The sequence below is a fragment of the Nonomuraea sp. 3N208 genome, assembly GCF_052245935.1.
Lineage (GTDB): Bacteria > Actinomycetota > Actinomycetes > Streptosporangiales > Streptosporangiaceae > Nonomuraea.
In genome coordinates this window covers 114,276-228,276 of the sequence record NZ_JBQQBR010000007.1, presented here as the reverse complement: position 1 = coordinate 228,276, position 114,001 = coordinate 114,276, and the positions used below count along the sequence as shown (strand labels likewise).

Genomic DNA, 114,001 nt, shown 5'->3' with positions numbered 1-114,001 from the left:
CTCTGACACCTGCGTGATCCCGCACAGTGGGCATCCGGACCGTAATAGGCACCCGACCCGGACCTGCACGAGCTGCAGCAGTTGGAGAAGGCGGTCAAGGAGGTAGAGGAACTGCACGAAGGGGCGAACAACCCAGACCGAGGGCACCTCGCCAGGTAGCATCTGCCCGCAATCACTCGGCGCTGCAGGACCTGTGCTCCGGACGCACCATCGGGTACCGCGAAGGTGACCGGGTCCGCGACGTCCGGTTCCTGCACACCGGGGCGCACGTGAACACGGCCGACCCGATCGAGTTCGTCGTGGCCGCGCTGCTCGGACCGAAGGCCGCCGCCGACACCGCCGCCGACGCAGGCGCCTTCGCCGAGCAGCTCGGCCCCGAGGAACGCGAGGCGGTGCGGAGGCTCCTCGACCGGCGCGGCACCACCACCACCGCATCCGACCGGCACACCAAGCTCTACCCCAACTACCTCGGACGCATCGCACCGGAGGACCGGGACCTGATCCTGCCCTCGCTGATGAACATGCTTGCCCTGGTCGGCACCCGCGACGACCTCCGCGCCCGCATCACCACCCTGGAGCAGGCCGGCATCGACGAGCTGCTCATCCAGCCGGTGATCGACCCACCCACCGAGATGGCCCAGCTCGCGAAGCTCCTCACCTGAGCGGACCTGCCGGCCGCGGGCTACGGAGCAGGAGGACGCCTTCCGGTTCCTCGGCTCGCTCAACGACCGGGGAGTGGGCAGGCCGGAGCATGGGGCGAGCGAAAACCCCGCCCTCCCGATGTTGGGAGGCGGGGTTCGCTGTCTTCGGCTCGGGTCCTAGATGATCATTGTCAGTCGATGTAGTCGGTGATGGTGTAGATGTGGCAGGTCTCCACGCCGCCGCGGTACATGCACAGGCGGTACTTGATCCAGTGGCGCTCGCTGTCGTACGGGTAGTCAGTGAAGGTGATCTCGGCCGCCTTGCCGCCGCTGGTGGTCACCGTGTGGGGTCTCCATTTCCCCTCGGCGTACGCGGTCGTGTAGGAGACCCTGGCCCACGCCGTGCCCGCCGCGGCCCGCAGCGTGAAGGAGTTGCGGCCCTTGGACAGGTTGTGGGTGCCCGAGTTGTACCAGACGATGGCGGCCATGTTGCCGCTCTGCTTGAGCTCGAGAAACGAGGTGTACGCGCTGGCGGGCGTGGCGGTGGCGACGACGAGCCCGACGGCGGCCGCGACCGCCAGGGTCCGGCTGAGGACGTTGCTGCGCATGGTGGTTCCCCAAGAGATTCGGAGTGGTGCTCACGATGATCGCGGGACGCCATATACACCATTGACACCATCGCTATGCGTTCGCTACACATGAGCCGCCTCAGCACGTAACAGGGGACGGACGACACATTCATGCAGTTTTCGATCCTCGGCCCCGTCGTGGCTGAGCAACATGGGCTTCGCATCTCCGTCCCTCGCTCACAGCGGCGCGGACTCCTGGCGTTGCTGCTGCTCAACCAAGGCCGCCTGCTCTCCGTCGACGCCATCTGCGAGGCCCTATGGGGCGGCGCCGCCCCGGCGACGGCCCGCCAGCAGATCCAGTCCGGAATTCACGCCGTCCGCATGGCGCTGCGCAACCTCGACGGCGAGGACGCCGTGATGGCCGGCGCCGCCGGCTACGGCATCGCCGCCGGGCCCGGTGCGCTCGACCTGGCCAGGTTCGAGGAGATGACCGAGCGCGCCCGCGCCCTGCCGCCGGCCGCGGCGGCCGGCACGCTCCGGCAGGCCCTGGCGCAGTGGCGCGGGCCCGCCCTGGCCGACGCGTCGGGCGCGTTCGTGGGGCCCGCCCGCAGCCGGCTGGAGGACCAGCGGCTGGCCGCCATCGAGGATCTCGCCCAGATGGAGTTGGCGCGCGGCAACATCGAGGCCGCGCTCCAGGTGATACGCCCGCTCATCGCGACCCACCCGTTACGCGAGCGGCTCAGGGAGGGCCACATGCTGGCGCTCTACCAGGCCGGGCGGCCGACCGAGGCGCTGGAGAGTTTCCGCGACCTGCGGGCCCGCCTGGCCGAGGAGCACGGCCTCGACCCCGGGCCCGCGCTCGTGGTGCTCCAGCAGCGCATCATCGAGGCCGATCCGGCGCTGCTGCCGGGGCCGGCCGTCCGTACGCGCGGAAACCTGCCGGCAGACACGACCACCTTCGTCGGACGGCGGGCCGAGGCCGCCGAGATCGCGCGGCTGCTGGCGGGATCGCGGCTTGTCACGCTCACGGGCGTCGGCGGGGTCGGCAAGACCCGGCTGGCCGTTCGCGTCGGCCGCGACCTGGCGCCGCAGGCCCCCGACGGCGTCTGGCTGGTCGACCTCTCCGGGGTGGGCGACCCCGGCCTGGTGGCCGAGACCGTCGGCGAGGCACTCGGCGTGGCCGGGCAGACCGCCCGGCCGCCCGCCGACGAACTGCGCGACCACCTCGCCGACCGCCAGACCCTGCTGATCCTGGACACCTGCGAGCACCTGGTGCACGCCTGCGCGCACCTTGCCGAGTCGCTGCTGCGCGGCGCGCCCGGCCTGCGCATCTTGGCCACCAGCCGCGAGGCTCTCGCCCTGCCCGGCGAGCGCGTGTACGCCGTACGGCCGATGGCGGGCGACGGCGACGGCGCCGCGCTGTTCGCCGAGCGGGCCAGGGACGTCGACCGCGAGTTCGCCCTCACCCGCCACTACGACCAGGTGGCCCGGCTCTGTGACCGGCTCGATGGCATCCCCTTGGCGATCGAGCTGGCCGCCGTGCGGCTGCGCGTGATGACGGTCGCCGAGATGATGGAGCGCGTCGACGCGCGGTTCGCGCTGCTCGGCGGCACCCGTACGGCCCAGGCGCGGCACCAGACGCTGCGCACCGCCGTCGAGTGGAGCCACCAGCTGTGCTCGGCCGGGGAGCGGGCGCTGTGGGCGCGGCTGTCGATCTTCCCCGGCACCTTCGACCTGCGCGCGGCCGAGCGCGTCGGCGTTGGCGAGTACAGCGCCGACGTATGGCGGGTGCTGGCCGGCCTGGTGGACAAGTCGATCGTGGTGCGCGAGCGCGACGGCCGGTACCGCCTGCTCGACGCGATCCGCGAGTTCGGCAGGGAGCGTCTGCGGGAGATCGGCGAGGAGGAGCGGGCCGCCCGGCTGCACCACGACCACTACCACGCCCTCGCGCTGCGGTTCGAGGCCGAGTGGTTCGGCCCCGGCCAGGTCGAGTGGTGCGACCGCCTCCTGGGCGAGGACGCCAACCTGCGTGCCGCCCTCGACTTCGGCGTGAGCGGGCCCGGCGAACGCCTGCGCGCCCTTGAGCTTGCCGCCGCCCTGTGGCCCCTGTGGGCCGCGTGCGGCCGGCTGCGCGAGGGCCGCCACCACCTCGACCGTGCCCTGACCGCCGCCCCCGAGCCCTCCCCGCAGCGCACCAAAGCGCTGTGGGCCTGCGGCCACCTGACCGTGGGCCAGGGTGACCTCATGGCCACCCGCCGCCTGGCCGCCGACTGCCTGGCGGCCGCGACCTCGGTCATCGATGAAGGCGCCGGGACCGTGGAGGCGGAGGACGCACTGGTCTACGCGCTCCACCTCGAAGCAGTGGCGGCCACGTTGGCCGGGGAGCACACCGTGGCCGAGGTCGCTACCCGGCGGGCCCTGGCCCGCCACCGCGAGGGCGACGGGCCGCCCGCCCGACTGCTGACGCTGCTCATCTCACGCGCGTTCGCGCTGCTGCACGCGGGCGACCCGCACGGCGCGCAGGCGGCCCTCGCCGAGCACCGCGCCACGGCCGAGAGCCTCGGCGAGATCTGGACCCGGTCGTGGGGAAACTACATCGGCAGCCAGGCCGCGCTGGCCATGGGGCGGCTCGACGAGGCGGCGGCGCTGGCGGCCGGCTCGCTGCGGGCCCGCCACCTGCTGCGCGACAGCCTTGGCATGGCCAACTGCGCCGACACCCTGGCCCAGGTCGCGGTCGCGGCCGGTGACGGCCGGCGCGCCGCCCGTCTGCTGGGGCTGGGCTACCAGCTGTGGCGCGACTACGGTCACTCCCATATGGGCTCTCCGGAATTGCGCGACGCCCGCGCCCGCTGCGAGGCGGCAGCCCGCGCACTGGCGGGCGAGGCCCGCTACGAGGCGGCTTTCGCCGAAGGCGCCGCGCTCGGCCTGGCCGAGGCCGTCGAGTACTGCGAGGACCCCGCCGGCTACCTCTCGCTCGGCTGAGGTTCGAGCTGCCGACGAGGGGTATACGCAGGCTGCTCGACACCGTGCTGCCTGCGTTCGCCCGGCCACCCCGCGGGCGCTGAGCTCGGCCGGCGATTCGGGGCTCATGGTTGATGGCCGGCGCACAGCGCCGCGAGCATCCCGCCGGCATCGACCCCGCCGGGTTCTGCCAGGAAGCTCTCGCGGTCGCAGGAGAAGCGTGAAAGTTCCGGGGGTGCGCCTGATCGACGGTACGGATCAGGCGCACACTCCCGGAGGCTGGCCCCGCACTCCCGCCGCCACCGCGAAGATCCCGCCGGCGTGCGGCTGCTCGCGCAGCTCCGCCTCGGACAGGCCCACGCGGGCGGTGGTCACGTACAGCGTGCCCAGGTCGGGGCCGCCGAAGGCGCAGCTCGTCACCTTGCGTGCGGGGATCTCGATGGTCATGACGAGCCGTCCCGCCGGCGAGAACCGCTGGACGGCCCATCCCTCCCACAGCGCCACCCACAGGAATCCCTCCGCGTCAACGCTCAGTCCGTCGGGGCGGCCCCGGTCGATGTCGACCAGGCGGCGCCGGTTGCCGAGCGCCCCCGTCTCCGCGTCGTGGTCGAAGGCGTCCACACCGCCCGTGGGGGAGTCCGCGTAGTAGAACGTGCGCCCGTCGGGGCTCCAGCCGAGGCCGTTGGAGACCGAGACCCCGGTCACCATCGTGCGGAGCGTGCCGTCGGGGTCCAGGCGGTAGAGCGCGCCGGCACCCCGAGCGCCGGAGACCAGCGTCCCGGCCCAGAATCGTCCCCACGGGTCGGTCTTGCCGTCGTTGAACCGTCCGCCTGGCGGATCGGTGTCCACCTCGTGCAGGACTCTACGTCCCGAGCCGTCCGCGGCGCAGCCGACGATCCCCGTCGCCGTCGCCAGCAGCAGGCCGCCGTCGCGGCGAGTGGCCACGGCGCCGACCGCCTCGCCTGCCACGAAGCTGACGTCCTCGCCGGTGGAGGGGGAGAAGCAGTGCACCCGTCCGGCCGGGATGTCCACCCACCACAGCCCCTGCCGTCCGGGGTCCCAGATCGGGCACTCAGCCACCGTCGCCTGAGCGTCGAGTGCCAGGTCGGCCGCCGTCATGGGCGGGGCGCCGCGATGCTCTGATGGGTGAGGAACGGCAGCAGGCCGGGCACCCCGCCCTCGTAGCCGATGCCGCTGTCGCCTCGCCCGCCGAAGGGAATCTCCGGCGTCGCTGGGGTGGCCACGTTCACGCCCGCGATCCCCACGTCGAGCCGGGTCAGCAGCTCCGTGCCCGCGGCCACGTCGCCGGTGCAGACGTATCCGGCCAGGCCGTGACGGGTGGCCGCGGCGTCGGCGATCGGCTCCTTCAGGTCGGTGTACGAGCGGACCAGCGCGACGGGGCCGAAGATCTCCTCCCGCCACTCGGGGCTGTCCGTCGCCGGATCGACGACCAGGGTCGGAGCGACGTACCAGCCGCCCGCCTCCGGCCGCGGGCCGCGGTGCACTGACGCGCCTGCCGAGCTCAGCGCGGTGATGAGGGTTTCCAGGCGTCCGGCCATCTCGCGGGTCCGTACGGGGCCGAGGGTCGTGCGCTCGTCCAGCGGGTCACCGGGAACCAGGGCCGAGACCCGTGCGGCGAGCCGGTCCAGGAACTCCACGCGTACGTCCTCGTGCACCCAGACGTTGTTCGCGGCGATGCACGAGGCTCCGTTGTTGCGGAACTTCGTCACCATGAGCGTGTCCGCCGCTTCGTCGAGGTCGGCGTCGGGCAGCACGATGAACGGCGCGCGCCCACCGAGCTCCATCACCACGGATGTGAGCGCCTGGCCGGCCGCCTGCGCGATGTTCCGGCCGACGGCGGTGGAGCCGGTGAAGTGCAGCAGTCGCACGCGGCGATCCTCCAGCCAGGCACCGGTGATCTCCGGCCCGTCCCCGGCCACCGTGTTCAGCAGGCCCTGGGGGAGCCGGGACTCGCAGATCTCGGCGAAGGCCAGGCTGGACAGCAGCGACAGCTCGGAGGGCTTGAAGACCACGGCGCAGCCGGCGGCCAGGGCGGGCGCGATCTTGCGGGCGGGAATGGAGACGGGGAAGTTCCACGGCGTCAGGACGGCGGCCACGCCCACCGGTCCGGTGCGTACGAGGTGCCGCAGGCCTGGGCGCACCGAGAGCACCTGGTCGGTGAGGGTGTGCGCGAGGGCGGCGTACCAGTCGAAGTAGTCGGCGGCCAGGGCGAGCTCGGCGCTCGCCTCACGGCGGCACTTGCCGGTCTCTCGGGCCACGGTCTCGGCCAGGCCGTCGGCGGCGCGCAGCCGTCCGGCGATGGTGCGTAGCACCTCTCCCCGTCGCGGCGCCGGCGTGGCGCGCCATCCGTCCAGTGCGGCGGCGGCGACGTCCACGGCGCGCGCGGCGTCTGGGCCGGTGCCCGTGGCGACGTGTCCGATCGGCCGCCCGGTGGCGGGCTCGACCACCTCGAAGCGGGGGCCGGCACCGGCATGGGGCCGGCCGCTCAGCCGTACCCCGGGGATGTCGTCGTGCATGATCGATCCTTTCTGTGTCATTCGTCCTCGCCGCGCAGCACGGCCAGGTAGCGTCGCGCGCCGTCCGCCAGCCGGTCCCAGTCCCTGTCCCTGACGGCGCCCGCGTCGATCAGCCCGGCGCCGACCCCCACCGTCGCGCAGCCGGCCAGCAGGCACTGCCTGCCGAGCTCGGCGGTCACGCCGCCGGTGGCCAGCAGCGGTACGTCAGGCAGCGGCTGTCGCAGCTGCTGGACGTACGCGGCACCGACGGGAGCGATGGGGAAGATCTTGACGAGGTCCGCGCCGGCGGCGTGTGCCCGGACGACCTCCGTCGGCGTGAACGCCCCCGGGATCGAGACCAGCCCGGCCGTCCTCGTCGCCGCGACCACCGCCTCGTCCAGGTGGGGCGAGAGCAGGAAGGAAGCTCCCGCGTCCGCGGCCGCCTTGACGTGGTCGAGCGTGCGCACGCTGCCCGCCCCGACCAGCGCGGCGCCGCCGAAGCGCCGCGACAGACCGGCGATCGAGGTGAGGGCGCCGGGGCTGTCCATGGTCGTCTCGAAGGCCGTCACCCCGGCGGCGTGGAGCGAGGCTGTGGCCGCGAGGACGTCGTCGGGGGCCAGGCCACGGTAGATGATCAACAGTTCAGGAAATTTCATGCCTCTCACCAGTTCGTGAAGGAGCCGTCGGTGCGGGACAGGCGTGGCGGCTCGTTCCACCTCGACGTATGGGCGGCCGCCAGCGCGTCGAGGTCGACCGGCAGCCCCAGACCCGGTTCCTCCAGCGGGAGCAGGCTCCCGTCGCGCCACTCCGGCGCCGCCAGGAACACCTCGGGCAGCAGGTCGCCGGGACGGTAGGGCTGTTCCTGGACGCCGAAAGCGGTGCACGCCAGGTTGAAGTGGAGCGCCGCGGCGGTGGCGACAGGGCCGAGGGGATTGTGCACGGCCACGCGGATGTAGTGCGTCTCGCACCAGCCGGCGATCTTCACGGCCTCGGTGAGCCCGCCCGCGATGCACAGGTCGATCCGGGCGTAGTCGATCAGCTCGTCCTCGATCAGCGGGCGGAACTCCCACTTCGACGCCAGCTGTTCGCCGGCCGCCAGCGGCACGGCAGTGCGCTCGCGCAACCGGCGGTAGGCGCCGAGGTTCTCGCACCGCAGCGGGTCCTCGACGAACAGCGGGCGCAGGGGTTCCAGCTCGCGGCACAGCAGCACGGCCTCGGGCGGGTCGAGGCGGGTGTGCACGTCGAGGATCAGGTCGACGTCGTCACCTACCGCCTCCCTGGCCGCCGCGAAGCACTCGACGCCCTCGCGTACCGCCGCCCGGGGTTCGAACGCCTCTCCTGACGCGGGCAGTGCCAGCCGCAGCGCTCGCCACCCCGCTTCGCGCAACTCCACGCAGGCCCGCCCGACCTCGGTGGGACCGCTTCCCTCGGGTCGTACGTGCGTGTAGCACGGGACGCGGTCGCGGACCCGCCCGCCCAGCAGGACGTGCACGGGTACGCCGAGCGCCCTGCCCTTGATGTCCCACAGCGCGATGTCGACGGCGGCGATCGCCGAGGCCAGCACCCGGCCGGCGGGGAAGAAGCCGCCACGGGACATCACCTGCCAGAGCTGCTCGGTGCGCAGCGGGTCCTGGCCGATCAGCAGCGGCCTGAGGTGCTCGAGTGCTCCGCACACCGCCGCCCCGCGGCTCGCGAGCCCCGACTCGCCGATGCCGAGCACGCCCTCGTCGGTGTCGACGAGCACGAACAGATAGGTACGCCGCCCGCCCCGCACGGGAACCGGGCGAACGTCGGTGATCTTCACTCCGTCTCCTCGCTGAAGTGGCACGCCGACCAGCGGCCCGGTGCGACCTCGCGCGCGACCGGCCGCTCCGTGCTGCAGATTTCTCGTCCCGCCCGCACGGCGCATCGCGTGTGGAAGGGACAACCGGAGGGGGGCGACAGCGGGCTGGGGACCTCCCCGGACAGCGGCACACGGCTCCGCCGGCGCTCGACCGCGGGATCGGGCTCCGGCACCGCCGACAGCAACGCGGCCGTATACGGGTGCAGCGGCCGGGAGCACACCTCGTCGGCCGGCCCCTCCTCCATGATCTGCCCGAGGTACATCACGGCGATGCGGTCGCTCATCTGCCTGACCACGGCGATGTCGTGAGCGACCAGCAGATACGCGATGCCGAGCCGGTCCTTCAGATCGAGCAGCAGATTGACGATCTGCGCCTGGAGCGAGACGTCCAGCGCGGAGACGGGCTCGTCCAGCACCAGCACCGACGGTCCCACGGCCAGGGCCCTGGCCAGGGCGATGCGCTGGCGCTGACCGCCGGAGAAGTCGCGCGGCAGCCGGGCCGTCATGTCCGAGTCGAGGCCGACCAGCTCCAGCAGCTCCGCCACCCTGCGCTCGGCCTGGCCTGGTCCTGCCAGGCCATGGATGTGCAACGGCTCGGCCACCAGGCGGCCGACGGTGTGCCGCGGATTGAGCGAGGCGTACGGGTCTTGCAGGACGAGCTGGACCTGCCGGCGCAGCTCCGTCAGCCCACGGCTGCCGGTGGCCGTCAGGTCGTGGTCCCACACGTGCACGGACCCCGAATCGGGTTTCTCCAGTCCGAGCAGGATGCGCGTTAGCGTGGACTTGCCGCAGCCCGACTCGCCGACCAGTCCGAGCGTCTCGCCCGCGGCCAGCCTCAGGCTCACACCGCGTACGGCCCGGATCTCACCCTTGGTACGCCGGCCGAGCCCCGAGCTCCGGCGCACAGGGTAGCTCTTGTGCACGTTACTCAGGACAAGAACGTCGGCGCCGGGCCCGCCACGCTGGGACGGCGGCGCAGGGGCGGCCGGCTCGTCACGCTGCGGCGCGGGGGCGACCGGCTCGTCACGCTGCGGGGTGGGAGCGGCCGGCTGGGCATGCGCTTGTGATCGGTCGGCAGCGGTCAGGCGCAACCCGTCGTCGGTGACCCAGCAGGCGGCTCGGTGGCCGGGATCACGCTCCGTCAGCGGCGGGGCCGCGGCATGGCAGCGGTCCTCGGCGAATACGCAGCGCGGCGCGAAAGAACAGCCGCCGGAAGGATGGCGCAGGTCCGGGGGCCGTCCCGGGATGGCCTCCAGCCTGTCCGCACCTCCGGTGAGCCGGGGCACCGACTTGAGCAGGCTCCACGCGTACGGATGCCGCGGCGCGTCGTGCAGCGCGGCTACGGGGGCCTCCTCGACGATCTGGCCCGCGTACATGACCAGGGCCCGGTCGCACAGCCGGGCTACGAGGCCGAGGTTGTGGGTGATGACGGCGACCGCGGTGCCCAGCTCCTTGTTGAGCCGCGCGAACACCTCCAGGATTTGTGCCTGCACCGTGACGTCCAGGGCGGTGGTGGGCTCGTCGGCGATGATGAGCGACGGGTCGCCCGCCAGCGCGATGGCGATCATGACGCGCTGTCGCATGCCGCCGGAGAACTGGTGTGGATAGTCGGCCAGCCGCCGCGCGGGGTCGGGCACGCCCACGAGGTCCAGCAGCTCGGCGGCCCTGGCCCGGGCGCGGCGGCGATCGTGGCCATGCGCCCGGACGGCCTCGGCGACCTGGTCGCCGATGGTCATGACCGGGTTGAGCGAGGACAACGGGTCCTGGAAGACCATGCCGATCTCGCCGCCGCGCAGCCGAGCGAGCTCGGCCCTGGACATGTCGAGGACCTCACGTCCCTGGTAGCGGATGGAGCCGGAGGTGATCCGGCCCGGGTCGCGGACGAGCCGCAGCACGCTGCGCGCCGTCACGGACTTGCCAGAGCCCGACTCGCCGACGATGGCGAGCGACTCGCCGGAATGGACGTCGAAGCCCACCCCGCGCACGGCCTGCACGCGGCCCTGCCGCCCCGGGAACTCGACTCTCAGGTCGCGCACCTGGAGGAGGGCGTCTTGGTTGTCGTTCACGAATTCTCCAGGGGTTCGCCAGGGGTCAGTAGCCGCGGCGCAGGGCCGCGTTGAGTGCGTCGCCGAGCAGGTTCAGTCCGATGACCAGCCCGGTGAGCACGGCGATGGGCGCGAGAACGCCCCAGTGCTGCTCCGCCAGGTAGGGGAGCCCCTTCTCGATCATCCCGCCGAGTGACGGGGCGGGCGGCTGGATGCCGAAGCCCAGCAGGCTGAGCGCGCCCTCCAGGAACACGGCGCCTGCGGCGGACATCACGAAGTTCACCACGAGCGCGTCGACCGCGTTCGGCAGGATGTGTGTCACCAGGATCGCGGTGCGCGAGGCGCCCACGACGCGGGCTCCGGTGACGTACTCCCGCTCGCGCTCGGTGAGCACCGCCGTCCTGGTCAGCCGAGCGGTGACGGGGATGCCGCTGATCACGATGACGATCAGCACGGTGGAGAACCCTGGGCCGAGGAACGCGGCCAGCGTCGCACCCATGATCACCGTTGGGAAGGCCAGCTTGATGTCGAGCACCCGCTGGATGAGGACGTCGACGACCCGGTGCGTGGTCGCGAGCAACCCCACGACGATGCCGATGGCCTTGCTGAGCGGCACGGCCAGGACGATGATGATCACGTCTTGCCTGATGCCGTACAGCAGCCGGGACAGCACGTCTCTGCCCAGGTCGTCGGTGCCGAACCAGTGCCCGGCCGAAGGCCCTTCCAGCACCGCGCCCGCCTGCTGGAAGTCCGGCGCGTATGGGCTGAGCCACGGCGCGAGGAGGCCGGCCGCGACCAGCGCCAGGACGATCGCTGCGCCCACCGCGCCTCCTGGAGCGCGGAGCGCATGGGGCATTGTCATGACGCTTCACCCTCCAGCCGGACGCGCGGGTCGAGCGCCGCGTGGATCAGGTCGCCGGTCACTTGCACGGCGATGAAGACGAGCACGAAATAGACCACCAGGTCCTGAATGATCAGGTAGTCGTGGTTGACGACGGCGTTCGCCAGCACCTGGCCGAGGCCGGGCCAGGCGAACACCGCCTCGATGACCACGGCACCACCGAGCAGGTGGCCGACGCGCATCCCCAGCACCGTGACAACCGGCGGCAGGGCGTTGGGCAGCGCGTGCCGCCAGAGCACCCGCCGGGCGGAGACGCCTTTGGCGTGTGCGGTATCGAGGTACTCCTGATCCAGCTGCCTGCGTAGCTCCGTCTCCAGGAATCTGCCCACGACCGCTCCGGAGTGCAGCCCCAGCGCGATGGCGGGCATGGCCAGGTACTGGATGCCGATCTCCGGGTCGGCCAGCAGCGGCTCGCGGCCCCCGGCGGGCAGCAGTCGCACGCTGATCGCGAAGAGCAGGATGAGCAGGATGCCCAGCACGTACTCCGGGACTCCGAAGATCAGCGCGCTGGCGCCGCGGATCAGCGCCTGCGCTGCCGGCCGCCGTGCCGTGGCTGCCGCGATGCCGAACGCCGCGCCGGTGATGGCGGTGACGACCAGGCTGGCCAGCGCCAGCTCCACGGTCGCGCCTGCCGCCGCGCCGAGGGTGTCGGCAATAGGGGCGCCGGAGATGTAGGAGGTGCCGAGGTCGCCGGTGACCAGCCCGCGGACCCAGTCCGCGTACTGCTGCAGCATCGGCCGGTCCAGACCCATGCGTTCCTCCAGGGCGGCCACGGCGGCCGGATCGGCCTGGTCGCCGAGGATGATCGCGGCGGGGCTGCCGGGCAGCAGGCCGATCAGCAGGAAGACCACGATCGAGGTGAGGACGACGGTGAGCGCCGCGGTCGGGACGCGGCGGACGACGTAGGACAACACGCGTCAGACCACCGTGGAGTTGCCCAGCAGCACGTCGTCCCAGACCGTGTAGTCCCAGTGAGAAACGCCGGTGGTGACGGCGGTGCTGGTGGCGTGGACGAGGTCGCAGCAGAACGCCTCGTCCAGGATGAACTCGGTGACGGCATCGTAGGCTGCGCGCCGCTCGGCCTCGCCGGTCGCCCGTAAGGCGGCCTGGGCGAGCGTCTCGTAGCGGTCGGAGGCGAAGTTGAACAGGTTCTGCGTGGTCCGGTAAGGCATGGCGCTGTAGAGGAGATTGGTGGGGGAGAGGTTGTTGTACCCATGCTGGCCCATCCACATCCCCTCGAAGGTGCGGCTCTCGATGCGCTCTTGCTGCTGGGTGGCGTTGAGCACGCGCAGCCGGGGCTGGAGCCCGGCCTCGCGTAGGTTGAACTCGACGATCTCCGCGGACTTGCTCACCGGCTGCGCCGATTCCAGGATCAGCTCGGCGCCGGCGGCCCCGGCCTCTTTGAGCATGTTGACGGCCCGAGGCAGGTCGCGGGCGTAGTGGTCGGCGAGCCGCCGGTTATGCGCGGGGCTGGTGGCCGACCACGGGGTGGCGTTGGGGGTGGCCTTGCCGCGGTAGATCTCCTCGGCGATCCGGCGGCGATCCAGCGCGTAGTGGATGGCCTGGCGCACCCGTTTGTCCTTCAGCGGGCCGGCGTTGACGTTGCACCCGAGGTAGACGCCGGAGCTGTAGGTGTCGTACGGGGTGACGGTGAACTTCTGGTCGGACTCGACCTGTTTGAGCTCCATGGGGCCGACCCCGGTGGCCAGGTGCACCTGGCCCGAGCGCAGCGCCGACATGCGGGCCTCCGGTTTGGTGATCACTCTTACCAGGACGCTGTCGAGGGCGGGCCTGCCGGACTCCCAGTACTTGGCGTTGCGGTCGAGCCGCAGGCTGGTGCCCTGCCGGTACTCGGCGAAGGTGAAGGGGCCGGTTCCGATCACCTTGGTGCCGGTCATGAGGTCCTGGGCCGACTCCCGGTCCAGCATGATCATCAGGGACAGCGCGTCGAAGAGGTTGTTCACCGGCTCGTCGAACGCGAGCCGGACGGTCCTGGTGTCCACCGCCTTGACCTCGGACAGCTGCTTCAGCAGCCAGGCGAAGGCGAAGGGCGGCTGCATGTCGCGCTGAAACTCCACGGAGAACCGCACGTCGTCGGGGGTGAACGGGCGGCCGGAGTGCCAGGTGACGCTCTCGCGGAGGGTCAGGGTGGTGACGCGGCCGCCGTCGCTCGTCTCCCAGGCGGTCGCGAGCTCCGGGAGCACCTCGTGCGTCTTCCTGTCGAGGCGGATCAGACTGTTGAAGACCTGTCTGCGCCAGGTGGCGTTCTGCGCGGACTGGTTGACCACGGTCTTGGGGATGATGTCCGTGGCCTGCGCGACGACGAGCCGGCCACCGCCCGTCCCCGCCGTGGCGCCCTTGCTCCTGGCCTCCCGTTCCACAGCGGAGGTGCACCCGGCGGCGCCCGCGCCCAGCAGGGCCAGGCCTGCGGCGCCCCAGCGCAGGATGTCTCTTCGCGGCACCCCACCGTTGAGAGGAGGGCCGTCGAGAGGGGAAAGGTTGCTCATCTGGAATGCCTCCGTTGCGCCTCGGCCCGCGAGGATTAATTCCTGTCTGAAGTTAATCTCTGGGTAACAGTGCAGTCAAGGCGTTCCGTGCAAGAGCTCGGCGCCCGGACGACGCATTGACGCCCAAGGTCGCAGCTATTATCTTCCGTGTGCAACTTATGTCTGCCATGGAGAGGGAAGGGCCCGTATGAGCATGCGCATCACTGATCTCCGCCTGCGCCGGTTCCGCGCCACCCAGAGATCGACGTGGATGTTCCTCGAGGTCGAGACCGAGGACGGCCTGGTGGGGACCGGTGAGTGCTCCGACAGCGGGTGGCCGGAGCGGGTTCCGGAGACGGTCGCGGAGCTGGCGCCACGCGTGCGCGGGACCGACGCGCTGACCAGCGGGCAGGACCTCTGCGAGCGGCTGCGCGGCGAGTGCGCGGCGCACGGCGACCCGCGTGCGCGCTTCCTGCGGCGTACCGTCATCGGCGGCCTCGACATGGCGCTGGCCGACCTCGCCGCGCAGGCGGAGGGAGTGCCGCTGTGGCGGTGGATGGGGGGCGAGCGGCGGGAGAGCGTCCCGGTCTACGCCAACATCAATCGCAGCGGCGGCAGGCGCCGCCCGCAGGACTTCGCCGTCAAGGCCGCCGCCGCGGTCGCCGACGGCCATCGCAAGATCAAGGTGGCACCGTTCGACGGGCCGCCGCTCCCCGGCGAGTCCATCGTGGACACCGGGGTCGCGATCGCGAGGGCCGTGCGTGAGGCGATCGGCGAGCACGCCGAGCTGATGATCGACGTGCATCACAAGCTCTCCAGGGACGAACTGGCCGTGGCGGTGCCCCGGCTGGACGAGCTCTGTGTCGCGTGGCTGGAGGATGCCGTGGACGTCACCGACCCCGAGGCCGTGCGCTGGCTGGCAGCTCGCGCCAAAGCGCCGATCGCCGGCGGCGAGACGCTTCACACCGCGGAACAGCTGGCCGCCGCCCTGTCCACGGGTCACCTGAGGGTGCTGCTGCTCGACCCCAAGTACACCGCCGGTGTTACACCGCTGCTGCGCCTGGCCGAGAAGGTCGCGGGCGTGGACGTGACGTACCACAATCCCTGTGGCCCGATCAGCACCGCGGTGTGCGCGCATCTGTCGACCGTCCACCCCGACTTCACCCTGGTGGAGCTGATGTACGGCGAGGATGTGGACCGGGCCGCCGTGGTCACCCCGCGGGAGACGGTGACCGCCGCCGGCCTGCCCCTGCCCATGGCCCCTGGGCTCGGTGTCGCGCTCACGTCTGGGCTCGCGTTCCTGCCGGAAACGGCGTGAGCGGTGACGGTCTGGTGATCCGTGGCGTCAGCCCCGTGCTGCCGACACCCTTCCGCGCCGACGGGTCGCTCGACCGCCGCTCCTTCGAGCGGGTGAGCAGGCACACGTGGGAGCTGGGCGTGCGCTCGGTCATGTTCCCCGGCTTCGCGTCCGAGTACTTCGCGCTGAGCGAGGGGGAGCGGCTGCGGCTCGTGTCGGACCTGGCCGGGACCGTGCCGCCGGGATGCCTGCTGATCGCCTCCGTGGCCGAGCACGCCACGCACCTCGCCACCCGGCAGGTCAGGCGGTACGCCGACCTCGGCGCGGGCGCGATCAACGTCCTGCCGCCCCACTTCGGCGGCCCTCCCCGCGTCCTGGTCCTCGACCATCTGGCGGCGGTGCTCCAGGCGGCCGGGCCGCTGCCGGTGGTCGTGCAGTTCGCCCCGCGTGAGACCGGCACCCGGCTCGATCCCGGCGACCTCGCGGGGCTGCGGGACGCCCATCCCAACCTGGCCGCCGTGAAGGTCGAATGTCGCGCTCCGGGGGCGTACATCCGTGCGCTCGCCCGGCACGGCGTGCCCTGCCTGGCCGGGAACGCGGGCGTCGACCTTCCCGAGGCGCTGGACGCCGGGGCGGTGGGAGTGCAGCCCGGCGGCGGCTTCGTCGAGCTCTACCTCCGCATCCTGCGTCTATGGGACGCGGGGGAGCGCGACGCCGCCCTGGCCCTGCACGCGGGGCTCGCCACCTGGCTGGAGTCCTGGTGGCCGGTGCCTGGGGCGCCGCTCGCGATGGGCAAGGCGATCGCCTGGCGGCGCGGTCTCATCGACGGGCCACACTGCCGGGCGCCCGGCCCGACGATCCCTTCCGGCCCGGGGGATCCGGCCCTGGCCGAGGTGGACCGGTTCATCCGGGAATTCGCCCTCGACCGCCACGTTTCGGAGTGACCGGAGGCTCTCGTCACACCGGTACGCGTTCCGCCTCGCGCCAGCTGAACTCCGCCCGCCAGCCGAGCATCCGGGCCGCCTTGCCGGCGTCCCACAAGGACGCGTGCCCGGGCAGTGGCTCTCGGATGACGGTGTCCGGGTGGTGCCGGCGCAGGAGTTCCTCGGTGGGCACGTCGCTGAGGGTGTCGGCCGCGGCCACCGCGAACACCTCCCAGCCGATGCGGTCGGCGGCCGCCGCGGCGGCGAAGGCGCGGGCCAGGTCGCGCACCTCGATGTACGCCCACAGACCCCGGCGAAGGAAGCCCGGCTCCACCCGCTCCCGGCGGACCCGATCCAGCAGCAGATCGGGGGTGCCGATGGCGGGGAAGCGCAGAGCCGCGACCGACAGGCCGGTGGCCCGGTGGAACATCGCGCAGGCGGCCTCGTCGGCCTGTTTGGACAGGGCGTAGCCGTCCTGCGGGCGTGCCGGGTGTGCTTCATCGACCGGTGCGTACAGCGGGGACAGCTCGCAGGGCCCGCCGGAGATGCCGAGCACCGACCCGCTCGACGCGGTCACCACCCGCGGCACGCCCTCGCCGACGGCGGCGTCGAGCACGGCGTAGGTGGCCGCGGTGTTGGTGGTGTAGATCGTGTGCCCGGGGCCGGTGCGCGGGTTCGGCATGGCGGCGAGGTGGATGACGGCCCGGGCGCCTCGGAAAACAGGCCGCAGTGCATCGGGGTCCCCGATGGGCATGGTGTGCACGCGCACCCCCGGGGGCGCCGGCGTGGGCTCACGGTCCACGCCGACCACTGGGACGCCCGCCGCCACCAGATGCTCGACGACCGCCCTGCCGAGTCGCCCCGCCGAGCCGGTGACGACGACGGCGTCCTGCCGCTCGATCATGGTCGGTCCTTATGCCATGTGGACGGATTCGGGGCGGTGGATGAGCTCGCGGAAGGTGTCGAGCCGTTCCCCGTCGAGCACCCAGGTGCCGTTCGGGGACTCCACCCCGGAGTTGAAGTACGACAGCGCGACCAGTCCCTGATTCAGCGCGTACTCGTAGGCGTGGGCCAGCCAGGCGGCGGACTTGCCCGGCTCCCGATAGGCGTGGCGGACGCCGTACTCGGCCACGAACAGCGGCCTTTCCCACTGGCGGCAGGTGGCGATGGGCCCGCCCCAGATCTTCTCCGGGGTCTTCCACGGGCGGTACTCGGCGTGCGTGGTGTCATAGGTCCACCAGGGGTTGTAGTCGTCGACGCCGATGAGATCGGCCTCGGGGATGTGCCACGCCTCGACGTCGTCACCTCCCTGCCAGATCCAGCCGTTGAGAATCGGGGTCACGGCGATGTTCGGGAACCGGTGCAGGATCGGGGCGGCATGGGCGTACATCGCCCGGTAGGCCGCGGGCGTCTGCTCGCCGCGTGGCTCGTGGTGCAGGCAGAACCACACCGGACCCGGCACACTGCCGAGCGCCGTGGCCACGTTGCGCAGCCAGGCGTCGTGCTTACCGTCGGCGACCTCCTGCCAAGGGCCGGGCAGTTTGGTGGAGATGACCGGTACACGATGGTGCTTGATGTCGTCCAGGGCGACCCGCCGCATGTCGTGCCACTGCTCGTCATGCACGTACTTGAAGTAGCTCCGGTGGCAGCCGAGCGTAGTGCCGATCCCGGCCTCGAACTCCGGCACGGTTTGCTGCGGGCCCATCGAAGAGCCATACACGATCTTGCCCGCGCCCGGGTCGCCGGGAAACCGGCCCCTGCGCCACCAGGGCGTGGCGGCCGCGGCGGGGAGGGCCGGCAGCAGGCCGAGGCCCGCGGCGCCGAGCGCGGCCGCGCCACCGAGCAGGATCGAACGCCGCGAGGGCGTGTTGACGTCGGTCATACCACTCCTCCTTCGAGGGAGTCTCAAGGATTCCGATATAAACTTCTAACAGAAGTTAATCGTCAGGACCAGCCCCTGGTACGATCTTTCGTGGAACCGGCCGCTCGTTGACGAGTCCGGTCTTCCGGACGTTTAATTCCTCTGCACAGGAAATATGGCGACGTCGGGTAAGGGGAGTGATGGCCATGCGGAGCCCGAGCTCGGCCTCCCGTGCGGCGGCGACGCTGGACGTGCGCAGACACAACGTGGCCGCGCTGCTGCGGGCCCTGCTCAGAGAAGGGCCTGCCCCACGGGTCGATCTCGCCGAGCGCCTCTCGCTGAGCTCGGGTACGACCACCCGCATCACGGCCGAACTGACCCGGGCGGGGCTGCTGGAGGAGCTGCCCGCCCTCCCCTCGGGCGACGCCGGCCGCCCGCGTGTGCCGCTCGACCTGGCTTCCGCGCGCTTCCACGCCGTTGGCATCCACATCGGCCTGCGACGCACCACCATCGGCCTCGTCGACCTGCGCGGCCGTCTCATCGGTGACGCGGTGCGGATCGCCCACGACGGGGAGCTCGACCCCGCGGTCGTGGTCGCCGAGGCCGCCGCGCGCGCGACTGAGCTCGCCGGGGACACCTCCGCGCGGGTCCTCGGCACCGGCTTCACCACCGTCGGCCGGGTCGACGCCGCCTCCGGCCGCATAAGAGACCAGGACGTGCTCGGCTGGACCGACGTCGACATCCCGGCCCTGGCGGGCGGCCGCTTTCCCGGCCTGCTCGTCGTCGAATCGACCCAGCGTGCCCTCTGCCGGGCCGAAATGTGGTTCGGGGCCGACCGTGGTGTACAGGACTTCGTGCATCTGTTCATCGGCAACGTGATCGGTGCGGGCATCGTCATCGGCCGCGAGCTCCACCACGGTCAGGGCGAGGGTGCTGGGCAGATCGCCCATCTGCCCCTTTCCCGGCCCGCCCCGATGTCCTGCGAGTGCGGCCGCAGTGGTTGTCTCATGTCGGTCGCGGGTGATCGCGCCGTCGTCGGCCGGGCCGTGCGCGAGGGATTGCTCGGCGAGGGGCAGTCGGTCCACGACCTGGCCGAGCTCGCCCGCGGCGGTGATGCCCTGGCCGACTACCTGCTGCGTGACCGTGCCCGTGCGATCGGGGAGGCCGTCGCGACCGTGATGGACCTGCTGGCCCCCGACCAGGTCATCGTCTTCGGCACGCCGTTGCTCGTCCCTGACCACATCACCGAGATCCGCGGAGAGGCGCGGCGGTGGATGCGACGTGAGTTCGACGCCGAGCGCGTGATCAAACCGAGCGCCCTCGACAACAACGCGCCCGTGATCGCCGCGGCCACCTGCGTGCTGGAGCGCTTCTACGCCGACCCATTCGCGCTCATCGGCTGAGATCCGGTTTCCTGCCAAGAGCAATTAAACAAGGGGCGTCCGCGCCGGTCGACTCGATTAATTCTTGTCGGAAGTTTACGGTAGCCACTCAGGTCTTCACAAAGATCGCTGCGTAGCGCCCGTTCTCGCTGTTGACCTGCACGGGGTGGAGACCTCGGGCACGCTGCTGGTCGAAGCGCTTCTGGTATCCGGAGCTCGACATCTCGATGTAGTGAGCCCAGGAACGCAGGCCGTCCTTGCGCCACGCGGCCGAGTAGGTGCCGTCCGGGCCCACGGCCACCTGCGTCGGCCGGAAGCCCTGCTTCATGCGCTTGGCGAACTCGGCCTCGTGCTGCTTGGCCGTCTTCCCGTACGTGTAGTACCAGCTTCCACCGCTGTTGGCCGTCCAGACGCCCACGTAACGCGGGCTGGCGGCGCTGCCGTACACGTCGACGGAGGTGAGCGTATAGCCGGTCGAGGCCGCCTTCTGGTTGACCGACGCGAACTGGGTGGCCGTCAGGCCGTGCTTGGCGAAGAACTTGCCGCTCTTCTTCTCGAAGACCGCGGCGAAGACCGCCCCTCCGCCGGAGCCGGTCGCAGAGACAGAGATCGGCTGGTAACCCTTCTTCACGTACTCGTTGAACCGCCTCTGGTAGCCAGTGCCGGACATGCCCTGATAGATCGCCCAAGCAGGGCCCCCGCCCTTGATCCAAACCGCCGCGTAGCGGCCCCCGTCCGCGACATTGACCGTGATGGGACGGTACCCCTGCCTCTTGAGCGTCCTGGCGTAGGCGGCCTGCCTTCCGGCGCTGGCCGCGTGGTAAGCGACGAAGGCGGGAGTCCCAGCGGCCTCCGCTTCCGCAGGCAAGACGGCGGCTGTGGGGAGCACGACGCCGGCCGCCACCACGGTGACGCCGACGATCTTCCGCATCCTAGGCATTTCCCCTCCTGGATAGTGGTTTTTATCCCAAATGTCGGATATCAACTGGCGGCGGGACCCCGCGTGCCCTGGTTTGCCATTGCTCTTCGGGCAGCGACCCTCGAAGAGCCACCGCGCTGCTTGTCGCGATCGCCAGTAATTTCTGTCATGAGAAATTAATGGGGTCCGACTGAGGATGTCAACCGGATCGATCTAGGTCTGACGGGGGTCTGTGGGTCTTTGGCGCCGGGGAGTGGTGGCCTGCCAGGCGTCATTAGCTGTCGTCTAGAGATAATTTCCCACGGTTGCGCTCCGGAGCGCCGGGCCCATGCGCCGTACATCGCGGCCATGCGTGTCACCTGTGGCTCCAGCGGGGTGATCTCGTGGCCGCCGAACTCGGTGGGGTAGGCCGCTCCGGCGGCATCCAGGCAGGTGGCGAAGATGTCGATGAAGTGCGCCGGCTCGTGCACGATGCCGGGCCGGGCGATTCTGGCCGGCCAGCTGACGATGAACGGCGTGGAGATGCCGCCTTCGTGGACCCAGCGCTTGAACCGCCGGAACGGGCTGTTGCCGGCGTTGGCCCAGGAGCGGCCGTAGCTCATGAAGGTGTCGCCCGGTCCGCAGGGCAGGCCGGGGATGTTGCCGATTCCCCGATCCATGCACGTGATCTGCGCGGCGTAGGTGGCCATCCGGCGGTCTTCCCAGTCCCGATGCGGAGCGTCGTCCCACGGTGGGGAGTCCGCGTCCCGTGGCGAGATCCGCCAGCCGGGATCGACCAGGCCGAGCCCCTTCAGCTCCTCATGCCGGCCGGTGCCCGGCATTTCGTATTTCTCCGAGGACAATAGGGACGGCACAGCCTGCATGGTCAGAACCAGCGAACACAAGCTCATACGGTGGGCGGATCGCGATGTGCTGTTCGACCTGACGCGAGACCCGTACGCTGGCCGCGCTGTTGTCACTGGCCACGCTGGTGGTGATTGTCTCGACGCCCGGTGATGGCCGGAACCAGCCCGTGTGGCATGAACAGCACGACCACGATCAGCACGAGCGCGTACACCGCGTACGACAACACGCTCGGCGCGTACGACGGCATCCCGGGCAGGTTGGCCAGCTGGTCAAGCCCCTGCACGAGCAGCATGATCGCCCCTGCCCCGACCACGGCTCCCCAGATGGTGCCCAGCCCGCCGACCACGGCCATGACGATGTACTGGATCGAGATCAGCACGGGGAACGAGCCCGGCGCCACGTAGCCCGTGTAGAAGCAGTAGATGCCGCCGGCGAGCCCGGCGAACGCCGCCGACAGGGCGAAGACCACCAGCTTGTAGGGCCCGACCGGGATGCCGGACGACGCGGCGGCGGTCTCGCTGGTGGCCAGCGCCCGCAGGGCGCGCCCCGGCCGCGAGGTGATGACGTTGTGCGTCACCAGCATCACCAGCGCCAGCCCTCCCCAGGTCAGGTACGCGTACGCGGCCGCGCTGCCCGCCTCGAACCCGCCGAGCGAGAACTGCGGGATGGCCTGCAGGCCGATGTCTCCGCCGGTGAACTCCAGCTGCCCGGCGAGCGAGAGGAGGATGAGTTGCATGGCCAGGGTCGCGAACGCCAGATGGTGTCCGCGCAGCCGCAGCAACGGCATGCCGATCACGAGCGCGAACAGAGCGGCGGCCAAGGGTGCGGCGATCAGCCCGGCCAGCGGTGGCACGTCGTTCAGTGCGAGCAGCGCGGCGGTGTAGGCGCCGACGGCGTAGAAGGCGCCCTGGCCCAGCGACACCTGACCGGCGTACCCCATGAGCAGCGACACCCCGACCGTGACCATGGCGGCCAGGCCGAGGAGGATGTACACGGCCAGCGCGCTGTCGTCCAGCACCGCCGGGAGCGCAAGGGTGACCACGGCGACCAGCGCACCCGCGACGACCCTGATCATGTGGACTCCTGGGAGATGGCCGTGCGGCGGCCGGCCTGCACGATCATGACGATGAGCATGAGGCCGAGCGCCACCTCCAGCTGGTGCGAGCCGTAGCCGTAGCCGGCGGCCATTGTCTCGGCCACGCCCAGCAGCAGCGCGCCGAGCAGCGTGATCACGGGCCGGGTGAGCGCGCCGAAGACGGCCGCGGCGAAGCCGTTCACGATGAGTGTGACGTCGGTGTCGAACGAGATCGGGCGCAACGGCGTCACCAGCACCCCCGCGATGCCGCCCAGCAGCCCGCCGAGCGCGAACGCGATCAGGCCCATGCGGCGGGTGTCGATGCCGACGACGCGGGCGGCGTACGGATTCGACGCGCATGCCGTCAACGCCTTGCCCAGATAGGTACGCCCGAAGAACAGGGCGAGGGCGACGAATGTCAGTGCGGTCACCGCGATCACCAGCAGGTGCTGCGTCTGGATCCGCGCCCCCGCCACGGTCACCGAGCCGGCCAGCCCGGGCGCCGAGCGCGGCTGGTCGCCCCACAACACGATTTCGACCGCGTAGGCGAGCACGCCGACGCCGAGCGTGACGATCAGCGACGACAGCGGGGTCACACCCGGCTTGCCGATGGCGGCCAGGCCGGTCAACAGGCCCGCGACCGCCGCTGCCACCACGGCCGCCACCTCGCTGGCCCCGTGCGGGAAGCCCAGCCCGAGAAGTGACGACGTGCACAGCCCGGCCACCACGGCGAAGGTCCCCTGCGCGAAGTTCACCACGCCCGTCACCCGGTGGATGACGACCAGCCCGCTGGCGATGAGCGCGATCGCGCAGCCGACCGCGAGCCCGTTCAGCAGGTACGTCAGGAACGCGCTCATGTGATCGCCCCGCCCAGGTACGCGCCGGCCACTCGCGGGTCGTCGGCCAGCTCGGCGGACTCGCCCTCGGCCACCAGCCGCCCGGACTCCAGGACGTAAGCCCGCTGGCACAGGTCGAAGGCGAGGCGGGCGTTCTGCTCGATGAGCAGCACGGTCAGGCCCTGCGACCGGTTCAGCTGGACGAGGTGTTCGGCCAGGTCGGCGGTCACGTTCGGGGCCAGGCCAAGGGACAGCTCGTCCACCACGAGCACTGACGGGCGCGACATCATGGCCCGCCCGAAAGCCACCATCTGCTGCTCGCCGCCCGACAGCACCCCCGCCCGCCGCCTCGCCAGCGGAGCCAGCCGGGGCAGCAGCTCGTAGACGGAGGAGGGGTCGCGCTCGCCGGAGCGCCAGCCGCCCAGCGCCAGATTGTCCGCGACCGACAAATCCGGGAAAAGCTGGCGGCCCTCAGGGATCAACGCCAGGCGGCCGCCGATCTCCACAGTCCCGGAGGCCGGTTTCAGCAGCCCCGCGAGCGTGTTGGCCAGCGTCGACTTGCCCGCCCCGTTCGGCCCGAGCAGGGCCACCATCTCGCCCTTGCCGACGGTCAGCGTGACGTGCTCCAGCGCGGTCGCGGTGCCGTACGAGACGACCAGGTCCCTGACGCCGATCATGAGGCCGGTCCAAGGCTGAGGACGGCGGTCATGACGCTTGTCCGAGGTAGGCCGCGAGCACCAGCGGGTCGGCCCGCACCTCGGCGGGCGGGCCGTCGGCGATGACCTGGCCGAGGTCGAGCACCACGAGCCGGTCGGCGAGCCGGGTCACGAAGGCGACGTCGTGCTCGATGAGCAGAATCGTCAGCCCGCCCGCGCGCAGCTCCTCCACCAGCGCCGCGAGCCGCTCGCGCTCCTGGCCGCGCAGCCCGGAGGCGGGCTCGTCGAGCAGCAGCAGCCGTGGCCGCGCGCACAGGGCGCGGGCCAGTTGCAACGCGCGCTGCTGGCCGATGGGGAGCCGGTCGGCGGGCCGGTCCGCCCACTCGGCCAGGCCCACGCGCTCCAGAGCGGCGTCCGACTCGGTCGCGATGAGCCGCTCGTCCCGCCGGTGCCGGGGCAGCCGCAGCGACGCCGACACGAACCCCGCACCGGTACGGCCGTGCATCCCCACCATGACGTTCTCCCTGACGGTCATGCCGCGGAACACGCGGGCCGCCTGGAAGACGATCGACATGCCCAGCCGGGCCCGCCGGTGCGGCGGGAGCCGGTCCACCCGGTGCCCGAGGAAGGAGATCTCGCCCCGGTCGGCCGTCAGATGCCCGGTGATCAGGTTGAACAACGTGGACTTGCCGGCCCCGTTCGGCCCGATGATGCCGCAGACCTCGCCGTCCGCGACGCTCAGGGAGACGTCGCGGACGGCGTAGACGCCCCCGAAGGAGCGGGATACCCCGGTGACCGCCAGCACGCGCTACCCCGCCGCGTTGACGGTCTTGGTGAGCTGCTCCTTGGCCCAGTCGGTGGGGACGAACTGGCCGTTCTGCACCGTGTTGACCGAGATGAACTCGGGGGAGAGCCCGGAATGGTCGGTGGGGGAGTAGCGGAAGCGGCCGTTCGGCGTGATCAGGTCCATGGTCTCCAGCGCCTGCTGGATCTTGGTCTTGTCGGTGCTGTTCGCCTTCCTGATCGCCTCGAACAGGAGCAGGCTCGCGCTGTAGCCGTCCTGCGCGAACTGCGGCGGCAGGTAGCCGTGCTTCTGCTGGTACGGCTTGGCCATCTGGTCGATGATCTGCTTCTGCTTGCCGGCCGGCAGATGGTCCCCGACGACGCCGATGGCGCTCTGCACGGTCATGCCCTCGGCGTCGCGGCCCATCGGCTCCAGCCACAACTTGCTGGCCTGGGACGCGGTCAGGAACAGCGGCGTCTTGAGCCCCGAGGCGACGTACTGCTTGGCGGCCGTCACGCCGGGCGCCCCCGAGCCCCAGAACACCAACGCCTCGGCGGCGGAGTCACGCACGTGCTGGAACATGGCGCTGAAGTCGGAGTTCGTGGTCTCGTACGGCTCGTCCACGGCGATCTGCACGTTGTACTTCGGCGCGAGCGCCACCATGGACTTGTGCCCGGAGACCGAGTACGCGCTCTTGGAGTCCCAGGCCACCGCGACCGTCTTGATGCCCTGGGCCTGGATGTACTGCAGGTAGCGTTCGGCGTACATGCTGGACAGGGCGGGCGTGACGAAGATGTACGACTTGATCGGCTCGACCTGCTCCTGCGCGGGCGCCAGCGACAGGTACGGCATCTTGTCACGCTGCGCCAGTGGCTCCACCGCGAGTGCCGAGTTGGAGAACACCGGCCCGATCAGCGCGTCGATCTCGCCCTTGATCTGGTTGTAGGCCACGATGCCCTGGTCGGGGGCGGTCTTGTCGTCCCGGGTGACCAGCTCGACCTTGCGGCCCAGTAAGCCGCCCTGGGCGTTGACCTGCTCGACCGCCAGCTCCACGGCCTTCTTATCCTCGCTGCCGAGCGGCGTGTAGTTGCCGGTCAGGGAGACGATGAGGCCCACCTTGATCGGGCCCTCACCACCTGACCCGCCGGGACTCCCGCCGCAGGCGGCCACGGCCAACACGAGACAGACCAGGGACGGTAGAAGCCTGCGCATCAGGACCTCCTGGGCCGGATGTCGCCCTGAATGTAGGCAGGTACATTACGCCTGTCAATAGAATGCCCAACATCCGTGTGGGGGTGGCGGCGTGCGGCCTCAATCGGTGATTCTGACCTTTCTCGGAGATCACGTATACGGTCGCGGAGTCTGCGTTTCCTCGGGCAGCTTCATCGAGGCGTTCGCCAAGGTCGGCGTCTCGGAGGAGGCGACGCGCTCGACGCTGACCCGGATGGTCCGCCGGGGGCTGTTGCGGCGGCAGCGTTCGGGGCGGCGCATGTACTTCGGCCTCACCCCGACCAGCACCGAGGTGCTCAGGGACGGCGAACGGCGCATCTGGCACAGCGGCGTCGTCAACGACGCCGACGAGGATCGGTGGACGCTGATCGGCTTCTCGCTGCCGGCATCGTGGCAGCGTCAGCGGCACGAGCTGCGCTCGCGGCTCATCTGGGCCGGGTTCGGGCCGCTGCAGAACGGGTTGTGGATCGCTCCCGGCGAGGTGGAGGCGCCCGAGGTGCCCGGCGTGCCCGGGGTGGAGGTGAAGGTGTTCGCCGCCGAGCCGCGGCGGCCCACCGACATGCAGGCGCTGGTACGGGACGCGTACGACCTGGCCGGGCTGGGCGAGCGCTATCGGGCGTTCCTGCGGCGCTGGGACCAGGCGGATCCCGCGCCCGACGCGCCCGACGACCTGGCCCGCTCGCTGACGTTGCTCACCGGCTGGCTGCAGATCATCAGGACCGACCCCCGGCTCCCGCTGCGCTACCTGCCGCACGACTGGCCGGCGGAGAAGGCCCAGGGGGTCTGCCACGCGCTGCACGAGCGGTTCAGGCCGGAGGCCGCGGCGGTCGTCGGGCGGCTCCTCGACACGGTCCCCGACGAAAGTTGGGCAGAACGGTGACAGCGATCGTCTAGTGGCCTAACTTGAGCCCTGGAGGAGCACTGATGCGGAACCAGGGGCTTGGATCGTGGCCGGCGCGCAGGGCCCGCATGACGCCCGACCAGGTGGCGCTGACCTGCCGTGGGCGCGACTACACCTACGGTGACCTGCGCGAACGGACGTACCGGCTGGCTTCTGCGCTGGGTGTGGAGCGCGGTGACCGGGTGGCCTACCTCGGGCCGAACCATCCGGCATTTGTCGAGACGTTCTTCGCGGCCGGGCTGCTTGGGGCGGTGTTCGTCCCGCTCAACACCCGGCTGACCACGCCCGAGCTGCGCTTCATCCTGGAGGACGCGGACGCGTCGGTGCTGCTGCTCGGCGAAGGGCGGGACGGCGAAGGGCTGCCCGGCCGGCACATCCCGGCCGCGGACTACGAGGACCTGCTGGCGTCGGGTTCGCCCGAGCCGATCGACGAGCAGGTCGGCCAGGACGACGTGTGCCTGATCATGTACACCTCGGGCACCACGGGACGGCCCAAGGGCGCCATGCTCACGCACGCCAACCTCACCTGGAACGCCGTCAACCTGCTGGTGGACGTGCCGCTCGCGCACGACGAGGTGACGCTGATCAGCGCACCCATGTTCCACATCGCGGCGCTGGCGCAGACGCTGATCCCGAGCGTGCTCAAGGGCGGCCGGGCCATCCTGGAGCCGTCCTTCGATGTGGAGCGCACGTTCGACCTGATCGAGACCGAGCGGGTGACGGTGATGTTCGGGGTGCCGTCGATGTTCAACGTCCTGGCCCAGTCGCCGCGCTGGGCGAAGGCCGACCTGTCGAGCGTGCGCCACCTGCTGTGCGGGGGCGCGCCGGTGCCCCTGCCGCTGATCAAGACCTACCAGGAGCGCGGGCTGACGTTCCTGCAGGGCTACGGCATGACGGAGACCGCGCCCGGCGCGCTCTTCCTCGGTGGCGAGCACTCCGTCGACAAGGCGGGGACGGCCGGCGTGCCGTGTTTCTTCTCCGACGTGCGCCTGGTCACGATCGAGGGCGCGGATGCGGCACCCGGCGAGCCGGGTGAGGTCTACGTCCAGGGACCCAACGTCATGCCCGGCTACTGGCGCCGCCCCGAGGAGAGCGCGAAGGTGCTCTCACCCGACGGCTGGTTCCGCTCCGGCGACGTCGGAGTCGCCGACGACGACGGCTACGTGCGTATCTCCGACCGGATCAACGACGTGATCATCTCCGGCGGCGAGAACATCTACCCGGCCGAGGTGGAGAGCGCCCTTTACAGCCATCCCGCGGTCGCCGAGTGCGCGGTGATCGGCGTGCCCGACGACCGCTGGGACGAAGTGGGCAAGGCCCTGGTCGTGCTGCGGCCGGGTGCGACGGCCGAGGCCGAGGAACTGCTGAAGCACCTGGACGGCCGACTGGCCCGCTTCAAGATCCCGAAACATCTGGAATTCGTCCCCGAACTGCCCAAGAACGCGGCAGGCAAGCTGCTCAAGGCCCCGCTCAGAAAGCTCTACGGGAGTTGATCCGCAATGCGTACCTCACCGCCTTTCCGCGCCGACCACGTCGGCAGCCTCCTGCGCCCGCAGTCCCTGCTCCGCGCCCGCGAGAGCCTCGCGGGTGACGAGCTGCGGGAAGCGGAGGACGCGGCCATCCGAGAGGTGGTGCGCAGGCAGGAGGAGACCGGCCTGCAGAGCGCGACCGACGGCGAGTTCCGGCGGGCCTCCTGGCACATGGACTTCATCTACCGGCTCGGCGGCATCGGCCAGGCCACCGACGAGCACATCACGGTGCGCTTCCACAACGAGCAGGGCGACATCGAGTTCACCCCGGCGGCGCTGCGCGTGCACGACCGGATCAAGCTGAACGAGCCGATTTTCGCCGACGACTTCACGTTCCTGCGGGACACCGTGACCACGAATGTCCCCAAGCTGACCATTCCTTCGCCCAGCATGGTGCACTACCGGGGCGGGCCGGCCGCCATCGACCCGAAGGTCTACCCGGACGTCGAGGAGTTCTGGCGGGACCTGAGCGCGGCGTACGCCGAGCAGGTCCGCAGGATCGGCGCGCTGGGGTGCACGTACCTGCAGTTCGACGACACCAGCCTGGCGTACCTGAACGACCCGGCCCAGCGGGCGGAGCTCGAGTCGCGGGGCGACGACGCCGAGCACATGCACCTGCGCTACATCAAGCAGATCAACGCCGCGCTGGCGGCCAAGCCCGCCGGGATGACGATCACGACGCACATGTGCCGCGGCAACTTCCGCTCCTCCTGGGCCGCCTCTGGCAGCTACGACTTCGTCGCCGAGGCGTTGTTCGGGGAGCTGAAGGTCGACGGGTTCTTCCTGGAGTACGACGACGAGCGGTCCGGGGGGTTCGAGCCGCTGCGGTACGTGCCCAAGGGCAAGATGGTCGTGCTGGGGCTGGTCACGACGAAGCACGGGGAGCTGGAGTCGAAGGACACGCTCAAGCGGCGCATCGACGAGGCTGCCAAGTTCATCGACCTGGACCAGCTCTGCCTGTCGCCGCAGTGCGGGTTCTCCTCCACGGTCGAGGGCAACGAGTTGACGGCCGACCAGCAGTTCGCCAAGCTCCGCCTGATCGTCGAGACCGCCCAGGAGGTGTGGGGCTGACCTCAGGGAGGCGGCGAGAGCCCGGTGACCCGCCGGGCTCTCGCCGGCGATCAGCGGACCACGATGGTGGTGAGTGTCCGCGGCTGGAGGCTCACCGTGTGGCCGGTCACGGTCGACGGGGTGAGCGAGTTGTCGTTGTTCGTCACGTACGCGGTCGCCCGGCCGCGCACGCCGTCCCACGTGACGGCCTCGGTGCCGGTGTTGAGGGCCACGATCACCTTCGACCCGTCCGTGTTGCGGAACGCCGAGACCTTCAGCGCCGGGTTCGCCGCCGAGGCGTCCACCCGGACCGCGCCCGGCCGGATGAACCGGCTGTAGGCCGCCATCGCCCACAACCGCTTCGACACCTTGTACGTCTTCGCCGTGTCGTCGACCTGCATGAAAGCCCTGGTCGTGCCGCGCGAGCCGCCCAGCCAGTAAATGTAGGCGCTGACGTCGCCCAGTGTGAGCGCGTCGTGGATGGCCTGTGCGATCGTGAAGCCGTCGTAGCCGCTGCCGTCGTCCCAGGCCTCGTTCCAGGTCGAGCCGTTGGGGTTCCACTCCGACATCCAGGACTTCCTGCCGGTCGGCAGCGGGGCGTCCACGGGGCTGGCGTACGTGTGGCCGGTGTGCGTCTTCACCCAGCGGCGGGCGTCGGGGTCGGCCTCGATGGCCGCCGTGTACGCCTTGGCCTGGTTCCAGCCGAACGAGTCGCAGCACACCAGATTCACGTTGCCCTTGGCGATCGGGCCGAGCACCTTGACGAACTGGGCGGCCTGCTCCGGGGTGAAACGCATGGAGGCGTACGTGGCCGTCCAGTCGGGTTCGTTCGTGAACCCGAGATCGGTGATCTTGATGCCTTCCTGCTCGTAGAACTTCGTGTACGCGAGCAGGTAGTTGGCGTACGCCTTCTGCCACTCCGGCAGCAGCGTTCCGCCGTTCTTGTCGTCGCCGTTGGTCTTCATGTAGCCGGGCGCGCTCCAGGCGTCGGCGAAGAACCGCTTCACGCCGTACGCCTTGGCCTCCTTGGCCACCCAGACCTGGCTGTTGTCATCGCCGTCCCACACGTACTTGGGCGGGGCGTCCGGGCCGCCGGGGTTCTCCGGCTGGATCGACACCATGTGGTCGTACGGGCTGCCCGCGGGCGAGGAGCCGATGCCGAGCCGCAGGATGCTGAGGCCGGCCCCCTTCTCCCGGTGGAACCACAGGTCGAGGATCTCCCGCTGCTGCGCCGGCGACAGCGCCTCGAGCAACTCGTTGCGGCGGAACGCCTGAGAGACGCCGAAGCCGTCCATCTGTTGATGCGTGACACGCTCGTTCACGGTGATGGCCGGTTGTTCCGCCGCGTGCGCCGGGTTCACCGCAAGGAGACCGAGCACGGTGATCGCGACAAGTCCTCGTAACATGGTGCCTCCGAAAGTTTCGGAAAAGTGACGAATATTTCACCAATCGTGCCGGAACCGTAATTGCCAGAAAGGTCTCCCGTCAACACCAAGCGGCGCCGTCCCCAAGGAAGGGGACGGCGCCGCCGGGCTCGGGTTCAGTGCGAGGATTCGGCGTGCGACTTGATCGTCTGCATCTGCCTGCGCACGGTCAGGAAGTCGGCCAGGTCCATCCTGGCGAGATAGAGGGTGCCGCTCAGGCCGGGCACGGCTTTTATCCGGACGCGGAAGACCATCCTGGTCCTGCCGTCGTCGAGCTCGCGGAGCGAGATGGAGCAGGTGGTGATGGCCTCTTCGCCCCGATGAACCAGCACGAGCGTGTGCGGCGGATCGGTCTGCTCCACGACGAACCCGGCGCCGTCAGGCCCGGAGCGCAGCGTGTCGCCGACCTTGAGCCCTTGCTGCTCGGTCGTGGCGCCTTCTTGCGCAGGGGCACCGCCCAGCTGGACCACCCAGGGCCAGACGGCCGCCGGGGACGCGTCGACGGTGATGGCGCGGGTCGCCTGGTACTGCGGTGTGCGGACGATGTCGTCACCCGCCATCTCGCCGTAGACCTCGCCGTCGTCGGCGCCCCAGCGGAGGTGCCACGGGCGCACCGCGAGCACGTACCCCGCCGCCGCCCCCACCGCTAACCTGAGCATCGAACGTGTCATGTACCGCGCCATGAACATCGCGAACTCCTTCGTATCGCCGGTCGGAACGCCCAGTCTCCGACTTGACGCCGTCCTTGGCCAGCGGAACCGCCGTGCTTCAGCGGCCGAAGCAGATGGTGCGGCCCGCGCGGACCCGGTCGCCCTTGTAGCTCACCTGGTCGATCGTGTTCCCCCGGGGATCGACGAGGACGAGGCCGTCGCCCTGGTTGCCGAGCCGCAGCGCCCCGTCGAGCGCCACCCGCAGCGTGGCGCCGCCCGCCACAGCCCCGCCCAGGTCCTTGCGGGCGTTGGCGGCATCTGACAACCACCAGCCCGACAGCTCGACCGGGTCCTGTGTGACGTTGAGCAACGTGACCGACTCCGCGCCGCGGTCGGCGCCCGCGGGGTCGGGCAGGGCGGCCACGATCAGCACGTCGCCCACGGCGATGAGCGGCGGGTTGACGGTCGAGCCTGGCGGCGCGGGATCCGGGTTGATGATGAACCCTTCCGGCCACACCGTCAGCTGGATCTGGTGGCCTGAGGCCCGGACGACGTCGTGCAGATTGCCCCGTTCGAGCTTGTCGAGCAGGAACAGCTCGTCGTCGCGGTGCACCGGGTCGGCTCGCAGCCACGCGTCGAAGCCGTCGAAGTCGGGGAAGCCCGCCGCGAGGTACGGCACGATGCGGCGGAACAGCTTGGGCCACAACACCAGCTGCTCGGCCGCGGCCAGGTCGGGGATGACGGCCGGGCCGTCGGGGTCGGCCGTGGAGCGCGGCCAGATGCCGGTGGCGAGCGCCTTCTGCCGGGCCGCCGCCGACACGTCCGCCAGATGCGTACGTATCTCAGCCGGCAGCGTCGCGTAGAACGCCGGATAGACCAGCCCGGCGGCGAGCAGCGCGGCGTTGATGGAGGCGTCCGCCAGCGGCCCGTCCAGGAACACGCTGGAGCCGTCGGCCCCCGGGTGGTCGCCGGCGTAGACGAAGGCGATCAGCCGCCCGTTGGCGTCGATGCCGTTGGTGAGCACGTGGCCGCGGATCGCGTCCTGGTCGGCGGCGCGGACCTTGTTCGGCAGGTCGTCCCAGAAGACCACGTTGGTGAAGCCGAGCAGCCGAAGCAGCTCGTCCCTGGCCGCCTCGGCCCCCGTCAGCTCCTGGTGGGTCTCGCCGAAGTGGGTTTCCAGCGCGTCGACGGCCTCCAGGCGTGCGGAGATGCCGCGGTGGTTGATGTCCGGCGGCGAGCCGGAGTGCCGGGGCAGCGCCTCGACCAGCGCGGGGTTGTCGGGCAGGAACTTGACCGTGTCACCGTCGGGTTCCGGTCCCTGTCGCGGGAGGTCCGGATATCGGATGACAAAATTGCCGCGTAATAGCGTGTAACTCATGAATTCCCCCCATATATCGGCGAGCGGAGCGTAACTCGCCTTTGGGGCATCGTCCATGTATCACGACAAATCAGCGATATACCGCTATAGCCGCCTCCGCGACCAGTGTGTCCACCACGCCCACAAGCTCGGCGACCTCGTGCGAGCTCTCGCCGACGATCTCGCGCAGCCGGCCGACGAGCCGGCTCGACGGCAGGTCGAGGTAGAGCTCCGCCTCGAGCCGCAGGACGGCCACCAGCCCGCACAGCGCCGCACATCGCACGTCCGGTTCCTTCCAGCCCTCGACCGCGGAACGCACCCCCGAAGAGGCGCGTACGACCGAGGCGATGTCGGCGAGCTGGTAGCGCGTGGTCGGCAGCACGCCCATCACCCGCCTGGTCACCCGCAGCAGCACGCCGGCCGCGACCAGATCCTCCCGGGTACGGTCGTAGGCGCGCTCGGCCACCTTCTTGATCGGTGGCCGCACGTCCCCGGGTTCCCTGGCGATGAGCGCGAGCAGGTCGTCGGTGAGCGGATCACCGGTGCCGGCGACGGGGCCGGAGACCGCGACCTGGCCCCTCGCGACCGCGACGCGGCCGTCCAGGGCCAGGTCGAGCAGCGCAGCGCCGGCCAGCCCGAGCGCCATCGAGGATTGATGGGTCAAGGGCTTGCCGGACTGGTCGTGCGCGATGAGGTACAGGTCCTGATGGAGCGGCAGCCGGTTCATCGGCGGGTGGATTTGGGGCTCGGGTCGTGCAGGCCGGGTGTGGCGCTCGTGCCGTGCAGGCTGGGGCGGCGGCCGAGGGCGTACAGCGTGATCAGCACCAGCAAGCCGACGCCGAGCCAGACGAGGCCGACCACCTGCGCCATCACGTTGGCGTTGAGCACGACGAACACGAGGATCGCCATGCCGATCAGCGGCGAGAACAGGTGCGACCACATGTTCTCCGAGCGCATGCGGAACTCGTAGTGGACGATCACCGACACGTGCAGGACCACGAAGGCGACCATGGCGCCCATGTTGATCAGGCTGGACAGGAGAACGACCCCGTCGTCGCGGGTGGACATCCAGATCCCGAGCCCGACCGACAGCGCGGCGACGAGCGTGATCGCATTGGCCGGCACCGAGTGCCGGACCGACACCTTGGCCAGGAACGACGGCAGCTGCCTGTCGCGTGCCATCGCGTACAACAGGCGCGACACGGCCACCTGGGCGACCAGTGTGTTCGCCAGGCCCCAGGAGAGCGCGGTGGCGGTCGAGGTGAGGTGCCTGAGCCACTCGCCGCCCGCGAGCGCGGCCGTGTCGTAGAACGCGGTGTCGCTGCCCTCGCGGAGCAACCCCGCGGGGTCGGGCACCAGCAGCGCCGCCACCCACACCTGCGTGATGAACAGCACCCCGGCCAGCGCCAGCGCCACCCGCATGGCCCGGCCCACCTGGGCGGAGCCGCCGGTGGACTCCTCGACGAGCATGCTGATCCCGTCGAAGCCGAGGAACGACAGGACCGCGACCGAGACCGCGGCGAACATCACCGGCCAGGAGAACGTCTCAGGATTGAACAGCGGCGCGAGGCTGAAGCCCTGGCCCTTGCCCTGGAGCAGGGCCCAGACGCCGACCAGCAGGAACAACGCCAGCACGACCAGCTCGAGCGCGATCATCACGCGGGTGAGCTTGACCGTCATCCGGATGCCCCGCAGGTTGATCACCATGTTGACGACCACGAAGATGACCAGCCACGCCCACACGGGCACCTGCGGCACGCTGGAGTTCATGGCGACGGACGCGACCAGGTAGAGCAGGCACGGGACGAGGATGTAGTCGAGCAGCACCATCCATCCGGTCATGAACCCGACCGGCGGCGCGATGCCGCGGCCCGCGTAGTTGTAGACCGACCCCGACAACGGGAACGCCTTGACCATCTGGGCGTACGACGCCGCCGTGAACAGCAGCGCGATCACCCCGACCAGGTACGCCAGAACCGGCATGCCGCCCGACTGGGAGTAGACCAGGCCGAAGATCGCGAATGGGGCGATCGGCACCATGAACACCAGGCCGTAGAACACGAGATCGGTTAGCCCGACCCCGCGCCGTAACTCCTGCTGGTAACCGAATTGCTCGATGCTCTCCTGTGTGCGCACGACAGCCTCTCCATGTAGTCATGCGGCCATGGGGCGGGGGGTGCCCGGGGCGCGAGGGGGTGTATCGACCTGGTGATCCTTCCGTAGCTCGGGGTCACGTCGCAAGCTCCGGCCAGGATGTGCCACGCGAATCACATCGTGAGCCAGGCTCGCAACACCCCTGCTCGGCGCGGCCATGCTGCCCGAGCCGGGCCGTCCGGGGACGGCTCGCGGTCCGTTACGGCCTCTGGGCGACGCCGGCCGGTGTGACAGGTCAGCCGTGGTGAGGCGGGTCAGGCGACCTCGGTCACCGCTCCCGCTCCTTGCGCGGGCGGGCCCACACCGACGGAAGCGGTTGCTTGTCTGCTGCCATGAGACCGCACCTTAACGCGCCGCGCACGCCGTACGCAGATGGGCGCGGCGTGCGCGCACTTTAGTGCATGCTCGTGTGGGCGGCGCCGCGCAGCTGCGGCGGACCGTAGCCGAGCGCGCCCATCATTCCCTGCTCCTGGTGGTACAGGTTGTGGCAGTGGAACATCCACTCGCCCGGGTTGTCGGCGAGCACGTCGATCTCGAGACGCTCGTGCGGCTTGATGTTCACGGTGTCCTTGCGCGGCCCCCGCAAGCCGTGCACGTTGAGCTGGAACGTGTGCCCGTGCAGGTGCATCGGATGCCACATGGGCGACTGGTTGTCCAGGACGATGCGGATCGTCTCCCCGCGATCCACCCGCAGCCGCATGGGGTCGTCGGCGAGGCGGTCGTTGAGCGTCCACTCATTGCCGGACGGCCGCATGCCGAGCTTCACGGTGACGGTTCTGGACGGGAGGGGGAGCTGGTCGGCGCGCGGCGCCTTCAAGTCCTCATAATTCAGCATCCGCCCGTTGAGTTGCGGCACGTCGGCGTCCTTCGCGGGCGCGGCCGCCTCATGCGTCGTGCGCACCACCGCGAAGGCCCGCGCGTGTTTTCCCTCTGCCGCCGTGACCAGGGGAAACGCTCCTGAGCCCAGCCGTACGAGGAAGTCGTACCGCTCGCCCATCCCGATCAGGATCGAGTCCACGGTGACCGGTATGCACGGGAATCCGTCGGTGTGGGTGACGGTCAGTGCGTGGCCGCCGAGCGCGACGCGGAACGCGGTGTCGGCGGCCGCGTTGATCACCCGGAACCTGACCCGCCGCCCCGGCGCGCTGGTGAAGGTCGCGGGCGCGTCCGGCGTGCGACCGTTGACCAGGTAGAGCGGATGATGCAGTTCCGCCGCCACGCCGCCGAGCGCATCACTGCGCAGGGTGTCGTCGTGCTCCGTGCTGGAGTTCAGCCGGCGCAGCGCGTCGTCGGGGGTGCCGTCGATGCCGTCCAGCCAGTCGTCGAGCAGCACGGTGAACTCCTGGTCGTAGCCGAGCGGCTCATGCGGGTCGGCGACGATCAAGGGTCCGTACAGGCCGCGGTCTTGCTGGGTGCCGACGTGCGCATGGTAGAAGAATGTCCCGGGGTCCGGCACCCGGAAGACGTAGTCGAACCCCTCCCCGGGCCGCGTGGGCTCCTGGCTGAATCCGGGCGCGCCGTCCATGCGGGGGTCGACCCTGATGCCGTGCCAGTGCACGGTGGTGTCCGCCGGCAGCAGGTTGATCAGCGGCACCCCGACGGTCTCCCCGGCCGTGGCCTCGATCGACGGACCCGGCACGACGCCGTTGTAGGTCCAGGTGGAAACCGTGCGCCGACCCAGGGACACCGTCGCGGGGCGGGCCGCCAGCGCCCTCCCGCGCCGCCGCGCCACCGCTGCCGCCGTCCGCGCCGATCCCGTGACCGCGCCCATGGCCGCGAACGCGCCGGTGACCAGCAACCGCCTGCGGGTCACGTACGCGCCGGATCTCCAGGCATATGTCAGAGCATCCATGAGTAGGCAAGGGTAACGGAGAGTAACAGGGGGAAGCTCTTCGCCACGCAGGCCCGATCAGGCGGCGGGGCGCGGCGGCGGGGCGGTGGAGCCGCGGACGACGAGGGTCGCCGGCAGCAGGAGGGAGCGGGCCGGGCGGCCGGGCTCGTCGATGCAGTCCAAGAGCATGCGGGCAGCCTCGGCGCCCAGCTCGTGGTGGGGCACCGCGACCGTGGTCAGCGGCGGGCGGAGCTTGTCCAGAAACGGCATGTCGTTGAAGCCGATGACGCTGATGTCTCCGGGGCAGGACAGGCCGCGTTCGGCGAAGACGTCGTAGCAGCCGAGCGCGATGAGGTCGTTGCCGGCCACGACCGCGGTGAAGTCGGTGGTGCGGGACAGGAGCTCACGCAGGGCGGCGGCGCCGTCGTCCTCGCTCCAGTGGGCGCACTCCACCACGAGGTCGTCGGCCAGCCCGTGGTCGCGTACGGCGTGCCGGAACGCCTGCGATCTGACCAACCCGGTGGAGGTGGCGAGGGGACCGGACAGGTGGGCGATCCTGGTGTGGCCCATGCCGGCCAGGTGGCGTACGGCGGCGGCGACTCCGGTGGCGTCGTCCCCGGTGACGGCCGGGATCGGCAGATCCCGCACCTGCCGGTTGATCAGGACCATGGTGACGCCCTGCGCGTGGAGCTGCCTGAGCAGGGGGTGGTCGAGGCGGGCGGTCGCGACGATGAGGCCCTCGACCTGGCGGGAGCGGAGCGACTCGATCTTGGTGCGTTCGCGTTCTTCGTCGTTGTCGGTGTTGACGATCCACACGTTGTAGCCGTCGGACTCGAGCACGCTCTCCACGCCGCGCACGATCGGCGGGAAGAGGGGGTTGGTGAGGTCGGGGATGACCAGGCCCACGGTGCTGGATCGGGAGGTCTTGAGGCTGCGGGCGACCGAATTGGGCTGATAACCGAGCGCTTGGGCCGCGCGCATCACCCGGCGGGCAGTCTCGGCGCTGATCTGCTGGCGGGTCTTCGGGTTGAGCGCGCGTGAGGCCGTGGCGGTGTGCACGCCGGCGGCTTCGGCGACGTCCCTGAGAGTGGGTGCCGACGACGGGTTGGGGTTGGTCATCGGCGGCCATCTTCTCCTAGGTCGAGGAGTCCGTGGGCGAGCGGGTCTCCGTCCGGGGCCGAGCCGTAGCGGCGCCGGAGCGCGACGATCGTGGAGAGGGACTCCACGTCCGCGCGGCCGTCGGCGACGAGCCCGTCGTCCGGATCTTTCAAGCGCCGAAGGTAGCGTGCCGGAGCTCGCGCGGCGGCAGGGGGCAGCCGCAGCGCCGCGGCGGCCTCCTCGGTGACGATGTCGTCGGCCTCGCCGCCCAGCACCGCCCGCGCGGCCTCGCGCAGGTCCGTCGCGAGCGCGCGCACGGCGGGATTTGCGCCCAGGGCGCACAACACCGTGCCCAGGTACGGGCGGGGCACGCTGGCCAGCCGCACCGCTCCAGCGTCCCGCGCCAGCAGGTCGGCGCCCGCGTTGAGCATGGTCGCCGCGCAGTCGCCGGCCAGCAGCGCCTCCAGGCGGCGCGGGGTGGAGCCGAGCACGGCCAGGCTGTAGTCGCCGGGGCCCAGGCCGAGCGCGTCGAGCGCCGCGTAGAGCGTGAACGCGAAGCCGGAGTCCGGCACGTCCACCCCGATCGGCCTGCCCTTCAGCTCCGCCGCAGAGGTCAGCCCTGGGCGGGCGTAGAGGGCCAGGCCGAGGCCGCGGTCGACGGCGGAGACGATCCGCACGTCGGCGGTCCTGCCCAGCGGGTTCGCGGCGACGTGGCGGTAGGCGATGACGTTGTCCGGGCTGGTCAGCGCGGCGTTGATGGCCCCGTCGAGCAGGGCGGCGAACTGGGCAGGGGAGGACGCGACGGATACTTCCCGCACGTCGGCATGGAGCAGGCCGAGGCGGCGGGCGGTACGCAACAACACGGACGGGCTGAAGGCGCCCACCACCAGCGTCATGGTCACTCCTGTCCTGCACTCGTTTGCACGAGTGCGGCTGAACCCCTTGACAGTACTTGCAGTGAAACGGATGCTCCAAGCCAGCGCAATCGTTTGCGGGAAACGCACCTGCGCGCGGCGGAGAGGCTCATCGAAGGAGGGCTCATGACCGCACAACCCCCCAGCAGACCCGCACGCCTCACCGTGACGATGGCCGTGGTGGCCGCTCTGGCGCTGTCGGCCTGCGGTCAGCGCCCGTCCGAGACGCGCGCGAACGAGGTGAGCAAGCCCATCGTGATCGGCGTCTCCCTGCCGTTGACCGGCGACTTCGCCCAGCCGGGCAGCGAGGCCAAGCGCGGCTACGAGATCTGGCGCGACATGGTGAACGCCAAGGGGGGCGTCCTGGGGCGGCAGGTCCAGCTCAAGATCGTCGATGATGCGAGCAACCAGGACACTGTGGTCGCCGACTACACCAAGCTGATCACCCAGGACAAGGTGGACCTGGTGCTCGGCACGTTCTCCTCGCTGCTGAACTATCCGGCCTCCGCTGTGGCGGAGAAGAACCGTATGGTCTTCGTGGAGCCGGCGGGCGGCGCGCCCGACATGTTCTCCCGCGGCTTCCAGTACTTGTTCTTCGCTCAGCCGGCCACCGCGCCCCGCCAGGCGGACGTGTTCGTGAACTGGGTGAAATCGCTGCCCGCGGCCGAGCGGCCCAAGACCGCCGCCTACCCGAGCCAGGACGACCCCTTCGCGCTGCCGGTCATCAAGTCGATGCAGCAGCAGCTGGAGGCGATGAGCGTGGAGACGGTCTACAGCCAGGTCTACCCGGCCGACACCACCAACTTCCAGAGCGTCGCCAGCAGCCTGGCGAACCGCAAGCCCGACCTGGTCGCGCAGGGCGCGGTGTTCGAGGACGGCGTCGGGATGGTGCGCTCGCTCAAGCAGCTGGGCTTCTCGCCGAAGATGCTCTTCCAGACCTCCGCGCCCAGCAACTCCAGCCAGTACAGCGACGGCGTCGGACTGGCCAACACCGAGGGCGTCTTCTACACGGTGAGCTGGAACGAGAAGGCGACCACGCCGCTGAACGCCGAGTTCGTGGCCGCGTACCGCAAGGCGCACGACGCCGCGCCCGCCGAGGACGCCGCCGACGCGTTCGCCGCCGCGCAAGTGCTGCAGGCCGCAGTGGAGAAGGTCGGCACGATCGACCAGGACAAGATCAAGGACTGGCTGCACACGAACACCGTGCAGACCCTGCTCGGACCGCTGAGCTGGAAGGAGAACGGCGAGCCGAAGGGCAGCTTCCTCCTCGCCCAGTGGCAGGGCGGCAAGGTCGAGGTGGTCGGGCCGCCCGAGCTGGCCACGTCGAAGACCGTGGTGAACCCCAAGCCGGGCTGGCAGTGAGCGATGGCGCATTTCGTGCAGGCGGTCGCGCTGGGCCTGCTGATCGGCGGCGTGTACGCGCTGATGGCCTCCGGGCTGACGCTGATCTTCGGCGTGATGCGGATCATCAACGTGGCCCAGGGCGCGTTCCTGGTGCTGGTGGCCATGGTGACCTGGTGGCTCTGGAACCGGACCGGGATCGACCCGATCGTGGCGTCCGTGGTGACCACGCCAATGATGTTCGGGTTCGGGTGGTTGTCGTACCGGTTGCTGATCTCCCGGATCCGCGGGTCGTCGCCGTCGATGTCGGTGTTGCTGACGTTCGGGTTCGCGCTGGTCATCGAGGGGGTGCTGAACCTCACCGCGGGCAACAAGTTCAAGTCGGCGGCGCCGTCGTACTTCGAGGAGTCGTTCCGGGTTGGCGCGATCTCGCTGCCGAAGGCGCAGGTGTTCGGGTTCGTGGCGGCGATGGCCGTGCTGGCGGTCCTGTACTACGTGCTCAACAGGACGTGGACGGGGCGGGCGATCAGGGCGGCCACGCAGAACCCGTCGGGGGCGGCGCTGGTGGGGGTGAGCGCGGCGGGCACGGCGGCGCTCGCGTTCGCCATCGGCAGTGCCACGGCCGGGGTCGGCGGGTCGATCCTGTCGGTGCTGTATCCGTTCTTCCCCGCCTCGCACTACGAGTGGATCTCGCGGCTGCTCGGGATCGTCGTGCTGGGCGGGCTGGGCAGCCTGCCGGGCGCGCTGGCCGGCGCGGCGATACTCGGGCTGGCCGAGACGCTGACCGCGACCTACGGGTCGCTGGGCTGGTCCACGCTGGTGTTCTATCTCGTGATCATGGCGGTGCTGCTCGTCAGGCCCCAGGGCCTGTTCGGGGCGCGGGTGCGGGAGGACGCGGCATGAGGCGCGCGCACCTGGTCGCGGGGGTGTGCCTGCTCGTGCTCGCCGTCTATCCCGTGGTCAACCCGTGGCAGCCGTACCCGCAGGCGGTGTTGCTGCTCGGGTTCCTGCTGGCCATCCAGGCGACGAGCTGGAACATCATTTCCGGGTACGCCGGGTACGTCTCGCTCGGGCACAGCATGTTCCTGGGGCTGGGGTCGTACACGGTGGGGATCCTGGCGGCGCGGTGGGGCGTCAACCCGCTGTGGGTGGCGCCGCTGGGCGGGGTGACCGCCACGGTCATCGCGGTGCTCATCGGCGGGGTCGTGCTCAGGACCCGCGGCCACGCGTTCGTGATCATCACGATCGCGATGTTGCTGGCGGCGCAGATCGTCGCGGTCAACTCCAGAGACCTCACCCGCGGCTCCGACGGGATCACACTGGAGTTGCCGTTCTGGCACCGCGACTTCCAGAACATCCCCTTCTACTACGCGTTCCTCGGGCTGCTGGTGCTGACAGTGGTGTTCAGCGCGTGGATCAGGCGCACCAAGCTCGGCACGGGCCTGGTCGCGATCCGGGAGGACGAGGGCAAGGCCGCTTCCATCGGGGTGAACACCACCCGATTCAAGGTGGTCGCGTATGCGGCGAGCGCGTTCTTCATCGGGGTGGCCGGCGGGGTCTACGCCTACTACCTGACCTTCATCAACCCGGTCGGCTCCTTCGCGATCCTCGGCAGCGTGACCATCGTGCTGGCCGCGCTGGCCGGCGGTCGCGGCACGTTGTACGGGCCCGTGGTGGGGGCGTTCATCGTCAACCTGGTCAGCGAGGCGGCCACGGTCTACGCGGGGGGCGTGCAGTCGCGAGTGCTGCTGTTCGGGGGTGCGCTCGTGCTCGTCGTGTTGTTCCTGCCCAAGGGCCTGCTGCCGACCGCGGCGGCGTGGTGGCGACGGCGGCATCCGGCGAAGGTCGAGTACATCGAGCCGGTGCTCGCCGTACACGAGCGGCGTCCGCCTCCCGAGCCCGGCGACGTCCTGCTGTCCGTGCGCGGCGCGTCCAAGCGGTTCGGCGGCCTGACCGCGGTCGACGACGTCTCGCTCGACGTGCGCCAGGGCACGATCACGGCGCTCATCGGCCCGAACGGCTCCGGCAAGACCACACTGTTCAACCTGATCACCGGCGGCCTGCCCGCTGACGCGGGCGAGATCTGGTTCGACGGCGGGCGCATCGACACGCTGCGTCCGTGGCGGCGCTGCCATCTCGGGCTCGGCCGGTCCTACCAGGTGACCCGGCTGTTCAAGGACATGACCGTACGCGAGAACGTGGTCGCCCCGCTGGCCGACGCGCGCTGGCGGACCATGGTGTCCGACGCCGTCCGCGGCCACGAAGCCGAACGGGCCCGCGAGCTGCTCGACCTGGTCGGGCTCGGCCGCTTCGCCGGGCAACCTGCGGGCGCGCTGTCGTACGGACAGCAGAAGCTCGTCGAACTGGCCCAGGTCCTCATGCTGGAGCCCAAGCTGATCCTGCTCGACGAGCCGGCGGGAGGCGTGAACCCGGGCCTGCTCGGCCATCTCACCGGCGTGATTCGCGAGCTGAACGCCAGTGGCGTCACCTTCCTCGTCGTCGAGCACAACATCCCCCTGGTGCTCGACCTGTGCGACCCGGTCGCGGTGCTGGCCGGCGGCCGGCTGATCGCCGAAGGGCCGCCCGAGCAGGTGCGGGAGGACCCGGTGGTGCTGGAGGCGTACCTCGGACACGACGGGGGACACGACTGGCTCCCGGCGGTGAGATAGATGTTGCAGCTCAAGGCGGTGGTCGCCGGCTACGGCGGCGGGAGCGTGCTCCAGGGCGTCGACCTCGAATGCGCGCCGGGCACGGTCACCTGCGTGGTCGGGCCCAACGGCGCGGGAAAGTCGACCGTGCTGCGCGTCATCAGCGGGCTGCTCGCCCCCGCCGAAGGCGAGATCCGCATGGACGGCGAGCCCATCGGCGGGCGGCCGCCCGACGAGATCCTGCGCCGCGGCATCGCCCAGGTGCCGCAGTCGCACGCCCTGTTCCCCGCCATGTCGGTGCGGGAGAACGTGCTCATGGGCGGCTACCTCATCCGCAAGGACACCCGGCTCCTGCGCGAGCGGCTCGAGCAGGTCATGGAGCGCATCCCGCTCGTGGCCGAGCGGGCCCGCGACCACGCCGGCAACCTCAGCGGCGGCCAGCGGCGCATGGTCGAGATCGCCAGGTGCCTCATGCTCGACCCGCGGCTCATCCTGCTCGACGAGCCGTCGCTCGGCCTCGACCCGCGTGGCCTGGCCGGCGTCGCCGAGGTCATCCGCGGGCTCAACGGGGCGGGCGCCACCGTGCTGCTGGTCGAGCAGAACGTGCGGCTCGGGCTCGCCCTGGCCACGCACGGCGTGGTGATGGAGGGCGGCCGGGTCCGCCTGGCCGGCACGGCCGCCGCCGTCCGCGACAACCCCGAGATCGCGTCGCTCTACCTGGGAGGTGAGACAAGGTGGACGAGCGAGTCGCCGCCGCCATCGCGCACTGGGCGCCCCGGTTCACCGCCAACGGTGTGACCGTCTCCGACTTCGAGCGCATCACCCGCGGCCTCGACGCCTGGGACGGCTGGTGCGCCGCCTGGTCGGCGGTGGCCGCCGCGCACGAGACCCTCGGCAGGCAGGCGCTGGCCACCGGCCGGCTGCTGTCGGCCGGCCAGCACCTGGCGCAGGCCGCGCTGTACTTCCACTTCGCCAAGTTCGTGTTCGTGGCCGACCTCGACCAGATGCGCCGGACCCATAGGCGGGCGGTGGCCTGCCTCGACGACGCCCTGCCTCACCTGTCGCCGCCTGGGCGGCGGATCGCGATCGACTTCGAGGGCGGCCTGCTGGTCGGTGTGCTTCGTATTCCGCCAGGGCCCGGGCCGCATCCGGCGGTGCTCATGGTGTCCGGGCTGGACTCGGCCAAGGAGGAGCACCGCGTGGTCGAGCAGCTCTTCCTGGAGCGAGGGCTGGCCACGTTCGCCGTGGACGGTCCCGGGCAGGGTGAGGCCGAGTACGACCTGCCGATCCGGGCCGACTGGTCGCTGCCCGGCAAGGCACTGCTCGACGTGCTGTCCGCCCAGCCGCGCATAGACCCCGCCAGGATCGGGGTGTGGGGCGTCAGCCTCGGCGGTTACTACGCGCCCCGGGTGGCGGCCGCGGCCGGAGAACGGATCAAGGCGTGCGTGGCGCTGGCGGGACCATACGACTTCGGCGACTGCTGGTCCGGCCTGCCCCAGCTCACCAAGGACACCTTCCGCGTCCGTTCGGGCGCCCGCACCGAGGAGGAGGCCAGGCGCATCGCGTACACCCTCACATTGGAGGGCACGGCGCACACGATCAACGCGCCGCTGCTGGTCGTGTTCGGGCGCAAGGACCGGCTCATCCCCTGGCGGCAGGCCGAGCGGCTGGCCGCCGCGACAGGCGGCGACAGCGAACTGCTCATGCTGGAGGAAGGCAACCACGGCTGCGCCGACCTCGCGCCCTGGCACCGTCCCTACACCGCCGACTGGCTGGCCCAGCGGCTCTGCGCGAAAGGCGAGTCGGAATGACACGCAGGCCCTCCGCGAACGGAACGACACGGAAACGAGTGGGCTGGATCGGCACCGGCCGCATGGGAGCGCCCATGGCCGAGCGGCTGGCCAGGGCAGGAGTGGACCTGGCCGTGTGGAACCGCACCCGCGCCAAGGCCGAGCCGCTGCGGTCCTGCGGGGCGGCGATCGTGGACACGGTCGCCGACCTGCGCGACCGCGACGTCGTCTTCACCATGGTCGGCACCGCCGCGGACCTCGACCAGGTGCTGGGCGAGCTGCTCGGCGACGGCGGGTTGACCGCTTCCCGGCCCGGCGTGGTCGTCGACTGCTCCACGATCTCCATCGAGCAGTCGGCCGCCGCCCGGCAGGCGTGCGCCGAGCACGAGGTGGCCTTCTTGGCCGCGCCGGTCAGCGGCAACGGCAAGGTGGTGCGGGCAGGGAAGCTCAGTTTGGTCGTCTCCGGCCCGCGCGACGTCTACGACGACGTGGCCGGGCTGCTCGGGCAGCTCGGCAGGTCGGTCACGTACGCGGGCGAGGACGAGACCGCCCGGCTGGTGAAGATCGCACACAACCTGCTGCTGGGCGTCGTCACCCAGACGCTCGCCGAGATCACCGTGCTGACCGAGAAGGGCGGCGTGCCCCGGCACGCGTTCCTGGAGTTCCTCAACGACAGCGTCATGGGGTCGGCGTTCACCCGCTACAAGTCGCCGGCGTTCGTACACCTCGACTACACGCCCACCTTCACCCCCGTGCTGCTGCGCAAGGACTTCGACCTGGGCCTGGCCACGGCCCGCGCCCTGAACGTGCCCATGCCGGTCACCGCTTTGACCGCGCAGCTCGTCCAGGCCGCCGTCGCCTCAGGCCGGGTGGGGGAGGACTTCGCGATCCTGCTCGACCTGCAGGCCGCCGCGTCCGGGCTGGAGCTCAAGCCCGAGGACGTGGCCGTGGACGACGGGCTCGGCTCATGACCGGCCCGCTGCCCGCCCCTGGGCACATGGGGGTCGACTACGAGCGACGCGTCGACTTCGACCGGCTCAGGGACTACCGGCTGAGCCGCGCCCGCGCCTCACTGGAGGCGAGCGAGTGCGGGGCGTTCCTGCTGTTCGACTTCTACAACATCAGGTACGTCACCCAGACCTGGATCGGCGGCGCCCTCGGCGACAAGATGACCAGGTACGCCCTGCTCACGCGGGGCGGCGGCCCGGTGCGACTGTGGGACTTCGGCTCGGCCGCCCGCCACCACCGGCTCTACAGCCCGTGGCTCGCACCGGACGACTGCCACGCGGGAATGCTCGGGTTGCGCGGCGCCATCGCCCCCACGGCGGGGCTGATGGCCGACGCGGTCCGCGAGATCAAGGGGTTCCTGACCGACGCCGGGCTGGCCGGCGAACCGGTCGGAGTGGACATCGTCGAACCGCCGTTCCTGTTCGAGATGCAGCGGCAGGGTCTGCGGGTGGTGGACGCCCAGCAACTCATGCTGGACGCCCGCGTCATCAAGTCGCCCGACGAGATCATGCTGCTCACCCAGGCGGCGGCCATGGTGGACGGCGTCTACCAGGACATCGTCGAGGCGTTGAAGCCCGGCGTCCGCGAGAACGAGATCGTCGCCCTGGCCAACAAGCGGCTCTACGAGATGGGCTCCGACCAGGTGGAGGCGATCAACGCGGTCAGCGGCGAGCGCTGCAACCCGCATCCGCACAACTTCTCCGACCGCCTCATCCGGCCCGGCGACCAGGCGTTCTTCGACATCATCCACTCCTTCAACGGCTACCGGACGTGCTACTACCGCACGTTCGGGGTCGGGAGCGCCACGGCCGCGCAGCGGGAGGCGTACGTGAAGGCGCGGGAGTGGATGGACGCGTCGATCGCCATGATCAAGCCGGGAGTGGGCACCGATCAGGTGGCGGCGGTGTGGCCGGAGGCTACCTCCTTCGGGTTCGAGGACGAGATGGCGGCGTTCGGGCTGCAGTTCGGGCACGGGCTGGGGCTCGGGCTGCACGAGCGGCCGATCATCTCGCGGCTCAACAGCATGCGAGAGCCGGTGGAGCTGCGGGCCGGGATGGTGTTCGCCCTGGAGACGTACTGTCCGGCGAGCGACGGGTTCTCGGCGGCGAGGATCGAGGAGGAGGTCGTGGTCACCCAGGACGGTTGCCGGGTGCTGACCCTGTTCCCGGCGCACGACCTGGTCATCGCCAACCCCTACTGAGCGGCCGGGGTCAGACTGTCAGCGGAAGGCGGCGCACTCCCGTCATCGTCGGCGTGGGGATGAAGTCCACGGGGTCGTCGGGGTCGGTGCGCAGGGTGGGGAATCGGTCGAGCAGGATGTCCAGCGCGACCCGCCCCTCCAGCCGGGCCAAGGGGGCGCCCAGGCAGAAGTGGATGCCGCGGCCGAAGCCGAGATGCGGGTTGGGGTCGCGGCCCGGGTCGAAGACGTCCGGGTCGGGGAACTGGCGGGCATCCCTGTTGGCGGTCGCCGGCCAGCACATGACCAGGCGGTCGGCCGGGATCGTCACACCGCCGAGCTCGGCTTCGCGCATGGTGGCGCGGGCGAGGGCGGCGAACGGGGTGAGGAAGCGGAGCGACTCCTCGATGACGGCCGGGATCGTCGTGCGGTCGGCGCGTACCCTTTCCTGCTGCTCGGGGAAGGCGTCCAGGCACAGCACCGTGTTGCCGAGCAACATCGTCGTGGTGATGTGCCCGGCCAGCAGCAGGACCATCGCGAAGTTGACGACCTGATCGTCAGGCAGGCGCTCGCCGTCGACCTCGGCCTCGACCAGCTTGGTGAGCAGGTCGGCGCGCGGCTGCCGCCGGCGTTCCGCGGCGTGGTCGGCGAGGTAGGCGAACATGTCCCGCCACGCCGCCATCACGGTCTGCACGTCCACGCCCCGTTCTTCGGGGGTCTCCTTGAGCGAGAGCTTGGCGTCGCGCTGGAACAGCGCGTCGGCCCAGTACTTGAACAGGGCGCGATCGCTGGTGGGCACGCCCAGCAGCTCCGCGATGACGATGACCGGAAGCGGGTAGGCCAGATCGGTCACGAGCTCGAACCGGTCGCGCTCGCGGGCCGCGTCGAGCAGCTCGCGGGTGAGAGCGGCGATCCTCGGCTCGAGATCCGCGATGACCTTGCGGGTGAAGGCGCTGCTGACCAGCTTGCGCAGTTTGCCGTGCTCCGGCGGGTCGATCTGGGTGATGAAGCCCGCCAAGGAGATCTCCTCGTCGTCGGGCAGCTGGCCCTTGGGCATGACGCGCATGGTGTCGGAGGAGAAGGTCGCGGGGTCGCCGAGGACCTCCTGCAGCTCCGGGTAGCCGTAGACGCTCCACAAACCGGTGTCGGTGTCGTACTCGACAGGCTGGCCGGTTCGCGGTCCGTGCAGCCAGAAGTGTTGCTTGGGAACGTTGTACCGCTCGACGATGGTGGCCATCGCCTCTCCCTGCCCTTCCTGTGGGTTTGGTCGTGGGTTAATCCGACTTATCGCGATATTTCTCCCAGCGCTGGAGCATCTCGTCCGCGTCCTGCACGGTGAAGGCGAAGAACTTCCGGGTCTCCTCCAGCCGTCCCCGCTGTTCGGGGCGGTCTCCTTCGATGACCGACAGACCGAAGTCGAGGACGTCCAGTGTCTGCCGCACGGCGGCCAGCTGGACTTGGAGGACTTGTGTCCATCCGCCGCTGACCACCCGGTAGCGGTGCTCCCGTTTGGCCGTGGGCGCGCGCTCGATCATCCCGGTCAGCTCCAGCTGCCGGGCGACCGTGCTGGTCGCCGTCTTGCTCACGCCCAGCTCCGCCGCCAGATCGGTGAGGGACTGATCAGGCGGGTCGCAGATGAGCAGCCACGCATATAGCCGGCCCATCGTCCGCGTCCCGCCGAGACGCTCCATGATCAGCCCCATCCGGTCGACGAACTCGCTCTCCCGCGGATCCACCGGCGCCAACCTCATGAGGTTCGTCAAGTACGTACTTTACGAACGGTACGTCAGTCCTCCGCCTTTGACAATCCATCGGAGCCGCGCAGGTGGACCGTTTCGATGTCCCTGTTGGTCAGGCGCATGATGTCGGTCATCTCGTGGTACGGCTGGTCCTGCTGGTTCAGCAGGCCCATGTTGAACGACTCGGTGGCGCCCGGCTTCGCTGTCACCGCCTGGTCGTAGTGGACGAACCAGGCGTACCCCACGAACACCGGGCTCTTCGCCTGGGCCTCGACGAACGCCCGGAACAGCTCGCCGCGGTTCGCGATGCTGGTCGCGGTGATCCCCGCGTTGTGCGAGGTGAGGCCCCTGCTCGGATAGCAGAAGGAGAACTCGATGTTGACGATCGGCTTGTCGTAGACCTCGTACTGCCGCAGGTAGTCGACGCTTCTGGAGTACCAGTCGAAGGAGATCGCGTCGAGGTGCTCGATCCCGCCGACGTTCCACTCGGGGCTGGTCCGCCACGTCGGCACCAGGGACGAGCCGAGGAACAGATGGTGCGGGTCCTGCCGCCTGATCGCGGCGCGTACCTTCTTGAAGTACGTCTTCGAGGCCAGGGTGATGAACGCCCGCACGTCCTGTGCGGGCACCCTGGCGATGTCGATCGCCACGTCGGCGAGCGTGCGGAACGAGTCGGCGTCGGTCCCCAGGATGTCGTTGACTCGCGCGAAGTCTCCGTACGTCTCCTCCAGGAAGGCGACGAACGCCCGCTTCGCCGGCAGGCCCGCGTCCTGCCGCACCACCTCGGCCACGACGTCACGGTTCCACCCGCGCTCGTTCTCGAAGAAGTACCCGATCAACCATGGATCGTCGCGGAAGCGCCGCAGGCCGAAGTCGTCGAAGGCGCGATCGAGCTTCGTGGAGAAGTCGGGGTCGAACGGGTCGATGCCCCATCTCACCCTGATGACGTCGACGGGGGTGGGGGCCCTTTCGATGTACGGCATGAGCACGGCCGGGTCCCGGTGCCACTTGCCCTGCGCGTTGAACCCCCAATCGATCATCCGGCGCTTGCTGATGTCGCGCCACCTGTCCCGGTAGTCGTCGCCGTACTTCCGCATCAGGTTGGCCTTGAGGAAGCTCACCGTGTGCAACCCCTGCTCGACGACGGCGTACGCGGCGGCGAACCGGTCGGGGTCGGGCAGTTCCTGGAAGACCTCCCTGGGGCTGCCGTCGGCGTTCTTGTACAGGGTGCCGTAGCCCCACTCGTCAGCGGAGAAGGCGTCCACTGCTTTGAGGAAGAACAGGTGACCGTCGGGCGTGACGAACCACCAGCGTCCGTTCACCTTCTCCAGCCGGAAGTATCCGGTGGCGGCACGGCGGCCCAGCCTCTTCAGGCCGCCGTACCGGTCGTAGGTGGTGGTGTCGAAGGTGATCCCGGACAGTCTCGCCAGTTCCTCGGCGTACTCGCGCTTCAACTGCTCGTCCGAGGCGACCTTGCCCGGCCAGTCTTCGTAGAGGTACTGGCCGTACCGGTCGACCAGCACCGTGCCGGCGGCAGCCGGTCGCCGTCCGGCGAGCACGCCGGCCATCGCCAGGGCGGGTACTCCGAATACCAGGTTGCGTCGCGAAATCGGGTACATGTGAACTCCTTTGTCGCGGGTCTTACCGGTCGAAGGGCGTCGGGTCGATCGGGGTGGACACGGTGAGTCCGTCCCAGCCCCAGCGGATGGTGCCGGCCGCGTCGCGCGCGGCGGTCAGGGGAGCGGTGTGGGGTTGCCGTCCCGCCTGGATCAGCTCCAGGGCGAAGGCCGCGTGCAGCCTGGCCTGGTGGAAGTCGACGGGCACGGAGGGACCCGAGTACAGCACGACTTCCGCGCCCGCCGCCCCGCCTCCTTCCCTGGCCCGCCACGTGCTCGCGATGCCGACGAACTCCGCGGGCACGGTGTGTACGACGGCCTGTCGCTCTCCGGCCGTCAGCGCGAACACGCCGTCGCGCAGTTCGCGCACCGTGGCTCCACGGCCTTGCAACGAGACGCGCAGCCGCAGGTCGCTGACGTGGAAGACGCTGCCGGGCGGGCGGTCGAGCTCGGGATGGATGTCGCCGGAGTCGTAGCTGAGCCACCAGGCGGACAGCACGCGCGGGCCGTCCTGATGCTGGCGGCACCAGGCGGCGCTCAGGTCGTGGCCGTTGAGCAGCATCCGGGCACGCAGGGCCACTGCGGGATCCTCGGGCGTCCGCCAGTATCCGAGCAGCGGACGCCGCTGAACCCATGCGCATTCCTCGTCGGCAGAGCCCAAGCAGGCGTCCTCGGTGAGCCATGAGGTGCCGGTGGTGGTGGCGGTGAAGCGGGTGCGCAGCTGGACCGGCACCTCCGTGAGGGTTCTGAACCGCTCGGCGATCTCCTGCGGGCAGGGCAGGGGCGGCACGAGGAGCGGGGCACCCACCCCTTCCTCCCTGGCTTTGATCGGCGACCCGGTCTGTGCGGCGAGGTAGGCGGCGAGGTCCGGCTGGAGCCAGTCGTGGTAGGCGCGGCTCATCGGCCCGGCGAGCTGGCCGGTGCCCGGATGGAAGCGCTCGGCCAGGGCTGCCCACGTGCGCCGCCTCAGTTCCTCGGCGGCGGCGCGGAAGCCGTCGTCGGCCACGATCAGTGCGGCCCTCTCCAGCTCTTCCAGGACGACCCGCCCGTAGGCGGGGGAGTTGTACTCGGTGAAGCCTCCGCTCAGGTCGTGGAGGGCGAGCACGGCGCGCAGGCGTCGCCGGCCGAAGTCGAGCAGGAAGGGCAGGTCGAGGATCTCGGCCGCCGCGGCGGTGGTCACCGCACCCATCACCGCGATGTTGGTGTAGCCGGGGTCGGCGTTCCGCCGGAAGATCGCCAGCGCGGCGTGGCGCAGCGCGGCGCGCACCCGTTCGCGCACGCCGCGGTCGAGCAGACCGTCTTGGACGGCCACGACCTGCGCCAGCCGTACCCCGATGAAGTCCGCCCAGTTCCAGTCGGCCGGTGCCATCTGCCCGGGTGGCTCCTCGAGGAACCATCCCCAGATCCCGTAGTGCTCGGAAAGGGGATCGGTCACCTGCAGGCCGGCCAGCACGTCCAGCACTTCGGCCGCACGGTCGGCCCTGCCGAGTCGCAGCAGCGCGATGGCGTAGTCGGCGGCCTCCTTGGTCTGGTGGACGCGGGTCCCTCTGCGGAGGCGCGTGTGGTATTCGTTCCCCGCGAAAAGAGACCAGGGCATGTGGAGGTCCGCCTCGTAGCGGGCGTCCAGCTCCGCCACGTACTCGTCGAGTCCCATTCGTCCTACCTCAGGTCGTTGACGCAGCGCAGCACGGGAGCCGAGGTGAGCGCGGCGGGGTCGAGATCCCGGGAACCGCGCACGTGGAAGACGGCCCGCTCCCCGGGCAGCAAAGTGATCAGCATGTCGTCCACGGTCGCGTCCGGATCCAGCCGGTCGGGAAAGAGGGCCAGGTCACGCAGGACCGTCCGGGCGGTGACCGTGACGAGGTGGCCGTCCGTCACCCGACGCACCTCCGCCTCGAACTCGGCCGGAGGGAACGCGATCGCCGTGTCCTCGGCAAAGAAGTGCACGGCCCGGGCCTCCCCGAGGACGGCCACCAGCACCTCGGCCTCCGGCTCCGCCGGGACGGGCAGCGGGACCCGCGTCACGGCGCGAGGCCGCACCCGGACCGGGAAGAACTCCTTGGCCAGCGGCTCGCCGGAGAGACTGTGGCGGACCAGCTCCAGCTCGCCCGACCACGGGTGGGGGCTGTCGTTGATCACGACGACGTCGCCGTCCTGGACGGTCAGCAGGCGGTCGGCGTACGCACTGCGCAGGGCGTACCACGCGGGCTTGCGCCGGCCCTCGCCGTCGACGACGGACCAGGAGGTGACCGGCCAGCAGTCGTTGAGCTGCCAGACGATCACGCCCATGCAGTACGGCATGAGCGCGCGGAACCGCTCGATCCCGAACGTCACCGCGCGGGCCTGGTTGAGCTGGGTGAGGTAGTGCCAGTCGTCGAAGGAGCGCGGCGGAGGCAGGTGATCTCCCAGGCCGCGCAGCAGCTTGGCGTCGCCGTCCGCCGCCTTCTGGTGGGAGACCGGCGGATCCTGGGAGCTGCCGCGGCGCAGGGTCGCGTGGGTCGGCGGGCCCTGGAAGCCGAACTCGGCCACGAAGCGGGGCCGCCAGGTGGCGTAGTGGAGGTAGTCCTGCTCGTTCCATACATCCCAGATGTGCACCGTCCCGTGCTCGGGCGCGTTGGGATGGCCGCCCAGGTCCCCGGAGTACGGCGTGCCGGGCCAGTACGGCCGGGTCGGGTCCAGCTCGGAGACGATGCCTGGCAGCACGTCCAGGTAGTAGGCCGCCCCCCAGGTACGGCCCTCGAGCCGCTCCTCCCAGCCCCAGTCGGCGTAGCCCATGAAGTTCTCGTTGTTGCCGATCCACAACGCCAGGCTCGGGTGCGGAGCCAGGCGCACCACCTGCTCACATGCCTCGGCCGCCACCTCCGAGAAGAGCGGCTCCTCCTCCGGGTAGGCGGCGCAGGCGAACAGGAAGTCTTGAAAGACCAGGAGGCCGAGCTCGTCGGCCAGGTCGTAGAAGTCGTCGCTCTCGTAGAGGCCGCCGCCCCACACCCGTAGCAGGTTCACGTTGGCCTCGCACGCCTGGACGAACCGCTCGGACAGATGTTCGCGGGTCGTGCTCGCGGGGAAGCAGTCGTCGGGTATCCAGTTGGCGCCGCGTACGAAGACCGGCTCGTCGTTGACGACGAGGGTGAAGGCCGATCCCTCCGCGTCCGGTGAGGTGTCCAGCCGGACCGAGCGGAAGCCCACCTGGCGCGTCCAGGTCTCCTCTGTCTGCTCCAGCGTCACGGTGAGCGGATACCTGGCCTGTGCGCCGTAGCCGCGCGGCCACCACAGGCAGGGTTCCCGCACCCGAAGTTCCAGCACGGCTTCGCCCTCGCCCGCCGCCAGAGATGCGGTCGCGACCGTTCCGGCCATCGCGGCGGTCACCGTGAGAGGGACGTCGGCGGCCCGCTCCACCATCACGTGGACCCGGACCAACCCGTCGCGCCCGTCAAGGGTGATCTCGGGGCGGACCTGGGCGAGCCTCGCGATCCTCCACGTGTGCAGGCCGACGGGCCGCCAGATGCCGGCGGTGACGAGGGCGGGGCCCCAATCCCAGCCGAAGTTGCAGGCCATCTTGCGGATGAACTGGTAGGGCGCGGGATAGGGCCCAGGGCGGTCGCCGGCTGCGGCGCGCTGCCGCTCGGCGTGCTCAGAGGGGGAGTCGAAGTCGACGGCCAGCGTGTTGCCGCCCGTGCGCAGCAGATCGCGCACAGGGAAGCGGTAGGTCCTGTGCATGTTGGCGGTGGAGCCGAGCTCGACGCCGTTGAGCGACACGGTGGCGACCGTGTCCAGCCCCTCGAACACCAGGTCGGCCTGGACGTCGCCGGGCCCGCCGAAGGCGAACTCGGTCTCATACCGCCAGCTCGTGCGGCCGATCCAGGCAAGCCGGTCCTCGTTGTCGTCCAGGTAGGGATCGTCGATGAGACCGGCGGCAAGCAGGTCAGTGTGCACGCAGCCGGGAACGGTGGCGGGCACGCGCTCGACAGGCGACTCGGCCGCGACGGCAGTCACAGTCCAGCCGTGGTCCAGCGGGCGGTACACGCTCACATGATCTCCTCAGGTCGAAGGACGTAACTTAAGCGCATAAGCAATCGGACCATATGATCGGCATACGATCGCGTCAATACCCAGTTCAGATGGGCATCTGCATTTATGAGGCGCTTCATCTACCTATTGACATCCAGATGCTCGTTAATGCACAGTGACGGCCATGTAAAGAAGGCCCACCCCCTGAACGGAGCTCTCATGCGAGAACGACTGCCGGGCCTGTTCGCCGCCGTGCTCGCCGTCGCCGCGGTCGCCGGCTGCTCATCCGGCTCCTCATCCGGCTCCTCGTCCGAGCCCGCCGCCGGCAAGACGCTGATCACCATCGCGGACCTGCCGCCCACGACCCAGCAGAACGTGCGCCAGCAGTTCCTCGACCAGGTGGCGGCGTTCGAGAAGGAGAACCCGGGCATCGACATCGAGCCGCGCGAGTCCAAGTGGGAGGCCAAGACCTTCGCCGCCCGCCTGGCCGGCGGGCAGCTCGAGACGGTCTTCCAGGTCCCGCTCACGGAGCCGGTGGGCATGGTGAAGCGGCGTCAGGTCGCCGACATCACCGGCGAGGTCGAGAAGCTGCCACACGCGACCGAGTTCGACAAGCGGGCGCTTGCGCCGGCCACCGACCAGGCCGGACGCATCTACGGCCTGCCCACCAGCGAGTTCGCCCTCGGCCTTGTCTACAACAGGGAGCTGTTCGGCAAGGCTGGCCTGGATGCCGACAAGCCGCCGGAGACGTGGGAGGAGGTGCGCGCCGCGGCCAATGCGATCACGAAGAAGACCGGTGTGCCCGGCTTCGCCGTACCGGCCACCAACAACACCGGAGGCTGGATCTTCACCGCGATGACCTACACCTTCGGCGGCCGCCTCCAGCAGGAAGCCGGTGGCAAGGCCGTGGCCACCTTCGACACCGAGCCGGCCCGCGGCGTGCTCGGCCTGCTCAAGGCGATGCGCTGGGAGGACGACTCCATGGGCACCCAGCACCTGCGCAACGCCGCCGACCTCGCCAAGGACTTCGCCGCCGGCAAGGTCGCCATGATGATCGCCACGCCGAGCTCGTACACCGAGTTCGCCACCCAGTTCGGCGGCACGCCGGAGGTGTTCGGCATGGCCGCCCTGCCGTCCGGAGGCACACCCGCCACCCTGCTCGGCGGGAAGGTGGCCGTGGTCAGCCCCAAGGCCACGGCCGCCGAGCGCGCCGCGGCAGTGAAGTGGATCGACTTCTACCACCTCAAGCCGAAGTACGACCCGCAGTTCGCGGCGAGCGTGGCCGCGGCCAAGAGCGCCGACAAGGTGCCCATCGGCTTCCCCTACGTCTCCTTGTACGGCGCGACCGTGGCGGAGCCGGTCATCGAGGCCGAGCGCAAGCACGCCAACGTGCCGGTCGCCAACTTCAAGCCCTACGAGACCGGCGTGGCGGCGCAGGAGTTCGTCACCGAGCCGGCCGTCGCGGGCCAGGACACCTACGCGGCGCTGGACACCGCGGTGCAGGCGATGCTGACGCGGCAGGACGCCGACCCGGCCGACGAGCTGCGCAAGGCGGAGGAGAAGGCCGCCGCCGCGCTTGACAGGGCCCAGCGGTGACGACGCTGCAAACAGCGAGAACGCGGGACCGGACCGCCCCGAGGGCGACCGGTCCCGCGCGCCGTCGTCCCTTCCGCCCGGCGGGCTGGTTGTTCATGCTGCCCATGGTCGCCGTGTTCTTCTTCTTCGCCTGGTGGCCGATCCTGCGCAGCGTGCTGCTCGGCTTCCAGCACACCAACCTGGTCGATCCGCCGGAATGGGCGGGCCTGGACAACTTCGCGGCGCTGCTGGCCGACCCGCTGCTGTGGATCACGGTGCGCAACACGGTCTGGTTCGTGCTGCTGGCACTGCTCCTCGGCTTCCCGGTGCCGATCGTCCTGGCCGTGGTGATGTCCGAACTGCGCAGGCTGGGCGGCCTGTTCCGGGTGCTGGTGTACCTGCCGGTCGCGGTGCCGCCCGTGGTGGCGGTGCTGATGTGGAAGTGGTTCTACGACCCTGATCACGGCCTGTTCAACCAGGCACTCGGCATGCTCGGGCTGGGGCCGTACCCCTGGCTGCAGGACACCGCGACCGCCATGCCGAGCCTGGTGCTCGAAGCCACGTGGGCCGCCGCGGGCTCCACGGTGCTGATCTACCTGGCGGCGCTGTCCTCCGTGCCGGGCGAGCTGTACGAGGCGGCGGAGATCGACGGCGCCTCCATCTGGCGGCGGATCTGGCACGTCACGCTGCCGCACCTGCGCGGCGTGTTGCTGATCATGTTGCTGCTGCAGATCATCGGCACGTTCCGCATCTTCACCGAGCCGTTCGTGCTGACCGACGGCGGCCCGGAGGACTCCACCGTGACGATCCTGCTGCTGATCTACCGGTACGCCTTCATCTACGGCGACTACGGCACCGCGGCGGCGCTCGGCGTGCTCCTGGCGGTCGCCCTCGGCATCATCTCCGCCGTCTACCTGCGCCTGACGAGGAAATGGAGCAGCGCATGAGCGACGCCCGCGCCAGAGGCATCGTCTCGGACGTCGACCGGCGGCGGACGGGCGTGCGCTGGTCGCTGCGGCTGACCCAGGGATTCCTCCTGCTGGCCACGCTGGCGGTCGGCCTGGGTCCGATCCTGTGGACGGCCAAGGGCGCCCTGTCGCCAACCCAGGACCTGCTTCGCGAGCCCTTGCGGCTGTGGCCCTCCTCGCTGCAGCCGGAGAACCTCACGGCGGCGTGGACGGAGCTGCGGGTCGGCCACTACCTGTTCAACACCGTCGTGCTGGTCGGCGGATCCTGGCTGGTGCAGCTGCTGGTGGCCGCCACCGGCGCGTTCGCGCTCTCGGTGCTCAAGCCCCGCTTCGGCCGCCTGGTCTACGGAGCGGTGCTGGCCACGCTGTTCGTTCCTGGGACGGTGTCCCTGGTCGCCCTCTACCTGACCGTTCTGGACCTGTCGCTGGTGGACACTCCGTGGGCCGTGTGGCTGCCCGCGGGGGCGCACGCCTTCAACGTGCTGATCATGAAACAGTTCTTCGACGCGCTGCCCAGCGAGCTGTATCAGGCCGCCCAGGTCGACGGGGCGGGACCGATCCGGCTGTTCTGGCAGATCGTCATGCCGATGTCACGGCCCATCCTGGCCGTGGTGTCGCTGCTCGCCGTGATGGACGCATGGAAGGATTTCTTGTGGCCGATGGTCGCCATCTCCGACGCCGAGAGCCAGCCGCTGGCGGTCGCGCTGCCCCGCCTGGCCGAGACCGCCGAGCAGAACCAGGTGATCGCCGGCATGCTCGTCGCGATCGTACCGCCGCTCCTGCTGTTCCTGACCTTCCAGCGCCACATCGTGCGCGGCATCAGCTTCACCGGGCTCAAGGGATGAGCGGCATGAGTCGGCTCGTACGGCCGGGTAGGGTTTGTCCGTGAAGCGGCCGACGATCGCGGACATCGCCCAGCGGGCGGGGGTTTCCCAGGGCGCCGTGTCCTACGCGCTCAACGGGCGCCCCGGCGTGTCGGAGAGCACGCGAGCGCGGGTGCTGAAGGTCGCCAACGAGTTGGGCTGGCGTCCCAGCGTCGCCGCCCGCGCGCTCACCGGCGCCCGCGCGGGCGTGGTCGGCCTCGTCCTGTCCCGACCGCCGAGCGTTCTCGGTGCCGAGCCGTTCTTCATGGAGCTGTTCAGCGGGATCGAGACGGCGCTGAAGCCGCACGCGTGCGCGCTGATGCTGCAGATGGCCGACGATCAGGACGCCGAGATCGAGGTCTACCGCCGCTGGTGGGCGGAGGGCCGGATCGACGGCGCGATCCTGGTGGAGGTGCACGTCTCCGATCGGCGCCTGCCCGTGGTGGAGCAGATCGGCATGCCGGCCGTGGTGATCGGCGGGCAACCCGGCGTCGGCTCGTTGCCATCGGTGCACTCCGACGAGAGCGCGCCCGTCCACGAGACCGTCGAATACCTCGCCGCGCTGGGCCACCGCAGGATCGGCCGTGTCGCGGGGCTGCCGCATCTGGTGCACACCACCGTGCGAGACGAGGCGTTCATCGCCGCCTGCGCCCGGCTCGGCCTGCCCGAATGCGTCACCCACTACACCGACTACACCGGTGAGGAGGGCGGGCGCGCCACCCGTCGCCTGCTCAGCTCTCCCGACCGGCCGACCGCGATCGTCTTCGACAACGACATCATGGCCGTCGCCGGGTTGTCCGTCGCTCAGGAGATGCGCCTGCGCGTGCCCGACGACCTGTCCCTCGTCGCGTGGGACGACTCGCCGCTGGCGCAGGTCGTCCGCCCGGCGCTCACCGCGGTGCGACGCGACGTCCCCGCGCTGGGGTCGGCCGCCGCTCGCCATCTGCTTTCCCTCATCCACGGTGATCCGGTGCCCGACATCGAGGCCGAACCGGCCAGGCTCACCGCACGGGGCAGCACCGGCCCGCTCGCCTGAGATCCCGGGACCTGCGAAGCGGTGGACTTCACAGGAACCTCGCTCTCAGATCGGGCCGCAGGAAGGCGGCGGGGGAGGCGATGGACAGGCCGCCGTCCACCGGGAGGGTTGCTCCGGTGATGAAGGAGGCCGCAGGTGAGGCCAGGAACGCCACCGCGGCCGCCACCTCCTCCGGCGTTCCGGTGCGGCACAGCGGGTAACCCTCGGCCGCCCGGTCCACGTCCTCACCGCCGATGAGCCCCGGTGAGACGATGTTGGCCCTGATCCCGCTCGGACCGTACTCCACGGCGATCTGCCTGATCAGTGCGTCGAGCCCACCCTTCGCCGCGGAGTAGGCCGGAAGCCCGGGTGCGTGCAGGAACGAGTTCACCGATCCCACGGCGACGATCGCGCCGCCGTTCGTCATGTACGGCACAGCCGCACGGCACAGGTGAAACGCCGCGTCCAGCGTTGAACCGATCGCCTTGCGCCACTGCTCGTCGGACGTCGCCGCCACGGAGGCCACCGGCATCGCCGCCGTCGCCGCCACCAGCACGTCCAGCCTGCCCAGCACCTCCATGGCGGCAGTGACCAGCGTGTTCACCTGGCCGGGTTCAGAGCAGTCGGCCGTCTGGAAGCCGGTGAAGGCTGGGTCGTCACAGGGCTGGAGCCCGACGCCGAAGACCTGATCGCCCTCGTCCGCGAAGGCCCGTGCGATGGCCAGGCCGATGGGCGAGTTGCCCCCGGCGAGCAGCACTCCGCGGCCTCGCCCGGGCCCTGGCCGAGCCCGTGTGCCCGGCTGATCGTCGGCATGGGGCATGCCGCTCACCACCCCAGCACGCGCAGGACGCGGTCGAGCGCGTCGCGGCTGTCCGCATCCAGGGGCTTGGCGGGGAGGCGGACGGTGGCGGAGTCGATGAGGCCGCGGCGGACCAGCACCTCCTTGTGCACCGCCCAGGCGATGCCCGGCTGCATGCCGAAGCGGATCAGCGGGAGCAGCCGGGTGAAGGACACCGCGGCGTCGTGGGAGCGCCAGTCATGGAGGATGGGGGCGAGAAGATCGGTGAACTCGCAGGCCGGCATGGTGCCGATCGCGCCGCGCGCGTATTCCTCGAGGCAGAACAGCGCGTTCTGGCCACCGAACACCGCGAAGGACGAGGCGACCTTGGCCGCCACCGCACCCACTTTGGGGGCTGTCGGCGGGGCTTCCACCTTGACCGAGGTGACCCCGTCCAGCTTGCTCAGCTCCACGATCAGCGACTCGGGCATGCTCACGCCGGTGGCGCCGGGAGCGTCCTGCACCATGATGTCCACCTGGCACCGGGCGGCGATCTCCCCGTAGAAGTCGATCAGCTGGCCGCCGGACGGCTTGACCAGATAGGGCGGCAGCACCATCAAGGCGTCGGCCCCGCCGTCCACCGCGGCCAGGGACTGTTCCAGCGACGTGGCCGTGCTGGTGGAGCCGACGCCGGCCACCACGGGAGCGTCCTGCACCACCTCGCGCACCTCGCGGAGGATGCGCGCCCGTTCCGTGGCGGTCAGGGCGAAGCCCTCGCTGGCCATGCCGAACACGGCGACGCCGTCGGCGCCCGACGCGAGCTGCCATTCGGCCAGCCGCCGCAGGCTCGGCACATCCAGCTCACCTTCTCGGGTGAACGGCGTGGCCAAGATCGGGATAAGTCCAGACAAGGTCACTTATGACTCCTTCGTGAGAGCGGTAACGACGTCACGATCGACCTCCACACCGAGCCCCGGTCCGGCCGGCAACCGGAATCCAGTTGCATCACCTGCAAGTGGGGTTCGCAGAATCTGGGACGCCACCTCACAGGTGGTCGGCTGGTACTCGAAGCACGCAAGATTCGGCAGTGCCGCGCTGACCTGCAGGCCCGCGGCCAGCGCCACCCCCAGTCCGGTGGAGTGGTGCGGCGCGACCGGCACGTGATGGGCGGCGGCCAGCTCGCCGATCGCCATGAGCTCGGTGATGCCGGTCCTGCCGACATCCGGCTGCGCCAGATGCAGCGCCCGGCGCCCCAGCCAGTCGGCGAACTCGTACCGATTGCGCAGCGTCTCGCCCACCGCGATGGGCAACGCAGCACGCGCGCACAGGTCGCGATGCCCTTCGACGTCCTCCGGTGCCAGTGGGGCTTCCAGGAACAGAACGCCCCGCTCGGCCAGGCCCCGCGCCAGCCGCACGGCCTCGGGCGGCGAATAGACCCAGTGCGCGTCGACCGCTACGCCGAGTCCGGTGGACAGCACCGCGTCCACCGTGGCCAGGTCCTTGTCGACGCCGTAGCCGAGGTGCAGCTTCACCTTCGTCGCGCCCTTCGCCGCCCACTCCTGCGCGAGCTGGACGCGCTCGGCGTCGCTCGGCCGCGGCAGGCCGCTCACATAGACGGGCACCACCTCACGGAACGCCCCGCCCAGCAACTGGGCCACGGGCAGGCCGGTCAGCCTGCCGCACAGATCCCACAGCGCGATGTCCACCGCGGCCAGGGCGTCGGCCTGATGCCCCGTGAGGTGCCCGCGCTCGCGCATGAGCCCGGTCAGCCGATGCCACAGCGGCCGCACCCGCGTGGGATCCTCGCCGATCAGAACCGGCGCCAGCAGCCGCTCCACGACGGCGGCGGGGATCTCGGGTCCCACCGGGGCCAGCGCCTCGCCCCACCCCGTGGTGCCGTCGGCGCAGGTCACGGCCACCAGCAGGGTCTCGAAGCGGGCCGAATAGAGCGACTTCCACGGTGGCCGCACGAAGTAGCGGTCCTCGACGGCAGGGGTGCCCAGGTACGCGTCCACATGGCGGATCTTTATCGGAAAGCAACGCACTTCCGTGATGGACGGGGGTTGACTCCCTTGCAACATGTGCGTAACCATCCCACATATCGCAAAACAATTGCAATGGAGCTAGGTTGGCTTCCGAACAGAGCAGTAATCAGAGCGTAGAACGGGCCGCCGCGGTCCTGCGCGCGTTCCTGTCCGGCCGGCCCGAGCTGCGGGTGTCGGACGTCGCCAAGGCGACCGGGCTCGGCACCTCCACCGCCTCACGGCTGCTGGCCACGCTCGAGCAGCTGGAGTTCGTCGAGCGTGACGAGGTGAGCGGGCTCTACCGGCTCGGCACGGCGCCCATCACCCTCGGCGGCGTCGCGCTGAACCAGCACCCGGTGCACCGTGAAGCGCGCCAGGTGACGCAGGATCTGGCCGCGACGCTCGGCCTGGGGGTGAACGTGGCGATACGCCGCGGCGACTCGATGTTCTATCTGCTGAACTTCGAGGGCCGGCTGGCGCCGCGGTCCTTCGTGCTGACAGGGCAGCGCAAGCCCTTGTACGCCACCGGCATCGGCAAGTGCCTCCTGCTGGCGTTGACGCCTGAGGAGCGCAGGACACTGCTGCCGTCGATGTACGGGTTCACCTCCCACACGATCAGCACGCATCAGAAGCTGGACGAGGAACTGGCCGCGTGCGCGGCACGGGGCTACGCCACCGAGGTGGAGGAGCTCGCCTTCGGGCGGGCCTGCGTGGCGGCGCCGATCAGGGACCAGACCGGAGGGATCGCCGCGGCCATCTCCATCTCCGGCCCGCTGTCCGCCATCGACCTGCCGGCGCGGGAGGCGGAACTGGCCCGGACAGTGATCGAGACGGCCGACTCGATCAGCATCGCCCTGGGATACGTGGGGCCGATGTACCTGGCAGGCGCGCGATGAGACGGTTGTCCGACGCCCAGTTCGCCTGGTTGCTCATGCTGCCCGGGCTGGCGCTGTTCGGCGCGATCATCGCGTATCCGCTGGTGTCGGCGCTGGTGACGGGGTTCTTCGAGCAGAGTCTGGTGCGGCCCGGGCGGCTGTTCGTGGGCCTGGCGAACTTCGCCGACGTGCTGGGCGGGGACTTCTGGCCGGTGTTCAGGAACACCATGATCTTCACGGTGGGCGCCACCGTGGCCCCCTTCGTGCTGGGCTACGCGCTGGCCCTGGCGTTGAACGCCGGGATTCGCGGCAGCGGCGTCCTCCGCGGGCTCTTCCTCTTCCCCTGGGTCATCCCCGGTGTCGTGGTGTCGTTTCTCTGGCTCTGGATCTTCAACGCGAACTACGGGGTGCTGAACGGCATCCTCGGGACGCACTTCAGCTGGCTCGGGAATCCGGACACGGCCATGCTGGCCGTGATCGTCACCAAGACCTGGGCGAGCTTCCCCTGGATGATGGTCATGCTGCTGGCCGGGCTGCAGACCATGCCGAAGGAACTGCACGAGGCCGCCTCCGTGGACGGCGCCGGCACGATCCGCCGCTTCTGGTCGGTAACGGTGCCGCACATGAAGGGGATCGCCGGGATCGTGTTCCTGCTGGAGTTCATCTGGAACTTCCAGCACTTCGACACCATCTACGTGCTGACCGGCGGCGGACCGGCGGGCGCCACCAAGACCTTCGCGGTGGCCGTCTACGACACCGCCTTCAAGGGCTTCGACCTCGGCCACGCCACCGCCCTGGGCGGGCTCTGGATGCTCCTGCTCCTCATCCTCGTGGCCGTCTACCTGCGCCATGAGAAGGAGGACGCCCGATGACCGTCACCGCCACTCCCTCCCGCACGGCGGCCCTCGTCCGGCCCGTCCGGGCTCGGCGGCGGCCTGACGTGGTCAGATCCAGGGTGGCGGCCTGGGTTGCCGTGGGAGTCATCGGGCTCTTCGGGCTGGCGCCGGTCTACTGGCTGCTCGTCACGGCCTTCACCCCCGACGAGAAGGCGTTCAGCTTCCCGCCGTCCCTGATCCCGACCGAGATCACGCTCGAGCACTTCGTGAACCTGGCGAAGAACGAGAAGCTGTTCGGCTACCTGGTCAACAGTGTCATCGTCTCGCTGATCACAGCGGTTCTGAGCGTGATCGTCTCCGCCTACATGGCCTACGCGTTCTCCAGGTTCAGATACCGCGGACGCACCTCGCTGATGCACCTGGTGCTGGCCTCGCAGATGTTCCCGCAGGCGTTGCTGCTGATCACCCTCTACGCGGTGTTCAGCGCCACCGGCCTGCTGGGCGCCTACACCGCGTTGATCCTCAGCTTCACCACGTTCACGCTCCCGCTGTGCGTGTGGATGCTCAAGGGCATCTTCGACACCGTCCCCAGGTCCCTCATGGAGGCGGCGGCCATCGACGGCGCCTCGCGCTGGAGGACCCTGCACCAGGTCGCACTTCCCCTGTCCGCCCCCGGTCTCGTCGCCGCCGGCCTGTTCGCCTTCGTCCGGGCCTGGAACGACTTCATCTTCGCCCTCACCCTCGCCGACCCCGAGCGGCAGACCCTGCCACCCGGGCTGGTGCACACCTATCTCGGGGAGTTCCAAACCGCCTGGCCAGACCTGATGGCCGCGTCCTTCGTCGTCTCGCTCCCGGTCATCGCCGCGTTCATGTTCCTGCAGCGATACCTGGTCGGCGGGTTGACGGCCGGCGCCGTCAAGGGCTGACCCTCCTAAGAGGAGAAACCGATGCCCCCCATGAACCGCAGGGATGCCCTGCGCCTCCTCGGCCTGTCCACGCTCGGCGTCACGGCCCTGTCCGCCTGCGCCCCAGACGCCACCGGGGGCGGCACGGCCCCGTCTTCGGGTGACGCCGCCGCCAAGACCTTCGGCTTCACCTCCTGGTCGCTGAACGAGGAGGCGCAGAAGGCCGCCGTGCAGGCGATCGTGGACGCCTATGCCTCGGCCCGCAAAGTCACGATCAACACGGCCTCGTTCCCGTACAACGAGTATCTGAACCAGGTCACCCTGAAGATCAGGGGCGGCCAGCTCAGCGGTGCCGTACAGCTCGACGTCGCCTGGCTGGCGGCGCTGGCCTCGCTGGGCAAGCTGCGCGACCTGTCGGCGCACGCGGCGCAGGGCGGCTACACCGAGGTGGCGCTGTCCAGCGGGCAGTTCGGCGGCAAGCAGCTAGGACTGCCGTGGACGACCGGCTCCATCGGCCTGATCGCCAACACTGAGATCCTGGAGAAGGCCGGCGTGTCTGAGCTGCCTGTCACGATCGAGGAGTTCGAGGCGGCGCTGAACAAGGTGGCCAAGCTGGGCGACGGCGTCGTGCCCTACGCGGCGGCCACCAAGGCGGCCCAGCTGAAGGACATCCTGCCGTGGATGAAGACCTTCGGCAGTTCACTGCTGGACGGCGACCAGATCACCGTCGGGGACGACGCGTCGGTGGCGGCCGTCGAGTGGTACAAGAAGCTGTACGACGCCAAGCTCATCGCACCCGACGTGGACCGCTTCGACGCCCGCGCGCTGTTCGCCCAGGGCAAGGCGGCCTTCTACGACGACGCGATCATCGCCCGGGGCGTGGTGGCCGGCCAGTCGCCGGACAAGTCGCTGACCGAGAAGATGAAGCCGCTCGCCCGCCCCGTGCTCAACGCCGGCGGCACGCCGCAGGCGTTGTTGTGGGGCCACGTGATCGTGGTCGTGGAGGGCGAGGGCGCCGACGCCGCGGCCGACTTCGCGAAGTTCGCCACGTCCGACACCGCCACCGTCGCCGGCTTCTTCGAGAAGGTGAAGCTGCCGCCGACCACCACCGCCGGCCTGGCCGACCCCAAGGTGGCCGGCGACGCCTTCACCACCGAATGGACCGAGAAGATCACCAAGACAGCCGCGCCGAACCCGTTCTGGCGCTACGCCGGATACGCCCAGATCGAAACGACCATCGCCGAGCAGGTGCAGGCCGTGCTCGTGGGCCAGGCGTCGGCCAAGGACGCGCTGGCCAAGGCCGCCGAGACCGTCAAGGGCCTGCAGAAATAAGAGAGCCGCCCGGCAGCGGACACGCGCGGAACCGCCATTCCCGCGTCTCCACCGGGCGGACTCCCGTACACCACGTGAGAGGTGTGTTCTCCATGTTCGCACGCATACTGCTCGTTCTCGGATTAACGCTGCTCGCCGTACAGATCCCGGCGACCGCACAGGCGGCCGCGCCGGCCGACTACACGCTGGTGTGGTCGGACGAGTTCAACGGCACGTCCGTCGACACCAGCAAGTGGAACTACCGCACTGACGTGAAGGGCTGGAGCGCCCAGCGGCCCGGCAACGTCACCGTCGGCGACGGACTCATGACCATCCACCTCAAGGAGGAGCCTGAGCCCTATGACGGGATGGCGTACTCAGGTGGCGGCCTCGTCAGCAAGAAGGCCTTCCGCTACGGCTACTACGAGACCAGGGCCAAGACCAATGTCGGTTCCGGCTGGCACACGTCGTTCTGGGCCATGGCCGGTGACGGGAGCAACACCTACCACTCCGGCCGGCGTACCGAGATCGACGGGTTCGAGATGGACTCCCACGTGCCGGGACGCCTGACCCACAACGTGCACGGCTGGAAGCCGGACGGCACCAAGACGACCGTCAGCAGCGGGCACTACAACACCGGGTTCGACACCTCGGCCGCGTTCCACACCTACGGCTTCGAGTGGGCCGAGACCCAGGTGAAGTTCTACGTCGACGGGGTGCTGAAGTACACCGGGAACTACTCACCGACCTGCTGCACCCAGCATGACTTCATCAACGTCTGGCTGACCACCATCGCGATCAACCTGCAGAACAGCCCAGGTGTCGACAGGTCGGCGCTGCCGGGCCAGGTGCAGTTCGACTACTTCCGCTACTACCAGCGCGACGGCTACACCGACAACGAGGGCCCCACGGCCTACCGCTACGCCGAGACCGGCACCTGGACGACCAGCAGCATCCGCGGGCACACGCTGGAGAACACCTCGCGCTACAGCAACGAGCAGGGCGCGTACGCCACCTGGGGCGCGTGGCTGCCTGCCGCCGGCACCTACGACGTCTACATCTACAAGATCGTGTATCCCGGCAGCGACACCGGCTCCAGGATCGACGTCACCCACAGCGGCGGCACCTCGACACAGTCCCTGGACTACACGGCCGGAAGCACAGGCTGGGTCAAGCTCGGCACCTGGTCGTTCGGGGCAGGCGAGAGCGGCTCGGTCAAGCTCACTCGGAGCAACGGCAACGCCCGAGCGGACGCCGTGAAGTTCGTGCGAGTGTCTTGAGGAAGTGAACGGTGTTTCGAGGTCTCGCTCACGACGCGTGCTTCAGCGCCGTGCGCCTCCTGGTAGGACGACGGCCGCCTGGCCGGGGACCTCGAACAACAACCGGCGTCCCGAGGGGGTGATGGACTCCAGCTTCTGCCGTTCCTTGGTCTGGTCCTGAGAGACCTGGATGAAGGCGAAGCCGCCGTCGACCGGCCCGACCGGGAACTGGTCGGCGGCCAGCGGCAGGCGGGCTACGGCCTTGCCCGTGAGGTCGAACTCCAGGACAGTGATCCGGTCGCCGGAGTACTCCAGCGTGAAGACCCGCTCGCCGTGTACCTGGATCGACAACCCCTGGTCCGTGTCGGCGAGAACACCCGCTCCGGACGTCAGGGCCACAGGGCGGCTGGAATGCTCGAGTGTCACGCGCTCGAGTGGCAGCTTGTCGTGCTTACCCTCATCGAGGAGAAGGACGTCACCCGAGGGCAGCAGGCCGATCGGCTCGTGCCCAGGGGGCGCTTGGAGTTCGCTGGTGTGGCCGCTCGGGAGCTCCATTGTCACGTACCTGCCGACGTTTCCGCTGGCGTGGTAGCCGACCAGCAGCCGTTGCGAGTCCGCGGACCACGCTCACGGGCTGTAGGCGCTGTCCGCGTCGCCACCTGCCGGGGGCTGGAGTGTGTGCACCGTGCCGGCCAGGAGGTCCCTTACTTCGTAACCACCGTTGACGGGCCGGCCGAGCCAGCGCCCGTCAGGGGAGAGCGTGATGTTGCCCGGCGGATTGACGGTCCGCTCGCCCAGCAGATCCTGCCGCCCGTCGGTGAGCAGCAGGAACGTGGGGCACTGCCCCTGGCAGGCCGTGTACACCATGGCGCCCCGCCCGACGGCACCGGTGGCGGGAAGCGCCGGCGCCGCGGCGGGCGGCTCCACGACATGCGTCGGGGGCGCCACTGTCGCCACGGCGTCCGGAGGGGCGGGCTGGCGCTGCTGGAAGGCGACTGCGGCGGCGACCACCACGAGGGCGGCCGATCCGGCGATCACCGCCCTGCGGATTCTGCGGACGCGCAGCGTGGCAAGCGCCCTGCCGGCGTCGGCGTAGTCGCGTACGTCCTGGTCGAGCTGGTGATAGGCGGTACCGAGATCGAGGTGAAACCCAGCTGCTCGCGCAGCCGTGCCCGGTGAGAAGGCCCGCCGACACCGGCCGGGTGGCGGCGCGCACGATCAGGAGCTCGGGAACAACGACATCGGTAACGACGAACAGCTGGTTCTCTACCGGAACGCGGCGTTCGCCCGCCGCGCGCTGGCCGGCCTCAAGGCTGCCCTGGCCGACTTCGACCGCGAGGAGAGGGTCGCCAGAGCGATGGCGAGGAAGGTCTGCGAGTTGCCCAGCGTCTGCTGAGTGACCCGGCTACTCACGCTCGATCGCGGCAAGGCGGCACATTTGTCACAGATGAACCCGCTGCCCTGCCGCTCGCAGTGAGCCTGGCGCACCCACCGGAGAAGCGGTTGGTAGGTCGTGGCGACTCCGCGCTGTGACGATCTCGCCAGGACCCCACCTGCCTCGGCTTCAGCGTGACCTGCGGCGGGTTCGTCGCATGCCGTCGACCTTTGCGGCGAACTCGCGCGGTCGGAGAATCGGAGTACCCCGCCAAGGCGACATCGACGTCAGGTCCGTGTCTTCGGAAACGACCAGCAGAGCGCCGACATGCGCAGCCAGGTCAAGGATCCGATTGTCCTCCCAGTCCGCGCAGTCGGACACGACTTGAGGCGGGTCTACGGCATCCCCTCCGCTATGCCGGCTCACCCTGATCAACACGGACACATACTGCTCGATCTTCTCTTCTTCCCAGAAGAGTCCTTTGGCCAGGACGCGAGCGGTGTTCTCCAGGATGTGCGGCGACACCCACAGTGCGAACTCCGCCGCATCGACAATGATGCCGAGACAGTCCGCATACGGGTTCCCGGACGTGGGCGGCGGGGACGGCCATGATCGGAACGGGCTGTTGCCGCCTGCAGCTGCTCCGACCAGGACGTTCACGTCGAAAACCACGGGCACGGGGTCGGCCACGGCTATCCCTTCAATATCCGCCGAGTGATCTCCGGAATGTCTTCCAGCGTCATGCCCTGCTCTCCGAGCCTGCCCTGACCGTAGGCCTGCAGATCCCGCAGCTCCTCGGCCAGCTTCACGGACTTCATGACCCTGATGGTCGCCCGGAGGTAGGCGGACCGATTGCCCTGACCGAAATACTCGACCAGTTCGTCGAGGTCAGCTCGATCCTCGTCGCCTACTGCGAAACCGATTGTCTTAGTCGCCATGCACGACCACCTCCACTTCTGAAGGATAGCATGAGAATTGCATGGCAGATGCAATCTATTGCATTTGGCTAGGGAGTGAACGGTCTGTGGTGGGATGATCGCCCGGGCCCAGGTCGTCGATGGCCGAAGCGGTCCACCAGATCAAGGCATCTTGGAGGGCGCGGGGCTGGTCGGCCAGCCCGGTGGGCGTGGACATCGTTGAGCCGCCGTTCCTGTTCGAAATGCAGTGGCGGGTTCCACCGGTCACTGACAGGCAGAGAGGGGACCGGGGTGTCTCGGACGGACCCTCGGCGATCGAGGATCGATCAGCCCTTGAGGAGCGCACTTATCCTGAGCGCCGGCTGGACTCTCTCCGCCGTCGTCTTGGGCGCAGTGGCGCTGGTCTCCGGCGGCAGCCGATTCAGGAACTTCCCTGGCTGCTGATCGTCGCAGGGCTTGGCTTGCTCACCCTGAGACGTATCCTTCTCGCCATGATCAACGAGGTCGAGAACGCGTCCAGGCGTGATCCACTCTCTCAGAGTTGACCCTTGTGACATGAGGTTGCAGTGCGCCGTGAGGCGCTGGAAACCGGAGGAGGTACAAGACCTCCTCGCAGGGCTGTCGCAGCAGTTCGGTGGGAGCTGAGAGTACGTCACTGCCGCGGGCGTCGCTGAGCCCGGCCGTCCGCGCATCATCCTCGCTCGATGGCGGCGAGGACGGCGTCCCGGGTGAGGGGCAGGTCGCGGACGCGTACGCCGAGCACGTGCGCGACCGCGTTCGCGATGGCCGCCGCCACCGGGCCCTGGGCCGCCTCGCCCGCGCCCACCGACGGCGTGCCTAGGTGCTCGACGAGTTCGACGGACACCTCTGGAGCCTCGCTGAAGCGCAAGATGGGGTAGCTCTCCCAGTCGCCGCTGGTGATCCGGCGCCGGTCGAAGCGCACCCGCTCCTTCAGCGTCCAGCTCGCCGCCTGAGTGGCGCCCCCTTCGATCTGGTTGCGCACCCCGTCGGGGTTGACGACCTGGCCGACGTCCACGGCGATCGTCAGGCGGCGCACCCGTACGTCCTCCTCGGCCTCCACCTCCGCCACGACCGCGCAGTAGGCGCCGGTGCCCTTGTACTTGGCGAACCCGAGCCCGTGGCCGGGCCCGCGCCACCCGGCCGCGTCCGCCGCCCGCCGCAGCACCTCCCGGCCTCGTTCGTCGCTCAGGTGGGCCAGCCGGTACGCCAGCGGGTCCATGCCCGCGGCCTCGGCCAGCTCGTCCATGAACGACTCGATCGCGAACACGTTCATGAACGCTCCCAGCGAGCGCAGGGCAGACGAACGGATCGGCGTGCGCAGGACCCGGTGGCCGGTGATCCGCTGACTCGGGAAGTCGTAGATCGGCACTGCGTTGCGTGTCATCCCCGACCCGGACGCGGGCGACGGGTCGACGGCCGGCGGATACGTCCAGGCGCGTTCCAGATGGGCTCCGGCCAGCAGGCCCGGAGAGCCCTGGTAGCCGGGACGGGAGGTGTGGCCCTGGCTCCATACGTCGTACTCCCAGGAACGCACCAGGCCTTCGGCGTCCACGGTCGCCGTAACGTCGACCGACATGGCGGAGCCGAACGGCGCCCACGTCAGCTCGTCCTGCCTGCTCCAACGCACCTGGACCGGCCTGCCAGGGGCGGCGCGGGCCAGGAGTGCGGCGTCGAGCGCCACGTCGTCGGCGGCGTTGTGCCCGTAACAGCCGGCCCCTTCGACGTGGCGCACCTCGACCCGGTCCGCGGGCAGGTGCAGGACCTGGGCGAGCGCTGCCCGCAGCGGGTAGACGCCCTGGGTGTGGCTCCAGACCTTCAGCGTGCCGTCGGCGTACCAGCGGGCGGCGGCGCAACTCGGGGCGATGGAGGCGTGCGCGATGAAGGGACGGTTGTAGGTCGCCCGATGCACGGCCCCGGCAGGCGGCTCGCCGACTCCGGTCCGCGTGGTGAGCACGTCGAGGGTCTCGTGCGGGCCCGCGCGCAGGAAACCTGGCAGGTCGCGCTCGTCGGGCAGCGTGTCGTGCTCTTCCCACGTGGCCGCGGCGCGTAGCCGGGCCAGCGCCCGGTCGGCCTCCGGCTCACCCTCGGCCAGCACGCCGAGGAACGAGCCGTCGCGTACGAGGCGTACGTCATCGTCCAGCGCAGCCAGGCCGGCGAGCCGCGCACCTGGGGAGGGCGGGCGCAGGATCCGACCGTAGAGCTGGCCGGGCAGGCGAAGGTCGTGCGCGAACCGTGGGCGCCCGGTCACCTTGTCGGGGAGATCGATCCTCGGCACGCTGACGCCCACGAAGACGGACGGCTCCGGATGAGTGGCGCCTGTGGCCGGTGGCGTGGCCGTCTCCAGGTCGACCGCCTTGGCCAGGTCGGCATAGGTCGTGGTGAGCTCGCCACACCTGAACACGCCCCGCCGTACCGTCACTTCCTCGGGCGGGACACCCCAGCGGCGGGCCGCCTCGGCGGTGCAGGCGGCGCGCACGCGGGCGCACGCCTCGCGCAGAGCCGGGCCAGAGCGGGCGATCGACAGGCTCCCCGCCGTGAACCCCTCGTCGGGCCCGTCACCGGTACGGGCCGCCAACACCTGGACTTGCGCCAGGTCGGCGCCCAGCGCGTCGGCGGCGATCTGGGCCAGTGCGGTCAGCACCCCCTGGCCGAACTCCACCTTCCCGGCCACGATCGAAATGACCCCGTCCGCCTGCACCGTGACACTCATTCGGCCGCCTTCAGCACCGCGCGGACGATGCGGCGTTGCACGCCACAGCGGCACAGGTTGTCCTCCAGGGCCCGCACCACGGCCTCCTCGCTCGGGCGGGGATCCGACGCCAGCAGTGCGGCGGCGCTGACGATCATCCCCGACAGGCAGTAAGCGCACTGCCCGGCCTGCTCCTCCAGGATCGCCCGCTGTACCGGATGCAGCTCGTCGCCCGGCGCCAGCCCTTCGACCGTCACCACCTCACGACCTCCGGCGGCCGACAACGGCGTGTCGCACGAGGCCGTCACCCGCTCGTCCAGCAGCACGAAGCACGCCCCGCACATGCCCGCTCCGCACCCGAATCGCGTCCCGACCAGGCCCAGCTCCCCGCGCAGCACGTCCAGCAGCGGCGTGCCGGGATCGGCGGCGACCTCCACGGCAGCCCCGTTGACGGTCAACCGGGTCATGCGAACACCTCGGGATGCTGGGAGAGCCATGAACGCCTTCTCCCTGGATAAGACACAAGCTCAAACTGCATGCCCCACGGAGCGAGGAAGTACACCCAGCGCCTGTCGGGCGACCACCGCCCGATCGACGGCACGGTGGCCGCCGCCTGGATGCGGATGTTTCCCCGACCTGCTCGCCGACCCTGTGCGGATCCTCAAATGACGGGTTGATCCGTAGTGAGGAGAAGGAGTACGGTCGTGGTACTCCGGCGATGTTAATCGTTTAACAGCACAGCGATGCTGATCGGCCGACCCCGAGCCGCCCCGATCACTCCAGCGAGATGAGGAGAAGAGAATTACCTTGTATTCCTGTCGGAAATGCTATGTTATTCGACTAGCATGAGACCTACCGCACGACAAGTGGCCGAACTCGCGAACGTGTCCGTCGCGACCGTCTCCTACGTGCTCAGCGGCCGGGACCGCCCGGTCGCCGCCGAGACGAGGCAGCGGGTGCTGGACGCCGCCAGGCAGCTCGGCTACACCCCCAACCAGGCCGCGAGGAGCCTGCGCAAGCGCCGCACCCAGCGGGTCTGCCTGGTGCTGAGCTCCATCGGCGGCGTGCCGAGCGACGAGCGCCTCGCCAGGGACCTGCACGAGATGGCCGACGCCCGCGGCTACTCCGTCATCACCCTGGCCGTCTACTCCGAGGCCCGCGCGAACGCGGCGATCGACGTGCTGCGCGGCGGGATCGCCGACGGCGCGCTGATCAACGTGGTCGGCGACCACCTCACGCACGACCTGCTCAGCGGGCTCGCCGCCACCGGCCTGCCGATGGTGGTGCTGAGCAACGAGAGCGGCCTCGAGGGCTGCGACGTCATCCGTACGCCGGAGACCGAGGCCTGCGCAGAGGCCGTCGAGCATCTGCTGGCGCAGGGCAGGCGGCGCATCGCGTTCCTGGCGCACCGCCACGAGCTCTACCGGGACCGGCCGGTCGGCAGGCTGCTCGGCTACACCACGGCGCTCGACCGCCACGGCGTGACGGAACGCATCATCACCTCGGGCGCGGACGACCGAGTGGCGGCGTACCAGACCGCCACCGAGCTCCTGCGCTCTCCCGACCGCCCCGACGCGATCTTCGCGGCCTCCGACCGGGCCGCGATCAGCGCAATCTCGGCGGCGAGAGACGCCGGGCTGAGCGTGCCCGGCGACGTCGCGATCGTCGGCGCCGGCAACATCGACGAGGGTCTCATCACCAACCCGCAGCTCAGCACCGTCGGCCCGCTCAGGCACGACTACACCGACGTCGTGCGACTGCTGTTCGACCGCCTCCAGGCCGAGGAGGCTCCGCCCGCCCGCGAGATCGTCCGCTCCTGGACCTTCCTGCGGCGGGGCTCTTCCTAGAAGGGAAATGCGAGATGTCCCCCACTCTCTCCCGCCGTGACATGCTCCGCCTGGCCGGGGCGGCCGCCGCCGTGCCCGTCCTGTCGTCCTGCGCGGGCGCGCCGACCGCGCAGAACACCGCCGCGCCCGGCACGTTCACGGTCTACTGGAACGCCGGCCACGACTACCAGGCCTACCGCAAGGTGATCGCCGAGTTCGAGCAGGCCAACAAGGTCAAGGTCAACCTGCAGAAGTATCAGTGGCCGGACCTGCGTACCAGGCTGCTGGCCGACTTCGCCTCGGGGACCGTGCCGGACCTGGTGGAGGAGCCGGGCGGGTGGGTGCAGGAGTTCGCCATCTCCGGCAACGCCCGCTCGCTGCAGGACTTCGTGGACCGTGACGGCCAGGCGATGGGCTTCCCCTCCGACTGGCAGCCGGTGACCGTTGAGCGCAACTCGTACCAGGGCAAGGTGTACGGGGTGCAGCTGCACTTCACCTGCAACACGCTTCTGTACAACAAGGCCATGCTGCGGGACGCCGGGGTGGAGGTGCCCACCACCTGGGAGGAGTTCCTGGCCGCCGCCCAGAAGCTCACCAAAGACGGCGTGTACGGCGTCGCGCTCAACCAGGACTACACCTACGTGTGGCCGTGGCTGAACCAGGCCGGCGTCACCCCCTACGACCCGCAGACCGGCAAGGTCATGACGCCGATGGAGGACGCGGTCGCCGCCCTGCAGTTCCAGGCCGACCTCGTCCACAAGCACAAGGTGGCGCCCGTGCCGGTGTCGAGCACGGACTACTCGGGACCGCAGAAGCTGTTCTCGGCCAAGCGCGCCGCGATGATCCTCACCGGCCCGTGGGACCTCGACCCCATCAGGAAGACCAGTCCCGACATCGAGCTGGGCGTCGCTCCGCCGCTGAAGAACAAGGTCCAGGCCACCCAGGCGGCCGGCGTCAGCATGTTCGTGCCGGCCAAGGCCACCCGGCCCGAGCTGTCGTGGGACTTCATCAAGCGCATCACCGCCATCGAGGTCGAGCAGGCCGCCACCAAGGAGACCGGCATGCTCATGCCGCGCGTCTCCTGGACGGAACTGCCCGAAGTGCAGTCGAACGAGGTCATCAAGGTCTTCGCCGACGCACTGCCCACCGCCAAGGACAACGGCCAGAAGGTGCGGCTCACCGGGCAGCTGGGCAAGTGGGAGGAGCAGCTCAAGGTCATGTACCAGCAGGTGCTCATCCAGAACAAGCCGGCCGCCGAGGTCCTGGCCACATTCGCCCAGAGCGCGGAGGGCTTCCTCAAGTGAGACCCCGCACCCTGGCGGGCCGCTACGCCAGGACCGCCTACCTGTTCCTCCTCCCGGCGATCCTGTTCTTCGCGGCCTTCTTCTACCTGCCGATCGGGAACGTGGTGGCCACCAGCTTCCGCACCGGTCCGCAGGCCGACCAGTGGACCGGGCTCGGCAACTACACCCAGGCGCTGGCCGACCCGGCGGTGCGGCACTCGTTCCTGATCACGGTGGCGTTCTCGGTGCTGGTGGTGATCGGGTCGATCGTGCTCGGGCTGGCCCTGGCCCTCGCTCTGGACCAGCCGCTCAAGGGGCGGGTGGTCTTCCGGGTGCTGCTGCTGGTGCCGTACCTGACGTCGGTGGCGATCGTCGGGCTGCTGTGGCGCAACATCCTGGACCCCGAGCTGGGCGTGCTCAACCGGATGCTGGGCGCGGCCGGGCTGCCCGAGCAGCAGTGGCTCAACACCGCGCCGCTGCTCACGATCGCCGCCGTCACGTTGTGGCAGAACGTGGGCTACACGATGGTGTTGTTCCTGGCCGGGCTGCAGGGCATCCCCGAGACCTACCACGAGGCCGCCAAGATCGACGGGGCGGACGCCTGGCACCGCTTCTGGCGGATCACACTGCCGCTGCTGGCGCCGACGACGTTGTTCGTGTCGGTGATGGCGGTGATCTCGGGGCTGCAGGCGTTCGGGCAGGCGTACATCATCACCAACGGCGGTCCTGGCGACGCCACGGACCTGTCCGTCTTCCACATCTTCAACGTCGCCTTCCGCGCCAGGGACTTCGGCTACTCCTCGGCGCAGTCGGTGCTGCTGCTGATCGTGATTGTCGCGTTCACGCTGGTGCAGCTGCGTGCCGGGCGGCGCGGGGAGGTCACCTACTGATGCGCAAAGCCCTGCTCTACACGCTGCTCGTGCTGGCCTCCGTCATCACGATCGTGCCGCTGCTCTACATGCTCTCGCTGTCGCTGCAGACCGAGACCGAGACGTTGTCGGCGGACGCGGTGCTGGTGCCGGACTCGCCCCAGTGGGGCAACTACGCGGAACTGTTCACCCGCGCGCCGGTCGGCAACTTCATCGTCAACAGCCTCGTCGTGGCGGGCGCCATCACGATGGCCCACCTGGTGTTCGACCCGCTCGTCGGGTACGTGTTCGCCAAGTTCCGCTTCCCGCTGCGCAACACGTTGTTCGTGGCGCTGCTGGCCACGCTGATGGTGCCGTTCTTCGTGCGGATGATCCCGCTGTACGTGCTGATGGCCAACATGGGCTGGCTGAACACGTACCAAGGGCTGATCACGCCGTTCCTCATGGACGCGTTCGGCATCTTCCTCATGCGGCAGTTCATCCAGCCCATCCCCGACGACCTGATCAGCGCGGCCCGCATCGACGGCGCCTCGGAGCTGCGCATCTACCGGAGCGTCATCCTGCCGCAGACGCGGCCCGCCCTGGCCGTGCTGGGGTTGTTCACCTTCGTCTTCCAGTGGAACGAGTTCCTCTGGCCGCTGGTCGCCACCACGACGCCCGAGATGCGTACCATCCCGGTCGGGCTCACCCTGTTCAACCAGGAGTACTTCACGCTGTGGCACCTGACGGCGGCCGGCTCGGTGATTCTCTTCGTCCCCACGGCCGTCCTGTTCCTCTTCACCCAGCGATACTTCGTGCGTGGCATCGCGCTGACCGGCCTTCGTTAGTTAGGAGTCGTTTTCTTGCGTCCGAACGTGATCGTCGTCTTCACCGACCAGCAGCGGTGGGACACCGTCGGCCCGCTCACCCCCAACCTCGACAGGATGGCCAGGCACGGCACCCAGGCCACGGTCGCGCTCACCCCCCAGCCGGTGTGCGCGCCCGCCCGCGCCGCACTGCAGACGGGCCGCTACCCGACCACGACCGGCGTCCACCGCAACGGCCGCGTCCTGCCGCCCGAGGAGCGCACGCTGGCGCACCACTTCGGCGCGGCCGGCTACGCCACCGGCTACATCGGCAAGTGGCACTTGGCCGGCAGTGAGCCCGTGCCGCCGGACCAGCGGGGCGGCTACCAGTCGTGGCTGGCGGCGAACGCGCTCGAGCACACCTCCGACGCCTACCGCACGGTCGTGTTCGATGAGGCGAACGACCCCGTCATGCTGCCCGGCTACCGCTCCGACGCGCTTGTGGACGCGGCCATCAGGTTCGTCGCCGACCACCACGACGAGCCGTTCTACCTGTTCGTGTCGTTCCTGGAGCCGCACCACCAGAATGAGGTGGACAACTACCCGGCGCCCGACGGCTACGAGGAGCGTTACCAGGGCACCTGGATGCCGCCGGACCTGGCCGCGCTCGGCGGCACCGCACACCAGCACATGGGCGGTTACCTGGGGCAGGTCAAACGCCTGGACGAGGGGCTCGGGCGGCTGCTGGACGCGCTCCGCAGCATGGACCTGCTGGACGACACGATCGTGGCGTACACCTCCGACCACGGCAATCACTTCAAGACCCGCAACGGCGAGTACAAACGCTCCTGCCACGACGCCTCGCTCCGGGTGCCGCTGGCGCTACGCGGGCCCGGCTTCGACGGAGGGGGCGCGATCTCGCGGCCCGTCAGCACGCTCGACCTGCCGCCGACGCTGCTGGAGGCCGCCGGACTGCCCGTACCTGCTGAGATGCAGGGACGGTCGTTCCTGCCGCTCGTCCGCGACCCTCGGGCTTCCTGGCCTGACGAGGTCTTCTTCCAGGTCAGCGAGTCGGAGGTAGGGCGTGGCATCCGTACGTCCCGCTGGAAGTACTACGCGGTCGCCGAACACGCCCACCCGTGGGACGACCCGTCCGCCGATCGCTACCGCGAGCAGGCCCTGTACGACCTGGAGAACGACCCGCACGAGCTCGTCAACCGGGCGGGGCTCCCGTCACACACCGGGGTGGCGGCCGAGCTTCGGGAGCGGCTCGTCCGCAGGATCGCGGAGGCCGAAGGGACCGAGCCGGTGATCGAGCCGGCCGTCGAGCTCCCGGCCCGGCCCCAGGCGATGACCGACCCGGAGGTCCGGCTCCGCGGGCCGAAGCCGGTCAGGTTCGGCCACCAGCGCGGGTGACACGATGTCGGTGAGAAAGCAGCCATCAACGTTCAGATGGAGTGTCCCCGTATGTCCATAGAGCTCCAGTCCACTGGCACGTTCACCATTGGCGGCAAGACCGTGCACCGGCTCGGCTTCGGTGCCATGAGTCTCACCGGGCCCGGTGTCTGGGGGCCGCCGCGCGACCACGACGAGGCCATCCGGGTGCTGCGCCGGGTTGTCGAGCTGGGTGTGGACTTCATCGACACCGCCGACTCCTACGGGCCTTACGTCAACGAGGAGCTCATTCGGGAGGCGCTGCATCCGTACCCGGAGGAGCTGTTCATCGCGACCAAGGCCGGGTTCGTCCGGACGGGGCCGGGCCAGTGGCATGCCGTGGGGCGGCCCGCGTACTTGCGGCAGGAGGTCGAGATGAGTCTGCGCCGGCTCGGGGTGGACCGGATCGACCTGCTCCAGCTGCACCGCATCGACCCGCAGGTACCGCTGGAGGAGCAGGTCAGTGAGCTCAAGGCGCTCCGGGACGAAGGAAAGATCGCTAATGTCGGTCTGTCGGAGGTGAGCGTTGAGGAGCTGGAACAGGCGCGGCGCATTGTTGAGATCGTCACTGTGCAGAACCGCTACAACCTCACCAACCGGTTCTCCGAAGACGTGCTGCGGCACTGTGAGGAGCAGGGGATCGGGTTCATCGCTTACAGCCCCATCGCCAAGGGCGCGCTGGCGGCGCCGGGCGGTCCCGTGGAGCACGTCGCCAAGGTCGTCGGGGCCACGCCCGCCCAGGTCAGCCTGGCCTGGCTGCTGGCACACTCCCCGGTGATGCTCACGATCCCCGGCACCTCGTCGGTCGCCCACCTGGAGGAGAACCTCGCGGCCTCCACCGTGACGCTGACGGCCGAGCAGGTGCGCGAGCTCACGGCGGCCTGTTGAGGGCGCTGAACGAAGGACGCGGGCGGTCGCCGGACGATTCGGCCACCAGCCAAGGACTGAGCTTTATTGTCCCGGCCCTCCGTCGTCTTCTCACGCTCGGGACAACGCGCCGGATTCATGCTCCGCGCGCGCGTTCAGGCCCACTGGTCTCAGCTTTGAGCAACGGTGACAGGGTGGTTAGCTTGATCACACCGACGCGATAGGCCGGATCGGCCGCCCGGCACCACGCAGCGACCGCGGTCTGATCGTCGACGATCAGCTAGGGTCGCTGGTGCGTGCTTTGTCGGCGATTCCGACAAATCCCATCCGGTTCACGCTGGAATGTGTAGGCGTAGCCATCCGCCCGTTGCAGAAGGCGGACATGACGGTGGCTGATGCCTTGGACAGTGCCCTGGGCGGTGGTGATGTCGAACCGGCCGGTGGCGCGGACGGCGACGCGGCCGGTGTAGGCTCCGGCCTTCTTGCCGGTGGGGACGACGGCTCGGGCGAAGTCTCCGGTCTGGAAGCCGAAGTGCTGTTTCTGGCGGGGAAGCCGCAGGCGGGGGAAGCCCTGCTTGTCGGTGCGGGTGCGGGCATGGGTGCCACGGCCTGCGCATCCGGCGACCAGCACCGCCGACACTGTTTCGGTGATGGTGTCGAGCTTCCCGACGGCCAGGGCGTCGAGGGTGTGGGTCTTGGGCAGGTGGTTACGGGTACGGTTCCACTTTGTGCGGCCCCCAGAGGCCACATGAGTGGGCAAACGAGCGTCGAGTGCTCGCCACAGCGCCCATCGAGTGGACTGCACGGCAGCGACGTCCCGAAGAGGCGCCTTGGCCTGCGCCAGGATTGTGGTGAGCAGCTTCGGCTTGCTCGCAAGGAACTCTCCGATGGGCCGGTTGGACTTCGCCTCGTTGCACGGCACGCAGGCTAGCGTTAGGTTGCTGATGCGGTCGGTGCCTCCTCGGCTGCGGGGTGGATGTGGTCGATGTTCAACGGCACATCCGACACGCCGCAGTAGGCACACCGCCGTCCCCATTCCGCCAGCAGGTACTCCCGCACCTCGTATCCGGCGAGAGTGCCCTGCTGGTACTCCACCCCTTCCAACCGTCGGCCGACGCTGATGGCGTGGGTGTCGAATGCGACCCGCTCCAGGTGCACCGCCCGCACCGGTGCCCAGCGGGTCAGCCGGTCGATCCAGGAGACGGTGGTGGCCACCCGGTGGTGCAGGGATGGTGGGAACCAGCCCTTGGGGCGGGTGCGGTTGTCGAAGCGGGGCTTGCGGTAGCGCAGGTTCCGGCTGCGGCGGCCACACCGGTAGACGGCCCGCTGCTGCATCTTCTTGCGGATGGTCGCGCCGCGGTGGTCGAGCCGGATGCCGTACCGGGCGCGGCGCTCACCGGCCTCGGCGGTGAACACCGCGATGCCGGTGTGCTGGGAGCCGGGGTCAGTGCCCAGTTCTACCCCGTCCACCTCGCTCTCATCGATGGTGCGGTCCTTGAGGCGGATGACAAACGGCGTGTGACGGTGGACAACGGCCCGTCCCTTCTTCAGCAGCTGGCGCGCCCTGGCCGGGGTGCAGGGCTGCAGCGGACGTCCATGCTTGTCGAGCACGAACACATACGGCGGGGACTCACGTCCCTTCTCCCGAACCTCGCGGTCCGGGGTGACGCCCCCGGCGGTAGGTGAACCACCGAAGATCTCACCTCGCACATGTCCCGCGCCCGGTGCCCTACGGCCTTCGAGCCCCGTTTCGTCCCTGATCCCTGGGTTGTCTGCTGACCCGAATTCGAGAGCACGCTGCTGGTAAGGCCCCGCGATCACGCGGGGGATCCGGCTACAGCTCCACCACTGCCCACCGCAAGCACATCCGTGGGGACGTTGTGCTCGCGGACAAGGTCATCCCAGGCCGTCCTCGAACGGGGTCGCAGGCGGCAAGAAGCCAGAAGTTTCACGATCGAACACACTATCGCATCACGGAGTGTTATCGCAAGGTAACTGAATATTCTGGATCTCTCAATGGCCAGTCGCAACGATGTGCATCAAGGAACACTTTGTCGTTGTGATCGCGCCGTTCCCACAGTTACGGCCTGGTCCAGGTCGTCGCTGACCAGATAGGTGAGGCCGGCCCTTCCGGAGAAGGGACCGGCCTCGTCAGATCAGACCAGGCCGTTCCTCATGGCCGTGAGCAGTTCGGCGTTGGTGGTGTCACCGCTGAGCTCCCAGAAGAACGAGCCGCCGAGGCCCTGGTTCTTCGAGTAGTTCATCTTGCTGCCGATCGTGGCTGGCGTGTCGTACGCCCACCACTGCCCGCCGCAGTACGCGTACGCGGTGCCCCCGACCGTGCCGGTGGCCGGGCAGCGGGTCTTGAGCACCTTGTAGTCCTCGATGCCCTGCTCGTACGTGCCCGGCGCCGGTCCCGAAGCGGTGCCGCCCGGCGCCGCCTGCGTGACCCCGGTCCAGCCGCGGCCGTAGAAGCCGATGCCGAGCAGCAGCTTGCTCGCCGGCACGCCCTTGCTCTTGAGCTTCTGGATCGCGTTGTCGGAGTAGAAGCCGGCGATGGGGATGCCGGTGTACGAGGTGAGCGGCGAGTGCGGGGCCGTCGGGCCCTGCGCCGCCCAGGCGCCGAAGTAGTCGTAGGTCATGACGTTGTACCAGTCGACGTACTGCGCCGCGCCGCCGTAGTCGGCCGCGTCGATCTTGCCGCCGTTGGTGCCGTCGGCGGTGATGGCGGCGGTGACCAGGTTGCCGGAGCCGAAGCGGGAGCGCAGCGCCGACATGAGGTTTCTGAACGCGGCCGGGCCGCTGGTGTCGCAGGTCAGGCCGCAGGCGTTCGGGTACTCCCAGTCGATGTCGATGCCGTCGAAGACGTCGGCCCAGCGCGGGTCCTCGACCAGGCGGTAGCAGGACTCGGCGAACGCGGCCGGGTTCTGCGCGGCCTGCGTGAAGCCGCCCGACCAGGTCCAGCCGCCGAAGGAGAAGAGGACCTTCAGGTTGGGGTACTTCTTCTTCAGCTTGCGCAGCTGGTTGAAGCTGCCGCGCAGCGCGCCGGCGTCCCACGTGTCGGCCACGCCGTCCACGCTCTCGCCGGCCTGGTAGAAGCGGTCGTAGTCGGCATACGAGTCGCCGATCGTGCACTGGCCGTTCTGTACGTTGCCGAAGGCGTAGTTGATGTGCGTCAGTTTGGCGGCCGAGCCGCTGGTGTCGATGTTCTTGACGTGGTAACCGCGCTGGTAGACGCCCCACTGGACGAAGTAACCGAGCACCTTGTTGCCGCCGCCTCCGCTGCCGCCCGTGGTCGTGGCGGTGACGGGGCTGCTGGCGGCGGAGCGGTTGCCGGCGGCGTCGCGGGCGCGGACGGTGTAGGTGTAGGCCGTGTTCGCGCTCAGGCCGGTGTCGGTGTGTGAGGTGCCGGTCACGGTGGCGATCAGCGTGCTGCCTCGATAGACCTCGTAGCCGGTGACGGCCACGTTGTCGGTCGAGGCGTTCCAGGCCAGGGCGACGGTGCTGCTCGTGACCCCGGTTGAGCGGAAGTTGCCGGGGACCGTCGGCGGGCTGGTGTCGCCGCCGCCGCCCGTGGTGGTGGCGGTGACGGGGCTGCTGGCGGCGGAGCGGTTGCCGGCCGCGTCGCGGGCGCGGACGGTGTAGGTGTAGGCCGTGGCGGCGGTCAGGCCGGTGTCGGTGTACGTGGTGCCGGTGACCGTGGTGATCAGCGTGCTGCCCCGGTAGACCTCGTAGCCGGTGACGGCGACGTTGTCGGTGGAGGCGTTCCAGGCCAGGGCGACGCTGGTGCTGGTGACGCCCGTTGAGCGGAGGTTGCCGGGCACGGACGGGGCCGTGGTGTCGCCTCCGCCGCCGGTCGTCTGCTTCCATAGGGCCGGTACGTTCGGCGGCTCCCAGCCGGGCTGGGACGTGTGCGCCTGGAGGCATTCGTACTCGACGCCGTTGTACGTGACGCGCGTGCCCGTCGCGTACGCCGTCCATGGCGCCCAGTCGGCGAAGACCACTGTGGCGGAGCCATAGGCGGTGGGCGGGGCGACGACCGCGGCGGTGAGGGGCAGCGCTAAGGCCGCCAGGCAGGCCAGGATCTTGTGTCTCATGATGCTCCGACATCCGTTGGGGGGTGAATGGGGAGTGGGATGCCAGGAAACTATTAGGAAAGTTTCCTTTTAGTTGTGAGACGACGTTAACCTCTACCTGCACAGGCGTCAATACATTCCGTTCAGATCGTGAAATCGCGCAGTAAACCGGAGTAGCGCTTCGGCCGGGGTGCGGCATACTCGCCGCGCTTGCCCGTCCGCAGGCCGAGCGCGACGAGCGACTCGACGAGCTTGGTCGCCGCCGTCACCCCGTCGATCACCGGGACGCCCGTCTCGTCCGACACCTCGGCGGCGAAGTCCGCCATGCCTGCGCATCCCAGCACGACGGCGTCGCTCCCGTCGCGCTCGACGGCCGCTACGCACAGCTCCGTCACGGTCTTCCGCGCGCTTGGATCCTCGAGGTCGAGGACCGGGATGTCGCACGCGTGCACGCCCCGGCAGGCGGCGCCGAAGCCGTAGCGGTGGGCGAGGTCCCAAGCCCGCCCGACGGTCCTGGACAGCGTCGTCACGACGCTGAAGCCCCGTCCGAGCAGCGTGGCGGCGTGCATGGCGGCCTCCGCGATGCCGACCACGGGGCCGGCGGCCAGCTCGCGGGCCGCGTCCAGGCCGGGATCGCCGAAGCAGGCGATGACGTATCCGTCCACTCCCTCGCGCTCGCCCGCCGCGATCTCGGCCAGCACGCCCGGCACGGCCAGGGCCTCGTCGTAATGGCTCTCGATCGACTCCGGGCCCATGCTCGGGCTGACCGCGGTGACGACCGTCGACGGGCACGCCACCGCCCTGGCGCAGCGACCGATGGAATCGGTCATGGCCAGGGCGGTGTTCGGGTTGATCACTTTGATGTGCGTCATGCGGCGGCGGTGATCCGGGGCGAGAGCCGTTCCAGGACGACCAGGGCCACGAAGCCGAGCCCGCAGCCGATGAACCAGCTGTAGTCGGCGATCCACGTCACGTTCGTCGTCGTGACGCCCAGGTCGAGCAGCATCTTCGGGAGCAGCACCGAGGCGATGGCGGGCACCCCGGCGGCGACGGTGGCCCAGACCGCGTTGGGGTTGTAGCCCTTGCTGAACCAGTACCGTCCGGCCTGGTCCATCGTGAACAGCTCGTCCACCGACACCCGCTGCCGCGCGCACACGTAGTAGCCGGCGATCAGGATGCCGAACAGCGGCCCGATGAGCGCGCCGAGCAGGCCCAGCGTGTAGTGGATGGCGTCGGGGTTGCTGTACCAGTTCCACGGCGTGAGCAGCACCGAGCCGACCGCCGCGATCATTCCGCCGGTACGCCAGCTGATGCGTTGCGGGCTGACGTTCGAGAAGTCGAAGGCCGGTGAGATGAAGTTGGCCACGATGTTGATGCCCACGGTCGCGATCACGAAGGTGAGCCCGCCGAGCAGGATCGCGAACGGCGTGTCGATGCGCTGCACCGTGTGGATGGGGTCGGTGATGAGCTCGCCGAACACGGGCACGGTGGCCGAGGCGGTGATCACGGTGAGGATGGAGAAGAAGAGGAAGTTCACCGGCAGGCCGAGGAGGTTGCCCTGCTTGACGGCCTGGAATGACCGCCCGTACCGCGAAAAATCACCGAAGTTCAGCATCGGTCCGGAGAAGTACGACACGACCAGGGCGGTCGCGCTGAGCATCACCGGGATCGACTCGGCGAAGCCGAGGCTTTCGCCCGACAGGTCCAGGCTGATGTTCTCCCAGCCCGCCTGGCTCACCAGGTAGATGGCCAGCACCACCATGACCACGTAGACGGCCGGCCCAGCCCAGTCCACGAATCGCTTGATCGCGTCCATGCCGCGCCAGAACACTGCCGCCTGGGCGACCCACAGGATCGCGTAGCAGATGTAGCCGAGCACGGACAGGCCGAGGAAGGCCGGCTCGTTCAGCGCTGCCGTGGCCGGCCAGAACTTGAGGAAGATGATGATGAGCGCCTGCGAGGCCAGGTACGTCTGCACGCCGTACCAGGCGATCGCGATCGAGCCGCGCACGATGGCGGGGATGTTCGCGCCGCGCACGCCGAAGACGGCCCGGTTGATCACCGGGTACGGCACGCCGGTGACCTGGCTCGGCTTGGCCACCAGGTTGCAGAAGATCTGCACGATGACGATGCCGGCCAGCAGCGCGAACAGCACCTGCCAGCTGGCGAGGCCCAGCGCGAACAGGCTTCCGGCCGTCACGTAGCCGCCGACGCTGTGCACGTCGGACATCCAGAAGGCGAAGATGTTGTACGACGACCAGGTCTGCTTCCGCAGCGGCGCCAGGTCCTCGTTGGTGAGCCGGGGGTCGTAGGCGGAGGGTGGCGCTGCGGTGATCGACGCGGCGGGTTCGGACATTGCGGCATCCTTGGGGGGTAGGTCCTCGACGTAGTGTTAAGTGATCACTGAACACTTGCCGTTAACCTATGACTGCACGCACGGTTGTCAATTGCGTCTATGTAAATCCCTTGTGACAAAAATGGTGTGGAGGCCATGGAGAGCCGTACCGGGCTGGAAGCGGTCAGCAACGAGCTACTCGGTCAGCGGCTCCGCGACCTGCGCACCGAGTCGGGCAAATCGCTCCGCGCGGTGGCGCGGGAGATGAGCATCTCGCCCAGCGCCGTGTCCCAGATCGAACGCGGCACGATGCGGCCATCGGTGAGCAGGCTCATCGCCTACGTCACCGCCATCGGGGTGCCGCTGGCGGCCGTGTTCGACGTGCCGGAGGATCCGAAACCCGACCCCGCCGTGCCCGGCCTGGCCATCCGGCGGGCGTGGGAGGTCGCGCCGATCGAGCTCAGCGGGGGAGTGACGTTCCGCAGGTTATCGCCGGTGCCGGCGCCGGACGTGGAGTTCTTCGAGTCGACCTACCCGCCGAACGCGATCTCCACCGCCCACGGGCAGTTCCTCAAACACGAGGGGTACGAGGTGGGCACGGTCACCGCCGGAGAGCTGACGATCGAGTTCGAGACCGAGGTCGTCACCCTGGCCAAGGGCGATTCGATCACCTTCCCGTGCAGCCGGCCGCACATCATCGGCAACCGCTCCGACACCGTGACCGCCGTCGCGACCTGGCTGATCGTGCACCGCTGAGCGTTCATAACGGTTGTGGAACGGTCGATGACGCGAAGGTCCGCGGTCCTTCAGCATGGAGCTGTGGGAATTACCGTCAGGCGACGGCTGGCTGAACGGCGGGGACCGTATCTGGTCCGCGCCGTGGCGGAGTTACGGTCCTGGCCGGCGCTGGCGGTCAGCGACACGCGGCGCGGTGTGACGTTCGCCGTGCGCGGCACCGAGATCCTGCGGCTGACCGGCCACGACGAGATGCAAGTCCGCCTGACCGCCCCGGCGATCGACCGCCTGGAGCCCTACCTGCTGGACTGCGACCAGGTGCAGGCCTGCCGCGACCGGGCCTGGGTGGCCGTCCACGTGGACGCGGCGCCCGATTTGGAGTTGCTGCTCGCCCTGGCCAGTGTGGCCATCAAGGAGCACGTGGCCTGACTGGTCCCGTTTCGCGCGTCCGGCGTGCGGTCCGTCTCCGTGACGGTGCGCCAGTCCGGCGCCAGGATGCGCCTGGTGAGCGGGTTGCACAGCTCGATGCGGTTGCCGCCCGGCTCGTAGACGTACAGGAAGAACGTCTGCTGGATGGCGTGCTTGTGCGGCCCGGTCTCGGGGAGAAGCGGTGACCGTACCTGGGCGGCAGGTTTGATCGTTTCCCCCCGTTCTGTCGGTGAGGTCGGGTAGGTTCCCGGATCAATTGATCAGCCGTTCGCGAAGGCGCGGGCACTCCCGCCTGCCCTGCGAACGGCCGGGGCGGAGGTTCTGAGGTCGTGGACGCGGACAGAGCCGCGTGGGAGCAACGCAGCGTGGTACGGGTGGTGACGCCCGTCGAGCCGCGCAAACTGGCGAAGGTGCCGTTCGTCGAGCTGGCCGACGGCCGGCTCCAGGGCGTCGTGTCGAGCGGATCCGACATCGAGCGGGTCTACGTCTCGTCGATCACCGCCGGCACCCATGCGCTGAGCTGCAGCACGAACAACAACCGGCCATGCGGCGCGCTGCACGGTTACGCGTGCAAGCACATACGCATGCTGGCCGACGAGGCGGTCCTGCAGTACGGAATGGACCGGGTGGCCCGCTATCTGCGGGTCGAGGTGGCCGAGCACGGCGACCTGATAGGCAGCCTCAACAGGCTGGTCGAGCGCACGCCGGCGGCCGTGGTGTTCAGCCGGTTCCTGCGCCACCTGGCCTACCTGGAGGTGTCCGACAGCACCGAGCCGCTGGCCGAGCTGCACTGGTTCCCGGCGATGGGGGCGGTGCGCTGATGCTCGACGTACAGCTTGGCGAGCTGCTCAGCGGCGCGCCGGCCGGAGCCGATGAGGCGCTCGAACTGGTGGCGGGCTTCGACGACGCGCTCGTGCACGGGTTCGCGCGGATCGGTGAGGAGCCGGCCGCGGCGCTCGGCGCGTTGGCGGGCGCGTTGGCGGCCAGCCCGCTCGGCGACCGGATCGGCGAGTCCGTGGAGAAGGTGGTCGCGGGGTCGATCGGCGACGAGCATCTGGCGGCGCTGGCCGGTGCGCGGGCCGCGTTGACGGGGGCGGTGCACGACGCCCTGCTCGGCCGCCTCGACGCGGCGCTCGGACGGACGCGAGCTTCTTGGGAGGCGGACCCGAAAACAGGCGAACACTCTGACAATCTGCTCGCCGGATGCCGGGTGTGGCTGCGCGAGCTGGCCATCGTCGGCTGGCGTGGTGTCGACCACGACGTCGTCTCCTCTTCCGACCAGGCGATCGAGGCGCTGCTCGCCGTGCCGGCGCTGCGCGGGCTGGCGGTGCTGCTCGACGGCTTGGCGGCGGAGCTGCGGGCCTCGTGCCCGGTGAGCACGATGGAGCGCGTGCCCGCACGCAGATGGGCCGACCTGTGGACGCGGGCCCTGCTGCTGTCGCAGTCAGGACCCTGGAACGGCGGATCCGAGGAGGTGTCGGGGCGGCTGCTGATCCTTGGTGCCGACGTGCACGAGCATGCCACGGTCGTACGCGTCCAGGTCCACGGCATCCTCGAGCCGGCCGGAGGCGCGCCTGCCAGGCTCGTACGCACGAGCGTGGCGGCGGCGAAGGTGGACACGATCGTCGGCCCGGCCGTGTGGCGGCTGATGGGCGGCCACCCGGTGCTGCTGGCCGCGCTGGCCGAGCACCGCAGCCTGGAGATCACGGACATGCCGTTGCTGGCCGGCGGCGACCTGGTGTGGCACGACGACCGAGCCCGCGCGGGCGAGGAGGCCGACCCGTTCACGACCGCCCGCGTCCAGCTCGGCGCGGCCGTCGCGGCGCCGGTCCCGCCGCTCGACCGCCATCCCGTACGCATCGCCGAGCCCGTGGTGATCGAGGGCTACACGGTCGAGGGAGAGACGCTGGAGCTCGGCGGCGGCAACACGATCGCGCTCGACCTGGACCGGTTGCCGTCGTCCACGCCGCTCAGCCCCGAGCTAGTGGCGGCGTCCTCCGCTTGCATCGGGCTGCTGCGCTGGGACGGCGGGCGGTGGCTGCTGCAGCCGCTCGCGGTCCAGGCCACGGTCAAGAAGAAGCCCGTCGCCGTGCACACCGGCGACTGGGCGATGGGCCCCACCGACCCCAAGGTGGTCAAGGCTGAGGCGAAGTCCGGTGACGCGGTCGCCGTGCTGCGCGAGCGGGCAGGACGGCTGCTGCGCAAATGAGCGATATCACCGACAACGAAGCCGACGCCGGGCAGAGCGCCGACATGACGCGGCGGCAGGTGCTCTACTGGCGGCTGCTGTCGCGGCTGTTCGCTCCCGACGAGCAGCCCACACTGGAGACCGCCAGCGTCGCCATCGTCGACGATCTCGGGCTGCCGCCCGCGTTGCTGGACCCGGGCGTCTCGGTCGACACCCTCGTGCAGCGCTTCCCCGAACTGGGCGTCGAGCTGCAGGACCTGATGGTGGAGAAGGAGCACGAGGCCGGCGACGAGGTACGCCGCGCCGCCCTGGTCTCCAAGCTGCTGCTCAACGTCTTCTCGACGGGCGGCGGCGGCAATGTCACCGCGTCCCAGCTGGAGCGCTGGAAGCAGGACGCGGCCTGGTTCGAGAAGGGCATGGGCTGCGAGCCTGGCGGGCTGCGGCACAGCCCGGGCGATGAGGAGGTGGCCGCGGTCCTCGCGGGCATCGAGGGCGACCTGGTCAAGCGCATGCACCTGCGCGAAGTGCTCGCCGACCCGGCCCTGGCCAGGCAGCTGACGCCCAGCATGTCGCTCATCGAGCAGCTCCTGCACGACAAGCACAACCTGTCGGGCGTCGCGCTGGCCAACGCCAAGGCGCTGATCCGCAAGTTCGTGGACGAGGTCGCCGAGGTGCTGCGTACCCAGGTGGAGAAGACCAGCGTGGGCGTCATCGACCGGTCGGTGCCGCCGAAGCGGGTCTTCCGCAACCTCGACATCGAGCGCACCATCTGGAAAAACCTCACCAACTGGAGTCCAGAAGACCAGCGGCTCTACGTGGACCGGCTCTACTACAAGCAGACCGCCCGCCGCACCACCCCGGCCCGGCTCATCGTGGTCGTCGACCAGTCGGGTTCGATGGTGGACGCGATGGTCAACTGCACCATCCTGGCGTCGATCTTCGCGGGCCTGCCCAAGGTGGACGTGCACCTGATCGCGTACGACACCCGGGCGCTCGACCTGACCCCGTGGGTGCACGACCCGTTCGAGGTGCTGCTGCGCACCACGCTCGGCGGCGGCACCGACGGCACGGCCGCGATGGCGCTGGCCAGGCCGAAGATCTCCGATCCGCGCAACACCGTGATGGTGTGGATCTCCGACTTCTACGACAACCGGTCGCTGATCAACGACTTCGAGGCCGTGCACCGCTCGGGGGTGAAGTTCATCCCCGTCGGCTCGGTCAACAGCTCCGGCTACCAGAGCGTCGACTCGTGGTACCGCCAGAAACTCAAGGACCTGGGCACCCCGGTGATCTCGGGCCACATCCGCAAGCTCGTCTTCGAGCTCAAGAACTTCCTCACCTAGGAGAACCTCGCATGAGTGACGATATGCTGCGCGCCCCCGCAGAGGTGAAGTACGCCGAGGAGCTCGACTGGCTGGAGTCGATCGACGACGGTCCCAAGCCGTTCTCGTGGCGGCTGAGCCCGCGCATGATCCGGCTGTTCATCCTCGGCTCCGAACGCTCCGACGGGCTCGACAGGGAGATCCCGCAGAAGTGGTTCGGCGACCGCAGTTTCGTCGAGCGTGCCGTCGTGACCCTGGCGTCCGACCGTGGCCTGCTGCTGATCGGTGACCCGGGCACCGGCAAGAGCTGGCTGGCCGAGCTGCTGTCCGCCGCCATCTGCCGCAACTCCACGCTCGTGGTGCAGGGCACCGCCGGCACCACCGAGGACCACATCAAGTACTCGTGGAACGTCTCCATGGTCATCGCCAAGGGCCAGTCCCGCGAGTCGATGATCCCCTCGCCGATCATGACGGCGATGGAGAACGGCGTGATCGGCCGTTTCGAGGAGCTGACCCGCTCGACCAGCGACGTGCAGGACGCGCTGATCTCGATCCTGTCCGAGAAGTACGTCTCCATCCCGGAGCTCGACGACGACAACATCGTCTTCGCCCAGCCAGGCTTCTCCATCATCGCCACCGCCAACAGCCGCGACCGAGGAGTCAACGACCTGTCGTCGGCGCTCAAGCGCCGCTTCAACTTCGTCCGCATCCCGGTGGTGACGAACAGGAAGAGCGAGGCGGAGATCGTCCGCTTCCGTACCGAGGAGCTGTTGCGCAGGCACCAGATCGAGCTGGACCTGCCGCCTACGCTGCTGGACATCCTGCTGCAGAGCTTCGCCGACCTGCGGTCCGCCGCCGCCTCGGCCACCAGCGACGACGAGAAGCTGGAGTCTGCGCTCTCCACGGCCGAGCAGATCGGCGTGCTCGAGGACGCGATCCTGCACAGCCACTTCTTCGGCGACCGCGTGCTGCGCGCACAGACGCTGGCCGGCTCGCTGGTCGGGTCGCTGGCCCGGCGCAGCCCCGAGGACCTGGCCATCCTGAACAAGTACTGGCACGGCGTCGTCGAGCCACGCAGCAAGAACGGCGGCGGGCCGTGGCAGGAGTTCCTCGAGGGCGGCCGCGAGGCGATCGCCACCCTGTCATGAGCACGTTCGACCCGCTGCGGGAGCAGCTCGCCCAGGCGGCGCGGGAGTTCGGCGGCGACACCGTGTCCGGCATTCTGTCGGGGATGGTGAACGACGTCGACCGGGCGTTGCGCGAGGAGCTGGAGATCTTCCCGGTCTGCCACCACTCACCGGCCTCGGCCCTGGCGATGGTGCGGCGGCTGCGTGAGAAGCAGCCGAAGGTCATCTACCTGGAGTTGTGCGAGGACCTGCAGCCGCTGCTGACCGAGCTGCGCAACTGCCGGCTGCCGGTGGCGGTGCAGGCGTTCGCGACCGACCTCGACGGCTTCCCCAAGACGTGGGCGCCGCTCAGCGTGGTGGCGCCCATCACGGAGGCGTCGGCCGAATACCAGGCCATCTCGTACGCGCTCGAAACTCCCGGCGTGGAGTTGGTCCTGGTGGACCGTTCGACCGACCACGTCTTCCAGTGGGCGCCCAAGGAGGAGCCGCAGAAAACCCCCAAGGACACCAAGGCCGAGGAAGCGGGCCTGCACGGCGACGCGGTCGGCGTCGACATCGGCGACCTGCGTCCACGCTTCGCCGAGCTGGAGGAGCACCTGCTGCACCACGGCAAGGTGCGGCACTGGTCGGAATGGTGGGACCAGTACGTCGAGCAGCCGCTGTCCGGCGCGGACTACGACACCTACCGCCAGGTGATGGTGCTGATCGGCAGCCTGTTCCGCCGCCTCAACCCCGACGAGCACCGGCTGACCGTGGACGAGGACCGCGAGCGCTACATGTGGACCAGGATGCGCGAGCACCTGGCCGCAACCGGCGCCGACCCGGCCGACTGCCTGTACGTGTGCGGCGCCTTCCACGCCGCCAGCCACGTCGAGCAGTTCGGCCTGCGCTCCACCGCCCCGTTCGAGATCACCCCGCGCACGAACACCAAGTGGCTGTACGGCCTCATCCCGTCCAGCCACTCGGCCATCGAGGCCCAGTTCGGCCTGGCCTCGGGGTCGGTGTCGATCGCGGCGGCGACGTGGGCCAAGGCGGTGACCCGCAGCGGCCTGACGCCGTTCCAGCTGGCCGGGCAGAAGGGAGCGCGCAAGCGCGCCTTAAAGTTGCCCGCGCCCAAGCCGGAGATCGCGCCGGCCGACAAGCTGACCGGGTTCCTGTCGAGGCCGCCCGTGCTCGACGAGCTGGACCAGTCCGAGCTGCTCGGCTGGTGCGTCGACATCGTCCGGCTGGCCCGCCGCAACGGCTACCTGGCCAGCACCGCCGACGCGATCGCCGTGTTCGAGACGTCGATCCTGCTCGCGGGCCTGCGCAACCGGGCCAGGCCCACCCCGTACGACTTCCAGGACGCGGCCGTCACCTGCATCGAGAAGGACGTCGTGCCGGGCCGCAGGGACGTGCGCCGGCTGTGCGAGATCCTGCTCGGCGGCGACCGCATCGGCGAGGTCGGCTACGACGCCCTGCCGCCGCTGGCCAGGAACGTCTACGACCGGCTCGAGCCGCTCGGACTGGACCTGTCGAAACGGACGATCCAGCGGGCACTGCTCGACCTCAACGCCGACGCGGCGCTGGTGCCCTGCTCCGAGCTGCTGTGGATGCTGCGTTACCTGCTGCCGGACGACGCGGTCCGGCCGATCATGGGCGAGCGGAGGCTGGGGGAGCGGTCGATCCAGGAGAGCTGGGACCTGGCCCTCGGCAAGCACCAGCGCTCCATCATCGAGCTCGGCTACGAGGGCGTCACCATCGAGCAGGTGCTGGAGCAGCGGCTGCGGCGCAAGGTCTGGGATCCCAGGGCGACGGCGGCCGTCGCGCTCGCGGCGGTCGAGGACGCGGTGCTCTACCTGGGCAGCAGACGCTTCGCCGACGAGCTCGGGGCGCGGGCCGTGGAGCTGCTGGCGACCGAGCGGAGCGTGGACGACGCGCCCGAGGTGCTGCGCAGGATCAGGCGGCTGATGGCCTACTACCGCGCGTCCGAGCCGGAGCTGCCGGCCTGGTGCGAGGAGTTCGCGACCGCTGGTTACGCGCAATACTGCACCCTGCTGCCCACGGCGTTCGTGGCCGACGACACCGGGGTGCGGCAGGTGGCCGCCATGCTGGGGTTCCTGTTCTCGATGGAGAGCCTGGCGCTGGCGCTGGGCTGCGACCGGGCGCAGCTGGAGCTGGCCGTGCAGCAGTCGCATCCCGAGGCGCCGGCCAAGGTGGCGGTGTTGTGGGCCGCGCGGACCCAGCTCGGGCTGCTGACGCAGGCCGAGCTGCGCAGGCGGTGCGACGAGCTGCTGGCCAATCCGCTCGTGGTGCCGTCGTTCCCGCAGTACATCATGGGGTTCGTGCAGGCCATGGAGCCTGTCCCTGCGCTGTCGGGCTTCGTGGTCGAGGTGATCTCCAAGGCGTTCGGGCGGCTGCCGGACAACGTGTTGCTGCCGTGGCTGCCCAGGCTGATCACGACGCTGCGGGATCAGGCGGGCGAGCTGATGCCGGCGCTGGTCCGGGAGGCCGGTCGGACGTTCCCCGGCAGCCTGGCCGCCGTGGACGCCTGGACGCCGCCGTGGTCAGCGCGGCCCGCACCGCCCAAGGCGGCCTCCGCGCCGATGGCGTCCGGGCCGGTGGCCGAGCTGCTCATGGGGCATCCGGCGGCCTGCGACGCCGTGGCGGCGCTGCTGGGCTGCGAGGGCGCATGGCAGGCACCCGCGGCCGCCGGAGCCGAGCACCGGGAGGCCCGCGCGCTGCTGGCCGAGCACCCGGAGCCCGCGCTGGCGGTGGCGGCCCTGCTGGCCTGACGCCGAACCCGGCCGTCGCGGGCACCTCGCCGGATGCCCGTGACGGCCGGCCTTCGCGCCGGTCGGCGGCAGCCGGGCGATGCGCAACGTGAGTGCCAGGACTACTCCGGCGAGGTGATCAGCGCGACCGCCTCGACCTCGACCAGCTGGTCCGGGTAGCCGAGGACGGTGACGCCGAGCAGTGTGCTGGGCACGTCGTGGGCGCCCATGTGGTCGCGGTAGACCTTCCACGCCTCGACCAGGTCGTCCCGCCGGGACGAGGCCACGTACACGGTGGTCTTGACGACGTCGGTCAAAGCGGCGCCGGCGCTGCCGAGCGCCGTGACGAGGTTGCGCATCACCTGGTGGGTCTGCCCGGCGACGTCCCCTACGGCGACGGTCGTGCCGTCGGCGTCCAGCGGGCAGGCGCCGGCCGCCCAGATGGCTCGCACCGGCACGTCGGCGACGGCCGCGTACGCGTATTCAACGGTCTGCGCGAGGTCGGAGCTGCGGATCAAACGAACACCAGGCGTCACGAAAACCTCTCAGTACACAAAGCTGGATGGATATCTGAATAATCGGCTAACGGGAAATGTCTTTCCGGTGATGCCCGGCTGAAAGCGAGGCCGGTGCCCGATTATGTCCCCTCTTCGGGTAATCCAGCTAACCCTTTTCGATCGTAGTATCCGGTGCTGAGGTCCCTGCTGACACGAAGAAGGTGGCATTGTCGCGTCCACAGCCCGACCTTGGGCAGATCTCCGGCTACCGGCTCACCGGGTCTCTCGGTGACGGCGGCCAGGGCACGGTGTATCGCGGCCTGAGCCCGGACGGCGACGAGGTCGCGATCAAGGTGCTGCACGCCCGGATGTCGGAGGACGCCGAGGAGCGCCGCCGATTCTTCCGGCAGGTGGAGCTCGCGCGCCGGGTGGCGCCGTTCTGCACCGCCAGGGTCCTCGACATGGGAATGCATGACGACCGGCCGTACATCGTGAGTGAATACGTGCGCGGCGAGTCCCTCGACCGCGTGGTCAGGCAGGAGGGCCCGCGCACCGGCGGCGGGCTGGATCGGCTGGCGGTCGCGACCGCGACCGCGCTGGCCGCGATCCACCGCGCCGGGGTCGTGCACCGCGACTTCAAGCCCGCCAACGTCATCCTCGGCCCCGAGGGCCCCGTGGTGATCGACTTCGGCATCTCACGGGCCCTCGAGCACGCCGTCACCCAATCCGGGGCGTTCGGCACACCCGGATACATGGCGCCCGAGCAGGTCAGCTCCGACCAGATCGGGCCGGCCGCCGACGTCTTCAGCTGGGCCGCCACGATGGTGTACGCGGCCACGGGCCGCCGGCCGTTCGCGGGCGCGTCGGTCCCGGCCGTGCTGCACGCACTGCTGTACGAGGAGCCGGACCTGACCGGCGTGCCGGAATCGTTGCTGCCACTGGTGACCGCCTGCCTGAACAAGAACCCCGGACGCCGGCTCACGGCCGACGACCTGGTCCGCGCCCTGACCGGCGGCGACACCCTCCCGACCGCCGAGATCACCGAGTCGGTGACCCCGCCCTCGCCTGCGACGTCGTCGGCGCGGCGGGTGCCCAGGAGCGCGCTCGCGGCCGTCGCCGCGGCGATCGCGGCCGTGGTGGTGGCGATGTGGCCGGAGCCCCGGGTCACCCGCGATCCCGGACCCGTACGCACGACCGCGCAGGGCACCCCGTTCGGTCAGGAGCTCGGCAAGCCGCTGGCCGGCCACACCAACGATGTGCGGGCTGTGGCCGTCGGCACGCTCGGCGGCGTCCCCGTCGCGCTGACGGGCTCCGACGACGAGACCGCCCGCGTCTGGAACCTGCGTACCTCGCAGGAGGCCGGCCGCTCGCCGGGCACACGGAATGGGTCAGAGGAGCCACGCTCGACCAGCTCGACGCCGTGCCGGTCGCCGTCACCGCGAGCGACGACGACACCGCCCGCGTCTGGGACCTCACCACGGGCACGTCCCGCACGCTGGCCGGGCACGAAGGCGACGTCAAGTCGGTGGCGACCGGCCGGATCGGCGGCACGCACGTCGCCGTCACCGCCTCCGCCGACGGCACCGCCCGCGTCTGGGACCTGCGCGCGGGCAAGCAACTCGGCGCGCCGCTCGCCGGTCACAAGGGCGCGGTGTGGGCGGTGGCCGTCGGCCAGGTCGGCGGCGCGCCCATCGCGGTGACCGCAGGCGACGACGCGACCGTGCGGGTGTGGGACCTGGGCACCAGAAAGCCGCTCGGCACGCCGTTCACCGGGCACGCCGACAGCGTCTGGTCGGTGGCGATCGGCCTGCTCGACGGCCGGCCGATCGCCGTCAGCGGCGGCAGGGACCAGACGGCCCGGGCCTGGAGCCTCGGCCCGCCGTACCCCGCGGGAGGCTGAGCCGGGCCATCCGGGGTCCTGCGCGCTTTTACGTGGCTTTGCGGTTGGCGGGCGTAGCGTCGTGGGCGTGAGGTCCAGCCTGGCGCTGCTCGCCGCCTGCACCTGCCTCCTGGCCGGTTGCGGCGGGCCGGCCCCCCTGCCCGCCGCACCATCACCGGCACCCGCCGCATCGTCACAGGCCCCTGCGACGTCACCGGTTCCTGCCACGTCGCCCGGGACCGGCGCGACGGCGGGCGGTGGGTCGGCCACGGCGGACGCCGGGCTGGTCGGGCGGCTGCGGCGGGGTGGATACGTCCTCTACATCCGGCACACGGCGACCGAAGCCACCCAGGACGACTCCAACCCCGACCTCTCCGACCCCTCCACCCAGCGCAACCTCTCCACGGAGGGCAGGGCGCAGGCTCGGGGGATCGGCGCGGCCGTCAGGCGGCTGCGCATCCCCATCGGTGACGTGCTCGCCAGCCCTTACCGGCGCACCCGTGAGACCGCCGAGCTCGCGTTCGGCAAGGCGCGGGAGAGCCGTGACCTCATCAACGAGATCTTCCCGGGCACCGACGACGACGCGCTGGCCGCGGCCCTTCGCCGGCTGCTATCCGGCCGCCCCGCCCAGGGCGTCAACACCGTGCTGGTCTCACACGGCTTCAATCTGTCCCGCGCCACGGGCCTGTCCTCGGCTGAGGGTGAGACGTTCGTCTTCGCCCCCGGCGGCGGGACCGAGCCGGTGGCCAGGATCGGCGTCGACGATTGGCGATCACTGAAGGAGTAGCCGTGACCCGCTTGGCAAGCGTACTGACGCGAAGCGCACCGCTGGCGGTGTTGCTCGTGCTCGCCGCCTGCACCGCCACACCCACCGCCCCTCCTGCTCAGACGGCCGCCCCCGCACGGACCGGTGCGGCCGCCGGGCCTGCCGTGCAGCGGTTCGAGGTGCCGAGCGGAGCCGGGCCGCACGACGTGGCCCCCGCCGCCGACGGCGGTGTGTGGTTCACCGCGCAGAGCGCAGGCTACCTCGGCCACCTCGACCCCAAGACGGGCAAGGTGACGCAGGTGCCGCTGGGCGACGGCTCCAGACCGCACGGCGTGATCACCGGGCCGGGCGGGCACGCCTGGGTGACCGACAGCGGGCTCAACGCGATCGTCCGGGTGGACGCGAACAACCGCCAGGTACGCACCTACCCGCTGCCCGGAGACCGCGCGGGCGCCGACCTCAACACGGCGGCGTTCGACGCCGCGGGCATGCTCTGGTTCACCGGCCAGAGCGGCGTCTACGGCCGGCTGGCACCGGACACGGGAAAGATCGACGTGTACGAGGCCCCGCGCGGCCCCGGACCGTACGGGATCACCGCCACGCCCGATGGCGCCGTCTACTACGCCTCGCTGGCCGGCAGCCACATCGCCAGGATCGCGCCGGACACCGGCCGCGCCACCGTGCTCGAACCTCCGACCGCCGGCCAGGGCGCCCGCCGCGTCTGGGCCGACAGCACCGGCCGCGTGTGGGTCAGCGAGTGGAACGGCGGCCGCCTCGGCCGCTACGACCCCGCCTCAGACGCGTGGAAGGAATGGCGGCTCCCCGGGGACGCCCCGCAGCCGTACGCCGTCTACGTCGACTCCGCCGACATCGTCTGGATCAGCGACTTCGGCAGCGACCGGCTGATCAGCTTCGACCCCGCCACCGAGCGCTTCACTCCCGCGAACGGCGAGGCCGCGGCGGTGCGCCAGATCCACGGCCGCCCCGGTGAGGTGTGGGGCGCGGCGTCCGGACAGGACGCGCTGCTCCTCGTCCGGACGGCCTCCGGATGAGCGGGAGCTCAGAGCAGGCTGGAGGCGCCGCTGTAGGCCACGGGCGGTGGGTTGCCGCCGAATAACTGGCTGACGGTGACGAACGTGTAGCCGCGCGCGGACAGAGTCTTCAGAATCCCCGGCATGGCCCGCACCGTCGTGGGGTGGATGTCGTGGAAGAGCACGATGCTGCCGGGGCGCACCGCCTTGAGGGCGTTCTTGGTGACCTTGGCGCTGTCACGGTGCAGCCAGTCCAGCGTGTCCACGCTCCACATCACCATCGGTCGTGGGCTCTGCATGCGCACGGAGGCGTTGAGCGCCCCGTACGGCGGACGGATGAGGCGCGGCACGAGCCCCGTCGCCGCCTTGATCGCCTGGTCGGTACGGGCGAACTCAGCGCGGACCGCGGCAGCCGGCAGCCGGGTCAGGTTGGCGTGCGACCAGGTGTGGCCGCCGATCTCGTGACCCGCGGCGACGGTGCGGCGCAGGATGGCGGGGTAGGCGGTAACGTTCTGCCCCACGACGAAGAACGTGGCCCGCGCGCGGTGGGCCTTCAGCCGGCGCAGCAGCGCGTCGGTGTACGGACCGGGTCCGTCGTCGAAGGTGAGTGCCACGCACTTGACGCGGCGGCAGTTGACCGGGCGGCCCCGCACGTCCCGCGCCGCGGCGAGCAGCGGCCGCATCAGCGCCTGCGATGCCTTCAACCAGGTCCCGGCCAGATCCGTGCCCGTAGGTAACGCGGTGACGCCGCCGTCCTTGACGCCGGGCAGCACCGCCGCTTGGACCGTTCCAGTGCCGGCCGCCAGCTGGCCGGTGACGCAGGCCGCCGTGGTCAGGACGGCCGTGGCGAGCATCCTCGCCGCCCCCCGTCTCGCCCCAGGCCGTGCCGCCCGGCGCGATCCAGCATCGATGTTCATTTGATCCCCCTCGCGCACCGCCCCCGGTGCGGCTGTGTCTGATGGTCGCGCTCGCACGGGGACTCCGCTGGTCACGTAAGCTGCCGCTCTCCGCCCCCAGGCTCGTCGCCCCGCGCATGCATGCGGTCCCGGCTCTCGCCGGGACCGCCCCATATGAGTTCGACAGCTGTCGTTCGTCCTTAGTTCGCGGGAGACCGCTTTCCGGATGAAACGAGTTGGCGGTCCGCCGGACCGGCGCGTTGCTTGATCCCCCGTTCCCAGGCCGAGGATCATGCGAAGAATGGGACTGGACTACTACCTAATCTCCACCTCCGTGAATGACCGGTCACCGGCAGGAGTCCTGGTGGAGGAATTCGTGCTCGGCGAGGACTTCACCGCGGCCGGCATCGACAGCGCCGAATGGGGATCAGAGACTGGCGCTTGGTTGGCGGCCCCGGAGGTGAGCCGGGCCATCCGGTCCGATAGCGCCCTGCGCAGGAGGGTGATGCCGGTGGACCGGCGGGACGCCCGCGACGCCTACGCGTACCTCGGCGGGGGCGAGCTGCCCCAGGAGGATCGGTTGCGCGACTTCTTCCGGCGCCGCCAGCCTCTTCCCGCCTCCGCACCGCTCCATCTGGGCACCGCGCCGACCAAGGCGCGCCGCTACCGCATCCTGTTCGCCGGCGAGCTGGGCGCGGACGGGCTGGCCAAGGCGCAGGCGGCGCTGCGGCTGGAGCCGACCGGCGACCCGCGCGTGGTCGGCAAGGCGTCGGGCAGTGCTGGTGGCCACGGCTTCACTTGGGAGCTGCGCCGCATCGGGGCCGGCATCGCGTGGTGTGTGGACGTGACCGTACGGTTGGGCGCCGGGCCGCTCGCCATGCTCGGCGCGCTCCTGCACCACCACCGGCAGGCCGTCCGCGGGCAGGGGCTGATCCCGGTGACGGTTGAGCGCTTCGCCTGATCTCATCAGATCACCGCGTGGAGGCCCTGCGTTCAGGCAGGAGAAGAAAACGGCCTACAGCCGGGATGATTCCTCCTGAAACGTGTAGGCGTATCCATCCGCTCGTTGCAGCAGCCGGACGTGACGGTGGCTGATGCCTTGGACGGTTGCGTGGGCGGTGGTGATGTTGAACATGCCGGTCGCGCGGACGGCGACGCGGCCGGTGTGGGTGCCTTGCCTCTTGCCGGTGGGTACGACGGCGGTCACTAGGTCGCCGGTGGCATAGCCGAAGAATCGTTTGTGCCGGGGCAGGCGAAGGCGAGGAAAGCCGTGCTTGTCGGTGCGGGTCCGGGCGTGAGTGCCGCGGCCGGTGCACCCGATGACAAGCACGGCAGACACGGTTGCGGTGATGGAGTCCAGCTTGCCAACGGCCAGGGCGTCTAAGGTGTGGGTCTTGGGCAGTCCCATTCGAGTGCGGTTCCACTTGGTGCGGCCCCCGGAGGCCACATGGGTCGGGAGACGGGCATTGAGCTCCCGCCACAGCGCCCAACCGGTAGTCTGCACGGCGGCGGCGTCTCGGAGTGGGGCCTTAGCTTGTGCGAGAATCTTCGCCAGCAGGTTCGGCTTGCGGGCGAGATAATCCTCGATGGGCTGGTTGCCTTTGGTCTGGTTGCATGACACGCAGGCCAGGGTCAGATTGTCGACCCGGTCGGTGCCGCCGCGGCTGCGGGGGTGGATGTGGTCGATGTTCAACGGGACACCCGCAGCGCCGCAGTAAGCGCACCGCCGCTTCCACTTGGCCAGCAGATACTCGCGGACCTCGTACCCAGCGAGGGTGCCCCGCTGGTGTTCCACCCCTTGCAAAGACCGACCAGCGGAGACGGCATGGGTGTCGAACGCGACCCGCTCCACGTGCACCGCCCGTACCGGTGACCAGCGGGCCAGACGGTCCACCCATGATGCGGTCGTGACCACACGGTGGCGGAGAGATGGCGCCAGCCAGCCTGACGGCCGGGTGCGGTTGGAGAAGCGCGGCGCGCGGTAGCGCAGGTTCCGGCTGCGGCGGCCGCGCCGGTAGGCGGCCCGCTGCTGCATCTTCGTGCGGATCGAGGCGCCGCGATGATCGAGCTGGATCGCGAACCTGGCGCGACGCTCGCCGGCCTGGGCAGTGAACACCGAGATCCCGGTGTGCCGGGAGCCGGGGTCGACACCCAACTCCACCCCATCGATCTCGCTGTCGGCGGCGGTGCGGTCCTTGAGGCGGATGACGAACGGCGTATGCCGGTGGACAACGGCCCTTCCCATCTTGAGGAGCTTGCGGGCTCGTGCTGCGGCGCAGGATTGCAGAGGATGTCCGTGCTTGTCGAGCACGAACACATACGGGTGGCACTCACGTGCCTGCTCCCGAACCGGGTGGTCCGGGGTGACGCCCTCGGCGGCAGGTGAACTGCCGAGGGTCTCCTCTCGCACATGTCCCGCGCCGGGTGCCGCTCGGCGGCGGCCCTCGGTCCCCGTTTCGTCCCTGATCCCGGGGTTGTCTGCTGGACCGAGTTCCAGAGCAGGCTGCTGAGGAGGCACAGCCTGGTGGGTCTTTTGTCCTGCGCGGAACGTAGCCAACGTTGGTCACCTCCTACCTTGGTGTTGGCTGGTGCTGGTAACACATGGGCCTCAGCTATCACAGGCTGAAGGCCCCCGCGTTTACGTGCGGGGGATCCGGTTACGCCGTGAATGGACTACTCGCAATCTCCACTTCGGCATAGGGCCGGTCGCATGCATGAGTCCTCCCCCTGCATGACCTGCACACCACCTCGCAATCTTTACGGTGAGTGACTGTTAGACTACCAAGACGCGCCTGTCCTGGGTAGAACGTTTGAGCGATGGGTCGCCGCCAGGTGCGATCAGTCTTTGAGAGCGAACCAGTTGAGCACCTTCCAAAAGCTGCTCGGCACGATGATGGCTGGCCGGATCCGGGCAAGCCGCCAGGACAACCGGATCAGGGGACGGGGAGGGCGGGCACGGCCGCCAACTGGGCACCGCGCTGACCAGGGCGTGCCGTTACCGCATCCTGTTCGCCGGCGAGCTCGGCGCGGACGGCCTGGCGAAGGCACAGGCGGCGCTGCGGCTGGAGCCGACCGGCGACCCCCGCGTGGTCGGCAAGGCGTCGGGCAGCGCCGGCGGGCACGGGTTCAGCTGGGAGCTGCGCCGCATCGGGGCCGGCATCGCGTGGTGCGTGGACGTGACCGTACGGCTCGGCGCCGGGCCGCTCGCCATGCTCGGCGCGCTGCTCCATCACCACCGGCAGGCCATCCGCGAGCAGGGGCTGATCCCGGTCACGGTCGAACGCTTCGCCTGAATGTCACATTTCGCCGCCCCGCGACGTCATGTCGGTGAACGGACTACCGACATGACGCGGGGTAGCGATGAAGAGCAGCTCACTGGCCAGAGCACTCGACGACCGGATCGGTGGGGCGGCCTTCTTGAAGAAGGCGATGCGCAAGGTCTTCCCCGACCACTGGACGTACTTACTCGGGGAGATCGCGCTGTACTCCTTCGTGGTCGTCCTGCTCACCGGCGTGTTCCTCACGTTCTTCTACAAACCGGCGATGCAGGAGGTGGTCTACAACGGCGCCTACGTGCCGCTGCGCGGGGTGCGGATGAGCGCGGCGTACGCCTCCACCCTGGAGATCAGCTTCGAGGTGCGGGGCGGCCTGCTGATGCGGCAGATGCACCACTGGGCCACGCTCGTCTTCCTCGCCGCCATCGTCGCCCACCTGCTGCGCAACTTCTTCACCGGCGCTTTCCGCAAGCCCCGCGACCTCAACTGGCTGATCGGCGTGCTGTTGTTCGTGCTGGTGATGTTCAACGGGCTGTTCGGCTACTCGCTGCCCGACGACCTGCTGTCCGGCGCGGGGCTGCGCATCCTGCACGGGGTCACGTTGTCGATCCCGCTGGTGGGGACGTATCTGGCGGCGTTCCTGTTCGGCGGGGAGTTCCCCGGCGACGACATCATCTCCCGGCTCTACAGCCTCCACGTGCTGCTGATCCCGGGGCTGTTGCTGCTGCTCATCCCGCTGCACGCGGTCGTGCTCACGTGGCGGCAGACCCACACCCAGTTCCGCGCCAAGGGGCTGAGCGACCGGGTGGTGCGGGGCGCGCCGTTCTTCCCGGCGTTCATGGCGAAGACGACGGTGTTCTTCCTGTGGGTGCTCGGGGTGGTCGCGCTGCTCGCCACCGTGTTCCAGGTCAACCCGATCTGGCTGTACGGCCCGTACGTGCCGAGCACGGTCAGCGCGGGCTCACAGCCCGACTGGTACATGGGCTTCCTGGAAGGCGCGCTGCGGATCATGCCGCCGTGGGAGCTCACCCTCTTCGGCTATACGGTCACCATGAGCGTGCTGATCCCCGCGCTGGTCGCGCCGGGGCTGCTGTTCACCGCGCTGGCCGTGTACCCGTTCGCCGAGCGGTGGATCACCCGCGACAACGCCATCCACCACCTGCTGGACCGGCCGCGTGAGGCGCCGACCCGGGTCGGCATCGGCATCGCAGGGATCGTCTACTACGGCGTGTTGTGGCTGGCCGGCGGCAACGACCTGATCGCCTCGACCTTCCACATCTCGCTCAACGCCACGACGTGGATCTTCCGCGTCGCGTTCGTGGCCGGGCCGGTGCTGGGCTTCCTGGTCGCACGCCGCATCGCCATCGGGTTGCGGTCCCGCGACCGGCACACCGCCGCCCACGGAGTGGAGACCGGGGTGATCGTGCGCGGTCCGGACGGCGGGTTCGCGGAGGTCGAGCGGCCGGTCACCGAGGAGGAGGCCGCGGTGCTCGTGCCGCCGGCGCCGCCGGCCCTGCCGCCCGCGCCGAACGGCGACGTCCCCGCCCCGGTCAGGCACCGGATCCGCGACGCCGCGCAACGCTCATGGACGCGATGAGCACGGGCGCGGGGTCCGGCACCTGGACACGGTGATCAGGGGACCGGGACGGCGGGTATGGCGACGGGGCCGGGCAGCGGGTTGAGCACGTCCGACTGGGACTGCCCGGCCGGCACGATCACGTCCATCGCCTTGGGCACGGTGCCGGGATCCACCGCGCACAGCGGATCCGTCCCGCCCTCGGCGCACACGCCGAACTGGTAGGGCTGCGGCGTCGCGGCGAAGCCCCTGGCCTGGTCGGCGCTGAAACCGTCCTGCCCGGTCAGCACGACCGCGAACCGCCACCCAGGCCCGGGCGGGCCGAACGTGCTCTTGGGCAGCGCGACCGTGATCGTCCGCGTGGTCCCGGACGCCCGGACCGCCGCACCCGCCTGGGCCGTCCCCCCGGCGGTCACCCACACCGGCGCGGCGAATCCCTGCACCTCCACCCGCTGCGTCCACGCGTCCGGCTCGGCGATGCGGTAGTTACGCTGCGGGAACGCCGCCTCGGTCGACCGCGTCGCCACGGCCGGGTCCTGGACGTACACATCGAGCAGTTGCGCGCCCATCTGGTTGCCGAACGTGGGGGACAGGTCGCGGAGCTCCGCCCGGAGGTAGACGGTCGTGGCGTCCGTGATCACCTGGAACCTGCGCAGGTCGAAGGCGCCGTCGTGGAAGTCGGCGGCCGTCGGGTACGCGTAGGTGCCCGGCCCGTCGTCGTCCCCGTCAGGGTCGGTCACGTCGAGCACGGTCGTGGCTCCGACGATGTCGCCGATCACCGTGCGCCGGGTGTGCCCGGTGCGGCCGTCCGAGGTGGTGACGGTCACCGTGAGCACGACCTCGCCGAACGACACCGGCGCCTGGGCCGTGAACGCGCCACTCGGCCCCGCGAGCACCGAGACGATCTGCGTGGGGGCGCCGGTGTCGATGGGCGTCGCGGCGACGTCCACCCGCGCACCGGGCGCCGTGCTGCCCTCGACCGTGACCGACGTGCCGGCCACCGCGGTGCCGTCGGCCGGGGCGGTCACGGTCAGCGGGGGCGCCTGCGGCATGCCGCGCGCTACGTAGCGCCGGCGCACGACGTCGGGCTGCTCGACCGGGCGGGTGGAGCCCAGCGACAGGATCAGCCGGAGCGCCTGGGCCTGCGCCCAGGTGAGCGGCGACGCCGACCCGGCGGGCCCGCCGTCACGCATGCCGATCGAGGCGCTGGCCGGGTCCGTGCTGTGGGGCGAGGCGGCCAGGTCGGGGTTCTCCCACGCCTGCTCGGGTACCAGCCCGGTGCCCGACGACATGCCCCGCATGGCCTTGAGCAGTGAGGCGGCCGTCGCCTGGTCGCGGGTCTGGAGCGCCTGCTCGGCCCGCTCACCGGCCAGGACCGGCCACACGTGGCCCGATCCGGTGTTACCGGTCGGCCAAGGCTTGCCCGACGGCGCGCAGGACGTCGGGTCGGGCTCGTAGCAGTCGCCGTAGCCGTCCTCGGTGCCGTCGGTGTCGGAGCCGTAGCGGTACCAGCCGGGGCCGGTCGCCGTCGTACGTTTGATCACCCGGTCCACGACCGGCAGGCTGGCCAGCACGTCGGGGTCGTCAGGGGGAAGGATGCCGAGCCTGGTCAGCTCCAGGAACCCGGCGTCCACGACCCGCCGCTGGTCCTCGGTCGGCCCGCCGTTGCCCAGGTTGTACGACACCGCCGCGTTCGGATCCCCGTTGCGCGACAGGCGCAGGAAGTAGCGGGACGCATACGGCCCTGTGGTCGTGACCGTCCACTCCTTCACCGAGCGCGCGAAATGATCGGCCGTGGCCCGGTACAGCCTGGCCCGTGCCTGGTCGCCCTGCCTGGCCGCGAGCTCACCGGCCGCGACCAGCCCGGCGATCTCGGCCGCGATCGTCGACGGCGAGTAGCCCGACTGCTCCTCCCACCGCTCCACCCCGAACGCCGGACCGTGCGACACCAGGAAGTCGGCCGCCGCCCGCACGTCGTCCCACACGCCGGTCAGCCCGGACTGGTAGGCCATCAAGATCGGGTACGCGGTCTCGTCCAGCTGGTCGCCGCCCGAGTCGGGCGCCAGCGCGCCGTTCAGCAGCGAGTTACGCGGCAGCCGTCCGTCCGGCAACTGCTGCCGCTCCAGCAGGAAACGGGCCGTGTCCCTGGCCGTCGCCACGTCGCCGGCGGCCAGGAAACCGGTGAACGCCTCGTACAGGTCGCGGGAGAACACCTCCCGGTAGGAGCCGAAGTACACCGCCTTGCCGCCGACCAGGTCGCCTGCCGGCACCGCCTGCCCCCACGGGCTGGCCAATGACGCCACGACCGCGCCGGGGAACGTCTTGTCCTCGCTGGCCTTGAGCACGTTGGCCGACAGCCGGTAGAGGTCGGCCTGCGTGTCCGGCGGCCGGCGCAGCCCGGCGTCGTAGGTCGCCCAGCCGCCCTCGTACCGGGCGCGGGTCGCCGGGAACGGCCGGGCGGCGGCCTCGCCCGCCACCCGCAGTGCGGCGCCCCGGCTGCGCCCGAACCCCAGCGCGAACGTCACCTCGCCGCCCGCGTCGAGCGGCAGCCGCGCGGTGGCGACCACGTTGCCGCTCGGGGCCTCGGCGTAGGGGGTCAGTGTGCGGGCCGCGTCCAACTGGGCGGCGCCGTCACTGGAGGTGCCCGCGTACCCGACGCTCGCCTGCGGCAGCCGCCGCTCGGCCCGCAGCGCCAGGTGGGTGGGCACCGCGTAGTCGCGGGCCGGAGCCGAGGTCTCGGTGTTCTCGTCCGCGATCACCGGCGCGCCGGTCGGCCCGTCCACCACGCCGCCGTCGGCGCCGCCGTTGGCCGGCCCGCCGCCTCCGTTGCCGTTCACGCCGGCGTCCAGCCGTACGTACAGCCGCAGCCCGGCGGGTTGCAGCCGGGTCCGCACGACGACGGCGTCCCTGTCCGGGTCGGTGAGGTAGGTCGTGGTCAGCCGGTAGCGGCCGTTCTTACTGACAGAGGTGATCGTGCACGTCATGCCGGAGCGGTCGGTGGCCACCTGGTACGTGGTGTCGCGCGACTGGAGCTCGGTGAACGTGCTGCCGTCGGTCACCACGAACTGCATCGTCTCGACGTTCGTGTTGTCGATCGTGGGCTCGTACACGTCCGACAGGACACCGCCCGCGACCGTGTACCAGACCTTGGAGGTCTTGTTCGCGGCCGTGCCCACGCAGTCCTTGCGGGCCAAGCCGAAGTGCGACAGCGCCCCGGGCATCCCCGGGGCCGGGGCCGCGGCCAGCACCGGATCGACGGGGACGGCGACCAGCGCGGCGGAGCAGACCAGGGCAAGGACGGACCGACGCATCGCGAGCATGGCAGCTCCCCTCCGATCATCCCCGTACCGTCGAGGGAAGACCGGCCCCGGCCCTGTGTCAACCCCGCCATCGCGGGAAGAAAGTCCACCGGTGACCTTTTTGTCAGGCACGGGAGGCATCCACGATGCGGAACGGCCGGACCATTGCGAGTGCCCTCGTCGCGGCGGTGCTCCTGATCGCCGGATGCACCTCCGGCGGCGGCACCTCGGCGCCGGGCAAGCCTGTGGAGCAGGGGCCGGTGGCCAAGCTGGCGATCACCCCTGCCGACGGCACGAAGAAGGTGTCCCCGGACACGGGGGTCGGCGTCAAGGTCACCGACGGCAAGGTCACCAAGCTGACCGTCGCCGACGCCAAGGGGCGGGAGGTGCGCGGCTCGGTGGCCGCGGACGGGACGTGGCGTCCCCGGTGGGCGTTACGGCCGTCGACCTCGTACACCGTCAGCGCGGAGGCGACGGGCACGGACGGCAAGCCGGTCGCGGCGCAGGCCAGGTTCACCACGCTGAAGCCGAAACGGGTGCTGGAAAGCGGCATGTCGCCCCTGGACGGTGAGAAGGTGGGCGTCGGCATGCCCGTGCAGCTCCTGCTGTCCCAGCCGATCACCGCCAAGCAGGACCGGGCCAGAATCGAGCGGGCGCTCGTGGTGCGCATGTCCAAACCGGTCGAAGGGGCCTGGAGCTGGGTGAGCGACCGGGAGGTGCAGTTCAGGCCGCGCGAGTACTGGCCGGTCGGCGAGAAAGTCACGGTGGTGGCGCACTTGACCGGACTGCGCGCCGGTGCGGGACTGTGGGGCACCAAGGACCGCAGCTTGACCTTCACCGTCGGGCCTTCGCACATCACGAAGGTCAGCAATGAATCCCACAAGGCAGTCGTCAGGGAGAACGGCGAGGTCGTCAAGACCATCCCGGTCAGCCTCGGCAGACCGGGCGACGACAGCTACTCCGGCGTCATGATCGCCCAGGAGAAGGCGGCCGACATCGTCATGGACTCGGCCACGATCGGCGAGCCCGGCGAGTACCGCATCCGCACCAAATGGAACGTCCGGATGACCTACAGCGGCACCTTCTTCCATGCCGCGCCATGGTCGACCGGGGCACAGGGCAGCCGCAACGTCAGCCACGGCTGCGTGAACGCCAGCCCGGAGAACGCCCGCTGGTTCTACGAGTTCACCCAGCGGGGCGACATCATCGAGGTGACGGGAACGTCCAGGAAGCTGCAGTTCGGCAACGGCCCGACACCGTGGGCGAAGTCCTGGGAAGACTGGCTCGCGGGCAGCGCCTTGGGCAAGCCCATCAGCGGCTGACCGGCCGTGCGCGGGGACGGCCCGGAGGACGCAGACTGGGAAGATATCGTCGCCGTGCACGAAAGGCGTTGAGAGATCGCGTTGCATGCTGACGGAACCGGACGGGGGATGGTCCGGCTTCCCGCCGTCCTGCTGTGGATGCTGGTCTGGCTGCTGAACGTCTACGAGTTCCTGCTGGCCTTCTAAGGCTGCCCGCCGGGAATCACCAGCCCGGACTCGTACGCGAACACGACCAGCTGCGCCCGGTCACGCACACCCAGCTTGCTCATCGACCTGCTCACATGCGTCTTGGCGGTGGCCTCGCTGATCACCAGATGCGCGGCGATCTCCTCGTTCGACATGCCCCGCCCCACCAGGGACACGATCTCCCGCTCCCGCCCGGTCAGCCGCTCGGACCCCGGCACGGGCGCCGGCCGTGGCGGCGTGCTGACGTACTCCTCGATCAGCCGGCGCGTCACCGACGGCGACAGCAGCGCGTCGCCCCGGGCGGCCACCCGCACCGACTGCAGCAGGTCACCCGGCTCGATGTCCTTGAGCAGGAACCCGCTGGCCCCGGCCCGGAGCGCGGCGAAGACGTACTCGTCGAGCGCGTAGTTGGTGAGGATCACCACCCGCACCCCGTCCAGCTCCGGGTCCGCGCCGATCCTGCGGGTGGCCTGGATGCCGTCGAGCAGCGGCATCCGCACGTCAAGCAGCGCCACGTCCGGCAGCAGCCGCCTGGACAGCTCCACGGCCTGCGCCCCGTCGCCGGCCTCGCCGACCACCGCGATGTCGTCGGTCAGCTCGAGCAGCGCCTTGAAGCCGGCCCGGATGAGCGGCTGATCGTCGGCCAGCAGAACCCTGATCACGACCGCACCGGAAGCTCCGCGCGTACGCTGAAGCCGCCGTCCTCGCCCGGCCCGGCGGTGAGCGACCCGCCGGCGGCGACCGCGCGCTCGCGCATCCCGATCAACCCCATTCCCGGCCCTGCCGTGCCGGCCTCGCCGTCGTTGTCCACCCGCAGTGTGATCCCCGCCGGATCGTAGCCGATGGACACCGCGACCGCCGCCGCGCCCGCGTGCCGCAGCACGTTGGTCAGCGCCTCCTGCACGATCCGGTACGCGGCCCGGTCCACCTCGGGCGGCACCGCGTACGGGTCGCCGGTGACGGTGTACGACACCCGCAGCCCCGCCCCCTCGGCCCTGGACACCAGCCGCGGCAGCCCGGCGAGCCCGGCGTCAGGGCTCTCGAGTCCCGCCTGCCGAAGCACGCCGAGCGTGGCACGCAGCTCGTCCATGGCCTCGTGCCCCGACTCCTTGATCGCCGCCAGCGCCTCGCGGGTCCGCGCCGGGTCGCGTTCCAGCAGCTCCATGGCCACCGCCGCCTGCACGTTCACCACGGAGATGCTGTGCGTGAGCGAATCGTGCAGCTCCTGGGCGATCCACAGCCGCTCCTCACCCGCCCGGCGCAGCGCCGCCTCCTCACGGGTGCGCTCGGCCTCCTCCGCTCGCTCCTCCACGGCCCGCAGGTACGCCCGGCGACTCCTGACCACCTCACCGACCACCACCATCGCCACCAGCCAGCCGCTCAGCAGATTCATCCCGCTGGCGGCCGCCGGATCCTCCTCGGCCAGCGCCATGAGCCCGTAGACCGGAACGGCCAGCGCCACCGCCAGCCAGATCGCCGCCTTGCGGCGGCCGAGCGAGGCGAGGGTGTAGATCGAGGCAAGCGCGGGCTCGGCGGCGAACACGCCGGGGTAGTGGGCGGAGTAGTAGACGATCGCGGCGGCCACCGCGACCAGCCCGGCGGCCAGCGGGGCCGCGCGCCGCCAGGCCAACGACACGGACGCGACGACGATCAGCGTGATGCCCACCCCGTCGAGCGGCCGCTCGTAGGGGCCGGTCCACGACAGGTTGCCGTACGTGCCTGCCATGATCGCCACGAGCACGCCCGCCGCCATGAGCGCGTCGATCCTCCGGCTGTCCATGCCCTTCAAGGTAGGGGAGGCGTCCCCGCCGGACGTCACCCCCTCGTCGTACGTTTTCGGGCACTGAGTTGCGATGTACGACCACGGGAGTACGTCCAGGTGTCCTCCGCCGGGCGACGCCGTCCCCGGGTGCGAGCTCGCACCATGACGGCCATGACCTCATCAACCTCCTGGATCGTCTGGTCGCTCCGGGTGACGGCGACCTTGCACCTGGCCGGAGTGCTCGCGCAGGCCGCGCTGGCCGGGCTGTTCGTCACCGGCGACGTCGACCTGCTGACCTGGCACAGGAACAACGGCGGGTTCACACACAGCATGCTGTACCTGCAGCTCGTGGCCGCGATCCTGCTCTGGCGGCCGGGCCGGGGACCGCTGTGGCCCGCCCTCGCCGGCCTCGGCCTCGTGGTAGCCGAGACCGTGCAGGTGGTTGCGGGGCTGGACCGGGTCATCGCGCTGCACTTCCCGCTCGGCATGGCGATCTTCGGGGTGTCCGCCGTGTTCACCGCCTGGACTTGGCGTACCGGCCGCCGCGCCCTCAGCCGTGAGAGCACGTCATGAGCGCCCCCTCGCGGCGGCCGTTCCTGGGCAGGCGGGCGTTCCTCGGCGTGCTGGGCGGGGCGGGGCTGGCCGCCGCCGGATGCGGAGCGCTCGCCGAGACCTCGGGGCAACTCCTCGCCAGCAGGCTGCCACTGCCCCGGCCCTTCACCGTGCCGCTGCCCGTCCCCGATGCCGCCCGCCCGGTGCGCCCCGGCCGCTACGAGGTGACTCAGCGCGTGGCCAGAGTCGAGATCGTCCCCGGCACGACCACCGAAGTCTGGGGCTACGGTGGTACCTTCCCCGGGCCCACCTTCGACCTGCGGCGCGGCGAGCCCGTCACCGTCGCCGTCCGCAACGAGCTGCCCGTGCCGACCTCTACCCACCTGCACGGCGGCGTCAACCCGCCGGACTCCGACGGCTACCCGACCGACCTCGTCGTGCCGGCAGGCTACGGCACGGGACACCACGGGAACGCCGCGGAACATGACGGGCACCAGCATGTGGAGAGGCGCCACCACCTCGTGAAGGACTATCACTACCCACTCGACCAGGCCGCCGCCACGCTCTGGTACCACGACCACCGGATGGACCACACGGCGCCGCAGGTGTGGCGCGGGCTGGCCGGGATGGCGCTGGTGCGGGACGCGGAGGAAGACGCGCTGCCGCTGCCGAGAGGCGAGCGGGAACTGCCGCTGATGATCTGCGACCGGGCGTTCGACGAGGACGGCTCCTTCCGCTACCCCGACCGGCACGACGGCGACTACATGGAGGGCGTCGAGGGCGACGTCATCCTCGTCAACGGGGCGCCCTGGCCAGTGGCCGAGGTGACGGCCACCCGCTACCGCCTGCGCCTGCTGAACGCGTCCAACGCCCGCCGCTACCGGCTCCAGCTCACACCCGGCGGCCGTTTCATCCAGATCGGCAGCGACGCCGGCCTCCTGGCCGCCCCGGTGGCCCACGACACGATCCCGATCGCGCCGGGGGAGCGGTACGACGTGGTGGTCGACTTCTCCGCCTACCCCGTCGGCAGCACGGTGACCCTCATCAACACCCTGGCCGACGGTCCCGCCAGGAACGTCATGCGTTTCCTCGTCACCCGCCGGGCGGTCGACGACAGCGCCGTACCGCAGAGGTTGTCCCGCCCCGAAGGCAGGCCGTCGGCGGTGACCACCCGGACGTTCGACTTCCGCAGGACAGAGAACGCCTGGACGATCAACGGCCACCCGTACCGGCCCGGCGTCCCTCTGGCCCGCCCGCGCCTGGACACGGCCGAGATCTGGCGCCTCACGAGCGACTTCCACCACCCCGTACATGTGCACCTGGCCCACTTCCAGGTGCTCGCCCGCAACGGCCGGCCACCGGCCGCCACCGACGCCGGTTGGAAGGACACGGTGGACGTGCGCCCGTACGAGGTCGTGGACGTGCTCGCCCGCTTCCACGGCTACCGCGGCCGCTACATGCTGCACTGCCACAATCTCGAACACGAGGACATGGCGATGATGGCGGACTTCGAGGTGACCTAGCTTGGGGGATGCACAGAAGACGATTGGCGTCGCTCTGAGATCCCGCAGGCCACGGGGCAGCAGCGTAGCCGGAGAAGGCTCAGGCGCTACGTCGCGCCGGGATGCCGATGTCCTGAACCTCCCAGTTCGCGATCAGCTGTTCGTCGCGAGTGCGGTCGCCGTCGAGGACTCCGGCGTTGATGGAGGTGGAAAGGTGCTTGTGACACGGACGATCTCCTGAGGAGGTGGACCAGCGTTGGGGTCCCACTCCCTTCTCAAAATCCGTTCGAGCACACCCGTGTGTCGTCGCCCGTCGCGGGGGATGGGGTGGACGTTGGCGGCGGCCGGTAGGCACCAGTCAGGCATCTCGTTGCCCTCTTCTGCCTTGATCGCTACTCCGCCGATCGTCTCCTCAGTGAGGACCGGCACCGTCTCCGCCAACTCGACGTCGTTCGCGCTCCGGCCCGGAGGCGCAGTGTACGCAGGCAGGCGACGTACGCCTCCCACGCCCTGACGTTGTCCGGTCGGGGAGGAAAGAGGAGCGCATCGTCCTGTGTCACTGGTCACCGCTTTAATGTCGATATCGCACTGCGTACGTCATCAATTACAGCAAGCCACATACCTTGCCGTCAGGCGATCGCGAACGAAAGCGTGGGGCACCCGGCGAGACACCGTTCTGGCCGGGTACGAAAGACTCTCATCGGACTCATCTGATGGAGAGTGAGGAGCAGGCATGCACATCGTACGGTTCGTCAGCCCCCTGACCGGCGCGGCCGCGGTCGGCGTCGACGACGGCGAACAGGTGGTGGAGCTGGCCGGGGTCACGACCGTCGGCGAGTTGCTGCGCATGTCGTCCGGGGAACTGCGGGAGCGGTGCTCCGGGGCGGACGGGACCCGGCACCCGTCGGGCTCGGTACGCAGGCTGGCGCCGGTGGACGGGCTGATGGAGGTGTGGGCGGCGGGCGTGACGTACCGGCGCTCGCGCGAGGCGCGGGTGCTGGAGAGCGAGCGGGCGGCCGACGTGTACGAGCTGGTCTACGACGCCGAGCGGCCCGAGTTGTTCTTCAAGTCGGTGGCGTGGAAGGTGAGCGGGGACGGCGGGCGCATCGCGGTGCGCTCCGACTCCGAGATCGACGTGCCGGAGCCGGAACTGGGGCTGGTGCTCAACGCGGCCGGTGAGATCGTCGGCTACACGGTGGTCGACGACGTGAGTTCGCGGACCATCGAAGGGGTCAACCCGCTCTACCTGCCGCAGGCCAAGATCTATCTTGGCGCGTGCGCGGTGGGGCCGGCGATCCGGCCGGCGTGGGAGGTCGCGGATCCGTACGCACTGGACATCACGCTCACCATCGCCAGGGGCGGGGAGACGGTGTGGGACGGCAAGGCCTCCACGTCGCAGTTGAACCGCCGCCTGGACGACCTGGCCGGCTACCTGTACAGGGCCGACGCGTTCCCGGACGGCGCGGTGCTGGCCACCGGCACGTGCCTGGTCCCCGACCTGCCGTTCACGCTGCAGGACGGGGACACCGTGACCATCGGCATCTCCGAGATCGGCGTCCTGACCACCACCGTGGTCAGGGGCCTGGAAGCGATGCGCTGACTGGCGTCCAACGCGCTTTCAGAGGCGTCGCTGGGACTCGGGGGTGGCGTGGACCTGATCCCAGTCGATGGCCACCTTCTGGGGATCCTCCGGGGCGATCTTGGCGGGAAGCCGGGTGTCGGGGAAGATGAGGGCCAGGTACTGCGGCGGGACCCTGTGGGCGAGGCGTGCCTCGTACGAGCCGTTCGGGCCGCTCACGCGGAGGACGAGGCCCAGGATGGGGTCGCCGTTGTCGGCGGTCATGCCGTTCGTCGAGAACGTGCCGAGAACCGTGACCATGGCGGGCACGCCCCGAGCGAGAATGTCGGCGGCCGACACTCGCTCCCCAGCCGACGGGGAGCTCCACCTCGGGGCGCGCTCCCAGTCGATGAGGACGCGGCCGCGGTCCTGCGGGTCGACGTAGATGGCGAGG

The 114,001-nt window shown here is 70.1% G+C and carries 101 protein-coding genes and 2 pseudogenes (1 of these 103 running past the window's edge); 50 read left to right on the top strand and 53 right to left on the bottom strand.

All coding sequences use genetic code 11. The annotated features are described in order from the left end of the window. Positions 1–269: 269 nt before the first annotated feature. Positions 270–662: a hypothetical protein gene (locus ACTWPT_RS12885; protein ID WP_443177552.1), complete on the top strand. Its 393-nt coding sequence runs from the start codon at positions 270–272 to the stop codon at positions 660–662. Positions 663–832: 170 nt separating this feature from the next. Here the strand turns inward: ACTWPT_RS12885 and ACTWPT_RS12880 are convergent, their stop codons facing one another. After that, on the bottom strand, positions 833–1,249 hold the full coding sequence (locus ACTWPT_RS12880) for a hypothetical protein (RefSeq protein ID WP_443177551.1): 417 nt from the start codon (positions 1,247–1,249) through the stop codon (positions 833–835). Positions 1,250–1,381: 132 nt separating this feature from the next. Here ACTWPT_RS12880 and ACTWPT_RS12875 point away from each other — a divergent pair, with 132 nt between their 5' ends. Beyond that, positions 1,382–4,192, top strand: coding sequence for an ATP-binding protein (locus ACTWPT_RS12875; protein WP_443177550.1), 2,811 nt, complete (start codon positions 1,382–1,384; stop codon positions 4,190–4,192). 237 nt (positions 4,193–4,429) lie between these two features. Here ACTWPT_RS12875 and ACTWPT_RS12870 read toward each other — a convergent pair whose 3' ends face one another. From ACTWPT_RS12870 to ACTWPT_RS12835, 8 genes are read right to left on the bottom strand one after another with little or no spacing between them, the layout of a single operon-like run. Further along, complete coding sequence (locus ACTWPT_RS12870; protein ID WP_443177549.1) at positions 4,430–5,290, bottom strand: SMP-30/gluconolactonase/LRE family protein; 861 nt, start codon at positions 5,288–5,290, stop codon at positions 4,430–4,432. Next, entirely contained in the window at positions 5,287–6,708 is a 1,422-nt protein-coding gene (locus ACTWPT_RS12865; RefSeq protein WP_443177548.1) for an aldehyde dehydrogenase family protein, read from the bottom strand. Before ACTWPT_RS12865 ends, ACTWPT_RS12870 begins: the two co-directional genes overlap by 4 nt. Before the next feature lie 17 nt (positions 6,709–6,725). Next, positions 6,726–7,343: a bifunctional 4-hydroxy-2-oxoglutarate aldolase/2-dehydro-3-deoxy-phosphogluconate aldolase gene (locus ACTWPT_RS12860; RefSeq protein WP_443177547.1), complete on the bottom strand. Its 618-nt coding sequence runs from the start codon at positions 7,341–7,343 to the stop codon at positions 6,726–6,728. A 5-nt stretch (positions 7,344–7,348) separates the two neighbouring features. Further along, the gene (gene dgoD, locus ACTWPT_RS12855; RefSeq protein WP_443177546.1) at positions 7,349–8,491 is read right to left on the bottom strand and encodes a galactonate dehydratase; all 1,143 of its coding nucleotides are present in this window, start codon (positions 8,489–8,491) and stop codon (positions 7,349–7,351) included. After that, complete coding sequence (locus ACTWPT_RS12850; RefSeq protein WP_443177545.1) at positions 8,488–10,596, bottom strand: dipeptide ABC transporter ATP-binding protein; 2,109 nt, start codon at positions 10,594–10,596, stop codon at positions 8,488–8,490. Before ACTWPT_RS12850 ends, dgoD begins: the two co-directional genes overlap by 4 nt. 25 nt (positions 10,597–10,621) lie before the next feature. After that, complete coding sequence (locus ACTWPT_RS12845) at positions 10,622–11,437, bottom strand: ABC transporter permease (RefSeq protein WP_443177544.1); 816 nt, start codon at positions 11,435–11,437, stop codon at positions 10,622–10,624. Further along, the gene (locus tag ACTWPT_RS12840; RefSeq protein WP_443177543.1) at positions 11,434–12,390 is read right to left on the bottom strand and encodes an ABC transporter permease; all 957 of its coding nucleotides are present in this window, start codon (positions 12,388–12,390) and stop codon (positions 11,434–11,436) included. Before ACTWPT_RS12840 ends, ACTWPT_RS12845 begins: the two co-directional genes overlap by 4 nt. 3 nt (positions 12,391–12,393) lie before the next feature. Then, entirely contained in the window at positions 12,394–13,983 is a 1,590-nt protein-coding gene (locus tag ACTWPT_RS12835; RefSeq protein WP_443177542.1) for an ABC transporter substrate-binding protein, read from the bottom strand. 187 nt (positions 13,984–14,170) lie between these two features. Here ACTWPT_RS12835 and ACTWPT_RS12830 point away from each other — a divergent pair, with 187 nt between their 5' ends. Beyond that, positions 14,171–15,280: a mandelate racemase/muconate lactonizing enzyme family protein gene (locus tag ACTWPT_RS12830; protein WP_443177541.1), complete on the top strand. Its 1,110-nt coding sequence runs from the start codon at positions 14,171–14,173 to the stop codon at positions 15,278–15,280. Continuing rightward, positions 15,277–16,203 (top strand): dihydrodipicolinate synthase family protein, encoded by a 927-nt coding sequence (locus ACTWPT_RS12825; protein WP_443177540.1) that lies wholly within the window; start codon positions 15,277–15,279, stop codon positions 16,201–16,203. The genes ACTWPT_RS12830 and ACTWPT_RS12825 overlap by 4 nt, the downstream gene beginning before the upstream one ends. Before the next feature lie 13 nt (positions 16,204–16,216). Here the strand turns inward: ACTWPT_RS12825 and ACTWPT_RS12820 are convergent, their stop codons facing one another. Together ACTWPT_RS12820 and ACTWPT_RS12815 are read right to left on the bottom strand one after the other, a co-directional pair. Next, positions 16,217–17,086: an NAD-dependent epimerase/dehydratase family protein gene (locus tag ACTWPT_RS12820; protein ID WP_443177539.1), complete on the bottom strand. Its 870-nt coding sequence runs from the start codon at positions 17,084–17,086 to the stop codon at positions 16,217–16,219. A gap of 9 nt (positions 17,087–17,095) precedes the next feature. Next, positions 17,096–18,064: a hypothetical protein gene (locus tag ACTWPT_RS12815; protein ID WP_443177538.1), complete on the bottom strand. Its 969-nt coding sequence runs from the start codon at positions 18,062–18,064 to the stop codon at positions 17,096–17,098. Between the two features lie 185 nt (positions 18,065–18,249). On the opposite strand from ACTWPT_RS12815, the gene ACTWPT_RS12810 reads away from it, so the two are divergent. Then, positions 18,250–19,446 carry an ROK family transcriptional regulator gene (locus ACTWPT_RS12810; protein ID WP_443177537.1) on the top strand — a complete coding sequence of 399 codons (1,197 nt, stop codon included), beginning with the start codon at positions 18,250–18,252 and terminating at the stop codon, positions 19,444–19,446. 88 nt (positions 19,447–19,534) lie between these two features. On the opposite strand, the gene ACTWPT_RS12805 is transcribed toward ACTWPT_RS12810, so the two are convergent. The 7 genes from ACTWPT_RS12805 to ACTWPT_RS12775 all read right to left on the bottom strand — a co-directional run bounded on the left by ACTWPT_RS12805 (position 19,535) and on the right by ACTWPT_RS12775 (position 25,753). Continuing rightward, on the bottom strand, positions 19,535–20,365 hold the full coding sequence (locus tag ACTWPT_RS12805; protein WP_443177536.1) for a hypothetical protein: 831 nt from the start codon (positions 20,363–20,365) through the stop codon (positions 19,535–19,537). A 155-nt stretch (positions 20,366–20,520) separates the two neighbouring features. After that, positions 20,521–21,198 (bottom strand): sulfatase/phosphatase domain-containing protein, encoded by a 678-nt coding sequence (locus ACTWPT_RS12800; protein WP_443177535.1) that lies wholly within the window; start codon positions 21,196–21,198, stop codon positions 20,521–20,523. 101 nt (positions 21,199–21,299) lie between these two features. Next, positions 21,300–22,265: a branched-chain amino acid ABC transporter permease gene (locus ACTWPT_RS12795; RefSeq protein WP_443177534.1), complete on the bottom strand. Its 966-nt coding sequence runs from the start codon at positions 22,263–22,265 to the stop codon at positions 21,300–21,302. Next, positions 22,262–23,122: a branched-chain amino acid ABC transporter permease gene (locus ACTWPT_RS12790; protein ID WP_443177533.1), complete on the bottom strand. Its 861-nt coding sequence runs from the start codon at positions 23,120–23,122 to the stop codon at positions 22,262–22,264. The genes ACTWPT_RS12795 and ACTWPT_RS12790 overlap by 4 nt, the downstream gene beginning before the upstream one ends. Then, a complete protein-coding gene (locus ACTWPT_RS12785; RefSeq protein WP_443177532.1) occupies positions 23,119–23,778 on the bottom strand; it encodes an ABC transporter ATP-binding protein in 660 nt (219 codons plus the stop codon). Before ACTWPT_RS12785 ends, ACTWPT_RS12790 begins: the two co-directional genes overlap by 4 nt. Before the next feature lie 28 nt (positions 23,779–23,806). After that, positions 23,807–24,562 (bottom strand): ABC transporter ATP-binding protein, encoded by a 756-nt coding sequence (locus tag ACTWPT_RS12780; protein ID WP_443177531.1) that lies wholly within the window; start codon positions 24,560–24,562, stop codon positions 23,807–23,809. A 3-nt stretch (positions 24,563–24,565) separates the two neighbouring features. Next, entirely contained in the window at positions 24,566–25,753 is a 1,188-nt protein-coding gene (locus ACTWPT_RS12775) for an ABC transporter substrate-binding protein (protein ID WP_443177530.1), read from the bottom strand. Between the two features lie 106 nt (positions 25,754–25,859). Between ACTWPT_RS12775 and ACTWPT_RS12770 the strand changes: the two genes are divergently transcribed. Genes ACTWPT_RS12770 through ACTWPT_RS12760 form a run of 3 tightly spaced genes read left to right on the top strand, consistent with a single transcriptional unit; the run spans position 25,860 to position 29,272 of the window. Continuing rightward, positions 25,860–26,651: a PaaX family transcriptional regulator gene (locus ACTWPT_RS12770; RefSeq protein ID WP_443177529.1), complete on the top strand. Its 792-nt coding sequence runs from the start codon at positions 25,860–25,862 to the stop codon at positions 26,649–26,651. A 44-nt stretch (positions 26,652–26,695) separates the two neighbouring features. Next, the gene (locus ACTWPT_RS12765) at positions 26,696–28,165 is read left to right on the top strand and encodes an acyl-CoA synthetase (protein WP_443177528.1); all 1,470 of its coding nucleotides are present in this window, start codon (positions 26,696–26,698) and stop codon (positions 28,163–28,165) included. Positions 28,166–28,171: 6 nt separating this feature from the next. Beyond that, positions 28,172–29,272 carry a 5-methyltetrahydropteroyltriglutamate--homocysteine S-methyltransferase gene (locus tag ACTWPT_RS12760; protein ID WP_443177527.1) on the top strand — a complete coding sequence of 367 codons (1,101 nt, stop codon included), beginning with the start codon at positions 28,172–28,174 and terminating at the stop codon, positions 29,270–29,272. Positions 29,273–29,322: 50 nt separating this feature from the next. On the opposite strand, the gene ACTWPT_RS12755 is transcribed toward ACTWPT_RS12760, so the two are convergent. From ACTWPT_RS12755 to ACTWPT_RS12720, 8 genes are all read right to left on the bottom strand, one after another. Continuing rightward, positions 29,323–30,657 carry a glycoside hydrolase family 30 protein gene (locus ACTWPT_RS12755; protein ID WP_443177526.1) on the bottom strand — a complete coding sequence of 445 codons (1,335 nt, stop codon included), beginning with the start codon at positions 30,655–30,657 and terminating at the stop codon, positions 29,323–29,325. 134 nt (positions 30,658–30,791) lie between these two features. Beyond that, the gene (locus ACTWPT_RS12750) at positions 30,792–31,334 is read right to left on the bottom strand and encodes a hypothetical protein (protein WP_443177525.1); all 543 of its coding nucleotides are present in this window, start codon (positions 31,332–31,334) and stop codon (positions 30,792–30,794) included. 109 nt (positions 31,335–31,443) lie between these two features. Continuing rightward, positions 31,444–32,703 carry a lamin tail domain-containing protein gene (locus ACTWPT_RS12745; RefSeq protein ID WP_443177524.1) on the bottom strand — a complete coding sequence of 420 codons (1,260 nt, stop codon included), beginning with the start codon at positions 32,701–32,703 and terminating at the stop codon, positions 31,444–31,446. A 70-nt stretch (positions 32,704–32,773) separates the two neighbouring features. Then, complete coding sequence (locus ACTWPT_RS12740) at positions 32,774–33,409, bottom strand: GOLPH3/VPS74 family protein (protein ID WP_443177523.1); 636 nt, start codon at positions 33,407–33,409, stop codon at positions 32,774–32,776. Then, positions 33,406–34,818, bottom strand: a complete 1,413-nt coding sequence (locus ACTWPT_RS12735) for an APC family permease (RefSeq protein WP_443177522.1) — start codon at positions 34,816–34,818, stop codon at positions 33,406–33,408. The genes ACTWPT_RS12740 and ACTWPT_RS12735 overlap by 4 nt, the downstream gene beginning before the upstream one ends. A gap of 412 nt (positions 34,819–35,230) precedes the next feature. After that, positions 35,231–36,688 (bottom strand): multicopper oxidase family protein, encoded by a 1,458-nt coding sequence (locus ACTWPT_RS12730; protein ID WP_443177521.1) that lies wholly within the window; start codon positions 36,686–36,688, stop codon positions 35,231–35,233. Positions 36,689–36,745: 57 nt separating this feature from the next. Then, positions 36,746–37,786 carry a LacI family DNA-binding transcriptional regulator gene (locus ACTWPT_RS12725; RefSeq protein WP_443177520.1) on the bottom strand — a complete coding sequence of 347 codons (1,041 nt, stop codon included), beginning with the start codon at positions 37,784–37,786 and terminating at the stop codon, positions 36,746–36,748. Then, entirely contained in the window at positions 37,783–38,661 is an 879-nt protein-coding gene (locus ACTWPT_RS12720) for an ABC transporter substrate-binding protein (RefSeq protein ID WP_443177519.1), read from the bottom strand. Before ACTWPT_RS12720 ends, ACTWPT_RS12725 begins: the two co-directional genes overlap by 4 nt. A 144-nt stretch (positions 38,662–38,805) precedes the next feature. On the opposite strand from ACTWPT_RS12720, the gene ACTWPT_RS12715 reads away from it, so the two are divergent. The 7 genes from ACTWPT_RS12715 to ACTWPT_RS12685 are packed head-to-tail and all read left to right on the top strand — an operon-like array spanning position 38,806 to position 46,667. Then, positions 38,806–40,041 (top strand): amino acid ABC transporter substrate-binding protein, encoded by a 1,236-nt coding sequence (locus ACTWPT_RS12715; RefSeq protein WP_443177518.1) that lies wholly within the window; start codon positions 38,806–38,808, stop codon positions 40,039–40,041. A gap of 3 nt (positions 40,042–40,044) precedes the next feature. After that, a complete protein-coding gene (locus tag ACTWPT_RS12710; protein WP_443177517.1) occupies positions 40,045–40,923 on the top strand; it encodes a branched-chain amino acid ABC transporter permease in 879 nt (292 codons plus the stop codon). Then, positions 40,920–42,689: a branched-chain amino acid ABC transporter ATP-binding protein/permease gene (locus ACTWPT_RS12705; RefSeq protein ID WP_443177516.1), complete on the top strand. Its 1,770-nt coding sequence runs from the start codon at positions 40,920–40,922 to the stop codon at positions 42,687–42,689. The genes ACTWPT_RS12710 and ACTWPT_RS12705 overlap by 4 nt, the downstream gene beginning before the upstream one ends. Then, a complete protein-coding gene (locus ACTWPT_RS12700; RefSeq protein WP_443177515.1) occupies positions 42,690–43,466 on the top strand; it encodes an ABC transporter ATP-binding protein in 777 nt (258 codons plus the stop codon). Next, the gene (locus ACTWPT_RS12695; protein WP_443177514.1) at positions 43,403–44,479 is read left to right on the top strand and encodes an alpha/beta hydrolase family protein; all 1,077 of its coding nucleotides are present in this window, start codon (positions 43,403–43,405) and stop codon (positions 44,477–44,479) included. Before ACTWPT_RS12700 ends, ACTWPT_RS12695 begins: the two co-directional genes overlap by 64 nt. Next, the gene (locus ACTWPT_RS12690; RefSeq protein WP_443177513.1) at positions 44,476–45,429 is read left to right on the top strand and encodes an NAD(P)-dependent oxidoreductase; all 954 of its coding nucleotides are present in this window, start codon (positions 44,476–44,478) and stop codon (positions 45,427–45,429) included. Before ACTWPT_RS12695 ends, ACTWPT_RS12690 begins: the two co-directional genes overlap by 4 nt. Further along, positions 45,426–46,667, top strand: a complete 1,242-nt coding sequence (locus ACTWPT_RS12685; RefSeq protein WP_443177512.1) for a M24 family metallopeptidase — start codon at positions 45,426–45,428, stop codon at positions 46,665–46,667. The genes ACTWPT_RS12690 and ACTWPT_RS12685 overlap by 4 nt, the downstream gene beginning before the upstream one ends. Positions 46,668–46,677: 10 nt before the next feature. Here ACTWPT_RS12685 and ACTWPT_RS12680 read toward each other — a convergent pair whose 3' ends face one another. Genes ACTWPT_RS12680 through ACTWPT_RS12660 form a run of 5 tightly spaced genes read right to left on the bottom strand, consistent with a single transcriptional unit; the run spans position 46,678 to position 54,027 of the window. Then, positions 46,678–47,880, bottom strand: a complete 1,203-nt coding sequence (locus ACTWPT_RS12680) for a cytochrome P450 (protein ID WP_443177511.1) — start codon at positions 47,878–47,880, stop codon at positions 46,678–46,680. Between the two features lie 37 nt (positions 47,881–47,917). Further along, positions 47,918–48,406, bottom strand: coding sequence for a GbsR/MarR family transcriptional regulator (locus ACTWPT_RS12675; protein WP_443177510.1), 489 nt, complete (start codon positions 48,404–48,406; stop codon positions 47,918–47,920). A gap of 23 nt (positions 48,407–48,429) precedes the next feature. Continuing rightward, on the bottom strand, positions 48,430–50,001 hold the full coding sequence (locus tag ACTWPT_RS12670; protein ID WP_443177509.1) for a hypothetical protein: 1,572 nt from the start codon (positions 49,999–50,001) through the stop codon (positions 48,430–48,432). Between the two features lie 22 nt (positions 50,002–50,023). Continuing rightward, on the bottom strand, positions 50,024–51,652 hold the full coding sequence (locus tag ACTWPT_RS12665) for a hypothetical protein (RefSeq protein WP_443177508.1): 1,629 nt from the start codon (positions 51,650–51,652) through the stop codon (positions 50,024–50,026). A 5-nt stretch (positions 51,653–51,657) separates the two neighbouring features. After that, positions 51,658–54,027: a glycosyl hydrolase 2 galactose-binding domain-containing protein gene (locus tag ACTWPT_RS12660; RefSeq protein WP_443177507.1), complete on the bottom strand. Its 2,370-nt coding sequence runs from the start codon at positions 54,025–54,027 to the stop codon at positions 51,658–51,660. Between the two features lie 198 nt (positions 54,028–54,225). On the opposite strand from ACTWPT_RS12660, the gene ACTWPT_RS12655 reads away from it, so the two are divergent. From ACTWPT_RS12655 to ACTWPT_RS12640, 4 genes are all read left to right on the top strand, one after another. Then, positions 54,226–55,602 carry an ABC transporter substrate-binding protein gene (locus ACTWPT_RS12655; RefSeq protein ID WP_443177506.1) on the top strand — a complete coding sequence of 459 codons (1,377 nt, stop codon included), beginning with the start codon at positions 54,226–54,228 and terminating at the stop codon, positions 55,600–55,602. 95 nt (positions 55,603–55,697) lie between these two features. After that, the gene (locus ACTWPT_RS12650; protein WP_443177505.1) at positions 55,698–56,528 is read left to right on the top strand and encodes a carbohydrate ABC transporter permease; all 831 of its coding nucleotides are present in this window, start codon (positions 55,698–55,700) and stop codon (positions 56,526–56,528) included. Next, positions 56,525–57,394, top strand: coding sequence for a carbohydrate ABC transporter permease (locus tag ACTWPT_RS12645; RefSeq protein WP_443177504.1), 870 nt, complete (start codon positions 56,525–56,527; stop codon positions 57,392–57,394). Before ACTWPT_RS12650 ends, ACTWPT_RS12645 begins: the two co-directional genes overlap by 4 nt. 40 nt (positions 57,395–57,434) lie before the next feature. Continuing rightward, entirely contained in the window at positions 57,435–58,448 is a 1,014-nt protein-coding gene (locus tag ACTWPT_RS12640; protein WP_443177503.1) for a LacI family DNA-binding transcriptional regulator, read from the top strand. Positions 58,449–58,476: 28 nt separating this feature from the next. Here the strand turns inward: ACTWPT_RS12640 and ACTWPT_RS12635 are convergent, their stop codons facing one another. Genes ACTWPT_RS12635 through ACTWPT_RS12625 form a run of 3 tightly spaced genes read right to left on the bottom strand, consistent with a single transcriptional unit; the run spans position 58,477 to position 61,220 of the window. Continuing rightward, positions 58,477–59,247, bottom strand: a complete 771-nt coding sequence (locus ACTWPT_RS12635) for an SDR family NAD(P)-dependent oxidoreductase (RefSeq protein WP_443177502.1) — start codon at positions 59,245–59,247, stop codon at positions 58,477–58,479. 5 nt (positions 59,248–59,252) lie between these two features. Continuing rightward, complete coding sequence (locus ACTWPT_RS12630; protein WP_443177501.1) at positions 59,253–60,122, bottom strand: dihydrodipicolinate synthase family protein; 870 nt, start codon at positions 60,120–60,122, stop codon at positions 59,253–59,255. Next, positions 60,123–61,220, bottom strand: a complete 1,098-nt coding sequence (locus tag ACTWPT_RS12625) for a mandelate racemase/muconate lactonizing enzyme family protein (RefSeq protein WP_443177500.1) — start codon at positions 61,218–61,220, stop codon at positions 60,123–60,125. It abuts the gene before it with no gap. A 113-nt stretch (positions 61,221–61,333) separates the two neighbouring features. Between ACTWPT_RS12625 and ACTWPT_RS12620 the strand changes: the two genes are divergently transcribed. The 5 genes from ACTWPT_RS12620 (at position 61,334) to ACTWPT_RS12600 (ending at position 66,436) form a co-directional block, all read left to right on the top strand. Beyond that, a complete protein-coding gene (locus ACTWPT_RS12620) occupies positions 61,334–62,125 on the top strand; it encodes an IclR family transcriptional regulator (RefSeq protein ID WP_443177499.1) in 792 nt (263 codons plus the stop codon). Next, on the top strand, positions 62,122–62,976 hold the full coding sequence (locus ACTWPT_RS12615; RefSeq protein WP_443177498.1) for a carbohydrate ABC transporter permease: 855 nt from the start codon (positions 62,122–62,124) through the stop codon (positions 62,974–62,976). The genes ACTWPT_RS12620 and ACTWPT_RS12615 overlap by 4 nt, the downstream gene beginning before the upstream one ends. Beyond that, positions 62,973–63,866, top strand: coding sequence for a carbohydrate ABC transporter permease (locus ACTWPT_RS12610; RefSeq protein ID WP_443177497.1), 894 nt, complete (start codon positions 62,973–62,975; stop codon positions 63,864–63,866). The genes ACTWPT_RS12615 and ACTWPT_RS12610 overlap by 4 nt, the downstream gene beginning before the upstream one ends. A 21-nt stretch (positions 63,867–63,887) precedes the next feature. Next, on the top strand, positions 63,888–65,177 hold the full coding sequence (locus tag ACTWPT_RS12605; RefSeq protein WP_443177496.1) for an ABC transporter substrate-binding protein: 1,290 nt from the start codon (positions 63,888–63,890) through the stop codon (positions 65,175–65,177). A 92-nt stretch (positions 65,178–65,269) separates the two neighbouring features. Continuing rightward, complete coding sequence (locus ACTWPT_RS12600) at positions 65,270–66,436, top strand: family 16 glycosylhydrolase (protein ID WP_443177495.1); 1,167 nt, start codon at positions 65,270–65,272, stop codon at positions 66,434–66,436. Positions 66,437–66,478: 42 nt separating this feature from the next. Here ACTWPT_RS12600 and ACTWPT_RS12595 read toward each other — a convergent pair whose 3' ends face one another. After that, entirely contained in the window at positions 66,479–66,970 is a 492-nt protein-coding gene (locus ACTWPT_RS12595; protein ID WP_443177494.1) for a hypothetical protein, read from the bottom strand. A gap of 72 nt (positions 66,971–67,042) precedes the next feature. After that, complete coding sequence (locus ACTWPT_RS12590; RefSeq protein ID WP_443177493.1) at positions 67,043–67,453, bottom strand: hypothetical protein; 411 nt, start codon at positions 67,451–67,453, stop codon at positions 67,043–67,045. A 130-nt stretch (positions 67,454–67,583) separates the two neighbouring features. Here ACTWPT_RS12590 and ACTWPT_RS12585 point away from each other — a divergent pair, with 130 nt between their 5' ends. Next, positions 67,584–67,811 carry a hypothetical protein gene (locus ACTWPT_RS12585; RefSeq protein ID WP_443177492.1) on the top strand — a complete coding sequence of 76 codons (228 nt, stop codon included), beginning with the start codon at positions 67,584–67,586 and terminating at the stop codon, positions 67,809–67,811. A gap of 168 nt (positions 67,812–67,979) precedes the next feature. Here ACTWPT_RS12585 and ACTWPT_RS12580 read toward each other — a convergent pair whose 3' ends face one another. The 4 genes from ACTWPT_RS12580 to ACTWPT_RS12565 all read right to left on the bottom strand — a co-directional run bounded on the left by ACTWPT_RS12580 (position 67,980) and on the right by ACTWPT_RS12565 (position 71,884). Next, positions 67,980–68,480, bottom strand: coding sequence for a PIN domain-containing protein (locus tag ACTWPT_RS12580; RefSeq protein WP_443177491.1), 501 nt, complete (start codon positions 68,478–68,480; stop codon positions 67,980–67,982). A gap of 2 nt (positions 68,481–68,482) precedes the next feature. Further along, entirely contained in the window at positions 68,483–68,728 is a 246-nt protein-coding gene (locus ACTWPT_RS12575) for a hypothetical protein (protein ID WP_443177490.1), read from the bottom strand. Between the two features lie 670 nt (positions 68,729–69,398). Continuing rightward, the gene (locus ACTWPT_RS12570) at positions 69,399–71,438 is read right to left on the bottom strand and encodes a molybdopterin cofactor-binding domain-containing protein (protein ID WP_443177489.1); all 2,040 of its coding nucleotides are present in this window, start codon (positions 71,436–71,438) and stop codon (positions 69,399–69,401) included. Beyond that, positions 71,435–71,884, bottom strand: coding sequence for a (2Fe-2S)-binding protein (locus tag ACTWPT_RS12565; protein ID WP_443177488.1), 450 nt, complete (start codon positions 71,882–71,884; stop codon positions 71,435–71,437). Before ACTWPT_RS12565 ends, ACTWPT_RS12570 begins: the two co-directional genes overlap by 4 nt. Positions 71,885–72,283: 399 nt before the next feature. On the opposite strand from ACTWPT_RS12565, the gene ACTWPT_RS12560 reads away from it, so the two are divergent. Genes ACTWPT_RS12560 through ACTWPT_RS12535 form a run of 6 tightly spaced genes read left to right on the top strand, consistent with a single transcriptional unit; the run spans position 72,284 to position 78,502 of the window. Then, entirely contained in the window at positions 72,284–73,264 is a 981-nt protein-coding gene (locus ACTWPT_RS12560; protein WP_443177487.1) for a LacI family DNA-binding transcriptional regulator, read from the top strand. Between the two features lie 14 nt (positions 73,265–73,278). Next, positions 73,279–74,547: a sugar ABC transporter substrate-binding protein gene (locus ACTWPT_RS12555; protein WP_305920713.1), complete on the top strand. Its 1,269-nt coding sequence runs from the start codon at positions 73,279–73,281 to the stop codon at positions 74,545–74,547. Next, positions 74,544–75,416, top strand: coding sequence for a carbohydrate ABC transporter permease (locus ACTWPT_RS12550; RefSeq protein ID WP_305920712.1), 873 nt, complete (start codon positions 74,544–74,546; stop codon positions 75,414–75,416). Before ACTWPT_RS12555 ends, ACTWPT_RS12550 begins: the two co-directional genes overlap by 4 nt. Beyond that, complete coding sequence (locus ACTWPT_RS12545) at positions 75,416–76,222, top strand: carbohydrate ABC transporter permease (RefSeq protein ID WP_443177486.1); 807 nt, start codon at positions 75,416–75,418, stop codon at positions 76,220–76,222. The genes ACTWPT_RS12550 and ACTWPT_RS12545 overlap by 1 nt, the downstream gene beginning before the upstream one ends. Positions 76,223–76,237: 15 nt before the next feature. Continuing rightward, a complete protein-coding gene (locus ACTWPT_RS12540) occupies positions 76,238–77,596 on the top strand; it encodes a sulfatase-like hydrolase/transferase (protein WP_443177485.1) in 1,359 nt (452 codons plus the stop codon). Positions 77,597–77,647: 51 nt separating this feature from the next. After that, positions 77,648–78,502: an aldo/keto reductase gene (locus ACTWPT_RS12535; RefSeq protein ID WP_443177484.1), complete on the top strand. Its 855-nt coding sequence runs from the start codon at positions 77,648–77,650 to the stop codon at positions 78,500–78,502. Between the two features lie 259 nt (positions 78,503–78,761). Here the strand turns inward: ACTWPT_RS12535 and ACTWPT_RS12530 are convergent, their stop codons facing one another. The 5 genes from ACTWPT_RS12530 to ACTWPT_RS12510 all read right to left on the bottom strand — a co-directional run bounded on the left by ACTWPT_RS12530 (position 78,762) and on the right by ACTWPT_RS12510 (position 84,913). Next, a complete protein-coding gene (locus ACTWPT_RS12530; RefSeq protein WP_443177483.1) occupies positions 78,762–79,517 on the bottom strand; it encodes an HNH endonuclease in 756 nt (251 codons plus the stop codon). Then, entirely contained in the window at positions 79,415–80,092 is a 678-nt protein-coding gene (iscB, locus tag ACTWPT_RS12525; RefSeq protein WP_443177482.1) for an RNA-guided endonuclease IscB, read from the bottom strand. Before iscB (ACTWPT_RS12525) ends, ACTWPT_RS12530 begins: the two co-directional genes overlap by 103 nt. Positions 80,093–80,637: 545 nt before the next feature. Further along, entirely contained in the window at positions 80,638–82,578 is a 1,941-nt protein-coding gene (locus tag ACTWPT_RS12520; RefSeq protein WP_443177481.1) for a glycosyl hydrolase family 18 protein, read from the bottom strand. Between the two features lie 122 nt (positions 82,579–82,700). Continuing rightward, entirely contained in the window at positions 82,701–83,429 is a 729-nt protein-coding gene (locus tag ACTWPT_RS12515; protein ID WP_443177480.1) for an aspartate/glutamate racemase family protein, read from the bottom strand. Further along, the gene (locus ACTWPT_RS12510; RefSeq protein ID WP_443177479.1) at positions 83,426–84,913 is read right to left on the bottom strand and encodes an NCS1 family nucleobase:cation symporter-1; all 1,488 of its coding nucleotides are present in this window, start codon (positions 84,911–84,913) and stop codon (positions 83,426–83,428) included. Before ACTWPT_RS12510 ends, ACTWPT_RS12515 begins: the two co-directional genes overlap by 4 nt. A gap of 135 nt (positions 84,914–85,048) precedes the next feature. Here ACTWPT_RS12510 and ACTWPT_RS12505 point away from each other — a divergent pair, with 135 nt between their 5' ends. The 7 genes from ACTWPT_RS12505 to ACTWPT_RS12475 all read left to right on the top strand — a co-directional run bounded on the left by ACTWPT_RS12505 (position 85,049) and on the right by ACTWPT_RS12475 (position 93,467). After that, positions 85,049–85,648, top strand: a complete 600-nt coding sequence (locus tag ACTWPT_RS12505; RefSeq protein ID WP_443177478.1) for a helix-turn-helix domain-containing protein — start codon at positions 85,049–85,051, stop codon at positions 85,646–85,648. 123 nt (positions 85,649–85,771) lie between these two features. Beyond that, the gene (locus tag ACTWPT_RS12500; protein WP_443177477.1) at positions 85,772–86,056 is read left to right on the top strand and encodes a luciferase domain-containing protein; all 285 of its coding nucleotides are present in this window, start codon (positions 85,772–85,774) and stop codon (positions 86,054–86,056) included. Positions 86,057–86,385: 329 nt separating this feature from the next. Further along, positions 86,386–86,877 carry a hypothetical protein gene (locus tag ACTWPT_RS12495; RefSeq protein ID WP_443177476.1) on the top strand — a complete coding sequence of 164 codons (492 nt, stop codon included), beginning with the start codon at positions 86,386–86,388 and terminating at the stop codon, positions 86,875–86,877. Further along, positions 86,877–88,265 carry a hypothetical protein gene (locus tag ACTWPT_RS12490; RefSeq protein ID WP_443177475.1) on the top strand — a complete coding sequence of 463 codons (1,389 nt, stop codon included), beginning with the start codon at positions 86,877–86,879 and terminating at the stop codon, positions 88,263–88,265. The genes ACTWPT_RS12495 and ACTWPT_RS12490 overlap by 1 nt, the downstream gene beginning before the upstream one ends. Beyond that, positions 88,262–89,587: a VWA domain-containing protein gene (locus ACTWPT_RS12485; protein WP_443177474.1), complete on the top strand. Its 1,326-nt coding sequence runs from the start codon at positions 88,262–88,264 to the stop codon at positions 89,585–89,587. Before ACTWPT_RS12490 ends, ACTWPT_RS12485 begins: the two co-directional genes overlap by 4 nt. Before the next feature lie 11 nt (positions 89,588–89,598). Continuing rightward, entirely contained in the window at positions 89,599–90,714 is a 1,116-nt protein-coding gene (locus tag ACTWPT_RS12480; protein ID WP_443177473.1) for an ATP-binding protein, read from the top strand. Beyond that, complete coding sequence (locus tag ACTWPT_RS12475; protein ID WP_443177472.1) at positions 90,711–93,467, top strand: hypothetical protein; 2,757 nt, start codon at positions 90,711–90,713, stop codon at positions 93,465–93,467. The genes ACTWPT_RS12480 and ACTWPT_RS12475 overlap by 4 nt, the downstream gene beginning before the upstream one ends. A gap of 101 nt (positions 93,468–93,568) precedes the next feature. Here ACTWPT_RS12475 and ACTWPT_RS12470 read toward each other — a convergent pair whose 3' ends face one another. After that, on the bottom strand, positions 93,569–93,964 hold the full coding sequence (locus ACTWPT_RS12470; protein ID WP_443177471.1) for a RidA family protein: 396 nt from the start codon (positions 93,962–93,964) through the stop codon (positions 93,569–93,571). Positions 93,965–94,164: 200 nt separating this feature from the next. Between ACTWPT_RS12470 and ACTWPT_RS12465 the strand changes: the two are divergent. The 5 genes and pseudogenes from ACTWPT_RS12465 to ACTWPT_RS12445 all read left to right on the top strand — a co-directional run. After that, positions 94,165–94,938, top strand: a pseudogene (locus tag ACTWPT_RS12465) (serine/threonine-protein kinase); the annotation flags it as partial. A gap of 152 nt (positions 94,939–95,090) precedes the next feature. Next, positions 95,091–95,495, top strand: a pseudogene (locus tag ACTWPT_RS12460) (hypothetical protein); the annotation flags it as partial. A 108-nt stretch (positions 95,496–95,603) separates the two neighbouring features. Then, positions 95,604–95,843, top strand: a complete 240-nt coding sequence (locus tag ACTWPT_RS12455) for a hypothetical protein (protein ID WP_443177682.1) — start codon at positions 95,604–95,606, stop codon at positions 95,841–95,843. A gap of 67 nt (positions 95,844–95,910) precedes the next feature. Further along, on the top strand, positions 95,911–96,609 hold the full coding sequence (locus ACTWPT_RS12450) for a histidine phosphatase family protein (RefSeq protein ID WP_443177470.1): 699 nt from the start codon (positions 95,911–95,913) through the stop codon (positions 96,607–96,609). A gap of 2 nt (positions 96,610–96,611) precedes the next feature. Continuing rightward, entirely contained in the window at positions 96,612–97,640 is a 1,029-nt protein-coding gene (locus ACTWPT_RS12445; protein WP_443177469.1) for a Vgb family protein, read from the top strand. Between the two features lie 8 nt (positions 97,641–97,648). On the opposite strand, the gene ACTWPT_RS12440 is transcribed toward ACTWPT_RS12445, so the two are convergent. Continuing rightward, positions 97,649–98,473, bottom strand: a complete 825-nt coding sequence (locus tag ACTWPT_RS12440; protein WP_443177468.1) for a polysaccharide deacetylase family protein — start codon at positions 98,471–98,473, stop codon at positions 97,649–97,651. A gap of 406 nt (positions 98,474–98,879) precedes the next feature. Between ACTWPT_RS12440 and ACTWPT_RS12435 the strand changes: the two genes are divergently transcribed. Beyond that, a complete protein-coding gene (locus ACTWPT_RS12435; RefSeq protein WP_443177467.1) occupies positions 98,880–99,476 on the top strand; it encodes a hypothetical protein in 597 nt (198 codons plus the stop codon). A 54-nt stretch (positions 99,477–99,530) separates the two neighbouring features. On the opposite strand, the gene iscB (ACTWPT_RS12430) is transcribed toward ACTWPT_RS12435, so the two are convergent. Further along, positions 99,531–100,832, bottom strand: a complete 1,302-nt coding sequence (iscB, locus tag ACTWPT_RS12430; RefSeq protein ID WP_443177466.1) for an RNA-guided endonuclease IscB — start codon at positions 100,830–100,832, stop codon at positions 99,531–99,533. Positions 100,833–101,601: 769 nt separating this feature from the next. On the opposite strand from iscB (ACTWPT_RS12430), the gene ACTWPT_RS12425 reads away from it, so the two are divergent. Further along, positions 101,602–101,808: a hypothetical protein gene (locus ACTWPT_RS12425; protein WP_443177465.1), complete on the top strand. Its 207-nt coding sequence runs from the start codon at positions 101,602–101,604 to the stop codon at positions 101,806–101,808. 67 nt (positions 101,809–101,875) lie between these two features. Then, positions 101,876–103,387 carry a cytochrome bc1 complex cytochrome b subunit gene (gene qcrB / locus ACTWPT_RS12420; RefSeq protein ID WP_443177464.1) on the top strand — a complete coding sequence of 504 codons (1,512 nt, stop codon included), beginning with the start codon at positions 101,876–101,878 and terminating at the stop codon, positions 103,385–103,387. Positions 103,388–103,422: 35 nt separating this feature from the next. On the opposite strand, the gene ACTWPT_RS12415 is transcribed toward qcrB, so the two are convergent. After that, positions 103,423–106,686 (bottom strand): glucodextranase DOMON-like domain-containing protein, encoded by a 3,264-nt coding sequence (locus ACTWPT_RS12415; RefSeq protein ID WP_443177463.1) that lies wholly within the window; start codon positions 106,684–106,686, stop codon positions 103,423–103,425. A gap of 125 nt (positions 106,687–106,811) precedes the next feature. Between ACTWPT_RS12415 and ACTWPT_RS12410 the strand changes: the two genes are divergently transcribed. Further along, on the top strand, positions 106,812–107,987 hold the full coding sequence (locus ACTWPT_RS12410; RefSeq protein ID WP_443177462.1) for an Ig-like domain-containing protein: 1,176 nt from the start codon (positions 106,812–106,814) through the stop codon (positions 107,985–107,987). A gap of 182 nt (positions 107,988–108,169) precedes the next feature. On the opposite strand, the gene ACTWPT_RS12405 is transcribed toward ACTWPT_RS12410, so the two are convergent. Then, a complete protein-coding gene (locus ACTWPT_RS12405) occupies positions 108,170–108,835 on the bottom strand; it encodes a response regulator (RefSeq protein ID WP_443177461.1) in 666 nt (221 codons plus the stop codon). Beyond that, positions 108,832–109,953, bottom strand: coding sequence for a sensor histidine kinase (locus tag ACTWPT_RS12400; RefSeq protein ID WP_443177460.1), 1,122 nt, complete (start codon positions 109,951–109,953; stop codon positions 108,832–108,834). The genes ACTWPT_RS12405 and ACTWPT_RS12400 overlap by 4 nt, the downstream gene beginning before the upstream one ends. A 153-nt stretch (positions 109,954–110,106) precedes the next feature. Between ACTWPT_RS12400 and ACTWPT_RS12395 the strand changes: the two genes are divergently transcribed. Both ACTWPT_RS12395 and ACTWPT_RS12390 read left to right on the top strand, forming a co-directional pair. Beyond that, complete coding sequence (locus ACTWPT_RS12395) at positions 110,107–110,508, top strand: hypothetical protein (protein ID WP_443177459.1); 402 nt, start codon at positions 110,107–110,109, stop codon at positions 110,506–110,508. Beyond that, the gene (locus ACTWPT_RS12390; RefSeq protein WP_443177458.1) at positions 110,505–112,010 is read left to right on the top strand and encodes a multicopper oxidase family protein; all 1,506 of its coding nucleotides are present in this window, start codon (positions 110,505–110,507) and stop codon (positions 112,008–112,010) included. The genes ACTWPT_RS12395 and ACTWPT_RS12390 overlap by 4 nt, the downstream gene beginning before the upstream one ends. Positions 112,011–112,142: 132 nt before the next feature. Here ACTWPT_RS12390 and ACTWPT_RS12385 read toward each other — a convergent pair whose 3' ends face one another. Further along, positions 112,143–112,430 (bottom strand): hypothetical protein, encoded by a 288-nt coding sequence (locus ACTWPT_RS12385; protein ID WP_443177457.1) that lies wholly within the window; start codon positions 112,428–112,430, stop codon positions 112,143–112,145. A gap of 292 nt (positions 112,431–112,722) precedes the next feature. Between ACTWPT_RS12385 and ACTWPT_RS12380 the strand changes: the two genes are divergently transcribed. After that, a complete protein-coding gene (locus tag ACTWPT_RS12380; protein WP_443177456.1) occupies positions 112,723–113,589 on the top strand; it encodes a fumarylacetoacetate hydrolase family protein in 867 nt (288 codons plus the stop codon). A gap of 18 nt (positions 113,590–113,607) precedes the next feature. On the opposite strand, the gene ACTWPT_RS12375 is transcribed toward ACTWPT_RS12380, so the two are convergent. Continuing rightward, positions 113,608–114,001 carry the 3' portion of a hypothetical protein gene (locus ACTWPT_RS12375; protein WP_443177455.1) on the bottom strand. 479 nt of this gene lie beyond the right edge of the window, so only the last 394 of its 873 coding nucleotides appear in the window; its start codon lies off the right edge, out of view — the gene reads right to left on this strand; the stop codon is at positions 113,608–113,610.

Coding starts and splice junctions, on each gene's coding strand:
- ACTWPT_RS12545 (WP_443177486.1), top strand. CDS start 75,416: ATGCGCAAAGCCCTGCTCTACACGCTGCTCGTGCTGGCCTCCGTCATC.
- ACTWPT_RS12440 (WP_443177468.1), bottom strand. CDS start 98,473: ATGCTCGCCACGGCCGTCCTGACCACGGCGGCCTGCGTCACCGGCCAG.
- ACTWPT_RS12815 (WP_443177538.1), bottom strand. CDS start 18,064: ATGACCGACGTCAACACGCCCTCGCGGCGTTCGATCCTGCTCGGTGGC.
- ACTWPT_RS12650 (WP_443177505.1), top strand. CDS start 55,698: ATGCTGCCCATGGTCGCCGTGTTCTTCTTCTTCGCCTGGTGGCCGATC.
- ACTWPT_RS12705 (WP_443177516.1), top strand. CDS start 40,920: ATGAGGCGCGCGCACCTGGTCGCGGGGGTGTGCCTGCTCGTGCTCGCC.
- ACTWPT_RS12615 (WP_443177498.1), top strand. CDS start 62,122: ATGAGACGGTTGTCCGACGCCCAGTTCGCCTGGTTGCTCATGCTGCCC.
- ACTWPT_RS12600 (WP_443177495.1), top strand. CDS start 65,270: ATGTTCGCACGCATACTGCTCGTTCTCGGATTAACGCTGCTCGCCGTA.
- ACTWPT_RS12570 (WP_443177489.1), bottom strand. CDS start 71,438: ATGAGTGTCACGGTGCAGGCGGACGGGGTCATTTCGATCGTGGCCGGG.
- ACTWPT_RS12765 (WP_443177528.1), top strand. CDS start 26,696: ATGCGGAACCAGGGGCTTGGATCGTGGCCGGCGCGCAGGGCCCGCATG.
- ACTWPT_RS12665 (WP_443177508.1), bottom strand. CDS start 51,652: ATGGGACTCGACGAGTACGTGGCGGAGCTGGACGCCCGCTACGAGGCG.
- ACTWPT_RS12575 (WP_443177490.1), bottom strand. CDS start 68,728: ATGGCGACTAAGACAATCGGTTTCGCAGTAGGCGACGAGGATCGAGCT.
- ACTWPT_RS12805 (WP_443177536.1), bottom strand. CDS start 20,365: ATGCCTAGGATGCGGAAGATCGTCGGCGTCACCGTGGTGGCGGCCGGC.
- ACTWPT_RS12390 (WP_443177458.1), top strand. CDS start 110,505: ATGAGCGCCCCCTCGCGGCGGCCGTTCCTGGGCAGGCGGGCGTTCCTC.
- ACTWPT_RS12835 (WP_443177542.1), bottom strand. CDS start 13,983: ATGAGCAACCTTTCCCCTCTCGACGGCCCTCCTCTCAACGGTGGGGTG.
- ACTWPT_RS12820 (WP_443177539.1), bottom strand. CDS start 17,086: ATGATCGAGCGGCAGGACGCCGTCGTCGTCACCGGCTCGGCGGGGCGA.
- ACTWPT_RS12510 (WP_443177479.1), bottom strand. CDS start 84,913: ATGTCCGAACCCGCCGCGTCGATCACCGCAGCGCCACCCTCCGCCTAC.
- ACTWPT_RS12480 (WP_443177473.1), top strand. CDS start 89,599: ATGAGTGACGATATGCTGCGCGCCCCCGCAGAGGTGAAGTACGCCGAG.
- ACTWPT_RS12875 (WP_443177550.1), top strand. CDS start 1,382: ATGCAGTTTTCGATCCTCGGCCCCGTCGTGGCTGAGCAACATGGGCTT.
- ACTWPT_RS12685 (WP_443177512.1), top strand. CDS start 45,426: ATGACCGGCCCGCTGCCCGCCCCTGGGCACATGGGGGTCGACTACGAG.
- ACTWPT_RS12400 (WP_443177460.1), bottom strand. CDS start 109,953: ATGGACAGCCGGAGGATCGACGCGCTCATGGCGGCGGGCGTGCTCGTG.
- ACTWPT_RS12750 (WP_443177525.1), bottom strand. CDS start 31,334: ATGCTCAGGTTAGCGGTGGGGGCGGCGGCGGGGTACGTGCTCGCGGTG.
- ACTWPT_RS12845 (WP_443177544.1), bottom strand. CDS start 11,437: ATGACAATGCCCCATGCGCTCCGCGCTCCAGGAGGCGCGGTGGGCGCA.
- ACTWPT_RS12810 (WP_443177537.1), top strand. CDS start 18,250: ATGCGGAGCCCGAGCTCGGCCTCCCGTGCGGCGGCGACGCTGGACGTG.
- ACTWPT_RS12505 (WP_443177478.1), top strand. CDS start 85,049: ATGGAGAGCCGTACCGGGCTGGAAGCGGTCAGCAACGAGCTACTCGGT.
- ACTWPT_RS12635 (WP_443177502.1), bottom strand. CDS start 59,247: ATGCCCCATGCCGACGATCAGCCGGGCACACGGGCTCGGCCAGGGCCC.
- ACTWPT_RS12715 (WP_443177518.1), top strand. CDS start 38,806: ATGACCGCACAACCCCCCAGCAGACCCGCACGCCTCACCGTGACGATG.
- ACTWPT_RS12775 (WP_443177530.1), bottom strand. CDS start 25,753: ATGCGCAGGCTTCTACCGTCCCTGGTCTGTCTCGTGTTGGCCGTGGCC.
- ACTWPT_RS12555 (WP_305920713.1), top strand. CDS start 73,279: ATGTCCCCCACTCTCTCCCGCCGTGACATGCTCCGCCTGGCCGGGGCG.
- ACTWPT_RS12515 (WP_443177480.1), bottom strand. CDS start 83,429: ATGACGCACATCAAAGTGATCAACCCGAACACCGCCCTGGCCATGACC.
- ACTWPT_RS12380 (WP_443177456.1), top strand. CDS start 112,723: ATGCACATCGTACGGTTCGTCAGCCCCCTGACCGGCGCGGCCGCGGTC.
- ACTWPT_RS12760 (WP_443177527.1), top strand. CDS start 28,172: ATGCGTACCTCACCGCCTTTCCGCGCCGACCACGTCGGCAGCCTCCTG.
- ACTWPT_RS12395 (WP_443177459.1), top strand. CDS start 110,107: ATGACCTCATCAACCTCCTGGATCGTCTGGTCGCTCCGGGTGACGGCG.
- ACTWPT_RS12730 (WP_443177521.1), bottom strand. CDS start 36,688: ATGGATGCTCTGACATATGCCTGGAGATCCGGCGCGTACGTGACCCGC.
- ACTWPT_RS12880 (WP_443177551.1), bottom strand. CDS start 1,249: ATGCGCAGCAACGTCCTCAGCCGGACCCTGGCGGTCGCGGCCGCCGTC.
- qcrB (WP_443177464.1), top strand. CDS start 101,876: ATGAAGAGCAGCTCACTGGCCAGAGCACTCGACGACCGGATCGGTGGG.
- ACTWPT_RS12535 (WP_443177484.1), top strand. CDS start 77,648: ATGTCCATAGAGCTCCAGTCCACTGGCACGTTCACCATTGGCGGCAAG.
- ACTWPT_RS12870 (WP_443177549.1), bottom strand. CDS start 5,290: ATGACGGCGGCCGACCTGGCACTCGACGCTCAGGCGACGGTGGCTGAG.
- ACTWPT_RS12830 (WP_443177541.1), top strand. CDS start 14,171: ATGAGCATGCGCATCACTGATCTCCGCCTGCGCCGGTTCCGCGCCACC.
- ACTWPT_RS12740 (WP_443177523.1), bottom strand. CDS start 33,409: ATGAACCGGCTGCCGCTCCATCAGGACCTGTACCTCATCGCGCACGAC.
- ACTWPT_RS12755 (WP_443177526.1), bottom strand. CDS start 30,657: ATGTTACGAGGACTTGTCGCGATCACCGTGCTCGGTCTCCTTGCGGTG.
- ACTWPT_RS12670 (WP_443177509.1), bottom strand. CDS start 50,001: ATGTACCCGATTTCGCGACGCAACCTGGTATTCGGAGTACCCGCCCTG.
- ACTWPT_RS12860 (WP_443177547.1), bottom strand. CDS start 7,343: ATGAAATTTCCTGAACTGTTGATCATCTACCGTGGCCTGGCCCCCGAC.
- ACTWPT_RS12745 (WP_443177524.1), bottom strand. CDS start 32,703: ATGAGTTACACGCTATTACGCGGCAATTTTGTCATCCGATATCCGGAC.
- ACTWPT_RS12680 (WP_443177511.1), bottom strand. CDS start 47,880: ATGGCCACCATCGTCGAGCGGTACAACGTTCCCAAGCAACACTTCTGG.
- ACTWPT_RS12565 (WP_443177488.1), bottom strand. CDS start 71,884: ATGACCCGGTTGACCGTCAACGGGGCTGCCGTGGAGGTCGCCGCCGAT.
- ACTWPT_RS12795 (WP_443177534.1), bottom strand. CDS start 22,265: ATGATCAGGGTCGTCGCGGGTGCGCTGGTCGCCGTGGTCACCCTTGCG.
- ACTWPT_RS12725 (WP_443177520.1), bottom strand. CDS start 37,786: ATGACCAACCCCAACCCGTCGTCGGCACCCACTCTCAGGGACGTCGCC.
- ACTWPT_RS12790 (WP_443177533.1), bottom strand. CDS start 23,122: ATGAGCGCGTTCCTGACGTACCTGCTGAACGGGCTCGCGGTCGGCTGC.
- ACTWPT_RS12655 (WP_443177506.1), top strand. CDS start 54,226: ATGCGAGAACGACTGCCGGGCCTGTTCGCCGCCGTGCTCGCCGTCGCC.
- ACTWPT_RS12475 (WP_443177472.1), top strand. CDS start 90,711: ATGAGCACGTTCGACCCGCTGCGGGAGCAGCTCGCCCAGGCGGCGCGG.
- ACTWPT_RS12485 (WP_443177474.1), top strand. CDS start 88,262: ATGAGCGATATCACCGACAACGAAGCCGACGCCGGGCAGAGCGCCGAC.
- ACTWPT_RS12720 (WP_443177519.1), bottom strand. CDS start 38,661: ATGACGCTGGTGGTGGGCGCCTTCAGCCCGTCCGTGTTGTTGCGTACC.
- ACTWPT_RS12710 (WP_443177517.1), top strand. CDS start 40,045: ATGGCGCATTTCGTGCAGGCGGTCGCGCTGGGCCTGCTGATCGGCGGC.
- ACTWPT_RS12865 (WP_443177548.1), bottom strand. CDS start 6,708: ATGCACGACGACATCCCCGGGGTACGGCTGAGCGGCCGGCCCCATGCC.
- ACTWPT_RS12520 (WP_443177481.1), bottom strand. CDS start 82,578: ATGAGACACAAGATCCTGGCCTGCCTGGCGGCCTTAGCGCTGCCCCTC.
- ACTWPT_RS12610 (WP_443177497.1), top strand. CDS start 62,973: ATGACCGTCACCGCCACTCCCTCCCGCACGGCGGCCCTCGTCCGGCCC.
- ACTWPT_RS12415 (WP_443177463.1), bottom strand. CDS start 106,686: ATGCTCGCGATGCGTCGGTCCGTCCTTGCCCTGGTCTGCTCCGCCGCG.
- ACTWPT_RS12700 (WP_443177515.1), top strand. CDS start 42,690: ATGTTGCAGCTCAAGGCGGTGGTCGCCGGCTACGGCGGCGGGAGCGTG.
- ACTWPT_RS12605 (WP_443177496.1), top strand. CDS start 63,888: ATGCCCCCCATGAACCGCAGGGATGCCCTGCGCCTCCTCGGCCTGTCC.
- ACTWPT_RS12690 (WP_443177513.1), top strand. CDS start 44,476: ATGACACGCAGGCCCTCCGCGAACGGAACGACACGGAAACGAGTGGGC.
- ACTWPT_RS12785 (WP_443177532.1), bottom strand. CDS start 23,778: ATGATCGGCGTCAGGGACCTGGTCGTCTCGTACGGCACCGCGACCGCG.
- ACTWPT_RS12595 (WP_443177494.1), bottom strand. CDS start 66,970: ATGGAGCTCCCGAGCGGCCACACCAGCGAACTCCAAGCGCCCCCTGGG.
- ACTWPT_RS12645 (WP_443177504.1), top strand. CDS start 56,525: ATGAGCGACGCCCGCGCCAGAGGCATCGTCTCGGACGTCGACCGGCGG.
- ACTWPT_RS12410 (WP_443177462.1), top strand. CDS start 106,812: ATGCGGAACGGCCGGACCATTGCGAGTGCCCTCGTCGCGGCGGTGCTC.
- ACTWPT_RS12490 (WP_443177475.1), top strand. CDS start 86,877: ATGCTCGACGTACAGCTTGGCGAGCTGCTCAGCGGCGCGCCGGCCGGA.
- ACTWPT_RS12530 (WP_443177483.1), bottom strand. CDS start 79,517: ATGGGGACGGCGGTGTGCCTACTGCGGCGTGTCGGATGTGCCGTTGAA.